Origin of the sequence: Gibbsiella dentisursi, from assembly GCF_039539505.1 — a bacterium.
Classification (GTDB): domain Bacteria; phylum Pseudomonadota; class Gammaproteobacteria; order Enterobacterales; family Enterobacteriaceae; genus Gibbsiella; species Gibbsiella quercinecans.
The window spans coordinates 56,182-171,524 of sequence record NZ_BAABDG010000011.1 but is presented as its reverse complement, the minus strand read 5'-3'; the positions used below and the strand labels follow the sequence as shown (position 1 = coordinate 171,524).

98 protein-coding genes and 1 tRNA gene (2 of these 99 only partly in view) are annotated in these 115,343 nt (G+C 55.8%); 44 read left to right on the top strand and 55 right to left on the bottom strand.

Annotated elements, in window-relative coordinates:
• Positions 1-68 (top strand) — tRNA-Trp (locus ABFX35_RS23010); it begins 8 nt to the left of the window's first position.
• 180 nt (positions 69-248) lie between these two features.
• Here ABFX35_RS23010 and hdfR read toward each other — a convergent pair.
• Positions 249-1,079: an HTH-type transcriptional regulator HdfR gene (hdfR, locus tag ABFX35_RS23005; protein ID WP_121526040.1), complete on the bottom strand. Its 831-nt coding sequence runs from the start codon at positions 1,077-1,079 to the stop codon at positions 249-251.
• 119 nt (positions 1,080-1,198) lie between these two features.
• Here hdfR and ABFX35_RS23000 point away from each other — a divergent pair, with 119 nt between their 5' ends.
• Positions 1,199-1,537: a MaoP family protein gene (locus ABFX35_RS23000; protein WP_095846653.1), complete on the top strand. Its 339-nt coding sequence runs from the start codon at positions 1,199-1,201 to the stop codon at positions 1,535-1,537.
• A gap of 25 nt (positions 1,538-1,562) precedes the next feature.
• On the opposite strand, the gene ABFX35_RS22995 is transcribed toward ABFX35_RS23000, so the two are convergent.
• On the bottom strand, positions 1,563-3,086 hold the full coding sequence (locus tag ABFX35_RS22995; protein WP_346083060.1) for a YifB family Mg chelatase-like AAA ATPase: 1,524 nt from the start codon (positions 3,084-3,086) through the stop codon (positions 1,563-1,565).
• Positions 3,087-3,434: 348 nt separating this feature from the next.
• Here ABFX35_RS22995 and ABFX35_RS22990 point away from each other — a divergent pair, with 348 nt between their 5' ends.
• From ABFX35_RS22990 to ABFX35_RS22955, 8 genes are all read left to right on the top strand, one after another.
• Complete coding sequence (locus ABFX35_RS22990) at positions 3,435-4,667, top strand: MFS transporter (RefSeq protein ID WP_346083059.1); 1,233 nt, start codon at positions 3,435-3,437, stop codon at positions 4,665-4,667.
• Between the two features lie 133 nt (positions 4,668-4,800).
• Entirely contained in the window at positions 4,801-4,899 is a 99-nt protein-coding gene (gene ilvL / locus ABFX35_RS22985) for an ilv operon leader peptide (RefSeq protein ID WP_095849018.1), read from the top strand.
• Positions 4,900-5,042: 143 nt separating this feature from the next.
• The gene (ilvG, locus tag ABFX35_RS22980) at positions 5,043-6,689 is read left to right on the top strand and encodes an acetolactate synthase 2 catalytic subunit (protein ID WP_346083057.1); all 1,647 of its coding nucleotides are present in this window, start codon (positions 5,043-5,045) and stop codon (positions 6,687-6,689) included.
• Positions 6,686-6,943: an acetolactate synthase 2 small subunit gene (ilvM, locus tag ABFX35_RS22975; protein ID WP_095846657.1), complete on the top strand. Its 258-nt coding sequence runs from the start codon at positions 6,686-6,688 to the stop codon at positions 6,941-6,943. The genes ilvG and ilvM overlap by 4 nt, the downstream gene beginning before the upstream one ends.
• 21 nt (positions 6,944-6,964) lie before the next feature.
• Positions 6,965-7,891, top strand: a complete 927-nt coding sequence (locus ABFX35_RS22970) for a branched-chain amino acid transaminase (protein WP_095846658.1) — start codon at positions 6,965-6,967, stop codon at positions 7,889-7,891.
• A gap of 80 nt (positions 7,892-7,971) precedes the next feature.
• Complete coding sequence (ilvD, locus tag ABFX35_RS22965) at positions 7,972-9,822, top strand: dihydroxy-acid dehydratase (RefSeq protein WP_346083056.1); 1,851 nt, start codon at positions 7,972-7,974, stop codon at positions 9,820-9,822.
• Between the two features lie 2 nt (positions 9,823-9,824).
• Positions 9,825-11,369 (top strand): threonine ammonia-lyase, biosynthetic, encoded by a 1,545-nt coding sequence (gene ilvA / locus ABFX35_RS22960; protein ID WP_095846660.1) that lies wholly within the window; start codon positions 9,825-9,827, stop codon positions 11,367-11,369.
• A gap of 9 nt (positions 11,370-11,378) precedes the next feature.
• Complete coding sequence (locus ABFX35_RS22955) at positions 11,379-12,080, top strand: DUF2461 domain-containing protein (protein ID WP_095846661.1); 702 nt, start codon at positions 11,379-11,381, stop codon at positions 12,078-12,080.
• Here ABFX35_RS22955 and ilvY read toward each other — a convergent pair.
• Positions 12,075-12,962: an HTH-type transcriptional activator IlvY gene (ilvY, locus tag ABFX35_RS22950; RefSeq protein ID WP_121555829.1), complete on the bottom strand. Its 888-nt coding sequence runs from the start codon at positions 12,960-12,962 to the stop codon at positions 12,075-12,077. The genes ABFX35_RS22955 and ilvY overlap by 6 nt on opposite strands.
• A 181-nt stretch (positions 12,963-13,143) precedes the next feature.
• Between ilvY and ilvC the strand changes: the two genes are divergently transcribed.
• Positions 13,144-14,619, top strand: coding sequence for a ketol-acid reductoisomerase (gene ilvC / locus ABFX35_RS22945; RefSeq protein ID WP_095846662.1), 1,476 nt, complete (start codon positions 13,144-13,146; stop codon positions 14,617-14,619).
• Between the two features lie 63 nt (positions 14,620-14,682).
• On the opposite strand, the gene kdgK is transcribed toward ilvC, so the two are convergent.
• The 5 genes from kdgK to yhjD form a co-directional block, all read right to left on the bottom strand.
• Positions 14,683-15,615, bottom strand: coding sequence for a 2-dehydro-3-deoxygluconokinase (gene kdgK / locus ABFX35_RS22940; RefSeq protein WP_346083053.1), 933 nt, complete (start codon positions 15,613-15,615; stop codon positions 14,683-14,685).
• Positions 15,616-15,764: 149 nt separating this feature from the next.
• On the bottom strand, positions 15,765-15,968 hold the full coding sequence (locus ABFX35_RS22935) for a 2-hydroxymuconate tautomerase family protein (RefSeq protein ID WP_279025439.1): 204 nt from the start codon (positions 15,966-15,968) through the stop codon (positions 15,765-15,767).
• An 85-nt stretch (positions 15,969-16,053) separates the two neighbouring features.
• Positions 16,054-16,821, bottom strand: coding sequence for a CDP-diacylglycerol diphosphatase (locus tag ABFX35_RS22930; protein WP_346083051.1), 768 nt, complete (start codon positions 16,819-16,821; stop codon positions 16,054-16,056).
• A gap of 165 nt (positions 16,822-16,986) precedes the next feature.
• The gene (locus tag ABFX35_RS22925; RefSeq protein ID WP_279025437.1) at positions 16,987-18,309 is read right to left on the bottom strand and encodes an MFS transporter; all 1,323 of its coding nucleotides are present in this window, start codon (positions 18,307-18,309) and stop codon (positions 16,987-16,989) included.
• 329 nt (positions 18,310-18,638) lie between these two features.
• Positions 18,639-19,646 (bottom strand): inner membrane protein YhjD, encoded by a 1,008-nt coding sequence (yhjD, locus tag ABFX35_RS22920; RefSeq protein ID WP_279025436.1) that lies wholly within the window; start codon positions 19,644-19,646, stop codon positions 18,639-18,641.
• 443 nt (positions 19,647-20,089) lie between these two features.
• Between yhjD and spy the strand changes: the two genes are divergently transcribed.
• Entirely contained in the window at positions 20,090-20,581 is a 492-nt protein-coding gene (gene spy, locus ABFX35_RS22915; protein WP_095846668.1) for an ATP-independent periplasmic protein-refolding chaperone Spy, read from the top strand.
• 64 nt (positions 20,582-20,645) lie between these two features.
• On the opposite strand, the gene ABFX35_RS22910 is transcribed toward spy, so the two are convergent.
• On the bottom strand, positions 20,646-21,863 hold the full coding sequence (locus ABFX35_RS22910; protein WP_279025433.1) for a Tm-1-like ATP-binding domain-containing protein: 1,218 nt from the start codon (positions 21,861-21,863) through the stop codon (positions 20,646-20,648).
• Between the two features lie 383 nt (positions 21,864-22,246).
• On the opposite strand from ABFX35_RS22910, the gene ABFX35_RS22905 reads away from it, so the two are divergent.
• The gene (locus ABFX35_RS22905; protein WP_279025446.1) at positions 22,247-22,789 is read left to right on the top strand and encodes a TetR/AcrR family transcriptional regulator; all 543 of its coding nucleotides are present in this window, start codon (positions 22,247-22,249) and stop codon (positions 22,787-22,789) included.
• A gap of 455 nt (positions 22,790-23,244) precedes the next feature.
• A complete protein-coding gene (locus ABFX35_RS22900; RefSeq protein WP_095846671.1) occupies positions 23,245-24,099 on the top strand; it encodes a helix-turn-helix domain-containing protein in 855 nt (284 codons plus the stop codon).
• On the opposite strand, the gene ABFX35_RS22895 is transcribed toward ABFX35_RS22900, so the two are convergent.
• The 5 genes from ABFX35_RS22895 to ABFX35_RS22875 form a co-directional block, all read right to left on the bottom strand.
• Entirely contained in the window at positions 24,089-25,870 is a 1,782-nt protein-coding gene (locus ABFX35_RS22895) for an ATP-binding response regulator (RefSeq protein ID WP_279025429.1), read from the bottom strand. The two genes, ABFX35_RS22900 and ABFX35_RS22895, sit on opposite strands and share 11 nt — an antisense overlap.
• Complete coding sequence (locus ABFX35_RS22890) at positions 25,867-26,361, bottom strand: putative pterin-binding protein (RefSeq protein ID WP_279025427.1); 495 nt, start codon at positions 26,359-26,361, stop codon at positions 25,867-25,869. Before ABFX35_RS22890 ends, ABFX35_RS22895 begins: the two co-directional genes overlap by 4 nt.
• On the bottom strand, positions 26,361-27,404 hold the full coding sequence (locus ABFX35_RS22885) for a glycosyltransferase family 9 protein (protein ID WP_346083048.1): 1,044 nt from the start codon (positions 27,402-27,404) through the stop codon (positions 26,361-26,363). The genes ABFX35_RS22890 and ABFX35_RS22885 overlap by 1 nt, the downstream gene beginning before the upstream one ends.
• 228 nt (positions 27,405-27,632) lie before the next feature.
• Positions 27,633-28,985 (bottom strand): glutathione-disulfide reductase, encoded by a 1,353-nt coding sequence (gorA, locus tag ABFX35_RS22880; protein WP_346083047.1) that lies wholly within the window; start codon positions 28,983-28,985, stop codon positions 27,633-27,635.
• 160 nt (positions 28,986-29,145) lie between these two features.
• Positions 29,146-29,988 (bottom strand): 23S rRNA (adenine(2030)-N(6))-methyltransferase RlmJ, encoded by an 843-nt coding sequence (locus tag ABFX35_RS22875; RefSeq protein WP_279025423.1) that lies wholly within the window; start codon positions 29,986-29,988, stop codon positions 29,146-29,148.
• A 121-nt stretch (positions 29,989-30,109) separates the two neighbouring features.
• Here ABFX35_RS22875 and ABFX35_RS22870 point away from each other — a divergent pair, with 121 nt between their 5' ends.
• From ABFX35_RS22870 to rsmJ, 3 genes are all read left to right on the top strand, one after another.
• Positions 30,110-30,574 (top strand): HIT family protein, encoded by a 465-nt coding sequence (locus tag ABFX35_RS22870; protein WP_346083045.1) that lies wholly within the window; start codon positions 30,110-30,112, stop codon positions 30,572-30,574.
• A 115-nt stretch (positions 30,575-30,689) separates the two neighbouring features.
• Positions 30,690-32,732 (top strand): oligopeptidase A, encoded by a 2,043-nt coding sequence (gene prlC, locus ABFX35_RS22865; RefSeq protein WP_279025419.1) that lies wholly within the window; start codon positions 30,690-30,692, stop codon positions 32,730-32,732.
• 8 nt (positions 32,733-32,740) lie between these two features.
• Entirely contained in the window at positions 32,741-33,487 is a 747-nt protein-coding gene (gene rsmJ, locus ABFX35_RS22860; protein WP_121554259.1) for a 16S rRNA (guanine(1516)-N(2))-methyltransferase RsmJ, read from the top strand.
• A gap of 39 nt (positions 33,488-33,526) precedes the next feature.
• Here rsmJ and ABFX35_RS22855 read toward each other — a convergent pair whose 3' ends face one another.
• Complete coding sequence (locus ABFX35_RS22855) at positions 33,527-34,285, bottom strand: DeoR/GlpR family transcriptional regulator (RefSeq protein WP_095846680.1); 759 nt, start codon at positions 34,283-34,285, stop codon at positions 33,527-33,529.
• 59 nt (positions 34,286-34,344) lie between these two features.
• Positions 34,345-35,181, bottom strand: a complete 837-nt coding sequence (gene glpG, locus ABFX35_RS22850; RefSeq protein WP_346083043.1) for a rhomboid family intramembrane serine protease GlpG — start codon at positions 35,179-35,181, stop codon at positions 34,345-34,347.
• Between the two features lie 300 nt (positions 35,182-35,481).
• Here glpG and rbsK point away from each other — a divergent pair, with 300 nt between their 5' ends.
• From rbsK to ABFX35_RS22830, 4 genes are all read left to right on the top strand, one after another.
• The gene (gene rbsK / locus ABFX35_RS22845) at positions 35,482-36,693 is read left to right on the top strand and encodes a ribokinase (RefSeq protein ID WP_346083042.1); all 1,212 of its coding nucleotides are present in this window, start codon (positions 35,482-35,484) and stop codon (positions 36,691-36,693) included.
• 51 nt (positions 36,694-36,744) lie between these two features.
• Complete coding sequence (locus ABFX35_RS22840) at positions 36,745-37,668, top strand: dihydrodipicolinate synthase family protein (protein ID WP_346083041.1); 924 nt, start codon at positions 36,745-36,747, stop codon at positions 37,666-37,668.
• 85 nt (positions 37,669-37,753) lie between these two features.
• Positions 37,754-38,233 carry a NanQ anomerase/TabA/YiaL family protein gene (locus tag ABFX35_RS22835; protein WP_279027985.1) on the top strand — a complete coding sequence of 160 codons (480 nt, stop codon included), beginning with the start codon at positions 37,754-37,756 and terminating at the stop codon, positions 38,231-38,233.
• Positions 38,233-39,540 (top strand): MFS transporter, encoded by a 1,308-nt coding sequence (locus ABFX35_RS22830; protein WP_279027993.1) that lies wholly within the window; start codon positions 38,233-38,235, stop codon positions 39,538-39,540. The genes ABFX35_RS22835 and ABFX35_RS22830 overlap by 1 nt, the downstream gene beginning before the upstream one ends.
• Positions 39,541-39,574: 34 nt before the next feature.
• Here the strand turns inward: ABFX35_RS22830 and glpE are convergent, their stop codons facing one another.
• Positions 39,575-39,901 (bottom strand): thiosulfate sulfurtransferase GlpE, encoded by a 327-nt coding sequence (gene glpE / locus ABFX35_RS22825; protein WP_279027983.1) that lies wholly within the window; start codon positions 39,899-39,901, stop codon positions 39,575-39,577.
• 234 nt (positions 39,902-40,135) lie between these two features.
• On the opposite strand from glpE, the gene ABFX35_RS22820 reads away from it, so the two are divergent.
• Positions 40,136-41,098, top strand: a complete 963-nt coding sequence (locus ABFX35_RS22820) for an Rpn family recombination-promoting nuclease/putative transposase (RefSeq protein ID WP_346083040.1) — start codon at positions 40,136-40,138, stop codon at positions 41,096-41,098.
• Between the two features lie 111 nt (positions 41,099-41,209).
• Here ABFX35_RS22820 and ulaR read toward each other — a convergent pair whose 3' ends face one another.
• Together ulaR and ulaG are read right to left on the bottom strand one after the other, a co-directional pair.
• Positions 41,210-41,965 (bottom strand): HTH-type transcriptional regulator UlaR, encoded by a 756-nt coding sequence (gene ulaR / locus ABFX35_RS22815; protein WP_095846687.1) that lies wholly within the window; start codon positions 41,963-41,965, stop codon positions 41,210-41,212.
• Positions 41,966-42,083: 118 nt separating this feature from the next.
• The gene (gene ulaG, locus ABFX35_RS22810; protein ID WP_095846688.1) at positions 42,084-43,148 is read right to left on the bottom strand and encodes an L-ascorbate 6-phosphate lactonase; all 1,065 of its coding nucleotides are present in this window, start codon (positions 43,146-43,148) and stop codon (positions 42,084-42,086) included.
• Positions 43,149-43,524: 376 nt separating this feature from the next.
• Between ulaG and ulaA the strand changes: the two genes are divergently transcribed.
• The 7 genes from ulaA (at position 43,525) to glpD (ending at position 49,869) form a co-directional block, all read left to right on the top strand.
• Positions 43,525-44,922, top strand: coding sequence for a PTS ascorbate transporter subunit IIC (gene ulaA, locus ABFX35_RS22805; RefSeq protein WP_095849022.1), 1,398 nt, complete (start codon positions 43,525-43,527; stop codon positions 44,920-44,922).
• Positions 44,923-44,936: 14 nt separating this feature from the next.
• Positions 44,937-45,242, top strand: a complete 306-nt coding sequence (gene ulaB / locus ABFX35_RS22800; protein ID WP_095846689.1) for a PTS ascorbate transporter subunit IIB — start codon at positions 44,937-44,939, stop codon at positions 45,240-45,242.
• Positions 45,243-45,252: 10 nt separating this feature from the next.
• Positions 45,253-45,723 carry a PTS ascorbate transporter subunit IIA gene (gene ulaC, locus ABFX35_RS22795; protein ID WP_095846690.1) on the top strand — a complete coding sequence of 157 codons (471 nt, stop codon included), beginning with the start codon at positions 45,253-45,255 and terminating at the stop codon, positions 45,721-45,723.
• A 14-nt stretch (positions 45,724-45,737) separates the two neighbouring features.
• On the top strand, positions 45,738-46,394 hold the full coding sequence (locus tag ABFX35_RS22790; protein WP_346083039.1) for a 3-keto-L-gulonate-6-phosphate decarboxylase UlaD: 657 nt from the start codon (positions 45,738-45,740) through the stop codon (positions 46,392-46,394).
• 9 nt (positions 46,395-46,403) lie between these two features.
• A complete protein-coding gene (locus tag ABFX35_RS22785; RefSeq protein ID WP_095846692.1) occupies positions 46,404-47,276 on the top strand; it encodes an L-ribulose-5-phosphate 3-epimerase in 873 nt (290 codons plus the stop codon).
• The gene (locus ABFX35_RS22780) at positions 47,264-47,950 is read left to right on the top strand and encodes an L-ribulose-5-phosphate 4-epimerase (RefSeq protein WP_095849021.1); all 687 of its coding nucleotides are present in this window, start codon (positions 47,264-47,266) and stop codon (positions 47,948-47,950) included. Before ABFX35_RS22785 ends, ABFX35_RS22780 begins: the two co-directional genes overlap by 13 nt.
• Positions 47,951-48,360: 410 nt before the next feature.
• Positions 48,361-49,869, top strand: coding sequence for a glycerol-3-phosphate dehydrogenase (gene glpD / locus ABFX35_RS22775; protein WP_346083038.1), 1,509 nt, complete (start codon positions 48,361-48,363; stop codon positions 49,867-49,869).
• A gap of 51 nt (positions 49,870-49,920) precedes the next feature.
• Here the strand turns inward: glpD and glgP are convergent, their stop codons facing one another.
• From glgP to asd, 6 genes are all read right to left on the bottom strand, one after another.
• On the bottom strand, positions 49,921-52,368 hold the full coding sequence (gene glgP / locus ABFX35_RS22770; RefSeq protein WP_346083037.1) for a glycogen phosphorylase: 2,448 nt from the start codon (positions 52,366-52,368) through the stop codon (positions 49,921-49,923).
• A 25-nt stretch (positions 52,369-52,393) separates the two neighbouring features.
• Positions 52,394-53,827: a glycogen synthase GlgA gene (gene glgA, locus ABFX35_RS22765; protein WP_346083035.1), complete on the bottom strand. Its 1,434-nt coding sequence runs from the start codon at positions 53,825-53,827 to the stop codon at positions 52,394-52,396.
• A 60-nt stretch (positions 53,828-53,887) separates the two neighbouring features.
• Complete coding sequence (gene glgC, locus ABFX35_RS22760; protein ID WP_095846696.1) at positions 53,888-55,165, bottom strand: glucose-1-phosphate adenylyltransferase; 1,278 nt, start codon at positions 55,163-55,165, stop codon at positions 53,888-53,890.
• Positions 55,166-55,178: 13 nt separating this feature from the next.
• Positions 55,179-57,158 (bottom strand): glycogen debranching protein GlgX, encoded by a 1,980-nt coding sequence (glgX, locus tag ABFX35_RS22755; RefSeq protein WP_346083034.1) that lies wholly within the window; start codon positions 57,156-57,158, stop codon positions 55,179-55,181.
• A complete protein-coding gene (gene glgB / locus ABFX35_RS22750; RefSeq protein WP_346083033.1) occupies positions 57,158-59,344 on the bottom strand; it encodes a 1,4-alpha-glucan branching enzyme in 2,187 nt (728 codons plus the stop codon). Before glgB ends, glgX begins: the two co-directional genes overlap by 1 nt.
• A gap of 492 nt (positions 59,345-59,836) precedes the next feature.
• Positions 59,837-60,943 (bottom strand): aspartate-semialdehyde dehydrogenase, encoded by a 1,107-nt coding sequence (gene asd, locus ABFX35_RS22745; RefSeq protein WP_346083032.1) that lies wholly within the window; start codon positions 60,941-60,943, stop codon positions 59,837-59,839.
• Positions 60,944-61,115: 172 nt separating this feature from the next.
• On the opposite strand from asd, the gene ABFX35_RS22740 reads away from it, so the two are divergent.
• Positions 61,116-61,709, top strand: a complete 594-nt coding sequence (locus ABFX35_RS22740; RefSeq protein WP_183096540.1) for a YhgN family NAAT transporter — start codon at positions 61,116-61,118, stop codon at positions 61,707-61,709.
• Positions 61,710-61,750: 41 nt separating this feature from the next.
• Here the strand turns inward: ABFX35_RS22740 and gntT are convergent, their stop codons facing one another.
• Positions 61,751-63,067, bottom strand: coding sequence for a gluconate transporter (gntT, locus tag ABFX35_RS22735; RefSeq protein WP_346083030.1), 1,317 nt, complete (start codon positions 63,065-63,067; stop codon positions 61,751-61,753).
• A 258-nt stretch (positions 63,068-63,325) separates the two neighbouring features.
• Between gntT and ABFX35_RS22730 the strand changes: the two genes are divergently transcribed.
• Positions 63,326-63,844 (top strand): gluconokinase, encoded by a 519-nt coding sequence (locus tag ABFX35_RS22730; RefSeq protein WP_279028750.1) that lies wholly within the window; start codon positions 63,326-63,328, stop codon positions 63,842-63,844.
• On the opposite strand, the gene gntR is transcribed toward ABFX35_RS22730, so the two are convergent.
• The 5 genes from gntR to ABFX35_RS22705 all read right to left on the bottom strand — a co-directional run bounded on the left by gntR (position 63,841) and on the right by ABFX35_RS22705 (position 68,622).
• Positions 63,841-64,836: a gluconate operon transcriptional repressor GntR gene (gene gntR, locus ABFX35_RS22725; RefSeq protein WP_346083029.1), complete on the bottom strand. Its 996-nt coding sequence runs from the start codon at positions 64,834-64,836 to the stop codon at positions 63,841-63,843. The genes ABFX35_RS22730 and gntR overlap by 4 nt on opposite strands.
• Positions 64,837-64,947: 111 nt before the next feature.
• Positions 64,948-65,643, bottom strand: coding sequence for a pirin family protein (locus ABFX35_RS22720; protein ID WP_346083028.1), 696 nt, complete (start codon positions 65,641-65,643; stop codon positions 64,948-64,950).
• A 443-nt stretch (positions 65,644-66,086) separates the two neighbouring features.
• Positions 66,087-66,860 (bottom strand): iron efflux ABC transporter permease subunit FetB, encoded by a 774-nt coding sequence (fetB, locus tag ABFX35_RS22715; protein ID WP_279028745.1) that lies wholly within the window; start codon positions 66,858-66,860, stop codon positions 66,087-66,089.
• The gene (gene fetA / locus ABFX35_RS22710) at positions 66,847-67,527 is read right to left on the bottom strand and encodes an iron efflux ABC transporter ATP-binding subunit FetA (RefSeq protein ID WP_346083026.1); all 681 of its coding nucleotides are present in this window, start codon (positions 67,525-67,527) and stop codon (positions 66,847-66,849) included. The genes fetB and fetA overlap by 14 nt, the downstream gene beginning before the upstream one ends.
• A 180-nt stretch (positions 67,528-67,707) precedes the next feature.
• Complete coding sequence (locus ABFX35_RS22705; protein ID WP_346083025.1) at positions 67,708-68,622, bottom strand: DMT family transporter; 915 nt, start codon at positions 68,620-68,622, stop codon at positions 67,708-67,710.
• Positions 68,623-68,748: 126 nt separating this feature from the next.
• On the opposite strand from ABFX35_RS22705, the gene gcvA reads away from it, so the two are divergent.
• Positions 68,749-69,648 carry a transcriptional regulator GcvA gene (gcvA, locus tag ABFX35_RS22700; protein ID WP_346083024.1) on the top strand — a complete coding sequence of 300 codons (900 nt, stop codon included), beginning with the start codon at positions 68,749-68,751 and terminating at the stop codon, positions 69,646-69,648.
• A gap of 160 nt (positions 69,649-69,808) precedes the next feature.
• On the opposite strand, the gene ABFX35_RS22695 is transcribed toward gcvA, so the two are convergent.
• The 7 genes from ABFX35_RS22695 to ptsP all read right to left on the bottom strand — a co-directional run bounded on the left by ABFX35_RS22695 (position 69,809) and on the right by ptsP (position 77,568).
• Positions 69,809-70,195, bottom strand: a complete 387-nt coding sequence (locus ABFX35_RS22695; RefSeq protein ID WP_346083022.1) for a PTS fructose transporter subunit IIB — start codon at positions 70,193-70,195, stop codon at positions 69,809-69,811.
• Positions 70,192-71,049, bottom strand: coding sequence for a helix-turn-helix transcriptional regulator (locus ABFX35_RS22690; RefSeq protein ID WP_346083020.1), 858 nt, complete (start codon positions 71,047-71,049; stop codon positions 70,192-70,194). Before ABFX35_RS22690 ends, ABFX35_RS22695 begins: the two co-directional genes overlap by 4 nt.
• A 91-nt stretch (positions 71,050-71,140) precedes the next feature.
• Entirely contained in the window at positions 71,141-72,091 is a 951-nt protein-coding gene (gene tal / locus ABFX35_RS22685; RefSeq protein ID WP_346083018.1) for a transaldolase, read from the bottom strand.
• A 70-nt stretch (positions 72,092-72,161) separates the two neighbouring features.
• Positions 72,162-72,479 carry a PTS fructose-like transporter subunit IIB gene (locus ABFX35_RS22680; protein ID WP_095846709.1) on the bottom strand — a complete coding sequence of 106 codons (318 nt, stop codon included), beginning with the start codon at positions 72,477-72,479 and terminating at the stop codon, positions 72,162-72,164.
• A 20-nt stretch (positions 72,480-72,499) separates the two neighbouring features.
• Entirely contained in the window at positions 72,500-73,753 is a 1,254-nt protein-coding gene (locus ABFX35_RS22675; RefSeq protein ID WP_346083017.1) for a class II D-tagatose-bisphosphate aldolase non-catalytic subunit, read from the bottom strand.
• 16 nt (positions 73,754-73,769) lie between these two features.
• Positions 73,770-74,831, bottom strand: coding sequence for a PTS fructose transporter subunit EIIC (locus ABFX35_RS22670; protein WP_279024690.1), 1,062 nt, complete (start codon positions 74,829-74,831; stop codon positions 73,770-73,772).
• Between the two features lie 40 nt (positions 74,832-74,871).
• Positions 74,872-77,568, bottom strand: a complete 2,697-nt coding sequence (ptsP, locus tag ABFX35_RS22665; protein WP_346083015.1) for a phosphoenolpyruvate--protein phosphotransferase — start codon at positions 77,566-77,568, stop codon at positions 74,872-74,874.
• A 209-nt stretch (positions 77,569-77,777) separates the two neighbouring features.
• Here ptsP and ABFX35_RS22660 point away from each other — a divergent pair, with 209 nt between their 5' ends.
• Together ABFX35_RS22660 and ABFX35_RS22655 are read left to right on the top strand one after the other, a co-directional pair.
• Positions 77,778-78,431, top strand: coding sequence for an HAD-IA family hydrolase (locus ABFX35_RS22660; RefSeq protein WP_279024692.1), 654 nt, complete (start codon positions 77,778-77,780; stop codon positions 78,429-78,431).
• Positions 78,432-78,777: 346 nt separating this feature from the next.
• The gene (locus tag ABFX35_RS22655; protein ID WP_279024694.1) at positions 78,778-79,884 is read left to right on the top strand and encodes a porin; all 1,107 of its coding nucleotides are present in this window, start codon (positions 78,778-78,780) and stop codon (positions 79,882-79,884) included.
• A 174-nt stretch (positions 79,885-80,058) separates the two neighbouring features.
• Here ABFX35_RS22655 and ABFX35_RS22650 read toward each other — a convergent pair whose 3' ends face one another.
• On the bottom strand, positions 80,059-81,255 hold the full coding sequence (locus tag ABFX35_RS22650) for a BaiN/RdsA family NAD(P)/FAD-dependent oxidoreductase (protein ID WP_346083013.1): 1,197 nt from the start codon (positions 81,253-81,255) through the stop codon (positions 80,059-80,061).
• A gap of 298 nt (positions 81,256-81,553) precedes the next feature.
• Here ABFX35_RS22650 and pitA point away from each other — a divergent pair, with 298 nt between their 5' ends.
• Complete coding sequence (gene pitA / locus ABFX35_RS22645; RefSeq protein WP_346083011.1) at positions 81,554-83,050, top strand: inorganic phosphate transporter PitA; 1,497 nt, start codon at positions 81,554-81,556, stop codon at positions 83,048-83,050.
• 104 nt (positions 83,051-83,154) lie between these two features.
• On the opposite strand, the gene uspB is transcribed toward pitA, so the two are convergent.
• Positions 83,155-83,490: a universal stress protein UspB gene (gene uspB / locus ABFX35_RS22640; protein WP_095846718.1), complete on the bottom strand. Its 336-nt coding sequence runs from the start codon at positions 83,488-83,490 to the stop codon at positions 83,155-83,157.
• A gap of 555 nt (positions 83,491-84,045) precedes the next feature.
• On the opposite strand from uspB, the gene uspA reads away from it, so the two are divergent.
• Positions 84,046-84,501: a universal stress protein UspA gene (uspA, locus tag ABFX35_RS22635; RefSeq protein ID WP_279024700.1), complete on the top strand. Its 456-nt coding sequence runs from the start codon at positions 84,046-84,048 to the stop codon at positions 84,499-84,501.
• A gap of 104 nt (positions 84,502-84,605) precedes the next feature.
• On the opposite strand, the gene malT is transcribed toward uspA, so the two are convergent.
• Positions 84,606-87,320, bottom strand: coding sequence for an HTH-type transcriptional regulator MalT (gene malT / locus ABFX35_RS22630; protein ID WP_279024702.1), 2,715 nt, complete (start codon positions 87,318-87,320; stop codon positions 84,606-84,608).
• 494 nt (positions 87,321-87,814) lie between these two features.
• Between malT and malP the strand changes: the two genes are divergently transcribed.
• Both malP and malQ read left to right on the top strand, forming a co-directional pair.
• Positions 87,815-90,223, top strand: coding sequence for a maltodextrin phosphorylase (gene malP / locus ABFX35_RS22625; protein WP_279024703.1), 2,409 nt, complete (start codon positions 87,815-87,817; stop codon positions 90,221-90,223).
• 9 nt (positions 90,224-90,232) lie between these two features.
• Entirely contained in the window at positions 90,233-92,326 is a 2,094-nt protein-coding gene (gene malQ, locus ABFX35_RS22620; RefSeq protein WP_346083008.1) for a 4-alpha-glucanotransferase, read from the top strand.
• Positions 92,327-92,411: 85 nt separating this feature from the next.
• Here malQ and nfuA read toward each other — a convergent pair whose 3' ends face one another.
• Together nfuA and gntX are read right to left on the bottom strand one after the other, a co-directional pair.
• Positions 92,412-92,987 carry a Fe-S biogenesis protein NfuA gene (gene nfuA, locus ABFX35_RS22615; protein ID WP_095846729.1) on the bottom strand — a complete coding sequence of 192 codons (576 nt, stop codon included), beginning with the start codon at positions 92,985-92,987 and terminating at the stop codon, positions 92,412-92,414.
• 58 nt (positions 92,988-93,045) lie between these two features.
• On the bottom strand, positions 93,046-93,726 hold the full coding sequence (gntX, locus tag ABFX35_RS22610) for a DNA utilization protein GntX (RefSeq protein ID WP_346083006.1): 681 nt from the start codon (positions 93,724-93,726) through the stop codon (positions 93,046-93,048).
• Positions 93,727-93,764: 38 nt separating this feature from the next.
• On the opposite strand from gntX, the gene bioH reads away from it, so the two are divergent.
• Entirely contained in the window at positions 93,765-94,535 is a 771-nt protein-coding gene (gene bioH / locus ABFX35_RS22605) for a pimeloyl-ACP methyl ester esterase BioH (RefSeq protein ID WP_346083005.1), read from the top strand.
• A gap of 72 nt (positions 94,536-94,607) precedes the next feature.
• Here bioH and ABFX35_RS22600 read toward each other — a convergent pair whose 3' ends face one another.
• A complete protein-coding gene (locus tag ABFX35_RS22600) occupies positions 94,608-96,938 on the bottom strand; it encodes a Tex family protein (protein WP_346083004.1) in 2,331 nt (776 codons plus the stop codon).
• 179 nt (positions 96,939-97,117) lie between these two features.
• On the bottom strand, positions 97,118-97,591 hold the full coding sequence (gene greB / locus ABFX35_RS22595) for a transcription elongation factor GreB (RefSeq protein ID WP_346083002.1): 474 nt from the start codon (positions 97,589-97,591) through the stop codon (positions 97,118-97,120).
• A 510-nt stretch (positions 97,592-98,101) separates the two neighbouring features.
• Here greB and ompR point away from each other — a divergent pair.
• A complete protein-coding gene (gene ompR, locus ABFX35_RS22590) occupies positions 98,102-98,821 on the top strand; it encodes an osmolarity response regulator transcription factor OmpR (RefSeq protein WP_004709363.1) in 720 nt (239 codons plus the stop codon).
• Entirely contained in the window at positions 98,818-100,188 is a 1,371-nt protein-coding gene (gene envZ / locus ABFX35_RS22585; RefSeq protein ID WP_346082992.1) for a two-component system sensor histidine kinase EnvZ, read from the top strand. The genes ompR and envZ overlap by 4 nt, the downstream gene beginning before the upstream one ends.
• Positions 100,189-100,215: 27 nt before the next feature.
• Here the strand turns inward: envZ and ABFX35_RS22580 are convergent, their stop codons facing one another.
• The 7 genes from ABFX35_RS22580 to ABFX35_RS22550 all read right to left on the bottom strand — a co-directional run bounded on the left by ABFX35_RS22580 (position 100,216) and on the right by ABFX35_RS22550 (position 107,184).
• A complete protein-coding gene (locus ABFX35_RS22580) occupies positions 100,216-100,695 on the bottom strand; it encodes a type II toxin-antitoxin system VapC family toxin (protein WP_346082991.1) in 480 nt (159 codons plus the stop codon).
• A complete protein-coding gene (locus ABFX35_RS22575) occupies positions 100,692-100,919 on the bottom strand; it encodes a FitA-like ribbon-helix-helix domain-containing protein (protein ID WP_346082990.1) in 228 nt (75 codons plus the stop codon). The genes ABFX35_RS22580 and ABFX35_RS22575 overlap by 4 nt, the downstream gene beginning before the upstream one ends.
• 124 nt (positions 100,920-101,043) lie before the next feature.
• The gene (pckA, locus tag ABFX35_RS22570) at positions 101,044-102,663 is read right to left on the bottom strand and encodes a phosphoenolpyruvate carboxykinase (ATP) (RefSeq protein WP_346082988.1); all 1,620 of its coding nucleotides are present in this window, start codon (positions 102,661-102,663) and stop codon (positions 101,044-101,046) included.
• Between the two features lie 313 nt (positions 102,664-102,976).
• Entirely contained in the window at positions 102,977-103,858 is an 882-nt protein-coding gene (hslO, locus tag ABFX35_RS22565; RefSeq protein ID WP_279024723.1) for an Hsp33 family molecular chaperone HslO, read from the bottom strand.
• Positions 103,859-103,883: 25 nt separating this feature from the next.
• Positions 103,884-104,291 carry a ribosome-associated heat shock protein Hsp15 gene (gene hslR, locus ABFX35_RS22560; RefSeq protein ID WP_346082987.1) on the bottom strand — a complete coding sequence of 136 codons (408 nt, stop codon included), beginning with the start codon at positions 104,289-104,291 and terminating at the stop codon, positions 103,884-103,886.
• Entirely contained in the window at positions 104,288-104,968 is a 681-nt protein-coding gene (yrfG, locus tag ABFX35_RS22555) for a GMP/IMP nucleotidase (protein WP_279024727.1), read from the bottom strand. Before yrfG ends, hslR begins: the two co-directional genes overlap by 4 nt.
• Before the next feature lie 89 nt (positions 104,969-105,057).
• On the bottom strand, positions 105,058-107,184 hold the full coding sequence (locus tag ABFX35_RS22550) for an intracellular growth attenuator family protein (protein WP_346082985.1): 2,127 nt from the start codon (positions 107,182-107,184) through the stop codon (positions 105,058-105,060).
• A gap of 464 nt (positions 107,185-107,648) precedes the next feature.
• Here ABFX35_RS22550 and nudE point away from each other — a divergent pair, with 464 nt between their 5' ends.
• Entirely contained in the window at positions 107,649-108,203 is a 555-nt protein-coding gene (gene nudE, locus ABFX35_RS22545) for an ADP compounds hydrolase NudE (protein ID WP_279024731.1), read from the top strand.
• Between the two features lie 424 nt (positions 108,204-108,627).
• Here the strand turns inward: nudE and ABFX35_RS22540 are convergent, their stop codons facing one another.
• From ABFX35_RS22540 to uxaC, 3 genes are all read right to left on the bottom strand, one after another.
• The gene (locus tag ABFX35_RS22540) at positions 108,628-110,118 is read right to left on the bottom strand and encodes a UxaA family hydrolase (protein WP_279028506.1); all 1,491 of its coding nucleotides are present in this window, start codon (positions 110,116-110,118) and stop codon (positions 108,628-108,630) included.
• 10 nt (positions 110,119-110,128) lie between these two features.
• On the bottom strand, positions 110,129-111,580 hold the full coding sequence (locus ABFX35_RS22535; RefSeq protein WP_279028508.1) for a tagaturonate reductase: 1,452 nt from the start codon (positions 111,578-111,580) through the stop codon (positions 110,129-110,131).
• A 139-nt stretch (positions 111,581-111,719) separates the two neighbouring features.
• Entirely contained in the window at positions 111,720-113,132 is a 1,413-nt protein-coding gene (gene uxaC / locus ABFX35_RS22530; RefSeq protein WP_346082984.1) for a glucuronate isomerase, read from the bottom strand.
• A 574-nt stretch (positions 113,133-113,706) separates the two neighbouring features.
• Here uxaC and ABFX35_RS22525 point away from each other — a divergent pair.
• Together ABFX35_RS22525 and exuR are read left to right on the top strand one after the other, a co-directional pair.
• Entirely contained in the window at positions 113,707-114,999 is a 1,293-nt protein-coding gene (locus tag ABFX35_RS22525; protein ID WP_279028512.1) for an MFS transporter, read from the top strand.
• 189 nt (positions 115,000-115,188) lie between these two features.
• Positions 115,189-115,343, top strand: partial view of a transcriptional regulator ExuR gene (exuR, locus tag ABFX35_RS22520; RefSeq protein ID WP_279028514.1) — the 5' end (the start) only. Its footprint extends 622 nt past the window's final position; 155 of the gene's 777 nt are visible here — the first part of the coding sequence; it begins with the start codon at positions 115,189-115,191; its stop codon lies beyond the right edge, outside the window.

Genomic DNA, 115,343 nt, shown 5'->3' with positions numbered 1-115,343 from the left:
AGTTCAATTGGTAGAGCACCGGTCTCCAAAACCGGGTGTTGGGAGTTCGAGTCTCTCCGCCCCTGCCAGATTAAAAACCCTTTGCGAAAGCAAAGGGTTTTTTGCTTTCTGCGTTCCGATCTTTTTCCCTGATAGCATACCGGCGATCAACGCTTCGCTACCCCCTTGGCCTTTCCCATGCCCCCAGAAGCGGATACAGACGTTTTAAGCGCAAAGCTTTGCCGTGAGCTTAAAAACCGGTTACAGCGTTATGCGTCGACAGTATTTAAAGGTATTTTCAGCAACTGACGGATCAACGACTGATGATCGCTGTTTTGTAGCCAAACGGCATACAAGGGGCGGACGATTGCCGGTATATCCGTATCCACAGCCAACTGTGGATAGTCTTTTTCCCACTGACCAGGCAGAAACGCACAGCCACCGGTGGTTTCCAGAAGCTGCCGTGTCAGATGTGCTGATGTCGTTGTGAGGATAGGGATATGATCTTCCCCCAGCATGCGGCTCTCCTGCTGATGAAAATCAGCACCCCATTCCAGCTTGATATACGGGCGCGGGGAGTGGCTACCGCTCTGAGCGCTGGAAAATAGCCGCAGGGAAAAGCTGCCAAGCAGTTGGCTGGCCAGTTCGTCCATCTTTGGCGGCTCAGTGGTGATCAATAAATCAAGCTGCCTTTCATGCAACTGTTTGACCAACGACTGCCTTAAGGCCACCCGGGCCTCCAACTGGAGGGTTCCCTGCTGCTGGTATAGCGTTTGTAGCCAGGGCGTCAGGTAGGCTTCCCACAGCGATGCGGTTGCGCCAATGGAGAGCTCTGTGTGTTGCAGTGAACGCACCACCTCTTTTTTGGCCAGTTGCCACGTGTTTATCAGGTTTTCTGCATAGGGCAATAGCCGCTCACCGGCCGAGGTTAGCCGAATATTGTTGCGATGCCGAGTGAATAAATTTGCACCTAGTTGATTTTCCAACTGACGGATACGGAAACTGACCGCAGACTGTGTCAGGTACAGGGATTCGGCGGCTCGGCCAAAGTGACGCGTTCTACTGACCTCCAAAAAGGTTTTCAGTAATTCGGTATCCACACCCATCTCCAAAAATTTTTGTCGTTAAGATTTAAATGTTTTGTTTTACACAATGTCAAGCCTATCTAATACTCCGCGCCATAAACAGCACGGCCATAAGAGAATTAGGAGCGTGTCAGATGGCGGAAAGCTTCACTACGACCAATCGTTTTTTTGATAACAAACACTATCCTCGCGGGTTTTCCCGTCACGGCGATTTCACCATTAAAGAAGCGCAATTGCTAGAGCGCTTCGGGTATGCGTTCAACGAGCTGGACTCGGGCAAACGCCAGCCTGCCACAGAAGAAGAACAGCTGTTTGTGGCGGTATGCCGTGGGGAGCGTGAACCGGCGACTGAGCAGGAAAGAGTCTGGTTTAAATATCTGGCGCGTACTCGCCGCCCGAAAAAATTCCATACCCTTTCTGGCGGTAAGCCGCAGGCGGATGTGGTGGAAGACTACACCGAAAGCGACGATTAATCCGATGGGGCCTTTGGCCCCATTTTCATTCCATGCTGTTATGCAATTGCTGCAGCAGGCGATCCATGCGGCGGTAGCTTAGCGCTTCGCTCAGGTGCGGCCTGCTAATCGCTTCTGCGTTGGCCAGATCTGCCAAGGTGCGGGCCACTTTCAGGAGCCGCTGCCACGCACGCACGGAAAGCCCCAGTTTGCTCAGCGTGTCTTCCAGATACTGGGCGTCCTCATCATTGAGCCGGCAGTGTTGCTCCACTTCGCGATTATTCAGCAACGCATTAACCTTGCCTGCCCGGCTCAGTTGCCTTTTACGCGCCATGAGAACCCGTTGCCTGATTTGCCTGCTGCTTTCGCCGGGGCTTGGCTGCTTGCTAAGCATGCCGGGAGGTAACAGCGGCATTTCAATCGATAGATCAAAACGATCGAGAAACGGCCCGGAGAGCCTGCTGAGATAGCGTAGGATCTGCTGCGGCGGCGTTCGGTTGTGTATCCCCTGATAGTGCCCGGTTGGGCTAGGGTTCATGGCGGCAATCAATTGGACGCGTGCCGGGAAGCGCACCTTAGCGTTAGCACGCGAGATGATGATTTCACCCGATTCCAGCGGTTCGCGCAGAGCGTCCAGCACCCGGCGTTCAAATTCCGGCAGTTCGTCCAGGAACAGCACACCGTTGTGCGCCATGGAGATTTCACCCGGCCTCGGCAGCGACCCCCCGCCGACCAACGCAGCCATCGAGGCGCTATGATGCGGGGCGCGAAATGGCCGCTGGCGCCACGGTAACGTACTGTCTGAATGTGCCGATAGGCTGGCGACGGCAATGCTTTCCAGGGCTTCCTGATCGGTCAGGGGCGGCAGCAGGCCGTTGAGACGGCTGGCTAGCATGGTTTTCCCGGTGCCTGGGGGGCCAAGCAGCAACAGGTTATGCCCGCCGGCTGCGGCGATCTCCAGCGCGCGTTTAGCTTGTTCCTGGCCGATGATTTCCCGCATATCCGCCTTCTCTTCCGGCACATCGCCGGCTGCCGCGGGGATAGCGACACGGAGTTCGCCCTTTCCCTGCAAAAATGCGCAGACTTCCAGCAAGTGCCTGGCGATGCGCACCCCACCCTGTGGAATGAGCCCAACCTCGTTACCGTTGTCCTCCGACAACACCAGCTCGCGCTTGGCGGCGGTGGCTGCCAGGGCGGCCGGTATTGCGCCGTTTACCCCGCGTATGGCCCCAGACAATGCCAATTCACCCAGGAACTCGTGGCGCGCCAGCGTATCGCCAGGGATCTGTGCCGAAGCGGCGAGTATGGCCAACGCGATCGGCAAATCATAGCGGCCCCCTTCTTTGGGGAGATCGGCCGGCGCCAGGTTGACGGTAATGCGCTTGGCCGGGAAGGTGAAACCGTTATTCAGTAAGGCGCTGCGCACCCGATCGCGCGCTTCCTTGACGGTGGTTTCCGGCAGCCCGACCAACACCAGGCCGGGCAATCCGTTGCTGATATGCACTTCGATGGTGACCAACGGCGCCTGAACGCCGATTGAGGCGCGGGTATAAGTGACGGCCAATGACATGGTGACCTCCTTGCTTGGGGGCCACATGATGCCGCTGGTGAGCGAGCGATACGAGCAACGGTTGGCTATCCTGTGTGGCGTATCGCAGCTAACACACATGATTTCAACCCATTGTCTTTTTTCTGCGCGCAGGCTCGGCCCACCCGGCAATACCTCCTAACAATTACGCAAATGCCGCAACAAATTAGCTGGCTAATCAAGTTGCAACCGGAAGGTTAATGGGTGTATTTAACAAAAGGTTAAAACAAAAATCAGTTCATTAACATAAGTGCGGCGGTGGCCGTGCGTTTTCCTGTGCGGCAGCCGCCCAAACCTTACTACCTCGTACTCTACGATAGGGATAACGTTATGTTTGGTTGGAGCCCACTACAACGTAATGCTGCCGTCGCCAGCTTTTTAAGCTGGACGCTGGATGCCTTTGATTTTTTCGTCCTGGTCTTTCTGCTCAGCGATATTGCGCAGGCTTTCCAGGTTGGCATGGAAGAAGTGACGTTGGCTATTTTGCTGACGTTGGCTGTGCGGCCAATCGGCGCATTGCTTTTCGGCCGTGCAGCGGAAAAATATGGCCGCAAACCGATATTGATGCTGAATATCGTTTTCTTCTCGATGTTTGAATTACTGTCCGCCACGGCCCCTTCGCTGATGGTGTTTTTAGCGTTGCGGGTGCTGTACGGCATCGCCATGGGGGGGATCTGGGGGGTAGCGTCGTCACTGGCGATGGAAACCATACCGGACCGCTCGCGCGGATTGATGTCGGGGATTTTTCAGGCTGGCTATCCGTTTGGCTATCTGCTGGCGGCAGTGGCCTATGGCCTGTTGTTCGATGTGGTCGGGTGGCGCGGCATGTTTGTGATTGGCGCGGCGCCCATTCTGCTGTTGCCGTTTATTTACTACTGCGTACAGGAGTCGCCGGTGTGGCTGGCGGCGCGTGAACGCAAGGAAAGCACGGCGTTGTTGCCCGTTCTGAAGAGCCATTGGAAGCTGTGTATTTATCTGGTGTTGCTGATGGCCGCCTTCAATTTCTTTTCCCATGGCACACAGGATCTTTATCCGGCGTTTCTGAAAATCCAACACGGTTTTGAGCCTAAAATCGTGAGCATCATTGCCGTCAGCTACAACGTCGCCTCAATCATCGGTGGGATTTTCTTCGGCACGCTGTCGGAAAAAATTGGGCGCAAGAAGGCGATTATCATCGCGGCTCTGTTAGCGTTGCCGGTGATCCCGCTGTGGGCCTTTTCCAGCGGCTCGCTGACGCTGGGGGTAGGGGCTTTCCTGATGCAGTTCATGGTGCAGGGGGCATGGGGGGTGATACCGACTTACCTCAACGAGCTGGTGCCGGCGAATACCCGGGCGGTTCTGCCGGGCTTTGTTTATCAACTGGGGAATTTGCTTGCGTCGGTGAATGCCACCTTGCAGGCGGCGATTGCCGAAAGCCATGGGCATAACTATGGGTTGGCAATGGCGCTGGTTGCGGGCACGGTGGCGATCGTGATTGCGGTGCTGGTATTTTTTGGTAAGGATACGCGCGGTAAAACCATCTCGGGTACTGTCAGTTCGCCGGGAATGCGTGCAACTTACTGAAATAGATATTCTTTGTGTGGAAATTGTTCGCTAGATGCCTAATAGTTTCGTAAAAAAAGAGTTGTCATGCCCTAGCTGACTATGATAACTCTGTATGCATCCGTTCAAAGTAAACACAACGAACAACCCAATTATGAAAGCGTTTGCCCAAGTGATTAGCCTAGTCGTGATTAGCGTGGTGGTGATTATTATCCCACCGTGCGGGGCTGCATTTGGACGAAAAATGGCTTAAAACCAAGCCGAAGTCGCAAAAGAACCCCCGCACCGAAAGGTCTGGGGGTTTTTTATTGGCAAGAGAAAATGTACTGAGGAAGACAAAAAAATGAAAAACACACCAAAATCCTTCAGCTATCGAAGTAAGACGGGGAAGTAATCATGACGGGCGCTCAGTGGGTAGTACAAGCGTTGCGTGCGCAGAATGTGGATACCGTGTTTGGATATCCGGGTGGCGCGATTATGCCGGTATACGATGCATTATATGATGGTGGTGTAGAGCACTTGCTGTGCCGCCATGAACAAGGCGCCGCCATGGCGGCCATTGGTTATGCCCGCGCGACTGGGAAAGTCGGCGTATGTATCGCCACTTCCGGCCCCGGCGCCACCAATCTGATCACTGGGCTGGCTGATGCCTTGTTGGATTCGGTGCCTGTGGTTGCCATTACCGGCCAGGTAGGATCCCAGCTTATTGGCACAGATGCTTTTCAGGAGATCGATGTTCTTGGCCTGTCTTTGGCCTGTACCAAGCACAGTTTTCTGGTGGAGTCGTTGGAGGCGCTGCCCGGCATTATCGCCGAAGCCTTTGCCATCGCCAGCAGCGGCCGCCCTGGCCCGGTACTGATTGATATCCCGAAAGACATCCAATTGGCGCAGGGGGATTTACTCCCGCAGCTGTTGCCGGTGGAAAGCGAACCGGAATGCCCGGCCGAGGCGTTGGCCGAAGCCAAAGCCCTGCTGGCGCAGGCACAGAAACCGATGTTATACGTCGGCGGCGGCGTAGGGATGGCCCGGGCGGTGCCGGCGCTGCGTGAATTTATCGCCGCGACGCAGATCCCAAGCGTTGTTACCTTGAAAGGATTAGGTGCGCCGGAAGCCGATCACCCGTATTATCTTGGCATGCTGGGTATGCACGGCACCAAGGCGGCAAATCTGGCCGTGCAGGGGTGCGATTTGCTGGTTGCCGTCGGCGCGCGCTTTGACGACCGCGTGACTGGCAAACTGAATGCTTTTGCGCCGAACGCCAAAGTGATCCACATGGATATCGATCCCGCTGAAATGAACAAATTGCGCCAGGCGCACGTTGCGCTGCAGGGCGATCTGAAGGCCATTCTGCCTGCCTTGCAGCAGCCGCTGAATATTGCGCCCTGGCAACGGCAGATCGCTGAATTGAAAGAAACCCATACTTGGCGTTATGATCATCCCGGCCAACCCATTTATGCCCCGCTGTTTCTGAAGCAGCTTTCCGAGTGTATGCCTGCCAATACCGTTGTGACGACCGATGTGGGTCAGCACCAGATGTGGACTGCCCAGCATATGACCTTTGACCGCCCGGAGAACTTCATCACCTCCAGCGGCCTTGGCACGATGGGCTTTGGCGTTCCGGCAGCGGTAGGGGCGCAAATGGCGCGGCCGGAGGATATGGTTATCTGCGTGTCGGGCGACGGGTCGTTTATGATGAATATTCAAGAGCTGGGCACCATAAAACGAAAACGGTTACCGTTGAAAATCGTTTTACTGGACAACCAGCGTTTAGGGATGGTTCGCCAGTGGCAACAACTGTTTTTTGATGGCCGTTACAGCGAAACCAACCTCTCCGATAACCCCGACTTCTTGATATTGGCCTCTGCCTTCGGCATCCCCGGCCAACGCATTACCCGCAAAGACCAGGTCGCAGAAGCACTCGATGCCTTACTCAACAGCGAAGGCCCTTATCTGTTGCAGGTCGCCATTGATGAACTTGAAAACGTTTGGCCGTTAGTACCCCCGGGCGCGGGCAACGAAACCATGTTGGAGAAAGTATCATGATGCAGCATCAACTCTCGATCCAGGCCCGCTTCCGCCCTGAAATGTTAGAACGCGTGTTACGCGTGGTGCGCCATCGCGGTTTTCAGGTCTGCGCCATGAACATGGTTTCAGCGGCGAATACCGACAACATCAATATAGAATTGACCGTTGCCAGCCAACGCCCAGTGGATCTCCTGTCATCGCAATTAAGAAAGCTGATGGACGTCTCCTGCGTTGAGATACAGCAACAAACATCACAACAAATACGCGCCTGATGCGCGAGAAGGAAAAAAACAATGACGAGTAAAGCCGATTATATATGGTTCAATGGCGAGATGGTTCCCTGGGCTGATGCGAAAGTGCACGTCATGTCGCACGCGCTGCATTACGGCACCTCGGTGTTTGAAGGGGTGCGCTGCTACGATTCCCACAAAGGCCCAGTGGTGTTCCGTCACCGTGAACATATGCAGCGCCTGCACGATTCCGCCAAAATCTACCGTATGCCGCTGGCGCAAAGCGTGGATGAGCTGATGGAAGCTTGCCGCGCTACGCTGCGTAAAAATAATCTGGTTAGCGCCTATATTCGTCCTCTGGTGTTTGTTGGTGATGTCGGCATGGGCGTTAACCCGCCGGACGGTTACAAAACTGACGTGATTATCGCGGCGTTCCCGTGGGGCGCTTATCTGGGCGAAGACGCGCTGGATCAGGGCATTGATGCGATGGTCTCCTCTTGGCACCGCGCGGCGCCAAACACCATCCCAACGGCCGCCAAGGCCGGTGGTAACTACCTTTCCTCTCTGCTGGTGGGCAGCGAAGCGCGCCGCCACGGCTATCAGGAAGGCATTGCGCTGGACGTTCACGGTTATATTTCCGAAGGCGCAGGGGAAAACCTGTTCCAGGTGAAAGACGGTGTGTTGTTTACTCCGCCGTTCACCTCTTCCGCGCTGCCGGGGATTACCCGCGACGCGATTATCAAACTGGCGAAAGATCTGGGCTTTGAAATCCGTGAGCAGGTTCTGTCACGCGAATCGCTATACCTGGCCGATGAAGTGTTTATGTCCGGCACCGCAGCGGAAATCACCCCGGTACGCAGCGTTGACGGCATCCAGGTTGGCATCGGCAAGTGCGGCCCAATCACCAAACAAATTCAACAGGCGTTCTTTGGCCTGTTCACCGGCCAGACCGAAGACAAATATGGCTGGCTGGATCCGGTTAATTCGTAACAGATTCAATAAGACAGAAACAGATAAGCGGGCGGTTCGTTCGCCGCCCGACAAGCAGAATACATTGGAGTGAAAAGAGCATGCCTAAGTACCGTTCCGCCACCACCACCCACGGCCGTAATATGGCGGGTGCACGCGCATTGTGGCGCGCCACTGGGATGACCGACGCCGATTTCGGCAAGCCGATTATCGCGGTGGTCAACTCGTTTACCCAGTTTGTGCCGGGCCATGTGCACCTGCGCGATTTGGGTAAACTGGTAGCCGAACAGATCGAAGCTTCCGGCGGTGTCGCGAAAGAGTTTAATACCATCGCGGTGGATGATGGTATCGCCATGGGGCACGGCGGCATGCTCTATTCTCTGCCGTCGCGCGAACTGATTGCCGATTCCGTGGAATACATGGTGAATGCCCACTGCGCCGATGCGATGGTGTGCATTTCCAACTGTGACAAAATCACGCCGGGGATGCTGATGGCGTCGCTGCGCCTGAATATTCCGGTCATTTTCGTTTCCGGCGGCCCAATGGAAGCCGGGAAAACCAAGCTTTCCAACCAACTGATCAAGCTCGATCTGGTCGACGCGATGATCCAGGGGGCGAACCCGAAGGTAAGCGACGCCGATAGCGAGCAGATCGAACGTTCCGCTTGCCCAACCTGCGGTTCCTGCTCTGGCATGTTTACCGCCAACTCAATGAACTGCCTGACGGAAGCTCTGGGGCTGTCACAGCCGGGCAATGGCTCGCTGCTGGCGACGCATGCCGATCGCAAGGCGCTGTTCCTGAATGCCGGCAAACGCATCGTTGAGCTGACCAAGCGCTACTACGAGCAGGATGATGAAAGCGCGCTGCCGCGTAATATCGCCACCAAAGCCGCATTTGAAAACGCCATGACGCTGGATATCGCCATGGGCGGTTCGACCAATACCGTGCTCCACCTGCTGGCTTCGGCGCAGGAAGGGGAAATCGATTTCACCATGGCCGATATCGACCGCCTGTCGCGCAAAGTTCCGCACCTGTGCAAAGTGGCGCCAAGCACCCAGAAATACCATATGGAAGACGTGCACCGCGCCGGCGGCGTGATCGGGATCCTCGGCGAGCTGGACCGCGCCGGGTTGCTGCACCGCGACGTGTGCAACGTGCTGGGGCTGTCGTTGCCGCAAACGCTGGAACGTTATGACGTGATGCTGACCAGCGATGAAGCCGTGAAAAAAATGTATTCCGCGGGCCCGGCGGGTATCCGTACCACCCAGGCGTTCTCGCAAGATTGCCGCTGGGAGTCGCTGGATACCGATCGCCAGGAAGGCTGCATCCGTACGCGTGAGCACGCTTACAGCCAGGACGGGGGGTTGGCGGTGCTGTACGGTAACCTGGCGGAAGACGGCTGCATTGTTAAAACGGCCGGTGTGGATAAAGAGATCCTCACCTTCAGCGGCCCGGCAAAAGTGTACGAAAGCCAGGAAGACGCAGTAGAGGCGATCCTCGGCGGCAAAGTCGTGGCGGGTGATGTGGTTGTGATCCGCTATGAAGGGCCGAAAGGCGGGCCGGGCATGCAGGAAATGCTCTATCCGACCACCTACCTGAAATCAATGGGGCTGGGTAAAGCCTGCGCATTGATCACGGATGGGCGCTTCTCCGGCGGTACCTCTGGCCTGTCGATTGGCCATGCCTCACCGGAAGCGGCCAACGGCGGTTTGATTGGCCTGGTGCAGGATGGCGACACCATCAACATCGATATTCCCAACCGTGGGATTTCGCTGGCCGTTGATGAGCAGGAACTGGCCGCTCGCCGTGAAGCCGAACTGGCGCGCGGCAGCGCGGCCTGGACGCCGAAAACCCGTCAGCGCCAGGTTTCTTTCGCGCTGCGCGCCTATGCATCATTGGCGACCAGTGCCGATAAAGGCGCAGTACGTGACAAAAGCAAGCTGGGAGGCTAATCATGGCGGCGTCACAACCTCTACCCGCGGCCCCGTGTGGCGCGGAGTATTTGCGAGCGGTGCTCCGCTCGCCGGTTTACGAGGTGGCCCAGGTCACCCCGTTACAAACCATGGACAAGCTTTCTTCACGCTTGGGCAACACCATCCTGGTCAAACGGGAAGATCGGCAGCCGGTGCACAGTTTCAAACTGCGCGGGGCGTACGCCATGATCGCCGGCCTGGATGAAGAGCAACGCTCGCGCGGTGTGATTACCGCGTCTGCCGGCAACCATGCCCAGGGCGTGGCGATGTCGGGCAGCCGTCTGGGCATTAAAACCCTGATCGTGATGCCCGTCGCCACAGCGGATATCAAAGTGGATGCGGTGCGCGGTTTTGGCGGTGAAGTGCTGCTGCACGGCGCTAATTTCGATGAGGCCAAAGCCAAGGCGATCGAACTTTCCCAGCAGCAGGGCATGACCTTCGTCCCGCCGTTTGATCACCCGGCGGTGATCGCCGGGCAGGGTACGCTGGCGATGGAACTGCTGCAGCAGGATTCGCACCTGGACCGGGTGTTTGTTCCGGTTGGCGGCGGCGGCCTGGCGGCCGGCGTGGCGGTGTTGATCAAACAACTGATGCCGCAAATTAAAGTGATCGGCGTGGAAGCGGAAGACTCCGCCTGTCTGCGGGCGGCGTTGGACGCCGGCGAACCGGTGGATCTGGCTCGCGTCGGGCTGTTTGCCGAAGGCGTGGCGGTAAAACGCATTGGCGATGAGACCTTCCGCCTGTGCCGTGAATATCTGGATGATGTGATCACGGTTGATAGCGACGCCATCTGCGCGGCGGTCAAAGACCTGTTTGAAGATGTGCGCGCCATTGCTGAACCGTCCGGTGCACTGGCGTTGGCCGGGATGAAAAAGTACATCCAGCAGCACGGGATTCAGGGCGAGCGTCTGGCGCACGTGCTGTCCGGGGCGAACGTCAACTTCCACGGCCTGCGTTACGTTTCCGAACGTTGTGAGCTTGGGGAACACCGTGAAGCCTTACTGGCGGTGACTATCCCTGAACGCAAGGGCAGCTTCCTTAAGTTCTGCCACCTGCTGGGTGGGCGTGCGGTGACCGAGTTCAACTACCGCTATGCCGATGCGGACAGCGCCTGCATTTTTGTTGGCGTGCGCCTGACGCGCGGCTATGCCGAACGCCAGGAAATCATCACCGAGCTGGGCGCGGGCGGCTATCAGGTTGTGGATTTGTCTGATGATGAAATGGCCAAGCTGCATGTGCGTTACATGGTGGGCGGGCGGCCGACCAAGCCGTTGCATGAGCGACTGTATAGCTTTGAGTTCCCGGAATCCCCCGGCGCACTGCTTAACTTCTTGAACACGCTGGGCACGCACTGGAATATCTCGCTGTTCCATTATCGCAGCCACGGCACGGACTTCGGCCGCGTGTTGGCCGGGTTTGAGTTGACGCAGAGTGAGCCGGAGTTTGAAAAACACCTGACGGCATTGGGTTATGAGTGCCACGATGAAACAAATAACCCGGCGTTCCGTTTCTTCCTGCAAGGATAAGGCAAGGCAATGGCGCAGCAGTTTACCGGTTTCAGCCAGCAAGGGTTGACCTTTTTGCAGCAGGTATGCCGCGAAAACGACAAGGAGTGGTTCGAGGCCAACCGTGGCGTGTATGAACGTGAATTGCTGGCGCCGTTCCGCGCGCTGGTGGATCAACTGGCGCCGGCGATGTTGGCGATTGATCCGCAGTTCGAAACGCGGCCCGCCATCGGGAAGACGCTGTCGCGTATTCATCGCGATACGCGTTTTTCACACGATAAGTCGCGCTACCGCAGCCGCCTGTGGCTGACGTTTAAGCGGCCAAGCAAGGACTGGAAGGATGCGCCGGCGTACTTTTTTGAAATCGGCCCCGACATGTTGCGCTATGGGCTGGGGTATTACAGCGCCAACAAGGCCACGATGGATCTGTTCCGCCATACGTTGCAACGCCGGCCGCAGCAGTTTCTGGCGGTGGCGCAATGCTGCCAGCCGCCGTTTGAGCTGGTTGGCGAGCGTTATAAACGCCTGCTGGTGAAGGATTTGGCCGAGGAGCTGTCAACCTGGTATCACCGCAAGTCTTTTGCCGTGATGGTGACGGATCCCCAGGTTGAGAAAGCGTTCAGCGCCACGCTGCCGGCCAGCCTAGCGCAGGGCTTCCAACAGCTTGCTCCGCTTTATGACTGGCTGATGCAGGTTGAAGCCATGAAGCAGATCGATCCGGCCGATCTATGACAGCAACACATGCCAGAAGGCGTCGATCAGTGGATCGTTAAGGCGTTTTTTCTGCACGCAAACGCCCAGATCGAACGGCTCGACCATCGGTACGTGATCCAACTGCGACACGCGGTTGCGCACCGGTTCCGGGCTGTGTTCCAGCACCACGCTTGGGATTAGCGCAATGCCGCAGCCGAGCGCCACCATGGAAACGATCGCTTCGTGGCCGCTGACCGTAGCGTAAATCAGCGGGTTACTGATGCGCAGGCGGCGGAACCACAGATCAACGCGTTTTCGCGACGGGCCATACTCCGGCAGGATAAAGGGAATGCTGGCCCAGTCGGGCTGTTCGGCCAGTGCCTGGGTGCGTGCGGCACAGGGGAGCGCCGGCACGATAAGCTCCATCGGAATATCGCCGATTTTGGTGAACTCGATGCTGCCGGGCAGGGTTTCCGGGCGGCCAGCCAGGCCGAGATCGGCTTCGCTGGACTGGACTTTATCGACCGCATCGGCGGCATCGCCGGTGGTTAGTTTAATTTCGACCAGCGGATGCTGCGCGCGGAAGCGGTCAAGAATCGGCGGCAGGTGGCTATAAGCGGCAGTCACCGAACAAAATACCCGCAGCTCGCCGCTGAGTGAGGGGCCGTGTTGGCCGATCGCGTGCTTCAACTGTTGATACTGCAACAGCGTTTGCTGGGCAAAGGTTTTCAGCTGTTCGCCCGCGTCGGTTAATTGCACGGTGCGGTTATCGCGCAGAAATAACGGTTGCCCGAGGCCTTCCTCCAACCGTTGGATCTGCCGGGAAAGCGTGGATGGGCTGACGTGCGTCGCCTTGGCGGTGCGGCCGAAGTGATGGCTTTCGGCAAGATGTAAGAACAGCTTTAAATCACGCAAATCCATATCGGTATGCTCGCAGCAGGTATGTTGCAGAAATTGCAATATAGCGTTCTTAATATATCAATTTAAGCAACGCATTTCCTGTTATACATTGAGCTCAACGTATCTCCGTACAGACAGGACGGGATAGTGAAAATAACATCGATCTCTCGTATCGACACAACATTAAAACTGGAGTACCACCATGGCTAATTATTTCAACACATTGAACCTGCGCCAGCAGTTGGCGCAATTGGGTAAGTGTCGCTTTATGGCGCGTGAAGAATTTGCGGATGAGGCAAACTACCTGAAAGGTAAAAAAGTGGTGATTGTCGGCTGTGGCGCCCAGGGCCTGAACCAAGGGCTGAACATGCGCGATTCGGGCCTGGATATCTCCTATGCCCTGCGTAAAGCAGCGATCGAAGAAAAACGCCCTTCATGGCGCAAAGCGACCGAGAATGGTTTCACCGTCGGCACCTACGAAGACCTGATCCCGCAGGCGGATCTGGTGGTTAACCTGACGCCGGACAAACAGCACTCTGCGGTCGTGCGTGCGGTACAACCGCTGATGAAAAAAGGTTCTGCGCTGGGCTATTCCCACGGTTTCAACATCGTTGAAGTTGGCGAGCAGATTCGTAAAGACATTACGGTGGTCATGGTGGCGCCAAAATGTCCTGGTACTGAAGTGCGTGAAGAATACAAACGTGGTTTCGGCGTGCCGACCCTGATCGCGGTTCACCCGGAAAACGATCCGCAGGGTGAAGGCATGGCAATCGCCAAAGCATGGGCGGCAGCCACCGGCGGCCACCGTGCCGGCGTTCTGGAATCCTCCTTCGTGGCTGAAGTGAAGTCTGACCTGATGGGTGAGCAGACGATTCTGTGCGGTATGCTGCAGGCGGGTTCTCTGCTGTGCTTTGACAAGCTGGTGGCTGAAGGCACCGATCCGGCCTATGCGGAAAAACTGATTCAGTACGGTTGGGAAACCGTGACCGAAGCGCTGAAACAGGGCGGTATCACCCTGATGATGGATCGCCTGTCCAATCCGGCCAAGCTGCGCGCTTACGCGCTGTCTGAACAGCTGAAAGGCATTATGGCGCCGTTGTTCCAAAAACACATGGACGACATTATCTCTGGCGCCTTCTCCAGCGGCATGATGGCTGACTGGGCGGAAGATGATGTGAAACTGCTGACCTGGCGTGAAGAAACCGGTAAAACCGCGTTTGAAAATGCGCAGCAGTTCGAAGGCAAAATCGGCGAGCAGGAATACTTCGATAACGGCGTGCTGATGATTGCAATGGTGAAAGCGGGCGTTGAACTGGCCTTCGAAACCATGGTGTCTTCCGGCATTATTGAAGAATCCGCTTACTATGAATCGCTGCACGAGCTGCCGCTGATTGCCAACACCATCGCGCGTAAACGCCTGTATGAGATGAACGTGGTTATCTCTGATACGGCGGAATACGGTAACTACCTGTTCGCTAACGCCGCGGTGCCGTTGCTGAAAGATTTCATGAATACCCTGCAGGCGGGCGATCTGGGCAAGGCCGTTGCGGCTACCGCCGTTGACAATGCGCAACTGCGTGATGTGAATGAAGCGGTGCGTAATCACCCAATCGAAGCCATTGGCCGCAAACTGCGTGGCTACATGACGGACATGAAACGTATCGCTGTGGCAGGTTAATACCCGCCATACCAACAGGGCCCAGCATGCTGGGCCTTTTTTTTATCTCTATTTTACTGCGGGTTATGCCGGCATGGCGGCCTGCGGGATAATGGCGCCACGGCGCTGGATGACTGCGCTGGCGGTGAGGTGGCCACGTTGCGCCGCAGCTTCCGCGCTACCGCCTGCCAAACGCACTGCCAGATAGCCCGCGCCGAAGGAATCGCCCGCCGCCGTGGTATCCACCACTTTCTCTGCCGGGAGTTTTACTGCCGGGACGTCATAGGTCGCCCCCTCGCCGGTGAAGATCAGGCAAGACTCTGCGCCGCGTTTGATGACGATTTCATTGACGCCGTAACCCTGGGTGCGCGCCACCACCTGCTGCACAGGCTGTTTGCCCCACAGAAGGTCTTCATCATCCAGCGTCAGGAAGGCGATATCGGTACAGGAAAGCACGCTCTGGTAGGCCTGTTGGGCCTCTGCCTTGCTGGCCCACAGGCGCGGGCGGTAGTTATTGTCAAAAATCACCTTGCCGCCGTTGGCACGGCATTGCCGCAGCATGTTGAACAGCTTCTGGCGGCTAGCCGGCGCGAGGATCGCAATGCTAATGCCGCTCAGGTAAAGGTAATCGAACTGCGCCAGCGTGTCGCACAACGCCTCTGCCGTTGGGCCATCCAGCCAATAACGCGCAGCGGCATCGTTACGCCAATAATAGAACGTGCGTTCACCCGTGGCGTCGGTTTCGATCACGTATAACCCCGGCAGTTTGTTTTCCAGCCGCTGAATCAGCGAGGTATCCACCTTTTCTTGCTGCCAGGCCTGCAGCATGTCATCGCTGAAACTGTCGGTGCCCAGGGCGGTGACATAATGCACCGCCAATGCCTGTTCTGGCACCTGCCGGGCCGTGTATACGGCGGTATTGAGCGTGTCGCCACCAAAGCCACGGTGCAGAACCGTACCGCTTTGTGACAGTTCAATCATGCATTCGCCAATGATGGCGAGCTTTTTGCGCGTCATGATAACCCCTGGTGTGAAGAGAAGTGATGAATGAAATATCGTCTAGTCTCAACACTGGGTCGCAGCGAGTCAATAAAAATAAAACGTTGTTTTATTCTTATGTTGAGAGCGGGAAATGCACGATTTCCCGTTAATTAAGTAAGGGGCACTTATTTGGCGGCGGCGCGCAGATCGGTGACGGCCTGCCCACCGATCCCCCAGTTATCGGTTTCTACCTCATCAATGACCACGACCGTAGTCGCGGGGTTTTTCCCCAGGGTATCAACCAAAAGCTGTGTTACGCCGGCGATCAGCTGTTTTTTCTGTTCGGGCGTGGCGCCTTCGCGGGTGATCTTGATGTTGACGTAGGGCATGGCGTTTCTCCGCATTGATTATGGGTGTTGCTATTAACTGTAGCGGTTTTTTGTGTGCCAGGCACGGTGAACGAATCATTGAAACTTATGGTGCCGGGTTCAGCACTGCGCAACGGTGGTCCTGAATCTCTTCGGCGGAAGCCAGCGTATACGGCAACAGGCTCAAATGGGTTGTCAATAGCAGAAAATCCCCGCCTGGCAGTTCCGTCATGGCCAGGCCGTAGTGGCCCATGTTGTCACGTGCGCCATCAACGCCCTGGGCCAGCAGATGAAACGCCCCTGCCTGTGCCAGCTCACTGGGGCTGACGCGGCGCATCAGGTAATCGTTCCCCATAAGCCCGCCCGGCAGCGGTTGCCATTGCTTGCCGGCACTGGCTGCCACTTGCGCCAGCCGGGTTTTTACCTCGGGTTGTAAGCAGGAAATATGGATATGAAGTTGGTTCTGCGTGCGGCCATATTCAGAATTTATTGCCAGCGAGATATTATCGTCATCAATTGGCTTGCCGTACTTATCGGCCATCAAATGGCGGGCCTGCCATGCCAGGGCAAAGAAGTTTGGCGTGTTCGGCTCCAGCAGCAGTGGGCTTTCGATGCCGGTGATTTTGCGAATGGGGATCAGCAAATATTGGAGCGGGCCGTTGCGATCCTTCAGCAGCACAACGCCTTGTTGCTCATCCGCCTGGACGCAGGGGGCCGGGCTATGGTTTTTTTGCTGATTAGGCAGGCACTGCTGGCTGACGATATGCCACAAGGCATCGGGGTGGGAGGGTTTTAGCCAGGCATAGCCTGCGTATGCGATGGCAGCTAATACTAATAGCGTAATGAGCACGGACAATATACGGCGCAACGTCATTATGGTAATCCGTTAATGATTTAAAACAATAAGATATCCCGTCATCTTCAATTTGCAGAGCCGAAATGCGATTGGCGTTTGGGTTTTGCAACGCGAGCTATTTAGGGTATACACCGGATTTATGACAGGAAGTTGGCGGCCCGATGATAAGGGCCGCCGTGGTGCTTACAGTGATTGGTGGCGGGTTTCTTTCATTGCCAGCAGGGCAAGCAGCGTGAGCGTTGACATCACTGCCAGGTAAATCCCGACATAGAACAGGCCATAATTGGCCGCCAGCCAGGTCGCGATATAGGGTGCGACGGAGGCGCCCAGGATCGATGCTACGTTATACGAGAACGATGCCCCGGTATAACGCACTTCCGTAGGGAACAGCTCCGGCAGCAGGGCGCCCATCGGGCCAAAGGTCAGGCCCATGATGCTCAGGCCGCACAGCAGGAAGCCCATTACCAATACCTGATTACCGGAGCCCAACAGGCTTGGGAAGATAAAGGCGAAGGCGATCATCACCAGGGTAACGACGATCATGGTGCGCCGGCGCCCGAAGGCGTCTGCCAGCATACCCGCAAGCGGGATCGTAATACCGAAGCCGATAACGGCCACCATCAGCATCCACAGGAAGCTGTTGCGGGAATATCCCAGCCCTAACGGCTGTGCCGTGGTGCCGTAGGTCATCGAATACACCGTCATCAGGTAGAACAGCGTATAGGTCGCCAGCATGATGAACGTGCCGAGGATGGTGGCTTTCAGGTGTTTGCTAAGCAGCGTGCCAAGCGGCACTTTTACCTGTTTACCGGCTTTGGCCACTTTGGTGAACACCGGGGTTTCATGCAGCGATACGCGAACGTACAGGCCGATCAGCACCAGCGCGGCGGACAGGATAAACGGCACGCGCCAGCCCCACTCCATGAACTGTTGGTCGGTCAGCAGCCAAGAAAGCAGCAAGAAGGTGCCGTTGGCGAAGAAGAAGCCGATAGGCGCGCCCAACTGTGGGAATGAGCCATACAGCGCACGTTTGCGCGCCGGGGCATTTTCCGTCGCCAGCAGGGCTGCGCCGCCCCATTCTCCCCCTAACCCCAGCCCCTGGCCAAAGCGAGCCAGCGCCAGCAGCATAGGCGCAAACACGCCGATGGTTTCGTACCCTGGCAGCAGGCCAATCAGCACGGTGGAGATGCCCATGGTAAGCAGCGAAGCGACCAGCGTCACTTTACGCCCTACGCGATCGCCAAAGTGGCCGAACAGCGCAGAGCCGATCGGGCGGGCGATAAAGGCGACGGCGAAAGTCGCCAGTGACTGCAACGTAGCCGTAGTGGGATCGCCCTGTGGAAAGAAAATATGCGGGAAGACGATCACGGCTGCTGTGGCATAGATATAAAAATCAAAAAACTCGATAGCGGTGCCGACCAACGAGGCGACGATGACTTTTCCGCGGGAGTTAATGGGTGTTGACGTTTCGTCAGCATCGATGGGTGTTGCGATGGAAGCTTGCATAGTTATTTCTTATGTTTTCCTTTTGTAAAGGGCCATCTTAGACACAGCAAATTGGCTTTTCAACGGCGAAACTTTGTGCAGCGCTGCGGTAAATCAGTAAATAGATTAATGTATTAATATGGTTATGATTTATGGTTATAAATGCCGTTTATTTAACATAGCGTAGAGTGAGATGCTGATAAATCGACGAATAAAAGTTATCGGGTAGTTTGTTATGCTGGTTATTGGATCCAAGGCGTTTCTGTTTTGGGGCTATATGCTGATTTTTAACCGCTTTCCTAGAATAAAATGCCGATCATAAGGGTATGACCGGCATGATTGCATCGCGCTCAACGGCGGGGTGGCAGGGGTTCGTCTTCCTTATATTGCGCCGTGGCGATCCAGGCGGCGCAAAACAGCGTTAAACGGGCGAAGAAGTAGAAAAAGGCCATCAGACCAATCACTGAACCAAACGCGGCGCCCGAAGGGGACTTTGCCAGTTGGGGCAGTGTCATGGTCATGATGAACTTGATCACTTCAAAACCTATCGCCGCCAGGAGCGTGCCGCGCAGCAGCGCCTTTTTCTTTGGTTTATGGCGCGGCAGCATCCAGAAAATCCACAGGAACAGGAGATAGTTGGCAAAGATGGAAATGGCCATCGCGATCAGTGTCATCGCCGGGCGTAGCCATTCTATGTCGTCCAGCCCCAACGCCTGCACGATGGCGGCCTGGGCAGCCCCGGCGATAGAGGTCAGCGAGAGGGTAACAATCAGTGCAACCACCAGGCCGGTGAGCGAGATAAAGTCCCGGGTATAGCGGAAGTAAATTTTCTCCTGATCCTGCGGGTTGCGCTCCCAGACATCGCGGGACTGTGCCCGGATGGCCTCGCGCAGGTTGCCCATCCAACTGACGCCGGAATAAAGCGCCAGCGCTAACCCGGTTAAGCCCACAGTGGTGCGCTGCTGGATGGCCGTGTTGACGGTGTTTTTCAGCGTACTGGCCAGCGCAGGATCGCTGATGCTGTTGACTATCCGGTTAATCAGGCTGGCGAGCAGATCGGGGTTGGAGGCCAGCACAAAACCCACCGCAGCAAATGACACCATCAGAATCGGGATGAGCGACAGGAAAGAGAAGTAGGTAATGGCCGCGCCGAACTGGCTGCCCAGGCGATCGTTAAACCGATTCGTTGCGCGTAGCATATGGGCAACGCTTGGCCAGGCTTTGATCCGCTCCACCAGGCGGACGGTGCCGCTGATGCCCTTATCAATATTGTGATTGCCGGTTTTAATGGCAAGCGGTGTTTTTTGGGCTGCCGCTCCCTGGGGCTGCTGGGGTTCTTTATCTGGTCCTGTAGGCATTACGTTGTGATTTCCTTAATGATAATCGAATGTCTTAGCGCTGATTATAGCCAAATCTGACCATGATTTGGGGAACGAGGGGGGCTGGTTCGACGATGGCGTGTTAAAGATACGCCGGAAAAGGGCAGCAGCCGGTAGGATTTCTGTATCATGGTGTGCGGTTGAAGGTCTGTTGCCTTATGACGTGTTTAAATAACAATAAAAATGTGTGAATGGCCTCCCTTTTTAAACTTACTCCTGCCATCTGAAATTAAACTTTCCACCGGCTAAACACTATCTCCATAATTCTTACATATTTAGCAATTAATACCCTTTTGATTTTTAAAAAGTTTACACTCCCACGCATTACTATAAGTTAATTAGCTTATTATTATCTCCGACGACACGATAAGCCTGTAAGTTTTCAGCGCTTATAACGAACAATAATTTTTAAGGAATTTATTATGCGTAAACTGACCGCTTTATTTGTTGCTTCCACTTTGGCGCTGGGTTCTGCCTCTATGGCATTTGCAGCGGATACCTCTGCAAGCGCGCCGGATGCACCACCCGCAAAAATGATGCATCACAAAGGCCATGATAAGAAAGGTGGCCCATTTGCCGGTTTGAACCTGACCGAACAGCAGCGCCAGCAAATTCGCGATATTATGAAAGAATCACATCCGAAAGACGGCTTTGCCGGTAGAAACGATCGTCAGGCGCTGCATAGCCTGGTTGCTGCCGACAGCTTCGATGAAGCAAAAGCCAAAGAACAAATTGACGCTTTCAGCAAAGCCCAGGCAGAGCGTATGCTGGCACGCGTTAAAGCCGAAAATAAAGTGTATAACCTGCTGACCCCAGAGCAGAAAAAACAATACAACGAGAACTATCAGAAGCACGAAAAGAAAATGGAAGAACACATGAAAAAAATGCAGGAACATCACGCTCCTGAAGAATAAGTTCTCCGTGCGTTAATCCATTACCAGGCCCGATTGTCATCGGGCTTTTTTTATTTCTGCAATATCATTCGGCAATAGGTGAAATCAGCCGAAATTGTTCGATGACGGCCAGAGCAAAGCCCGGATCGTTGATATGGTCAGGCACTTTGATGATGCGCCGTTTCGCTGTAGGTTGTAGCGTGCTTTCCAGGGCGCGGATGAACGCGGATAACGCGGCCGGATCCCAGAATGGCTGCCCGGGCGCATCCAGCGCGGAAATTCCCCCTTCCGGTATGATAAAGCGGACTTCCCCCTCACAGGCATTCAGCTTTTCGCCGATCCAACGGCCCATATGGGCATTTTCTTCCGGCGTGGTGCGCATTAGCGTCACCTGCGCGTTGTGATGGTAAAATTGGCGGTTGGCATAGCGGGCTGGCACGGTCTTGGGCGAGCCAAAGTTAATCATGTCCAGCGCGCCGCAGGACATCACGCAGGGCACGTTGGTGCGGGCAATCGCGCCGAAGCGGTCTTCATTGCAGGCCAGCACGCCATCAAACAAATAATCGCAGACCTCTGTGGTGGTCAGATCAAGCACCACGTCCAACAGGTGGCTATCGATCAATTTCTCCATCGCCCGGCCGCCGCTGCCGGTGGCGTGGAACACCAGGCAATCCCATTGCGGCTCAATGGCGCGGGTGATCGCTTTGACACAGGGCGTGGTGACGCCAAACATGGTCAGCCCGGTGGCCGGTTTGCAGCCGCTATCGTCAGCACCAGAGAATCGCACGGCGCCGGCAATTTGGCGGGCGGCATTGCCCAGCACCTTCCGTGAAATACGGTTTAGGCCGGCGATATCCGTCACGGAATACATCATGCTGATATCACTGGCGCCGATGTAGCCAGAGATATCGCCGGCGGCCATGCTGGAGACCATGAGTTTTGGCAAACCAATGGGAAGCTGCTGCATCGCCGGCGTGATCATCGCTGTGCCGCTTGAGCCGCCCAGGCCAAGCAATGCGGCAATATCTGTGCGTGTCAGGATAAAACGTTCGAAGGCCACCGCCATTGCCGCAGTGGCCTGGCCACGATGGGAGCAGAATACCGCCTCTGGGCCATTAGGATGGTAGCGGGCAACGTCCAGTGAGGAGATATCGGTTTGATCGTGCGATACGCCGAGAGTGGAAAGATCAATCGTAAGGGGGGACAAACCAAAACTGGCGATCAGGCTACGCACATAGTCCAACTCTTGTCCTTTGGTATCTGCTGTGGTAGCAATATAGACAAAAGCTGGGGTATTCATCATCGCCTGTTCCTGGAAATGTTCGGTAAATATCCGAACAAATTATTCTAGTGATAAAGCTATAGTTAGGTTGGGAACCCTAGTGTTGGTCAATATGGCACAGCCGATGATTTTGTGTATATAATGAGACTGCAATCTCATTTATGCAAGTTAAATTTAATACAAAGTGAGACTATAGTCTCACCACACAGCATAAACATGCTTTTTCTTGTGGCGGGGAAGCCAGAATTTTACCCGGCCAGAGCGTTTATCATGTTTGCTCCGGGGCCGGACGACATGACGAAATTTTTGAGGTGGCCGTGCCAATATCCGCATTTCCTGTTACGTCGGAGAAGTCTTTGACGCACACCCGTGCTAAAACCCGTAATCTATTGTTGGCCAGCGCCATGGCGCTTTATGACGATGGCAAATTCCCTTCAGTGACTGAACTGGCTGCGTATGCGCAGGTTTCCCGTGCTACCGCCTACCGTTATTTTCCTACCCAAAGCGCCCTGATTGCCGCCGTAGTGGCGGAAAGCCTCGGGCCAATCCTTGAATGGCAGCCGCAGGACAACGATGCCCTTAAGCGTATCCAACAGCTGTTGGCGTTTGCCTATCCGCAAATGGAACAGCACGAAGGCGCCCTGCGCGCGGCCTTGCAGCTTTCTTTGCAGCAGTGGGCGAATGCGACGCCGGGGGAGAAATTTGTCCGGGGCAACCGTAAACGCCTGCTGAAAATGGCCGTGGAGCCGCTGGATGGCAAGCTATCACCCGATTCGCTGCAGCGCGTGATCCACGCATTTTCATTAATTTATGGCTCGGAGGTTTTCCTGGTGCTGAAAGATATCTGGGGCCTGGATCTCGCAGAGATTCAAGATGTGACGCAATGGATGGCGAAAGCGATATTGCGCCAGGCAAATGAAGACGAAAAGGCGCGCCAGGAGGACTAACCCCTTGCAACACCGTGCCCTGTTTAGGGGCGATGAAGGCGTGACACATTCCCCACCGCTATTCCCCAATCTGCAGAAAAGCGCCTGGTCTGATGAACGGCAGGGTGGGCGACGAAAATAAAAAAACCGGGCCTTTTACAGGCACCGGCCGTATACGCGATTAGCGTTAATGATCTCACTTCGGGTAAATTGCAGCTTATTTGGCACTAACTATTTTAAAAGTCTGCAACCGAAGATGAGTATCCCTGGTGTTGTTATGGTTATTCGGTAAACTAATTTACTATTATTTTTATTGTGTGCTGCTGTGTGTAGCTTTTGGTACCATGTTTTACCATACAACATGGTATGTCAAGCAATGTTTAAGTGTAAGATTGCATAATATACCAGTTTTGGATAGCATTTTTATGCAGTGAAGCATCGAAACGACTGATAAATCAGGATAATCGAAGGGACCAATGGGTAATAATCACCAAAAATTCGATTCACAGTCGATAGCAAACCGGGTACGGGAACTCTTTTTGCACCATGGGATCGGCAAGCGTCAGCATGCCAAGGAACTCAGCCGTATTTTAGCGCTGAGTTTTTCTCATGCGCATCGTAAGCTGAAAGGGCAAAGCCCGTGGACGTTGGAACAAATCAACGGTGTGGCTGCGGCGCTGGGCGAGCCGGCGGCGGCGATTGTTGATCTGAGCGCTGAACACGAAACCACATTGCCGCAGGCTATGGCGTGTAATGCCATCTTTTCCGTGGGCGGAGTAGACATCCCCTGCGAAGCCTATATCGGCCATGAACTCTCTGGCGCGCGTTCGTCAGAGTTTGTCGCATTACAGCAGGGTGAACGCTGGTTTATTTATCGTGCGGAAGAGATGCCAACCGGGAAACGCTACAGTGTGGAACTGATTGAGATCAGGCCTTCGGCCACGGAAGATGACCGGCTGAGCATTGCGGTGCTTGATGATTCGCGCCAGGTGGCCGATGAACTGACCAAGTATTTAAACGCCCAAGGGTTCAACGCGCTGGCGTTTTACGATGTGGAAAGTTTTTGTGAAGCGCAGAGCAAAGGGTTGTTTGATGGCTACGTGGTTGATTGGCTGATCGGGCAGGAAACGGCCGAGCAATGCATTGAGGCGATTCGCGCCTCTGATAACCCAGATGCGCCGGTGCTGGTGCTGACTGGCCAACTGGGCACCGATCTGCGGGAGTCGGAAATCGCCAGAGCAATGCGCGATTATGACGTGTTGGGCCCCTATGAGAAACCGGTGCGGCTCCATGTTATTGAAGCCGCATTGCAGCGCTGTTTTAATCTGTAAACAGTGCGGTTAACGTTACAGATAACGCGTTGAGCCGAACGGGCTTCATCAGGTAGTCGTCAAACATGGCTCGCTGTTCCGCGGGCAACAGTTCCGGCGCATAGGCGCTGATGCCAATAATCGGGATATCCCGGTTCGGCCCACGCTGGCTGCGCAGGTGCTTCGCGACAGCGGCGCCGTCCAGCCCCGGCATCTGCAGATCCAACAGCAAGGCGTCATAGGGTTTGCGCAGCAGCTTTTGCAGCGCGCGCTCGGGTGAATCGCACAGCTCATGTTCATAACCCAGCTTGCCCAGCAGTGAGCTGAATGCGTCGCCAGCCGCCTTATTGTCATCCACCACCAGGATATATTGCTGTTTTTTCAGCGTGCTTTCGTTTGCCGCTGGCGCTTGTGGCGCTTCCGGCTCTTCGTTAATTTCCACCGGGATGCTGATAATAAAAGTGGTGCCCTTATTCAGTTCGCTGTAGACCGTAATGGTGCCGTTGAGCAATTCCACCAGGCCGTGAACAATGGCCAGCCCCATACCAACGCCGCTGTGCTGACGAGTATGTGACTGATCAACCTGGGTAAAAGGCTCAAATATCTGGTTCAACATTTGCTTTTCAATGCCGATGCCGGTATCAGTGACTTCGATAATCAATGCGCTGCCGCTCGGCTGCCGGCGCAAACAGCTAAATAGCGAAATGGTGCCGTTATCGGTGTATTTAAAGGCATTGGTCAGCAGGTTGGTGACGATCTGCTGGATGCGCAGCGGATCGGAATAGATTTGCGTATGGGTGAACTCCATCTCGGTGGTTAACCGCACCCCGTCTTTTTGCGCCAGCACCGCGATCTCGCCGGCGGTTTCCTCAATCAGCTTTTGGGCGTTGAAGGAAACGATGCGCAACTCCATCATGCCGCTATCCAGGCGGGCGTAGTCAGTCAGATCGCGCATTTGGCTTTCAATTTGCTGTGCGGCAGTTTCCAGGCGTTGGAAGGTGTCCGTATGCTCGGCAGAAAGGCGTGTATGAGTCAGGACATCAATGGCCGACATGATGCTTTGCAGCGATGTGCGCAATTCGTGGCCAATGGCACCCAGGAATGCATTTTTGGTCCGAATGGCCTTCTGTTCCGCCAGGATGGCTTTTGACTGCTGGCTGATGGTTTGGCGCTGCTGGCGGATGACGATCAGCGTAATCGCGATCAGGGCAATCACCGAGAACATGATAATCGCCAAGCCATAGAAAATGATCATGCGCTTGCCGATAAAGTCCTGATAGGCATTGGTGCGTTGTTTTACCTCTGCGTGATCCGCCAGGTTCGCCATATCGATCGCCAGCGGTTTTAGCTGGTGCATCGCCTGGGAGACGCGCGGCAAATCAATTTGCGCCCCGGAAACCAACTGCTCAATATTGTTGATTTCAAAACGTATCTTATCAATAACTTCCGGGTAGCCTGGCTCGTTATATAATGGCGCCGTGGATTCTGAAGGGGCCTCCAATACAAAGAAACGTGAATACAGGATGTCGAATTTCATCCGGATCTCATCCGTATTGGGCTGCTCGGTATGTTTTTGTTGCTCAATCAGCGTTTCAAACTCCGCCAGTTTGATGGCGAATTTGGCCGTTGCCCAGGAATAGTTTTCCTGCGTACCGGCGACCGCATACAGTCCTTTTTTCGACAGGGTGGCGCTGTAGTAATATAGCGTGACTGTGGAAGCGAGCAGAAACAGCATGGCGAAAATAGCCGGGATCACCAATTTGCCGCGGTTTTTAAACAATAGAAATATCATTTAATTACAACCCTGTTGATCTGCCAGATAAAACGCGAGTTATATAGCGGCGAATTGAGCTCTGTATCGCCGCTGTCACGCGGATAAATCAAAAACAGCGGGCCAAAGTTTTTCACTTGCAGTGGAATACCGTCCATTCTGTAAGCCAATATCATTTGATATTTGGCAACGTCGGAAACCGGCACATCGATGGTATAATCGTTCAACGCATAGAAAGTCATCGTACTGCCTTCGGCGCCGACGGTTTCCAAAATTTGCGACAGTAATACACCCTCAAAGTTTTTCTTCGGCGTCCATGATGTCGACGTAATAATGCTGCTTACCGGCATGGCATACAACTGTTTATCGGTGAAGATATAACGGGTATGGGTATCGTCGTTGGTATTTTTAATTTTCCCGCTGACTTCCAGAGTAAAGCTATAGGCGCTGGATTGGATCATCACCAAAGCCAATAGGGCAAACATCACGCGCTTTAACAGGGGCATTATCATCAGAATTTCTCCGCAATAGGCAAAGCAGCCAGATCGACATTGTTGTAAGCCTGCCCGATCAGCGCCAAATCCTGTGGGCGAGCGCTGGCCTGCACATTACTGATTGCCGGAATATTCAGCCATACTGGCCGGCAATATGCGTAATCCCGCACCCGCAGTTGCGGCGCAATGGATGTGAAAAAGGCAGTAGTAGGTACATCATACCCTGCGGCGATGTGTACGGCAGCGGTATCTGCGGTTAGCACGTACCGGGCTTGCTTCACCCAGGCAAGAAAACTGCCGGTGTCCGGCGACAGCGCCTGAATATTGGTGTAGTGCGGGTGGTTGACCACGCCAAAGCCCAATACCGGGCAGCGGAATGTTTCCCAAAGCCAGTCAACCAGGCGGCTATGCATGCTGGCCGGGATGCTGCGCAGCGGCGTACTCGCCATTGGGCAAAACAGCACGTATTGCGGGTATTGTTCATGCGCCGGCAGGTTGGGCAGACAAAGCTGCTGCAGCCAGCGGTTGGTTTTCGCTTCCTGGGGAACGGCGGCGGGATCAACGCCCAGCGCCTGCAGGAAAAAATCGATCATGGGCAGTGCCGTGAACGCGGGCCAGAACAGTTGGTTGCCGGCATCAATACGCAGTTCCCGCCGCGGCAGGCGGGCCAGCGGCCAGGGCAGCCAGCGCATCTCGGCCACCACGCCGGCGGCCAGGTGGTATAGCGTGTCAACATAGTGGGGCGAACGCCCCGGCCGGTAAATCAGGCTGCGTAACTGCGGGTTGATCGTGCGCAGCGCTTCCACGGCGGTCAGGCCGATGATGGAATCGCCCAATGTCACGCCCATGCCGTTAATTATGTGTACCTGTGCCACCTCGCGATAGTCAATCTGGAAAGGCGCCATGGCGGCATTCAAGATGCCTTCCTGGCCTGCCAGGCTGTAATAATCGCTGGAAAAAGTGTTTTGTTGTTCAATATCGTAGGAAGCAACAATCTGGCCTTCCGGCGTCAGCAGGCTCCCCTGGTGGTACAGCACTTCATCCTTTGTTAACACAACCATTTTTATTCCCGTTGCTAATAGAGGCGGAGGTAAGGGGGGCTATTTTTTTAATAAGAAAAGGATGGCAGATAATAACGGATTATGCAGGTGATAGGCAGGCCCATAGTCAGCAAACGTTGATGGAATTTTAATAAAAATAGTTCGGTTTCATTAGTGCGGCCAATGTGAAGCCTATCGAATGCTTCAGGAACTTGAACGCCGGGGGCCCGGCGTTCAAGCTATCGGCATTTAGCGCATGGTAACGAACTCTTCCGAAGCCGTCGGGTGGATGGCAACGGTGTTGTCGAAGTCTTTCTTAGTGGCGCCCATTTTCACCGCCACGGCAAAGCCCTGCAGGATTTCATCCATCCCGAAGCCGATACCGTGCAGGCCGACGACTTTTTCGTCTTTACCCACGCAAACCAGTTTCATCCGGCACGGCTGGCGGTGCTGGGTGACTGCGGTATACATGGCGGTGAATGAAGAGGTGTAAACCTTCACCTGATCATCGCCGTATTTTTCTTTTGCCTGTGGTTCGGTCAGGCCAATGGTGCCGATCGGCGGGTGGCTGAAGACCACGGTCGGGATGTTACTGTAGTCCAGATGCTCATCGGGCTTGTTGTTGAACAGGCGCTCGGACAAACGGCGGCCTGCCGCAACGGCCACTGGCGTCAGCTCAACCGCGCCGGTGTTGTCGCCCACGGCGTAAATGCCTGGCACGCTGGTGTTCTGGAGTTTATCGACCTCGATGTAGCCTTTGTCGTTGGTTTTTACCCCGGTGACGCCCAGGTTCAGGTTGTCGGTTGCCGGTTCACGGCCGATGGCCCAAATCAGGCTGTCGACGGTGAAGGTTTGGCCGTTTTCTAACTGCAGCGTCAAGCTGCCGTCGGCATTCTTGGTGATGGCCTTCGGCGTGGATTCGGTGTGCAGGTTCGGCCCTTCGGTGTTCATCACCTCGACCAAGGTATCGACAATCAGCGGATCAAAGGTGCGCAGCGGCGCGTGTTTGCGCACAAACAAATGGGTCTCTGCGCCCAGTGCGTTCAGCACGCCGGCAATTTCTACCGCAATATAGCCTGCGCCGATAATGGCAACGCGCTTTGGCATGTCATCCAGCGCGAAGAAACCGTCGGAATCGATACCGTATTCGGCGCCGGGAATATCGGGGTGGCTTGGGCGCCCGCCGGTGGCGATCAGAATGTGATCGGCGGTGATCTTCTCGCCGTTCACTTCTACCGTGTGCGCGTCGACAAAGCGGGCGAACCCTTTAATGACGTCAACCTTATTTTTGCCCAGCACGTTGTCATAAGAGTTATGGATGCGGTCAATATAAGCGCTACGGTTGGCGATCAGCGTTTTCCAGTTAAACGCGTTAACCGTGGCGTCAAAGCCATAGTCCGGCCCGTACTGGTGGATGGCCTCGGCGATCTGCGCCGCGTGCCACATAACTTTCTTGGGAACACAGCCCACGTTGACGCAAGTACCACCCAGTTCTTTAGCTTCGATCAGCGCGCATTTCTGGCCATACATGGCTGCCCGGTTGATCGATGCGATCCCACCGCTGCCGCCGCCAATTGCAAGATAATCGTAATGTTTTGTCATTTGGGGTTCCATGCGTTTGTGTTATTTGAAGAGGCTAAGAGTTTAACGCCTGAGCGTTGTTTGTCGCAAAGATTGCATCAATGATTGTAATAGGTTGCGGCGGAATGCGCCGCAGGCGCCCTGGTGGCCCAGGCAACCGGATTGCCGGGCCAGGCGGGGATCACTCCGGCACCACCCAGTGCACCAGATGATGGCCGATCCCGGTGGGAACCAGCGCCTGGTGCAGCCAGGGCAGCACGGTGTTCATCTGCTGTTCCAGCTTCCACGGCGGGTTAATCACGATCATGCCGGAGGCGGTCATACCGCGGTGATCGCTGTCGGGTTTGACGGCCAGCTCAATTTGCAGGATGCGGCGGATCCCGGTCGCTTCCAGTTCCTTGAGCATGCGCTTGATCTGCTGGCGCAGGACGACCGGGTACCACAGCGCATAGGTGCCGGTGGCAAAGCGCTTATAGCCTTCCTGTATGCCTTTGACCACATCCTGGTAATCGGTCTTCATTTCATACGGCGGATCCATCAGGATGAGGCCGCGGCGCGTCGGGGGCGGCAACTGCGATTTGAGCTGCTGATACCCGTCGGCGCGGAGCACTTTGGCGCGTTCATCCTTCTGGAACTCGCCGCGCAACAGCGGATAATCGCTCGGGTGTAGCTCCGTCAGGTGGATTTTGTCCTGCGGGCGCAGCAGTTGGCGGGCAATCAGCGGCGAGCCGGGGTAGTAGCGCAGTTGGCCGCTGCGGTTGAAATTGTGCACCACGCTCATGTAGGCCGCCAGTTCCTGCGGCAGATCGTCACGCTGCCAAAGTTGGCCGATGCCTTCCAGGTATTCCCCGGTGCGCTCGGCGTGTTCCCCGCTCAGTTGGTAACGCCCGGCGCCGGAATGGGTATCCAGGTACAGGAAGGGTTTTTCTTTTTCTTTCATTGATTCAATGATCAGGCTTTGCACGGTGTGCTTGAGCACATCGGCATGGTTGCCGGCGTGAAAACTGTGGCGGTAACTAAGCATGGCGTTTGGTCATTCCTTGTGCTCCTACCGGAGCGGGATCAAAAAGGTGCAATATTGTGACAGTATAAACTGTTCGGGTCAGAAAAAGTGAAATGCATCGCCGTGACGGCAAGGAGGAGAAATGAGCTGCATATTTTGTGAGATGGTGGCGGGGCGGGCGCCATGCCACACCATTTGGCAAGACGATAATCATCTGGCGTTCCTGTCGATTTATCCCAATACCGAAGGCTTCACGGTGGTGATCCCGAAAGCACACTACCCAAGCTATGCCTTCACCCTGCCGGATGAAGTGCTGGGCCAACTGATATTGGCTACCAAGCAGGTTGCCCAATTGCTCGATCGCGCGTTCGATGATGTGGGGCGCAGCGGCATGGTATTTGAAGGTTTTGGCGTCGATCACGTGCATGCCAAGCTGATCCCGATGCACGGCACCGCGGAACTGGATCAATGGCAGCCGATAGAATCGCATTTGGAAAAGTTTTTCGATCGTTACGAAGGCTATTTGTCTTCCCATGACGCCAACCGCGCCGACGATCGGAATTTGGCCGCGCTGGCGGCCAGGATCCGTCAAGTGGGCAGCGCGTAAGGCACGAACTATCAACGGCAGCCATTGATTTTCAAGCAGCTTGCCTCCATGTTAGTTGTTCAAACGCATTTTAAGGCCGGGTATTTATCCCGGGCCCCAACTTCAGGACTGCTCTATGACAAATCCGTTGCTGACCCCATTTTCCCTACCGCCGTTTTCCGCCATTCGCCCTGAACACATTGTGCCGGCAGTGCAGTCAGCTTTGGCTGATTGCCGCGCTACGGTGGAACGTGTGGTCGCGCAGCCGGGGCCGTTTACCTGGGATAACCTTTGCCAACCGCTGGCGGAGGTGGACGATCGCCTGTCGCGTATCTGGTCGCCGATTGGCCACCTCAATGCCGTCAAGAACAGCCCGGAGCTGCGCACGGCCTATGAGCAGGCGCTGCCGCTGCTGTCGGAATATGGCACCTGGGTGGGCCAGCATGCCGGGCTGTACCAGGCCTATTGCAGCCTGAAGGACGGGGAAGGTTTCCACCAACTGAGCGTCGCGCAGCGCAAAGCGGTGGAAAACGCGCTGCGTGATTTTGAACTGTCCGGTATCGGCCTTTCCCCAGAAAAACAGAAACGCTACGGCGAAATTTCCGCGCGCCTGTCTGAGCTAAGCTCGACGTTCAGCAATAACGTGCTGGATGCCACCATGGGCTGGAGCAAGCTGATTACCAACGTGGACGAGCTGAGCGGTCTGCCGGAAAGCGCGTTGGCGGCGGCGCAAGCCATGGCGCAGGCCAAAGAGCAGGAAGGCTGGCTGCTGACGCTGGATATGCCGAGCTATCTGCCGGTAATGACCTATGCCGATAATCAGGCGCTGCGTGAAGAAATGTATCGCGCGTTCAGCACCCGCGCTTCCGATCAGGGGCCGAACGCCGGCAAATGGGACAACAGCGAAGTAATGGCGGAAAAGCTGGCGCTGCGTCACGAACAGGCGCAACTGCTGGGTTTTGCCTCCTATGCGCACAAATCGCTGGCGACCAAAATGGCGGAAAGCACGGAGCAGGTGATCGGCTTCCTGACCGATCTGGCCAAACGCGCGCGCCCACAGGCCGAACAAGAACTGGCGCAGCTGCGCGCCTTCGCCGAAGAGAATTACGGCGTGGAAACGTTGGCGCCGTGGGATATCGCCTACTACAGCGAAAAACAGAAACAGCATCTGTTCTCGATCAGCGATGAGCAACTGCGCCCCTATTTCCCGGAACAGCGCGTGGTGGAAGGGTTGTTTGAGGTGGTGAAGCGCATTTATGGCATCACCGCCAAAGAGCGTAAGGATGTGGACACCTGGCACCCAGAGGTGCGCTTCTTCGATCTGTTCGACGCCAGCGGCGAACTGCGCGGCAGTTTCTATCTGGATTTGTACGCCCGCGAACACAAACGCGGCGGCGCCTGGATGGACGACTGCGTCTGCAGCCTGCGTAAAGCCAATGGCGAGCTGCAAAAGCCGGTGGCCTTCCTGGTGTGTAACTTCAACCGTCCGTTGGGCGACAAGCCTGCGCTGTTTACCCACAACGAAGTGACCACGCTGTTCCATGAGTTCGGCCATGGTTTGCACCATATGCTGACCCAGATCGACACCGCCGGTGTTGCCGGTATCAGCGGTGTGCCATGGGATGCGGTGGAGCTGCCGAGCCAGTTTATGGAAAACTGGTGCTGGGAACCGGAAGCGCTGGCATTTATCTCTGGCCACTACCAAACCGGCGAGCCGCTGCCGAAAGCGCTGCTCGACAAGCTGCTGGAAGCGAAAAACTACCAGGCGGCCATGTTCATCCTGCGTCAGTTGGAGTTCGGCCTGTTCGATTTCCGTATGCACGTGGAATACAGCCCGGAAAAAGGCGCGCAGGTGCTGCCAACGCTGGCGGAAGTGAAGAAAATGGTCGCCGTGGTGCCATCGCCAAGCTGGAACCGCTTCCCGCATGCCTTCAGCCATATCTTTGCCGGCGGTTATGCGGCGGGCTATTACAGCTATCTGTGGGCGGAAGTGCTGTCGGCAGACGCGTTCTCACGCTTTGAGGAAGAGGGCATCTTTAACCCGGAAACCGGGAAGTCGTTCCTTGATAACATCCTGTCGCGCGGGGGTTCGGAAGCGCCGATGGATCTGTTCAAACGCTTCCGTGGCCGCGAACCGCAACTGGATGCTATGCTGCGCCATTACGGTATCAAAGGGTAACCAAACACGTGAGCGTGTGTTTATTGTGTGAAGCAGGCGCCGATCCCGGCGCCTTGTCTATTTTGGCTGAGCGTTGGCGGCTCGTTTCCGATGATGATGCGCTAATGGCTCTGGTGTTAACCCCCGAGCGGCTGGAACTGCGCAAGCGCGACGAGCCAAAGCTAGGGGCGATTTACGTCGATTTCGTGTCGGGCGCCATGGCGCACCGCCGGCGTTTTGGCGGCGGCCGCGGGGAGGCGGTGGCCAAAGCCGTAGGCATCAAGGGCAGCTATCTGCCGGACGTGGTGGATGCGACCGCCGGCCTGGGGCGCGATGCGTATGTGCTGGCGGCACTGGGTTGCCGCGTGCGCATGCTGGAACGCAACCCTGTCGTGGCCGCGTTGCTGGACGATGGCTTGCAGCGTGGCTATCAGGATGCGGATATCGGCCCCTGGCTGCGCGAGCGTATGTCGCTGCTGCACGCTTCCAGCCTGACGGCGCTGGCACAGATTGAAGCGCGCCCGGAGGTGGTGTATCTCGATCCTATGTATCCGCACCGGCAGAAAAGCGCGCTGGTGAAGAAAGAAATGCGGGTGTTCCAGTCGCTGGTGGGCAGCGATGATGATGCCGACGGCCTGCTGGAGCCGGCGCGGCGCCTGGCGACCAAACGCATTGTGGTGAAGCGCCCGGACTATGCGCCACCGTTGGCTAACGTGGCGGCGCATGCCGCAACCCTGACCAAAAACCACCGTTTCGATATCTATATGCCGCTGTAGGCGCGTTCGCCCTCGCGCACATCAGAGGGCGCAGGCGTATCAGCACAGCTCCAGTTGCACATCATACTGCTCAATGATTTTCATCACGCTGGGCGGCGGCAACTGATCGGTAAACAAATAATCAATCAGGTTCATATTGCCAAGGTTCACCATCGCATTGCGGCCAAACTTGGAATGGTCGGTCACCAGCATCACGCAGCGTGAGTTTTCGATAATCGCTCGCTTGGTGCGCACTTCGTGATAATCGAATTCGAGCAGCGAACCGTCCATATCAATACCGCTGATGCCGAGAATGCCATAGTCAAGACGGAACTGGGAGATGAAATCCAGCGTGGCTTCGCCCATGATGCCGCCGTCGCGGGTGCGTACTTCGCCCCCGGCCAGGATCAGCCTGAAATCCTCTTTGGCGGTCAGTAGCGTTGCAACGTTAAGGTTATTGGTCACCACGCGCAGGTTTTTGTGATTCATCAACGCATGGGCCACCGCTTCGGGCGTGGTGCCGATATCGATAAACAGCGTGGCGCCATCGGGGATCTGGCTGGCAACGCGCTGGGCGATGCGCGCTTTCTCTTCCGACCACATCACCTTGCGGTCGTGATAGGCGGCGTTCACCGAGCTGGAGGGCAGAGCGGCGCCGCCGTGGTGGCGCTGGATTTTGTTCTGATCGGCCAGATCGTTGAGATCGCGGCGGATGGTCTGCGGGCTGACGGCAAAATGTTCGACCAGCTCCTCGGTACTGACATATCCTTGTTGCCGCACCAGCTCAATAATTGCGTCATGACGCTGTGTTTGCTTCACGATATTCCTCTACCTTATACGCCAAACCATGCCCGTTGCCGCGGCTATGGCCGTGACTGTTATTGTTCGCTGTGCGCACGATGACGCGTGTCCCAATATGCCATCATTAACCCTAACACTAAACCAGCCACGTGTGCTGCGTTGGCGATCGACATGCCTAAAATATCGAAATAGCCGGCAACCAGCCACAGGGCGGCAAACGCCATCAGGCCACGCGGCAGCATCAGGCCGCGCTCTGGGGCGCGTTCGCCGCTGAGCCACACGTAGCCCATCAGCGCATAGACCACGCCGGAAAGGCCGCCGAACAAGGCGCCGCTGAACAGAGACTGCGCCCAGCCGCTGAAAAATGCGGATACCACAGCCAGCACGAATAGCTTGCCGGCGCCAAGGCGCTTTTCCAACGGGCCGCCAAGATACCACCACCACATCAGGTTGAAGACAATGTGCAGCAGTGAAAAGTGCAGGAAGGCGTGGCTGACCCAGCGCCACAGCTGCGAATATTGGCTGCTGTTCTGCGGCCAGGAGAGCCAGTACATCACATGGTCTGCGCCCATGATCTGCATCAGGATATATACCAGGATGCACAGTGCCATCACGCTGAGCGTCAGCGGGCCGGCCTTGCTGCGGATGATCTGCCAATAAGAGGCGCGCTGGTAATGCAGCCCGGCATCGGTGGTGCCGGTTTGCCAACTGGCGGCTTGGTAGCGGCGGTTGAGCGGATCGTGCAGGAACTGTTGCAGCTCGTGCTGCACCTGTTCCAGCCGGGCTTCATCCTCCAGCCAGATTTCTGCCGCTTCATCAGTGTGGCGTGCCGTTAATTGAATACCCTGGGTCGCCATATAATCTATGAAGGCCTGTGCCAGGCGTGGATTGGAAACGGCGATCACGCGAACCATAGCTTTTCCGTCTAATTGAATGATTTTGACCGCCGGTTATCAGTGGCGGAGATGACGGCTGATTATAACGTCGAAATCCTGAACACAGGCAAAGGATTGAAAAAAAACCATAAGCCCAGGCGCCGGTAACCCGGCCATTTTGGCCGTTCAAGAAAATGTGAGCCACCCCTCAAACCCAGACGAATTGCGGTTTTTTACCGCGATTTTTGTTTACTTCCGTTTTGCCCCACAACATATGATCCCAGTCACTTTTTAGCCACAGGCGCTCCCGTACTCTCAAAAACAGGTGCTGAGGTGATTATGTTTCTTGAAGAACGACGCAATAAGATCTTGGAATATTTGGATAAATATGAGCGCGTTAGCGTGACATATTTATCCACGGCGTTTGCCGTGTCCAAAGAGACTATTCGCAGTGATTTAAATGAATTAACCCGGCAGGGATTCGCGCAGCGTTGCTACGGCGGCGCGATTGTGATTCGCCGCAGCCTCCAGGCCAAATTAATTACTGAAACTGGCGGGAATTTCGAAGTGTTATTAAAACGCCTGGAAAACCAGAGAAAGAAAACGCCGGAAAAAGGCAGGGGAAAAAAAATGCAGGGTAAGGTGTGTATATTAGGTTCGTTTAATGTCGATATCGTGGCGAAGGTGGCCCGTTTCCCTCGCGGCGGCGAGTCTTTGCTGGCGCTGGGTAGCACGCTTGGCCCTGGCGGCAAAGGGGCTAATCAGGCCACCGCCGCCAGCCGCGCCGGCGCCTGCGTGCATTTTGTGTCGAAGGTGGGCAAGGATCAGTTCAGCCAATTCGCTTTTGATCATCTTTCTTCATCAGAAATACATTCCTTTAATTTATATCAGTCGGAAACCGAACCCACCGGTAACGCGATTATTTATGTGTCGCAGCAGGATGGCGAAAATATGATTGCCATTTATTCCGGCGCCAATAAAACCATTACCGATGAAGAAGTAGCGGCAATTACCCCGGAGTTGTCGAATGCCGACGTTTTGCTGCTGCAGTTGGAAAATAATTTTGATGCCACGCTAAATGCCATGAAGCTGGCTAATGCGTTGGGAATAAAAGTCATTCTAAACCCCGCCCCTTATTCCAGCGATGCGTTGCAGAGCCTGGAATTTGTCGACGTGATTACCCCGAATGAAACCGAAGCCTCTTTGCTTTCCGGTATTGAAGTAACGGATTTGGCCAGCGCCAAAGAAGCGGCGCTGCGCATCATTGGGCTGGGGGCCAGGCGGGTGATTATCACCATGGGATCGCGCGGGGCGCTGATCCTGGACGGCGGCCAGTTCCAGCACATTCCAGCGTTCCCGGCATTGAGCGTTGATACTACCGGTGCGGGCGATGCGTTCAACGGCGCCCTGGCGGCGGCCGTGGCGAGCGGGCAGACGCTGGTTCAGGCGGCGACTTACGCCGCGGCGTTTGCCTCTCTGGCGGTTGAACGGGAGGGCGCTTCCAACATGCCGCAACACGAACAGGTGGTGGCTCGCTTGAGCCAGCGCTAATCCGATACATCAGATAATGAGTAGCCGCAAGTGCGGCGCGAGGAGTGATAAATGAAAAGCATTGATGGCATTGTTCCTGTGATGTTAACGCCGTTCACCGAACAAAACGAGATTGATTACCCCGGCCTGGCGCGGCTGATCGACTGGTATCTTGCGCGCGGCGTCGATGCGCTGTTTGCGGTGTGCCAGTCTAGCGAGATGCAGTATCTCAGCCTGGCGGAGCGCGTTGCACTGGCGCGTTTTGTGGTGCAACAGGTGGATGGCCGCGTGCCGGTGATCGCTTCCGGCCATATTAGCGATGAGCTGGGCCAGCAGGTTGAAGAACTGCAGGCGATGGCGCAAACCGGCATTGATGCGCTGGTGCTGGTGACCAACCATCTTGATCCCAAACAACAGGGGAGCGCGGCGTTTTTCAGCACGCTGGAGCAACTGCTGGCGGCGCTGCCGGCCGAGCTGCCGCTGGGGCTGTATGAATGCCCGGCGCCTTATCGTCGCCTGCTGAGCGACGAAGAGCTGACCTATTGCGCCAATAGCGGCCGCTTTGTGGTACTGAAGGACGTCAGCTGTGATCTGCCAACCGTCACCCGCCGGGTAAAACTGGTTGCCGGCACGCCGTTGAACATTATCAATGCCAACGCCGCCATCGCCTATCCGGCCATGCAGGCCGGTTCCAAAGGCTTTAGCGGCGTATTCACCAATTTCCACCCTGAACTCTACCACTGGTTGTATCACCACGGGGCGCAGCAACCGGCGCTCGCTCAGGAGTTGTCGATCTTCCTGTCGCTGGCAGCGGTGACCGAAACCCTGGGTTACCCGAAGAACGCCAAAATCTATCACCAGCGTCTTGGCACCTTCAGCAGCGAATTTTGCCGGGTGAATAAAGACAACGTGCTGGAAAAATTCTGGGGGCTCGGCGTGCTGTTGGAGCAAATCCACACCGGCACGGCGTTTTACCAGAAAAAGGTGGCTGGCTAAGCCATTGCGGGGCGTTGCGCCCCGCTGCAAACCCCACTTTTGTACCTAAACCCGCTAAAACAACCACTATACGGGGCACTACATTATGATGATTTGCGATCTCCAGGATTGGGCGCAGGAGAAGCATGCGTTCCATCCCATCATTCACCAGGCCATTGCGTTTATTCAACGCACCGACTTCAGCGCGCTGCCGCTCGGCAAGATCGACATTATCCCCGGCAAGCTGTTTTGTCTGCTGCAGGAAATGCACACCGTACCGGCAGAACAGATGCGTGCAGAGTCGCATTTTGACTTTGTCGATATTCAATACCTGCTGCAGGGTGAAGAGACCATCGGCGTTGCCCGCCGCCAGGGCGATGAAACGATCACGGAACAGCGCCTGGAACACGACATCGTGTTTTATCAGCAGACGCATAACGAGATAGCGGTCACTTTGCAGCCCGGCATGTTCGCGGTGTTTTTCCCGCACGATCTGCACCGGCCTTGCTGCCAGAGCCATGGTGAAGCGTTGATCCGCAAAGCGGTAATCAAAATTCACCTCAGTTTGTTTAGCGGGGGTGAATGATGAAAAACGTAACCACGGCTATCAACCCGACGGCAGTAGCCCAGACGCAGGCAACGCCCATCACGCGCTTGCGCTGGGGGATCATTTTGATCCTGCTGTTGGCGGCGATCGTAAACTACCTTGATCGGGCCAACCTGAGCATCGCCAATACCACCATCGCCAGGGAGTTTGGCTTCTCATCCACTGAAATGGGTATGCTGCTTTCTGCTTTTCTGTGGCCCTATGCGCTGGCTAACCTGCCTGCGGGCTGGCTGGTGGATAAGTTGGGGCCGAAGAAAATGTTCGCCTGGGCGCTAAGCCTGTGGTCGGCCTTTACCGCGATGGCGGCCTTTGTGAACAGCTATTCGCTGTTTTACGGCTTGCGCATGATGCTGGGGGTGTCTGAATCGCCGTTCTTTACCTCCGGGATCAAAATCACCCACCGGTGGTTCTCGGAAAAGGAACGCGGGCTGCCGACGTCCATCATCAATACCGGTTCGCAAATTGCCAACGCCGTGGCGCCGCCGATCCTGACGGTCTTACTGCTGACCCTGGGCTGGCGCGGCATGTTTATCGTCATTGGTCTGGCAGGCATTCCGCTGCTGCTGGCCTGGCTGAAGTTCTACCGCGATCCGGATGCGCGTGAAGAAGCGCTGATCCACGCCGGCAAACGCCCGGTTGCGCAACCGGCGGGCCAGGCGGTGGCCAAGGCCAGCTGGGGCTCACTATTCCGCCATAAAACCACCTGGTTCATGATTGTGGGCAACTTCTCAATCATGTTCACCATTTGGGTGTACCTGACCTGGCTGCCGAGCTACCTGGAAACTTCGCTGGGGTTCAGCCTCAAGCAGACCGGCTGGATCGCCTCGATCCCGTTCTTCGCCGGGATCCTTGGGGTGCTTTGCGGTGGTGCGCTGTCTGATTGGATGATCCGCCGCGGCGCCAAGGCGATCGCAGCGCGCAAGGTCCCGATCGTTTGCGGCGCGGCGTTGGCGGCTTGCTTTGTGGCGCCGATCCCCTTTGTGGATAGCACGCCGCTGTGCATCCTGCTGCTGACGCTGGGGTACTTCTGCTCGCAGCTCCCTTCCGGGGTGATCTGGACGCTGGCGACCGATATCGCGCCGAAAGAACAGGTGGCGTCGCTGGGGGCAATTCAGAACTTTGGTGGTTTCCTCGGGGCGGCCATGGCGCCTATCGTCACCGGTGTGATCCTCGATCTGACCGGCCAGTTCACCAATGTGTTCCTGCTGGGGGCGGGCTTACTGATGCTGGGCGCGCTGAGCTACGGCCTGTTTGTGAAACGGCCGATGGTACTGGCGCAATCATAAAGGGAACAGGGCGCAGCGGACGCGCCCTTACAGGCTAAACGGACGTTTCGACATCCTGCGGGAACTGGCGCAGCCAGGCTTCAAAACCGCCGTCGATGCTGTAGACGGCGTCAAAGCCTTGGGTCAACAGGTACTGTGCGGCGCCGCGGCTGCTGTTGCCGTGATAGCACATCACCATCACCGGCCGATCGAAATCATTCTGCTGCATAAAGGCGTGCAGGCTGTCGTTAGTAAGATGAAAAGCGCCCGGCGTATGCCCGGCCTGAAAGCTTTGCGGATCACGGATATCAACCAGCGCGGCGCTGCCATCTTTCCAGCGGGCATAGGCCTGTTCTACGTTGATCGCTTCAAACTGTTCCATAACGAATAACTGCCTTGTGATTGGGAGACACGGATAGTGTAGCGAATTCTGCGCCGTTTAAGACCGGGGCAACGCTGTGGTTTTTATTTCTCAAGATAGACGACATTTCTCTGGATATTCGTAAATAGCAACAGTAACGCTCCCTATCGGACGCCACAACCAGCGGGTATGCAAGCCTGCGTTTCGATACAATCCGTCCATGCAAGATGCCGCCATAAAGGCAAAGGAGAAGGCATGTCTGACAGGAAAGCGAAGGGCAGCCGGAATCGCAGCCCAACCCCACACGATCTGGCATTCAAACAGTTTCTGACCCATCCCGATACCGCCAGGGATTTCATGCAACTGCATCTGCCGGCAGAACTGCAGGCAGTCTGTGACTTCAATACCCTTAAGCTGGAATCCGGTAGCTTTGTCGAAGAGAATTTGCGCCCTTATTTCAGCGACATCCTCTACAGTCTGAAAACCACGGCGGGCGATGACGGCTATATTCACGTGCTCATTGAACACCAGTCATCTCCTGACAAGCATATGGCGTTCAGGCTTCTTCGTTACGCGGTGGCGGCTATGCAGCGCCACCTGGATGCCGGTCATCAACAACTGCCGCTGGTGATACCGGTGCTATTCTATACGGGCAGGCGTAGCCCCTATCCGTATTCAACCCGGTGGCTGGACGAATTTGCCACACCGGCTCTGGCCGAAAGCCTTTACAGCGGTAGTTTCCCTTTGGTTGATGTGACGGTGATTCCCGATGACGAGATAATGGGCCACCGCAGTATGGCGGCACTGACGCTGCTGCAGAAACATATTCACCGGCGGGATTTGGCAGACCTGCTGGACAATCTGGCCACCCTGTTGCTGACGGAACACATGACAGGACAGCAGCTGGTTTCACTGATAAACTACCTCGTACAGGCGGGCGAAACTTCAGACGCAGAGGCCTTTGTACGTGAACTGGCAAAGCGGGTACCGCAACATGAGGACGAACTGATGACCATCGCGCAACAGCTTGAACAAAAGGGCATTGAGAAGGGGATTGAGCAAGGTATCCAGCTTGGTGAGCAACGTGGCATTGTAAAAGGTGAGCGCGAAGCTACGCTGAAAATTGCCCGCACTATGCTGCAGAACGGTCTCGATCACCACACCGTCAAAAAAATGACCGGTCTTACCGACGACGATTTGGCGAAGATTCGCCACTGATCTTCATTCCGTCCCGAAACGCGCTATCTGGCCGTCAGACGCATCTATCAGCGGATTCACCTGGCGGCCGTCATCATCAAAATTTTCATTTCGGCAATAACCGCCGGAAGGCTATACCAACTGTACCTCAACCCCCTGCTGGCGCAGTTGCTCCACGATTGCCGGATCGGCTTCGCGGCCGGTGATCACGATATTGATTTGCTCGGTGCGGCTGAACAGCATACCGGCGCGTTGCCCGACTTTGCTACTGTCGACTAAAACCACCAGCTTGCCAACATAGTTGAGCATCTTCTGCTCGGCCATGGCGGTGAGCATGTCGGTTTTATACAACCCATCGGCCGTCAGGCCGATACCGCTGGTAAACATCCAGTGCCCAGCGTACAGCGTCGTATCGCCATCCTGGGGCGCCAGGGTGATCGATTGTGTTTTATTGTACTGGCCACCCATGATGACGACGCTGTCGTGCTCGCGTTCAATCAGATAATTGGCCAACGGCAGATAGTTGGTGATCACCTGCACCTCTTTGCCACACATCTCACGGCCCAGCAGGAAAGCGGTGGAGCCACAGTTAATCACCACGCTTTCACCCGGCTGGCAAAGCTGCGCGGCCGCTTTGGCAATCCGCATTTTTTCATCCAGATGTTGCGTTTGGTGAATATTAAGCGGTGTCCAGGCCGGCCGTACGGTATGGGTGGCCTCTGCGCCGTTGCGCACCTTACGCAGCTTGCCGATCTGATTGAGTTTATTAATATCGCGGCGGGCGGTAGCTGGCGAGATATCAAACGCGCTGATCACGTCCGTAACGGAAATTTGCCCCTTACGCTGTAAGAGATCGAGAATGGCATTGTGGCGTTGGGACTCTGTCATGCAGGCTCCGTTGAAGGGTAGGGACACGTTTTTCCGATTATATGCGCACTGATTGATAATTTGAATCATATCTGTTCAAAAGTGCGCATAATAGCGTTGCGCGCTGCCCCTATACCGGCTACAGGAAGGATTTGAACGGTAAATCCGGTTCAAGGGTAAAACAATCGTCAAAACCACGCGGGTAGTGGTATTCCAAATTATCTTTGTCCTGTGGCCAGGTAAATTTGCCGCCAACCTGCCAGATAAACGGCTTGAAGCCGTATTTCAACCGATCTTTTTTCATTTCCCACAGCATGCGGATCTCTTGTGGATCGGCCTGGAAATTTGACCAGATATCATGGTGGAACGGGATCACTACCTTGGCGTTCAGCGATTCCGCCATCCGCAGGATATCGGCGCTGGTCATTTTATCGGTGATACCGCGCGGGTTTTCACCGTAGGAGCCTAAGGCCACGTCAATGTGGTGCTCATTGCCGTGTTTGGCGTAGTAGTTGGAATAGTGTGAGTCACCGCTGTGATAGAGATTGCCGCCCGGCGTTTTAAACAGGTAATTGACCGCACGCTGATCCATGCCATCCGGCAACACGCCCGCAGCCTTTTGCTCCGGTGGCAACGTAATCAACGCGGTGCGATCGAAGGCGTCCATCGCGTGGATTTCCACGTCCTTGATTTTTATCACATCGCCGGGTTTGACAACGGTGCAGCGTTCGCGCGGAACCCCCCAACCGATCCAAATATCCACGCAGCTCTGTGGGCCAATGAAAGGCACCGTATCCGCACAGTTTTGCAGCACGGCGGCGGCGACGTTGACGTCAATATGGTCGTTATGGTCATGGGTGGCCAATACCGCATCGATCTGTTTAATCGCGAAAGGATCAAGAACAAACGGCGTGGTGCGCAGGTTCGGCTGCAGCTTTTTCACTCCGGCCATGCGTTGCATCTGGTGGCCGGTTTTCATCAATGGGTTCCCATGGCTCTGTTTCCCGGTGCCGCACCAAAAATCGACGCACAGGTTGGCGCCTTCCTCCGATTTTAACCAAATGCCGGTGCATCCCAGCCACCACATGCTGAAGGTGCCTGGAGCGACCTGCGTTTGTTCTATTTCCTCATTGAGCCAGGTCCCCCATTCCGGAAAGGTATTCAGTATCCAGGATTCACGTGTGATTGCGGCTACTTTACTCATGATTCAGTCCTCATCATCGGGGTTAGGTTAGTTTAATAATCACATGTAATCATTAAATGATTTACTTTGACTGAATCTAGCACCGTTTTATGAGGCTGGCAATGGGGGGAATGTGGCCGATGGGGGAGGGGTAAAGTGTGTTTAGTATGCTGCGTTTTTATTTCATCATAATAAATTCAATGAATAATCGCGGTTTTTACGCTAGTGCATTGAATTACTATGGGATTGATTTATAACTTGAGAGGTTGTTCACAAATAATCATTTGTGATCTTTTGGTGATTCTTGGTGATTGATATGGTGATGGGGTTCCTGCGTTACTGTGCCGGCGGGTTTTCCAGAGCGCAGCATGCGGGCCAACGTTACCTGGAGAACCGTATGGAAATCCTTTACACCATTTTCACCGTTTTTTTTAATCAAGTGATGACGAATGCCCCGTTACTGCTGGGGTTGGTCACCCTGCTGGGCTATATCCTGCTGCGCAAAAGCGCGGCGGTCATCATCAAAGGCACCATCAAAACCATTATCGGCTTCATGCTGTTGCAGGCCGGTTCCGGCATTCTCACCAGCACGTTTAAACCCGTCGTCGCGAAGCTATCGCAAGTGTATGGCATCAACGGCGCGATCTCTGACACCTATTCATCAATGATGGCGACCATCGAACGGATGGAAGGGGCTTATAGTTGGGTTGGCTATGCGGTGTTGCTGGCGTTGGCGCTCAATATCCTTTATGTGCTGCTGCGGCGTATTACCGGTATTCGCACCATCATGTTGACCGGCCACATCATGTTCCAGCAGGTGGGGCTGATCGCCGTGTTCTTCTACATCATGGGCTACGGCATGTGGACCACGGTGCTGTGCAGTGCGCTGATTGCTTCACTGTACTGGGGCATTACCTCCAACATGATGTTCAAACCCACCCAGGCGGTGACGGAAAACAGCGGGTTCTCGATTGGCCACCAGCAGCAGTTCGCGTCGTGGCTGGCCTATAAGGCCGCGCCTTATCTGGGCAAGAAAGAAGAGAGCGTAGAGGATCTGAAGCTGCCGGGATGGCTGAATATTTTCCACGATAACATCGTCTCCACCGCCATTGTCATGACGGTATTCTTCGGCGTCATCCTGTGCTCATTCGGCCTGAACACGTTGCAGCAGATGGCCGGGCAAACCCATTGGACCATTTACATCCTGCAAACCGGCCTGATGTTCGCGGTGGCGATCTTCATCATTGTGCAGGGCGTGCGCATGTTCGTCGCCGAGTTGACCGAAGCCTTCAACGGTATCTCGCAGCGCCTGATCCCCGGCGCCGTGCTGGCGATTGACTGCGCGGCCATTTACAGCTTTGCACCGAACGCGGTGGTCTGGGGCTTTATGTGGGGCACCATCGGCCAACTGCTCGCCGTCGGCATTCTGCTCGGTATCGGTTCTTCCATCATGATCATTCCCGGCTTTATCCCGATGTTCTTCTCCAACGCCACCATCGGCGTGTTCGCCAACCATTTTGGCGGCTGGCGCGCGGCGCTGAAGATCTGCCTGGTGATGGGCATGGTTGAAATCTTCGGCTGCGTCTGGGCCGTCAAGCTGACCGGGTTAAGCGCCTGGATGGGGATGGCGGACTGGTCGATTCTGGCGCCACCGCTGATGCAGGGCTTGTACTTTGGCCTGTGGTTTATGGGCGTGGTGATCGTTATCGCACTGCTGTACATGTTCTTCGCCGGGCGCACGTTGCGCATGGAAGAAAACGCAGAAAAACAACACATTGAATCGGCATCTCATTAACTGGAGGGCACATCATGACGGTACGAATTCTGGCGGTATGCGGTTGCGGGCAGGGCAGTTCCATGATCATGAAAATGAAGGTCGACCAGTTCCTTACCCAGCAGGGTGTGGATCACTCGGTAAACAGCTGTGCGGTGGGGGAATACAAAGCCGAACTGAATGGCGCCGATATCATCATCGCGTCAACCCATGTGGCGAATGAGATTGTCGTCAGCGGCAATAAGTATGTCGTCGGGGTGCGCAATATGCTGTCCGCCGCGGACTTTGGTCCGAAACTGATGGCGGTGATTGGCGCGCATTTCCCGCACGACATCAAATAAGGGGGCAGGCATGAAATTGAGCGATTCATTGGCGCAAAACAACGCCATTCTCCTGCAGGCCGAAGCCGCGGATTGGCGGCAGGCGGTGCGGCTGGGCGTTGATTTGCTGGTCGCGGCCGGCGTGGTGGAACCGCGTTATTTTCAGGCCATTATGGACGGCGTCGCCCAGCACGGCCCCTACTTTGTGCTGGCGCCGGGCCTGGCGATGCCGCATGGCCGCCCGGAGGAGGGCGTGCTGAAAACCGGGTTTGCATTGGTGACGCTGAAAACGCCGGTGTGTTTTGGCGATGCGGAAAACGATCCGATCGACATCCTGATCACGTTGGCCGCCGTGGATGCCCAGGTGCATCAGGAGGTGGGCATTATGCAAGTGGTCACTCTGTTTGAGGATGAAGCCAATTTTGATCGCCTGCGCGCCTGCCGCACCGCGCAGCAGGTACTGGATTTAATCAACCAAACGTCTGCGGCCGCAGTGCGTTAATCAGGAGAAATACGATGGCAAACCCATTACCAATGTTGCAGGTGGCGTTGGACAATCTCGCGCTGAGCGATGCCTTTCAAACGACCCGCCTGATTGCGGGTGAAGTGGATATTATCGAGGTCGGCACCATCCTGTGCGTGGCGGAAGGGGTACGGGCGGTGCGCGAATTGAAAGCGCTGTATCCGGATCGGATCGTGCTGGCCGATGCCAAGATTGCCGATGCCGGGAAAATTCTGGCGCGCATGTGTTTTGAAGCCAATGCCGATTGGGTGACCGTTATTTGCTGTGCGGATATCAACACGGTGAAAGGTGCGCTGGGCGTGGCGCGGGAGTTTAACGGCGACGTGCAGATCGAATTGACGGGGTTCTGGACCTGGGAGCAGGCGCAAGAATGGCGTGCGGCCGGAATACAGCAGGTCGTCTACCACCGCAGCCGTGATGCACAGGCCGCCGGCGTGGCATGGGGCGAGGCGGATATCGCCACCGTCCGTCGCCTGGCCGAAATGGGGTTCAGGGTGACGGTTACCGGCGGTCTGTCGCTGGAAGATCTGCCCTTGTTCAAGGGTATCCCCATCCACGTTTTTATTGCCGGGCGCAGCATTCGCGATGCGGCTAATCCGGTGGAAGCGGCGCGGCAGTTTAAACAGACCATTGCCCAACTGTGGGGTTAGGGAGCCAGCATGTTGCAAAAAGCCGTTTCGCTCGGCATCTATGAAAAAGCCCTGCCGCAGGGGGAAGACTGGCTGGCGCGCCTGCAGTTGGCGCGTGAACTGGGGTTCGATTTTGTTGAAATGTCGATCGACGAAAGCGATGAACGCCTGGCTAGGCTGGACTGGAGCCGCGAACAGCGCCTGGCGCTGGTGGACGCCGTATTGGTTTCCGGCGTCCGGGTGCCTTCGATGTGCCTGAGCGCGCATCGGCGCTTCCCGTTGGGCAGCGAAGACGACGGCGTGCGGGCGCAGGGGCTGTCGATCATGCAAAAGGCCATCCAACTGGCGCAGGATACCGGTATCCGGTTGATCCAACTGGCGGGCTACGATGTTTATTACCAGCAGAGCAACGGGGATACCCGTGCCCGGTTCCGTGCCGGGTTGGCGCAAGCGGTGGAAATGGCCAGCCGCGCGCAGGTGATGCTGGCTATGGAGATCATGGATTATCCGCTGATGAATTCAATCAGCAAGGCGTTGGGCTATGCCCATTATCTGAATAACCCGTGGTTCCAGCTCTACCCGGATATTGGCAACCTGTCGGCCTGGGATAACGACGTGCAGATGGAGCTGGCGGCGGGGCGTGGGCATATCGTGGCGGTACACGTTAAGGATACCCGGCCGGGCCAGTTTAAGAACGTGCCGTTTGGCGATGGGGTGGTTGAGTTTGACGCGTGCTTTGAAACGTTGTTGAACAGCGGCTACTGCGGCCCGTATTTGATTGAAATGTGGAGTGAAACCGCCGCCGATCCGGTCAGTGAAGTCAGCGCGGCGCGCGCCTGGGTGGTGGCGCAGATGCGCCGCGCCGGGCTAACGATAGGAGCAGGATCATGCTGGAGCAATTAAAACAGCAGGTATTCGCCGCCAATATGGCGTTGCCGGCGCATGGGCTGGTGACCTATACCTGGGGCAACGTCAGCGGCATCGATCGGGCGCGTCAATGGGTGGTGATTAAACCCAGCGGCGTTCCCTATGCCGAGTTACAGCCTGCGGATATGGTGGTGGTCAATATGGCCGGCGAGGTGGTGGAAGGGGCGCTGCGCCCCTCATCGGATACGCCCACGCATTTGGTGTTGTACCAGCAGTATCCGCAACTGGGCGGCATTGTGCACACCCATTCCACACACGCAACCGCCTGGGCGCAGGCCGGCAAGCCGATTCCGGCGCTTGGCACCACCCATGCGGATTATTTTGCCGGGGATATTCCCTGCACTCGCGGGCTGTCGGCCGGCGAGGTGGCGCAGGCGTATGAGCATCATACCGGATTAGTGATTGTGGAAACCTTGGCCGATCACGAGCCGTTGCATACGCCGGGGATTGTGGTGTATCAGCACGGGCCGTTCTGCTGGGGGAAAACGCCGGAGGAAGCGGTGCACAATGCGGTCGTCATGGAGGAAGTGGCAAAGATGGCATGGATTAGCTGTGGTATTAACCGGGATATTCGGCCTATCGATGAGCACCTGATGGAAAAGCATTTTAGCCGCAAGCATGGCCCCGGTGCTTATTATGGGCAGGGGTAATTTATCCGGGGAGGTTTCGCCGCTGATAATGGCGATAATACCCGGGTTTTCTGTGGCGCTGCAGCCTGCGCCATATCAGGCGGCCGCTGCGCGGCTGCCCTCACTGTGTCACTGCGCATAGGCTAATCCGCCGTTCGGCGCCTTCAATGGCTTCAACCCCCGTGCTCCATTTCCCCACAATGCCCATATAAAGAAGCGGGTTATGAATGGCCTGTGCTCAAACTGTTTTGCGAGGATGACGATACGGCAAAAATACGCAATTCGTCGTGCAATCATCACCAAACTGTTACCTCTATCACGCATAAATGTTTTTGTTTGGTTAACTCTTGGCTTGTTTGTTGGTTTTTGATTACAATCATGAGCGAAAACGAACATGTTAGAGCTATTTCGAACATTTGGAGGGAATCGACGTGGAAACCAAAGACTTGATCGTTATCGGTGGTGGCATTAACGGTGCCGGCATCGCGGCGGATGCTGCCGGCCGCGGGCTGTCCGTACTGCTACTGGAAGCGCAAGACTTGGCCTGCGCTACGTCTTCCGCCAGTTCCAAACTGATTCACGGTGGCCTGCGTTATCTGGAACACTACGAATTCCGCCTGGTCAGCGAGGCGCTGGCCGAGCGCGAGGTGCTGTTGAAACTGGCGCCGCACATTGCTTTTCCCATGCGTTTCCGTCTGCCGCACCAGCCGCATTTGCGCCCGGCGTGGATGATCCGCACCGGGCTGTTCTTGTATGACCATCTGGGCAAACGCACCAGCCTGCCGGGCAGCAAGGGCTTGCGCTTTGGCTCTGACTCGGTGTTAAAACCTTCGTTAACGCGCGGTTTCGAATATTCCGACTGCTGGGTTGATGATGCGCGCCTGGTGGTGTTGAACGCGCAGGAAGTAGTCGAACGCGGCGGCGAAGTGCGCACCCGCACCAAGGTTACCCGCGCCTGGCGGGAAGATGGCGTATGGGTGGTCGAAGCCACGGACGTCGACAGCGGCAAAACCCTTAGCTGGCGCGCCAAAGGTCTGGTCAACGCCACCGGCCCGTGGGTCAAACACTTCTTCGACGATGGCCTGCAGTTAAAATCGCCTTACGGTATCCGCCTGATCAAGGGCAGCCACATCGTGGTGCCGAAGGCGCATAACCAGCCGCAGGCGTATATCCTGCAGAATGAAGACCACCGCATTGTGTTTGTCATCCCGTGGCTGGATGAATTCTCCATCATCGGCACCACGGATGTGGAATACCACGGCGATCCCAAAGACGTGAAGATTGACGATAGCGAAATCGACTACCTGCTGAAGGTCTACAACGATCACTTCAAGAAGCAGCTGGGCCGTAACGATATCGTCTGGACTTATTCAGGCGTGCGCCCGCTGTGCGATGACGAATCTGATTCGCCGCAGGCCATCACCCGCGATTACACGCTGGATGTGCATGACGATCAGGGCAACGCGCCGTTGCTGTCGGTGTTCGGCGGCAAGCTCACCACCTACCGCAAGCTGGCGGAGCACGCGCTGGAAAAACTGGCGCGCTACTACCCGAAAGCCGGCCCGGCCTGGACTAAAAACGGCGCCCTGCCCGGCAGCGATATCGGCGGCGATCGCGACAGCTATGCCGCCAAACTGCGCCGCAAGCACGGTTGGCTGCCAGAAGCGCTGGCCCGCCGCTACGCGCGCACCTACGGTAGCCACAGCGAACAGATCCTGGCCGGCGCCAACGGCCTGGCCGATCTGGGTGAAGCGTTCGGCCACGGGCTGTATGAAGCGGAGCTGCGCTATCTGGTGGCGAAAGAGTGGGTGGTGGAACTCGACGATGCTATCTGGCGCCGCACCAAACTGGGCATGTGGCTGGACGAAGCGCAGCAGGCGCGCGTTAAAGAATGGCTGGCCCAGCACAGCAAACCGAAAACGCTGTCGCTGGCCTCGTAAGCCCGCACGCTAACACCACAGGGGCAACCGCCCCTGTGGCCTGCCCCGGCATTACAGCTTGATCGGCTCAATGTGCCAGATTTCGTCCGCGTACTCTTGAATGGTGCGATCGGAAGAGAAATACCCCATATTGGCGATGTTCAGCACCGTACGCCGCGTCCAGTCATCCTGGTTGCTGTAGACCTCATCCACCCGATCCTGCATGTCCACGTAGCTGCGGTAATCTGCCAGCAACTGGTAGTGATCGCCCAAATTCACCAGTGAATCAAACAGGTTGCTATAACGGTTTGGCTCGCCCGGGCTGAACGTGCCGGTGGCAATCTGCGTCAGCGCCTGATGCAATTCGGCATCCTGCTCGTAATAGCTGCGCGGGTTATAGCCGTTCGCCCGCAGCGCCTCCACTTGCTCGGCGGTATTGCCGAAAATAAAGATGTTGTCTTCGCCCACGTGTTCCAGCATTTCCACGTTGGCGCCGTCCAGCGTGCCGATGGTCAGCGCGCCGTTGAGCGCGAACTTCATATTACTGGTGCCGGAGGCTTCGGTGCCGGCCAACGATATCTGCTCGGAAAGATCCGCCGCCGGGATGATCAACTGCGCCAGGCTAACGCTGTAGTTGGGGATAAACACCACCTTGAGATGATCGTGCATGCGCGGATCGTTGTTGATCACCTGCGCCACGTCATTGATCAAGCGGATGATCTGTTTTGCCGCATAGTAAGCGGAAGCCGCTTTGCCGGCGAAAATCACCACGCGCGGCACGCTTTCGGCATCTGGATCCTGCAGCAGGCGATTATAGCGGGTGATCACGTGCAGCACATTGAGCAACTGCCGTTTGTACTCGTGAATGCGCTTGATCTGCACGTCGAACAGCGCGTCCGGGTTGAGCACCACGTTAAGGTTGCGGGCGATCCAAATCGCCAGCCGCCGTTTGTTTTGCTGCTTGGCATCGCGGATCAACTGCAGAAAGCTGGGGTAATCCACGTTCGCTTTGATTTCGCTTAGTTGGCTCAGGTTGGTGCGCCAGTGTTGGCCGATGGCGTCGTCCAGCACCGCGGAAAGCGGTGGGTTAGCCAGCCCCAGCCAGCGGCGCGGTGTGACCCCGTTAGTCTTATTACAAAAGCGCGTGGGGAAGATACGGGCGAAATCGGCAAACAGCGACTGCACCATCAGTTCGGAGTGCAGCACGGAAACCCCGTTCACCTTATGGCTGGCCACCACCGCCAGCCAGGCCATACGCACCTGCCGGCCGTGAGCCTCGTCAATGATGGAAACACGCGCCAGCAGCTCGTTGTCGCCGGGCGCCAGTTCCTGCACATGTTTCAGGAAGTGATCGTTGATCTCGAAGATCAGTTGCAGATGGCGCGGCAGGATCTTGCCCAGCATGTCCACCGGCCAGGTTTCCAGCGCTTCGCTCATCAGCGTGTGGTTGGTATAGGAGAAGACTTGCGCCGTTACCGCCCAGGCGTCTTGCCAGCTGTATTTGTGCTCATCAATCAATAGCCGCATCAGCTCGGGGATCGACAATACCGGGTGCGTATCATTCAGATGGATGGCGATTTTGTCGGCCAGGTTGTCGAAGCTTTTATGCATCCACCAGTGGCGGTTGAGGATATCCTGCACCGTGGCCGACACCAGAAAATACTCCTGGCGCAGGCGCAGCTCGCGGCCGGAATAGGTGGAATCGTCAGGGTAGAGCACGCGCGACACGTTCTCCGAGTGGTTTTTATCCTCAACCGCCGCAAAATAATCCCCTTGGTTAAACTTACCCAGGTTGATTTCATTACTCGCTTGCGCGCTCCACAACCGCAGTGTGTTGGTGGCGGCGGTATCAAAGCCAGGTATCACCTGATCATAAGCGATCGCCAACACTTCTTCGGTCTCCAGCCAGCGGGTTTTCAGCCCCTCCTGTTGAATACGGCCGCCAAAGCGCACTTTGTAGCGGGTGTTATGGCGCGGGAATTCCCACGGGTTGCCGTATTCCAGCCAGTAATCCGGCGATTCCATCTGCTGGCCGTTAACAATATTTTGCTTAAACATGCCGTATTCATAACGGATACCGTAGCCGCAGCCCGGCAGCGCCAGCGTCGCCAATGAATCCAGGAAGCAGGCGGCCAGGCGCCCCAGTCCACCGTTGCCAAGACCGGGATCGTTCTCTTCCTCCAGCAGTTCGCTCAGATCCAGCCCCATATCATTGAGCGCTTTATCGATGTCGTGATAAATCCCCATCGACAGCAGCGCGTTCGATAGCGTCCGGCCAATCAGGAACTCCATCGACAGGTAATAGACCTGCCGCACATCCTGCGACAGCTGGGCGCGGCTGGAGCGCAACCAGCGCTCCACCATACGATCGCGCACCGCAAACAGCGTGGCGTTCAGCCAATCGTGCTTAGTGGCAATGGCCGGGTCCTTGCCGACAATAAACATCAGTTTATAGGCGATGGAATGTTTCAGCGCTTCCACACTGACCGTGGGTGAGGTGTAACTAAACGGTGAAGTCATAGCTGTGAGATCCCATGTAGCGTGATTACAACAAGCGTTGATAAAGCGACAGATACGCCTTGGCCGCAACGTGCCAGCCAAAGTCCAGCCCCATGGCGTAGCGTTGCACATGGCGCCAGTGTTTCTGCCGGCTCCACAGTACCATGGCGCGCCGGATAGCATTCCCCAGCGCTTTGGCGTCACTATCATCAAACACAAACCCACTGGCGGTGCCGTCGGCCAGGTTTTCCAGCGCGCAGTCAACCACCGTATCCGCCAGGCCGCCGGTGCGGCGCACCAACGGCAGCGTGCCGTATTTCAGCCCGTAGAGCTGGGTCAGCCCACAGGGCTCAAAACGGCTTGGCACCATGATCACGTCCGCGCCGCCGATGATGCGATGCGAAAACGCCTCGTGATAACCAATCTGCACCCCCACCTGCTCGGGGTAATCGGCCGCCGCCGCCAGAAAGGCCTGCTGCAGCACCGCATCCCCGGCGCCGAGCAGCACCAACTGCCCCCCCTGATCCAGCAGCGCGGGCAGGGCTTCCAGCACCAGATCCAACCCTTTCTGGCTGGTGAGCCGGCTGACCACGGCGAATACCGGCAGCGATTCGTCCGCTTTCAGCCCCATGGCCCGTTGCAGGTATACCTTGTTTCTGGCCTTTTCCTTCAGATTGTCGGCGTCATAGCGGGCGCTCAGGCGCACGTCATGCGCCGGATCCCAAATTTTTTCATCCACGCCGTTGAGGATGCCGCTCAGCCGCCCCTGCCGATGCCGTTCCTGCAATAATCCTTCCATCCCGTAGCCAAACTCCGGCCGGGTGATCTCGCGGGCATAGGTCGGGCTGACGGCGGTAATATGGTCAGCATAGAACAAACCGGCCTTCAGGTAGGACATTTGGCCGTGGAACTCCAGGCCGTAGACGTTAAAAAACGCCGGCGGCAACCACAGTTCGCTCACGTGGTGGGCGGAGAACAGCCCCTGATAAGCCAGGTTGTGCACGGTGAACATCGCGCGCGCCGGGTAGCCGTTGGCCGCCAGATAGGCGCAGGCCAGGCCCGCATGCCAGTCGTGCGCATGCACCAACTCCGGCCGCCAGTAGCGATCCAGCCCCTTGGCCAGCTCGCAGGCCATCCAGCCCAACAGCGCGAAGCGCAGGTGGTTATCGGCATAGGCGTACATTGACTGATCGTGATACGGGCTGCCTGGGCGATCGTACAGCCAGGGGGCATCAATCAGGTAAACGCCGACCCCCTGATAAACGCCGTAACGCAGCCCGACGCGGCCGGCAAACGAGTCGATCTCGGCCACCATCGCCGTGTCGGGGATACCTTTGAAGACGTCGGTAAAGCCCGGCAACAGCACCCGGACATCAGCACCCTCGGCAATTTCCGCTGCCGGCAATGCCCCTACAACGTCTGCAAGCCCTCCTGTTTTCAGCAGGGGGAACATCTCAGAGCATACGTGTAATACCTGCATTATCACTCCTGAAATTCGGCTTAATTCCTTTGAGAGATATAGGGGAGCAGCGGGCTTTCCCTACAATTTCGACAACATGTCGCGCGTTACCAGCACAATCCCGCCTTCGGAGCGGTAAAAGCGTTTGCTGTCTTCGTCGGCGTTCTCGCCTATCACCATCCCTTCCGGGATCTGGCAGGCCCGATCGATAACGCAGCGCCGCAGGCGGCAAGAGCGGCCCACGTTCACGTCGGGGAGCAATATCGCCGAATCAATATGGCAAAAAGAGTTCACCCGCACGCGCGGGAACAGCACCGAGTGCACCACCACGGAACCCGAGACGATGCAGCCGCCGGAAACCAGCGAGTTCATGGTCATGCCGTGGCTGCCGGAGCGATCCTGCACAAACTTGGCCGGCGGCAGGGGCTCCATATGCGTGCGGATGGGCCAGGCGCGATCGTACATATCCAGCTCCGGGGTCACCGAAGCCAGATCCAGATTGGCCCGCCAATAGGCGTCCAGCGTGCCCACGTCCCGCCAATACGGCGGCAGGTCGGGGTTGCTGGTCACGCAGGACAGCGTGAAAGGGTGCGCCCAGGCGGCCTGCTGGGCGGTGATTTTCGGGATCAGGTCTTTGCCGAAGTCGTGGCTGGACGACAGCACGGACATATCTTCTTCCAGCAGTTGGAACAGATATTCGGCGTCAAAAATGTAAATCCCCATGCTGGCCAGCGCCATATCGGGGTTGTCCGGCATGGCCGGCGGATCGGCCGGTTTTTCCAGAAACGCCATGATGCGCCCTTGGTCATCGACGCTCATCACGCCGAACTCAGACGCTTCGCCGCGCGGCACCGGAATGCAGGCCACGGTACACAGGGCACCTTTTTCCACGTGGTCGATCAACATGCGCGAATAATCCATTTTATAGATGTGATCGCCGGCCAGGATGACCACATATTCCGCGTTATAGCGGCGGATGATATCCAGGTTCTGATAAACCGCGTCGGCGGTTCCCTTGTACCAATGCTCGGTGCTCAGGCGCTGTTGGGCGGGGAGCAGGTCGACAAACTCGTTCATTTCTTCATTCAGAAACGACCAGCCGCGCTGAATATGCTGCACCAGAGTATGGGATTGATATTGGGTGATCACGCCGATCCGGCGAATGCCGGAGTTTAGGCAGTTGGATAAGGCAAAATCGATGATGCGGAACTTGCCGCCAAAGTGAACGGCAGGCTTGGCGCGGTTTGAGGTTAAATTTTTCAAACGCGAACCGCGGCCACCGGCCAGGATAAGCGCGACGGATTTAATCGGTAGTTGGCGTGCCAACATCAGGGGGTCGTTATTTTCAAACCTAACCATAGCGGACTCCTTATTATTGCTTTGCCAGCACGCAAAGCGAGTGCGCGGCCTGGCGCCAGGCGGGTAAAGCCGCCCGCGAGTCTTCCTGATTAAAAGGGGCCACAATGCGCCAATCGCCTTCAGGTAACGTCATCTGCACCGCCAGCGCGGTGGCGTTGATCACCACCAGCCAGCGTTGCGACAGCCGGATCTGCAGTTGCCTTTCACCGTGTTCCCACTGCTGGGCGCTGAGCGGGTTCCCGCTGGCATCCAGCCAGGCCACGCTGCCGTCGCCCTGCTGCCACCAGCGATCCTCGCGCAAGGCGGGGATTTGGCGGCGCAGGCGGATCAGCGCGGCGGTGTAGGCGGTAAGGGAATCATCGGCAGCGGCCCAATCCAGCCAGGTAATGGCGTTATCCTGGCAGTAGGCATTGTTGTTGCCTTGCTGGCTATGTCCATGCTCATCACCGGCCAGCAACATCGGTGTGCCCTGAGAAAGCAGCAGCGTCGCCAGCATTACCCGCTGGCTGGCTCTGCGCCGTTGTATCACGGCATCATCGGCCACCGGGCCTTCCACGCCGTGGTTGTGGCTAAAGTTACGTTCGCTGCCGTCGCGGTTTTCCTCTCCGTTTGGCAGGTTGTGTTTTTGGTTGTAGCTCACTACGTCCTGCAGGGTAAAACCGTCGTGGGCGGTCAGCATGTTGATGCTGGCGTAAGGGGCTCGCCCACGCTGGTTGAACAGATCGCTGGAGGCGGCGAACCGCCGGGCGAACAGGGCAAGGGGCACATCCCCCCATAGCCAGAAGCGCCGCATATCATCACGAAAATGGTCGTTCCATTCGGCGAAACGCCCGGGGAACGCCCCCACCTGGTAGCCGCCGGGGCCGATATCCCACGGCTCGGCGATCAACTTGCAGCGCGAAAGCGTATCGTCGGCCAGGATGGCCTGCATCAACGGCGCATCGCGGTCAAATGCCGGTGTACGCCCCAGCACCGTGCCCAAATCGAAGCGAAAGCCGTCAACGTGGCATTCCCGCACCCAAAAATGCAGGCAGTCCAGCACCCAGGCCACGCCGCCCGGCAGATCCAGGCGCACGGTATTGCCGCAGCCGGTATGGTTGACATAGTCCCCTTGCGGCGTCAGCCAGTAGTACGCCGGGTTATCAATGCCGCTGAACGAGAGCATCGGCCCGTCGCGATCCAGCTCGGCGCTGTGGTTGAACACCACGTCCAGGATCACTTCAATACCGGCTTTATGCAGCGCTTTTACCGCATCGCGCAGCTCACGCAGCGGCGTCATGCCGGGGCGCTGGGAGCCGAAGCGGTTGTCCGGCGCGTAGGGCGCCAGCACGTTGTAGCCCCAGTAATTGCTCAGGCCAAGGCGCTGCAGCCGCGGTTCCGTGGTGTGTTGTTGAACCGGCAACAGCTCAAGCGCGGTGATGCCCAGCCGGCGGAAATGGGCGATCATGGCTGGGTGGCCAAGCGCGGCAAACGTGCCGCGCAGTGCCGTAGGGATGGCCGGGTGTTGCTGGGTCAGGCCGCGCACATGGGCTTCATAAATGACCGTTTCCCCCCACGGGGTGGCGGGCGGGCGATCGTCTTCCCAATCATAGGGTTCATCAATCACGATGCATTTGGGCACCAGCGCCGCGCTGTCGTGCGGATCCGGCTGCGCATAGCCGCCGTGCAGGCGAGGATCGTCCGCCACCGGCCCTTCCACCGCGCGCGCCGCCGGGTCCAGCAGTAGCTTCGCCGGGTTAAAACGCAGGCCCTGCGCCAGATCGTACGGCCCATAGACCCGGTAGCCGTAACGCTGGCCGGGTTTGCCGCCCGGTAGGTAGCCATGCCAAACATCGCCGCTGTGCATCGGCAGCGGCAGGCGAGTTTCCGTTCCCGTGCTGTCGAACAGGCACAGTTCTACCCGTTCAGCGTGCGTGGAATAGAGCGCAAAATTGATGCCGTTGCCGTCGTAGTGTGCGCCCAGCGGTGCGGCAAAGCCGGATTCCATCGCCATTAGCGCGCCCCCTGCAATAGGTAAACCGTCGCCAGTGGCGGGACTGTCACGCTGATTGAGTGCGCGCGGCCGTGGCTGGCGACTGGCTCTGAGATGACGGCGCCCTGGTTGCCGATATTACCGCCGTGGTAGTGGTGCGAATCGGTATTGAGGATTTCCAGGTACTCGCCCGGCTGCGCGATGCCGATGCGGTAGTGATAGCGCGGCACCGGGGTGAAATTGCTGATGACGATCAGCGTATTGCCCTGAGCATCGTAGCGGGCAAAGCTGAACACCGAGTTTTCGTGATCGTCGACCACCAGCCATTCGAATCCATCGGGGAAATAGTCCCGTTCATACAGCGGCGCATGGCGGCGATAGCAGTGGTTGAGATCGCGCACCAGGCGCTGCACGCCGTGGTGCCAGTTATCCGCGCCTTCCAGCAGGTGCCAGTCCAGGCTGGCGTCAAAATTCCACTCGCGGCCCTGGGCGAACTCGCCGCCCATAAACAGCAGTTTTTTGCCGGGGTGCGCCCACATAAAGCCGTAGTAAGCGCGCAGGTTGGCAAATTTTTGCCAGGCGTCGCCCGGCATGCGATCGAGCAGCGAGCGTTTGCCGTGCACCACTTCATCGTGCGAAAGCGGCAGCACAAAGTTTTCGGTATAGGCATACAGCATGCCGAAAGTGAGCTTACCGTGGTGATATTTGCGATACACCGGATCGAGCTGCATATAATCCAGCGTGTCGTGCATCCAGCCCAGGTTCCATTTGTAGTGGAAGCCCAGCCCGTTGGCATCCGGCGGCAGCGTCACCCCGGGGTAGTCGGTGGATTCCTCCGCCAGCGTGACTGCTCCCGGCCTGGCCTGGCCGATGGTCTGGTTGGTGTAGCGCAGAAAGGCGATCGCCTCCAGGTTCTCGTTGCCGCCATAGCAGTTTGGCACCCATTCCCCTTCGGCACGGCTGTAATCGCGATAGATCATCGAAGCAACCGCATCCACCCGCAGGGCATCGATGCCAAAGCGTTCCAGCCAGTAAAAGGCATTTCCCGCCAGATAGTTACGCACTTCATGGCGGCCATAGTTGTAAATCAGGGTGTTCCAGTCCTGGTGGAAGCCTTCCCGCGGATCGGCGTATTCATACAGCGCCGTGCCGTCAAAGTTGGCCAGGCCGTAGGCGTCGCTGGGAAAGTGCCCCGGCACCCAGTCGAGGATGACGTTAATCCCCGCTGCATGCGCCGCGTCGACGAAGGCCTTGAATTCCGCCGGCGAGCCGAAGCGCCGGGTGGGCGCATACATGCCCAACGGCTGGTAGCCCCAACTGCCGTCGAACGGGTGCTCGTTGATCGGCAGCAGTTCGATATGGGTGAAGCCCATTTCCTGCGCGTAAGGGATCAGCTGTTCCGCCAGTTCCTGGTAGCTGAGCCAGAAGTTGTTGTCGCTGTGGCGGCGCCAAGAGCCGAGATGCACCTCGTAAATGGAGATTGGGCGATCGAAGCCATTGGCAAGCTGGCGCTCCGGGGCGTTGTACACCACGTCAGGTAGCGGGGTGATCAGCGAAGCGGTATCCGGCCGCATTTGTGCTTCAAACGCATAAGGATCGGCCTTTAACTGGGTATTGCCATAGCAATCGATGATTTCGTATTTGTACAGTTGCCCGCTTTGCACCCCCGGCAAAAACAGTTCCCAGATGCCGTTCTCCTTGCGCAGCCGCATTGGGTGGCGGCGCCCATCCCAGAAGTTGAACTCGCCGACCACGGAAACGCGCTGGGCGTTGGGGGCCCAGACGGCGAAGCTGACGCCGGGAACATCGTCCAGCGTGGTCAGGTGCGCCCCCAGCCGCTCGTATGGGCGCAAATGCGTGCCTTCTGCCAGCAGCCAGCTGTCGATGTCTTGCAATAAGGGGCCGAATCGATAGGGATCTTCCACGATCTGTTGGTGATCGTGCCAGTTAACCCGTAGTTGATAACGAAAGGCGTTTTTTCGCCGTGGGATGGTGGCGCTGAAAAAACCGCGCGGATCGTCACAATTAAGTTGGATCAGGCGGCGGCCGGTACTGGCTTCTTGCACCCAAACTTCGTTCGCATCAGGCAACAGTGCGCGCACCTGCAGGCCGCTCTCGGTGGCATGCATGCCCAACAGCGCGAAAGGATCGGCATAATGACCGGAAATGAGCTGATTAATCACGTCACGATCGGGAAGTACTGACATAGTTTCTTCCTTTGCTTAATAGCATGATCTTGAAGAGGGACTAAAACGCAAAAGTCATTGCCTGTGCGTTTATCATGCAATTCATTCACTCTCTAAAGCGTGATTGCGGTCGGTTATTGATTAATCTTTACATTTCCGCCCTAAATTGCGCTTTTTTTGCTTATTAATGGGTCTTTTTCACGCCGGTTATAATTTGGCCAACGTGTTTTGTAAGCATAGTCAATGTCTGTAAAAAACAGGGGGGTAAGCACAAGGAATTTTTTTATCGCCGGGAGAAAGCAAAAACACGGTGGGCGTGGGTAAACCCAAACAGTGGGTGGGGCAGCAGGTAATCCGTTGTTTGTATGGCGCTAATAGCGATAGCCGTGAATTATCAGGTACGTTGCGCGCCCGGAATTGGCAGCAAATGCGTTTTTATGGCCAGGCATAGCGCGTTGCCACACTATGCCTGGCTGATTGAAACCCCGCCGCAGGCTGACGGCGGTGCCTGAGTTACAGCAGAATACGCAGCATACGGCGCAGCGGTTCGGCCGCACCCCACAGCAACTGATCGCCCACGGTAAACGCAGACAGGTACTGTGGCCCCATATTCAGCTTGCGCAGGCGACCAACCGGCGTGTTCAGCGTGCCGGTGACTGCCGCAGGCGTCAGTTCGCGCATCGACAGTTCGCGGTCGTTCGGGATCACCCGCACCCAGTCGTTATGGGTCGCCAGCAGTTGCTCGATTTCCGGCAGGGAAACGTCTTTTTTCAGCTTCAGGGTGAATGCCTGGCTGTGGCAGCGCAAGGCGCCGACGCGTACGCACAGGCCGTCGACCGGGATCACGCTGTTGGTGTTCAAAATCTTGTTGGTTTCCGCCTGGCCTTTCCACTCTTCGCGGCTTTGGCCATTATCCAACTGCTTGTCGATCCACGGGATCAGGCTGCCGGCCAGCGGCACGCCAAAGTTGTCGGTTGGCAGTTTGCCGGAACGGGTCGCTTCGGTGACTTTGCGTTCAATATCCAAAATGGCAGAGGCCGGATCCTGCAGCTCTTTCGCCACTTCGGCATGCAGCATCCCCATTTGCGTCAGCAGTTCGCGCATGTGGCGTGCGCCGCCGCCAGAAGCCGCCTGATAAGTGGCGACAGAGGCCCACTCCACCAGATCGTTGGCGAACAGGCCGCCTAGCGACATCAGCATCAGGCTGACGGTACAGTTACCGCCAACAAAGGTTTTGATGCCTTTATCCAGCCCCTGTTGAATCACCTCATGGTTAACCGGATCCAAGATGATAATCGCGTCTTTTTCCATGCGCAGAGACGATGCTGCGTCGATCCAATAGCCTTGCCAGCCGCTTTCACGCAGCTTTGGGTAAATTTCGTTGGTATAATCGCCGCCCTGGCAGGTAATAATGATATCCAGCGCACGCAGCGCTTCAATATCATAGGCATCCTGCAGCGTGCCCTGCTGCTGGCCGCCGATGGCTGGCGCGGCAGCGCCGTGCTGCGAGGTGGAAAAGAATACCGGGCGGATGGCGTCGAAATCACGCTCCTGGGCCATGCGTTGCATGAGCACGGAGCCAACCATACCGCGCCAACCGATGAGACCAACATTTTTCATATTACTGTCCTGCCTGCAAAGTGACGACTAAGTTATCCCTTCACCTTACAAAATGTAGGCACGGGCGCAAAGTGAATTTATTCGATTGTCGGGGAATTATCAGCAATCTTGCTTATAGGCATCAAGGTACCGGCAGGAACACCGGTGCCACAATTACAATCTGAGGTAATGCATGACAGAGATGATTTCAGCCACGGTGCTGTTGTTTTTAATTATGGATCCGCTTGGCAACCTGCCCATTTTTATGTCGGTGCTCAAACACCTGGAGCCGCGCCGCCGCCGGGTGGTACTGATCCGCGAGCTGTTGATCGCTCTGCTGCTGATGCTGGTGTTCCTGTTTGCCGGCGAGAAAATTTTGGCGTTCCTCAATCTACGCACTGAAACCGTCTCGATCTCCGGCGGTATTATCTTGTTCCTGATTGCCATCAAAATGATTTTTCCTACCAATGAGGGCAGCAGCACCGGGCTTTCTGCCGGTGAAGAGCCTTTTTTGGTGCCGTTGGCGATCCCGCTGGTGGCCGGGCCTTCTATTTTGGCGGCGTTGATGCTGCTTTCACACCAGTACCCGAACCAATTGCCACACCTGGTGGCGGCATTGCTGATTGCCTGGGGGATTTCAGCCACCATCCTGCTGCTGTCGAACCTGTTTTTGCGTTTGCTGGGCAGCAAGGGCGTGAGCGCCCTGGAAAGGCTGATGGGGTTGATTCTGGTGATGCTTTCCACCCAAATGTTCCTGGATGGGGTGCGCGCCTACCTCAAGCTATAGCGATTGTGAAAACGGGCGCGGCGTGCCGCGCCCGTTTCGGGTTAAATCAGCCTTTCCAGCAGCAGGCAGCCGATCAGGCCGCAGACTGAGATAATGGTTTCCAGCACTGACCAGGATTTGATGGTTTCCATGATGGTCAGGTTGAAATACTCCTTGAACAACCAGAAGCCCGGATCGTTCACGTGCGAGAAAATCACGCTGCCGGAACCGACCGCAATCACCATCAACTCCGGGCTTACGCCGGTGGTGGCGATCAGCGGGGCGGCAATACCGCCGGCGGTAATCGCTGCCACGGTTGCCGAGCCCAGCGCAATACGCAACACCGCGGCAATCGACCAAGCCATCAGCAGCGGCGACACATTGCTGCCGTGCATCATGCCGGCAATGTATTGCTCCACGCCGCTATCGACCAGCACCTGTTTGAAGGCGCCGCCACCGCCGATGATCAACAGCATCATGGCGATGATTTTTATCGAATCGGTAATGGTGCCCATCACTTCATCCATGGTGCGGCCACGGTTCAGACCAAAGGTAAAGATGGCTATCAGCACCGAGATCAGCGTTGCCATCACCGGATCGCCAAAAAACTCGGCGTAAGGCAGCACCGCATGGCCCTTCGGCAATACCATCTCCGCGATGGCGCGCATCGCCATCAGGATCACTGGCACCAGCGCGGTTGCCACGCTGACGCCAAAGCTCGGCATCTCTGCTTCGGTGAAGGTTTTCGGGTTATACAGACCTTCCGGTACCGGTTTATCAATCCCTTTCAGGAAACGGGCATACACCGGCCCGGCCAGAATAACGGTGGGGATCGCCAATATGGTGCCGTACAGCAGGGTTAACCCCATGTCCGCATGGAAGATGGTGGCGATTGCCGTTGGCCCTGGGTGTGGCGGCAGAAAGCCGTGGGTAACGGAGAGGGCTGCGGCCATCGGCACCCCAACATACAGCAGCGGGATACGAGCGGAAGCGGCAATGGTAAATACCAGCGGCAGCAGCAGCACAAAACCCACTTCATAGAACAGCGCAAAACCGACGGTGAAACCGGTCAGCACCACTGCCCACTGGATATTTTTTTTGCCGAACTTATCGATCAACGTGGTGGCGATGCGTTGTGCGCCGCCGCAGTCCGCCAACAGCTTGCCGAGCATGGCGCCGAAGCCCATGATCAATGCCAGGCTCCCAAGCGTGCCGCCAACGCCGGCTTTAATGGAGGCGATGACTTTGTCTACCGGCATGCCTTGCATGATACCAACCGCCAGGGCAACCAGCACCAAAGAGATAAAGCCGTTCAGCTTAAAGCGGATCATCAGCAGCAACAGTAGCGCTACGCCGACGGCAACAATCACTAATGGCATAATTTTTTCTCCAATTTTTACTGCTTAGCCTGTTTGCGATACTGCGGCAAACAGGGTGTTTGCTCTATATTGGCGCCCTCATCTGATGCCAAGAGAGCATGAGGGCGATGGGGTACAAAATTCTTATCTCGGGTGATCTATCCTTTGTGACAATAATCACATCTCCATTTGTTACCGGTATCATGATACCGGTAACATGATAATATTCGGAACCAGGTTACCCAGCAAAATTCGCATTCTGAGATAGAGATCAAAATTATGGCCGGAAAAAGCATCATCCTGATGGGCGTCTCCAGCAGCGGCAAATCCACGATTGGCGCGGCGTTGGCGCAGGAAATCCATGCAAAATTCATCGACGGCGACGATCTGCATCCACGCGCCAATATCCAGAAGATGGCGAGCGGCCACCCGCTCAACGATGACGATCGGGCGCCGTGGCTGGAACGGTTGAATGATGCGGCCTATAGCCTGGTTCATAAAAATGAAACCGGCATTATTGTCTGCTCCGCGTTGAAACGCCGCTACCGCGACCGCCTGCGCAAAGATAACGACAATATGGTGTTTATTTACCTGAAAGGCAGCTTCGATGTGATACTCAACCGCATGAAGGCGCGCGCCGGGCACTTTATGCCGCCTGAGTTGCTGAAAAGCCAGTTTGACGCGCTGGAAGCGCCCGGCCCGGATGAAAAAGACGTGATCTGCATCGATATTGATACCGACGTCGCCAGCGTAGTGCAACGCTGCGTTACGGCGTTAAAGGCGAAATCATTCGATTAGATACTGCCGCCGGGGCTGATGGTAAAGCCGACATCCACCATTTTCGGCACGACCATTTCCCCGCGCAGGCGGGCCAGTAGACGCTCTGCGCCGATCTGCCCCATACGTTCACGCGGCGTCAGCACGCTGGCCAGCTTTGGCGTCATCACCTGCCCGATGTCGTGGCCGTGAAAACCGGCAATCGCCATATCCTGCGGGATCGCCAACCCTTGCCGCTGGCATTCGAACGCCGCGCCGATCGCCAGGTCATCATTGGTACAAAAAATGCTGTCGATTTGCGGGTAATCACGCTGCGCCTGGCGCAACAGCTCCCCACCGCCTGAATAGGAAGAAGAGCGTTTGGTCATCACGCTGTAAGGTTCCAGCCCAGATTCGCGCATGGCCTGCTCATAGCCTTGCTGTTTAATGATGGTGCGCTCATCCTGCCGCGCCCCCAGATACACCACGTGCCGGTAGCCCCGGGTGATGATCTGCTGGGTCATCTGGCGTGCGGCTTCAAAGTTGTTGAAGCCCACCGCCAGATCGATACAGGGCGAGACGCAGTCCATCAGTTCCACCACCGGGATGCCGGCGATCTCAATCATTTTGCGGGTGCGCGGCGTATGGTGGCGTTCAGAGAGGATCAGGCCGTCAATGTTATAAGACAATAACGACGTCAGGCGTTCTTCTTCACGCTCCGGCAGATAGCCATAGTGCGCCAGCATGGTCTGGTAATTGTGTGCGTCGGTCACGCTCTCAATACCGCGCAACACCTCGGCGAATACCTGGTTGGTCAACGAGGGCAACAGCACGCCGATAGCGCGGCTGGTGGCATTGGAAAGAATGTCCGGCGCGCGGTTGGGAATATAGCCCAGCTCATCGAGTGCAACGGCAATTTTTTGCCGCAAAGAAGCTGAAACCTGGTCGGGATTGCGCAAATAACGGCTTACCGTCATCTTGGTGACGCCAACCCGATCTGCAACATCTTGAAGTACCGGCCGTTTTTTCTTCATTATTGAGGAACTGGCAATCCGTGAATGGGCCGCCATTTTAGCAAAAAAAATGGCGGCCCGGTATTATTGTCTCAAGGCCGGCCTCAGGGCGGGGCCGGTATAAGCGCGGCATCATACTGGCGGCAGATCGAACAGCAATATTTCGCTGTCTTGCGCGGCCTGGATGGTCAATGCCGTTTCATCCCACACGGCGAATGCATCGCTGGCGCCTGCTGGGTGACCGTTAACCGTTACGCTGCCGCGCACCACTTGGATCCAGATGCGCCGCCCGGCGGGGATCGGGTATGCCGACTGTTCACCGTCGTTCAGCGCCCAACGCCACAGCGTCATATCCTGAAAGACCTGCAGCGAACCGTCGCGCGCATCTGGCGATAGCACCAGTTGGCGCCCCTGCGGCGCGTCGAACATGCGCTGTTCATAGCGCGGCGGCAGGCCGGTCTGTGCCGGGATAATCCAGATCTGGTACAGGTGCAGCGGGCGATCGCTATTGGCATTGTACTCCGAATGGCGCACCCCGGTGCCGGCGCTCATGATCTGGAACTCACCGGCGTTAATCTGCTCCTTGTTGCCCATGCTGTCCTGGTGTTCAACCGTGCCGCTCAACACGTAGGTCAGAATTTCCATATCCTTGTGCGGATGGGTGCCAAAGCCTTGCCCGCCGTCGATCACATCTTCATTAATCACCCGCAGTGCGGAGAACCCCATGAAGTCTGGATCATAGTAGTTTGCAAACGAGAAGGTATGCCAGCTATCCAGCCAACCGTGATTGGCATGGCCGCGATCTTGTGCCTTACGTAAATAAATCATGTTCAACTCTCCTCAATGTTTTATTCAGTCTATGCCTGGCTGAAAAAGAAGAAAGCGTAAAAAACTCACCTCTCTGTTCAAGAAATTCGATGGAATAACATCACCAGAAACAGGGATTAACGAGAGGGGAAGCGCCAACGCAAGGCAAAAAAAAAGCCAGCACCCGAGCTGGCTAAGTAAACACTGGAAGCAATGTGAGCAATGTCGTGCCTTCAAGTGATGGCAGCAAAATTTGATGACCATCCCGAGAACGCATGGCAATAATAATCATTATCATTCGCAGCTGTAAAGCGTTTTTTTGCCTAATGCGAAATAATCTCGTTTAGCGGGAATACGCTGATAATTCCAGCGGTTATTCCTTGTATCGCGCAAGCCGCCGCCTGAGCCGTAGCAAATAATGTCGGCTAAGCAAACGGCCCCATTGCGGGGCCGTTGCGGACGGGTTATTTCAATAGGCTGACGATCAGCTGTTCACGGCGGTTATAAAACTTGCGATAGGCGAGGTAGCTGGCAATGATGGTCGACAGGCTGGCAGTGGCCAGCAACATAAATGTCACCATAATCTGATACTTAATCGCTTTCACCGGATCGATGCCGGCAAATATCAGGCCGGACATCATCCCAGGCAGGCTAACCAACCCAACGGTTTTCGCCGCATCCACGGTGGGGATCAGCGAGGCGCGAATGCTGTCGCGGATCAAGGCGGCGGAGGCAAACTTCGGCGAAGCCCCCAGGCTGAGCATTTCCTGAATTTTCTGCTGCTCGTCTTTAAAGCGCTGCCCCAGATTGTTGTAGCACAGGCCAACGGCGACCATCGCGTTGCCCGCGATCATGCCGGAGATCGGGATCACTTGCATGGGAGTGAACACGATTGAGCGGGTCAGCACCAGCACGGCCAGCGTCAGCACCGCTCCGGTGGTAATCGCCACCAGGGAGATGAAAAAGGCACGATCGATGTATTTGCTGCGCTTTTGCGCGTTATAAGCGGCGTTAAAGCAGATGAACAGCACCATCAGCACGGTCAGCAGGCTATTGTTCAGATCGAATATGTATTTCAGCACATAACCGACAATCACCAGTTGCACGACCGCCCGGCAAATGCTCCAGATGATGTCCTTTTCCAGCCCCAGCTTTTCTTTGTGGCTAATCAGAATGGCGATCAGCACCAGGAGCATTGATAGGCCCAGTGACTCATTGGTGATGTTATGTTGGTTCATTGTTTTTCTCCTCCGGCTTTGCCCGTGCGTTGGCGCTCAGTCTGATCACGTCGTCTGCGTGGCCGATCTCGTTGGTATCGTGTGTCACCCACAGCACCGCCATTTGCTGCTGTTTGACGTATTGCTGAATCAGCGCGTTCACCCTGGCTTTATTTTCTTCATCCAGCGCACTGGTGATTTCATCCAGCAGCAGGACCTTGGGTAAAAATTGCAGATTACGGATCAGGGAAACCCGCTGTTTCTCTCCGCCGGAAAGCTCATTAATGCTTTTTTTCAACATGTCGGGCGCTAATGAAAAGCGCTGCAGATCCTGCGCCAGCTTTTGCTCGTCCGGTTTTACCTTGCGGATTTGATAGGGCAACGCCAGATTGTCATAAACGGTGTCGCCAAACAGCGCCGGCGTTTGAAAACAATAAGAAACCTGCTTGCGATATTCCTCTGGCGGGATGTCATCAATATTTTTGCCCGCAAAGAGAATTCGCCCGCGCGTGGGGCTGATCAAAGAAGAGATTATTTTCAGCAGGGTACTTTTGCCACACCCGGAAGGGCCGGTGATCAACTTAAATTCACCGGGTTGCAGGCTAAAAGAAACGGAGTCGAGAATAACCGTGTCATCTATTTGATAATGAATATCATCTAACTCCAATATACTACTGCTTTCCTTCATTATGACTCCGGTTGCTTTTTTAAAAATACTGGCGGCTTCGCGCTATGGCGCCTGTAGCCCGGTATTATCATCAGGGATGTGGGCAAATAGGGCGCTTGTTAGCGAAAGGGGCTGCAAAATAGCCGCCAGCGGAACGCCGCCTAGTATAGGGCTTGCAGAAACGGGCAGGCAACGTTCGTATTATTTTCGCAGGCGCACACTCTGGTTTTTGGCTGGATTTTGTTCCCCCACCACCAGCCAGATCGCAATCCCGATCGCTGCCACACCGGCGATAAAACCGGCCGAGAGGCGTTCATCCAAAAAAAAGTAGCCCCATAAAATCCCAAACGGCGGAATTAAAAACGTCACCGTCAGCGCACGCAGCGCGCCAATATCCGCGATCAGGCGGAAATACAGCACATAGGCGAAAGCCGTGCAGATAACGCCGACGGCCAGCACGCAGAGCCAGACATCGGGCCGTTGCCAGTTGATTGGCGGCACGGTGAAAATGGAATAGACAAAAAAGGGCAGCAGGAACAACAGTGCCCCAAGCTGGCTACCGGTGGCGACCAGGGTGGCCTCCAGCCCGCCGCGTTCGGCGATCCAGCGGCGGGTCAAAAAACCGGCTACGGCATAACAACCGGTCGCCACCAGGCAGGCAAGGCTCCCTAGCAGGGCGGCATGTAAAGAAACCATCGCACCGGTTGCCGTGATCAGAGCGATGCCGGCCAGCCCAAGCACCACCCCGCTCATTTTTTTAACGGTTAAGGCTTCATGGAAAAATAGGCTGCCCAACACCACGCCCATTAACGGCGTGGTGGCATTCAATATTGCCGAATAACCGGCGGGCAACAGCTTTGCCGCCAGGCAATACATCAGGAAAGGCACGCCGGAGTTAATCACCCCCAATAGTAACGACACGCCGAACTTCCCTGAAAAATTAACTTTGACCTTGATGAAAAATACTATCGCCAGCAGGCCGGCAAAGCCAAATAATACGCGGAAAAAGGCGGTGTTCATTGCCCCCCATGCCGGCGCGGCAATGCGCATGAAAAGAAAACTGGCGCCCCATATGGCGGCTAACAGAATTAACCGACCGTAATCTGCACATCTCATATATGCTCCTGGTTTATCTATCGTGTTTGATTGTGTTACGGCGCCATTCCAGCATCGGGGCAGGGGGTATCTCAAACGGCTTTTTTTGAGGTAAGTTAGTTTTTCTTAACCCAACCAGAGGTTTCTATGAAGCTCCCACCTTTGCATGCGTTGATGTGCTTTGAGGCCGCCGGGCGTTTAATGAGTATGAAAAAGGCCGCCGAGGAGCTACACGTCACGCCGGCGGCCGTTAGCCAGCAGATCGCCAAACTTGAGGCGCGGGTGCAGGCACGACTGTTTATTCGCAGCCACCGCCAGTTGGCGCTCACCCGCGAAGGGCAGATCTATCTGCAGGCGATCAGACCAGCGTTTACCCTGATCGACGCGGCGACCGAACGGCTATGCAGCGAAAGCCAGCAACGGAGCATTACCGTCAGTTGCACCAGCGGGTTTGCCATGCAATGGCTGTTGCCGCGGCTGCCCCGCTTTGAAAAAATTTGCCCCGGCATCGACATCCAGCTTAATACCACCAATAGAAAGGTGGATCTGCTGGCCGAAGGCGTTGACTTTGCCGTCAGGCACGGGCTTGGCCACTATCCGGGGCTGGAAGTGGAAAAGCTGGTCAGCGATGATCTGTGCCCGGTATGCAGCCCGGCGCTTTTGGCAAAGCACGGCGCCCTGGACGCCCCGGCGGCGGTGCTCCGCTTTACGTTGCTGCATGATGAACACAAGCAGGATTGGGCCTTGTGGCTGCAATCGGCAGGGATTGAGACGGTGCCCCATTTGCCAGGCCCGGTGTTCGTCGATTCCAACGGGGCGATTGACGCCGCGCTGGCCGGCAAAGGCATTGCGCTGATCCGTACCGCGTTGGTCCGCCAGGAGTTGGCGGCGGGGCGGTTGATCAACCCGTTACGGCTGCCGCTAGCGTCAATCACGGCCTATTATCTGGTGTACGACGCATCCGCCCTTTTGCAACGCGCCAATCAGCGTTTTCGCCGTTGGCTGGCGGCTGAAGCGGCGGCAGAGGGCAATATTTGGGCAGAGTGAAGAGCAATAGCGGCAAGTAGGCCGGTTAATATTAGGCAGGATGGGAAATGGCGAGGATGGATAATAATCGGTTAAGCGATTTTAAACAGGCACCCGCATATCTAAGAAAAAAGATTCTTATCATAAAGAGTAAGCAGGGCATTGAAGAAACCATTACGGACTATAAATCAATAACCTTACCTCGCGGCTGATGAATGATCTTCTTGATACTCACGATCAGTTCGGAAGGCCTGAGCAACAATGAACTAATCCTGACATTAATAATCCGGCAGCCATCAAAGCGCGATGGTTCATCGATCGCGATGTCGGAGGCGATGATCGCCAAATCCGCCAGGTTGACGTCTGCCACGGTGACCTTGTTTTTTATTCCCAACACCCCCTGGGTTTCGATCTTGATCGCCAGATTGTTGTCTTTTGCCAATCTTTCCAGCTGTTCAGCAGCCATATAGGTGTGCGCAACGCCTGTCGCACATGCGGTAACGGCAACAATGCTTAGCTTTTTATCACCGCTGGCGTGAAGTGCCTCTTCTTTGATTATCTGCGTCATAATAAACTTATACCTTTGTTTCTTCGCCTGTATTCAAGAGGAGTACAATCATTAATCTCCCGGAAAACTTTGCAAAAATAGTTCGTATCCGTGAACCCACAGCGTTCAGAAACTTCATTAATCTTCAGCGCAGTGTTCGTCAGCAGCACCCGTGAACGTGATATCCGGGTTGATTTCAGATATTCATTGAACTTAACGTCTGAGTCTTTTGAAAATAAACGTGAAAGATATCCTGGTGATATATTAAATACACCGGCAACGCTCTCCCGGCTGATCTCATGATGATAATTATTATCAATAAACCGTTTAATTTCGTCGATAAGCGAAATCGGCTCTTTCCGTTCTTTCATGCCTTCAGCCAGTTGATAGGAAATATCACTGATTAAGGCATAAATAATGTGTGCAAAAGTTTCACTGGTTTTATCTTGCGCCCACGCCATCGATTCAGCCAGTTCGAGTAACCTGTCCCGCACGGTGCTGCTGGTGTTCTGCAGGTTAAATTTCTCGACTTCTTTAAACTGAGCGCCATCCCAATTGATAATGCTGAACCCGATATCCTGTTTCCAAAATACGACGGACAGGGAAATGACAGGCGCAGACCATTGCGGAAAATTCCAGCCGTTTGCCGGTATATAGGTAATCGAACCCACGGGACGATCGTACTTAACGATTTTGTCCTCACCTTTTGGCAACAGCATGTTCAATACGCCTTTAACCGTCAGTTCAATTCTGGGGACGTGCAGGCGATAGGCCATGGTCGGCGCCTGGGCGCTGCCGTTGGCTACCAAGACTGAATCCGCACCAGAACAAAGATTGCTAAACTCACTCAAAATCGACTGTATGAATACACTCATAAAACGCCTGCAGCCTGATCATGGAAGGACAGGGCGCAACAGCGCTGGATAGCTCGCCCGATACCGGCGGCTAGGTTTCCTGCCCGCGATTTCAGAGATACTGGCTTAGCAATGCTTCGAGATTGTTTTGATCAATCGCGAACAGACGGATCCCTTCAGACAGTTTATCCACGGCCATCGCATCCTGGTTATGAGACCAATAAAACTCAGGTTCGCTCATTACCTGTGGTTTGGTCTGTACCGTACCATCATAGCTGAGCCGAGGGGGGAGATCGCCATCGGTATTTTTCAATTTATCAAGCAGCTGTGGCGCAACGGTCAGGCGATCGCAACCGTTCAGGGCAAGCACCTGTTCGGGGCTACGGAAACTGGCTCCCATCACAATGGTTTGGTACCCATGCATCTTGTAAAAGTGGTAAATCTTCCTGACCGATTCCACGCCGGGATCATGCTCAACGGCGTAAACGGCGCCCGGGTTTTTGGCTTTATACCAATCGGAAATACGGCCGACGAAGGGGGAGATCAGAAATACGCCGGCATCCGCACATGCCCGCGCCTGCGCAAAGGAAAACAACAGCGTCAGATTGCATTTGATGCCTTCTTGTTCAAGCGTTTCTGCCGCCCGGATGCCTTGCCAGGTTGCAGCCAGCTTAATCAGGACGCGCTCTTTGCCCACCCCCTTTTCCTCATAGCGGGCAATCAGCTCCCGCGCCTTGGCGATACTGGCTGCGGTATCAAACGACAGGCGGGCATCCACCTCCGTTGAAATACGCCCCGGGATGCTTTGCAGGATCAGCGTGCCGATACTCACAGCAAGGTAATCCGCAATCTCACCGAGCAGTTTATCTTCATTCTTTTGCCGTGATTTAACGGAAAATACGGCATCACGAACTAATTTTTGGTATTGCGGAAGCTGTGCCGCCTTATAAATAAGCGACGGGTTGGTGGTAGCATCCTGCGGTTGATACGCAATAATACTGTCAATATCACCGCTGTCAGCGACAATAATTGTCCGCTGCTTTAACTGTTCAAGCTGATTCATTATAGAAACCTGTTCGTCGTCGGTCATTATTAAAAGAACAAGGAGGGGCCCACCCCTTGCCGTTAATACATCAATTTACACCGAGATTTTCTGCAATCTTCTGCATGATCTTATCGCCATGCCGAACGGCGGTATTAGCGCCTACCCGAACTATTTTCTTACCGGAAAACCTGCCTTCATTTTTAATAGTGACATCATTCGTTAATATGACTATATCAGCCCTATTAATATCGGAAGGCGTTAGCTCATTTTCAATACCCGTGGCGCCTTGCGTCTCTACTTTAATTTCCCAACCTTTTTTCTGGGCGGCAATAAGTAAAGATTCAGCGGCCATGTAGGTATGTGCGACGCCTGTCGGGCAGGCAGTCACTGCAACCAGAATAGTCATCATGTTTACCTTTTTGCTTGTTACTGTGCTGCGGCAACGCGGGCGGTCAGGCCTGGCATATTAAAGCATTCGGCCTCGTTCTGAATCATGTCCTTAATTTTATTCACCACATAGCGTTCTGGCTCAATGCCGAATGATTTCAGATTAGCAAACATTTTTTGCATTTCACGCACGACGTTGGGCTTCTCATAATTATAGTGGCCGCTCAGCTCCAGAATTTCTTTCAGCAAATCCGGCTCGCTGAAAATTTGCTCCTCGGTTTTATTTTTATGTTCATCCGTCATCCATTTCTCCCATTTATGGCTTAGCACGCATTCACGGGTTAAGACACTTTTCAATTCGGAGGCGGATGGAATAAACCCTTTCGCGGCAAGATCCTGCTCAACCGCGGCAAGTTTGAGGTAAGCGCGGGTTTCGATCGTGCCGTAAGCGGGGGCAACGTTCATCGCGGTGATCCCCAGACCCGGGTGTTTGAGCAAAATGTCATCGGGCAGATAATCGCCGTTATGTTCTTTCAGCCCGACGCCATAGCGCGTGCTGATCGCGGAGAGCGCGGCGGATTGTTTATCGTTGAAATGGCCAACGTTTTTGGTCAGGCGGGTTAATGTCCCCGTTTGCCCGACGATAAACAACGGCTGCGGCAGGCCTTCAGCGGCGAGGCGTTTATTAAGCTCAACGATAAAATCTTCATAGGCGCTGATATCGGTCAGGCCGCCGTTGGTTTCTTCCGTTCCCACTTCATAGAAGAATTCTTTAAGGTTATTTTCTTCACGATATTCTTCACAGAAGCGAATCAACTCTACCGTCCGGCTCAGCACCAGCTCGATATCAATCACTTTGCCGACAACATACGGGTCTTTGGTCGGATCGATATGCAGCAGATCGAAACCGGCATCCATATCTATTTTGTAAGAACGGCGCGCCAGTGCCATCGCTTCGGCTTCCGGGATATGGTCTTTACGTTCCTTGTCGCGCTGCCACGGGCCACCGTGGTCGCGGCACAGGAAATAATCGCCGTCAAAGCCCACTTTCTCCGCCATGGTTTTTAAATCCGCCGCAAAGCGGAATTGATCCCAGTTATTCACATAGCCGGCGCCGAATTCATCGGCGTCGACCTGATTGCGGCTGGCGATAAACATCAGCGGCAAATCTTTTTCTTTGCCGAGCTCAAAGCAGGCTTGAATCAGCGCCGGCGACATCGGGCCAATGCCCAGCATCGTAGACTTACCGCCTTTAACGATATAATCGACATATTGTTTCAACGTATTTTTCATAATAACTCCTGCTTTTTCAGTCAAAAGAAATATCCAGGCCATCATCGTCTTTCTTCTCTGATGCCTTGGGTTTCATTACGGTTTTTAGAACCTTCACGGCGACGGCCGTGGTTAATGCGCCGGCGATAATGGCAATGACGTAGCCAACCGGGTTGCCGATAACCGGCAGGACAATCAGCCCACCCCACGGAGCGGCATTGGTGGCGCCAAACCAGAGCGAAATAATCGAGGCCACCGCGCCGCCAATCATATTGGCTGGAATCACCCGCATCGGATCGGCCGCGGCGAAAGGTATCGCGCCTTCGCTGATGCCAATGCACCCCATGATCAGCGCCGGTTTGCCGGCTTCACGCTCTTCATCATTGAAAATGCCTTTGAACAAGAAGGTTGCCAGCGCCATGCCCAACGGCGGGGTACATACCGGCGCGGCGACGGCCGCCATCAGCTGTGGGTTGGTGGTGATCAGCGCGACGGCAAAGAAGAACGCCGTCTTGTTCATCGGGCCACCCATATCGAAGGTGATCATGCAACCGAGGATGGCGCCGAGAATAACGAATGAGGCGCCTTGCATGCCGGATAACCAGACGCTTAACCATTTCATCAGCCAGGCGACGGGATCGCCCACGATGTAATAGATAGCCAGCCCGGTCAGGAAAGTACCGATCAACGGAATAATAAAAATCGGCAGAATCAGGCGCAGAAAATCGGGCACTTTCAGCTTGGCGATGCATTGCAACAGCGCATAGACCACCAGGCCGGCAATAATACCGGCGAGCATCCCGCCCAGAAAACCGGCCCCCATCTGATTCGCCAGTAAACCGCCGATCGCACCGGGCGCAATCCCCGGTTTTTCAACCATGGAATAGGCGATAAAACCGGCCAAAATCGGGATGAATAACGTCAGGCCGGCGATGCCGATTTCTGACATGGCTTTTAAAAAACCATGATCGGGTACCGCTGCCTTGCCGCTGAACATGACTGCCAATGCCAGAAGAACACCACCGGCGACGACAAAAGGAATCATGTACGACACGCCCGTCATGAAATGTCTTTTAGTATTTTTTAAAAGTTTAAACATATAAACCTCGACTTTTTAAAATGAGGTAACTTTTTTATATTCAGACTTCTAATGTTCTGACTATAAGGTTGTAGAGTTCTTCGGAGGTGGTTGCGTTTTTTATTTCATGTCGAAATTCCTCATTCATAAGTTTTCTGGCCAGCGTTGAAAAATACTTCATGTGTTCGTTATCACCTGCGGTTTTACTGATGGCCAGCATAAAGACCGTATCCACTTCCTGCTCGCCCCAAATAACCGGTGCCGCCAGACGAGCGACGCTGATTGCCGAGTCATTAATATAATCAGACTTGGTATGGGGAATAGCGAAACCGAAGCCGACCGCGGTCGGGAATGAATCTTCGCGGCGCCATATATCGTCACACAGCTTTTCTCGATTATCCGTTCTGTGCCGCAGCCAGAGGTTATCGGTCATTTTTTTAATGACTTCGTTTTTATCATTGGCTTCCAGTCCGCAAAGAATAAATTCCTGGGCTAAAACCGGTTTCACCGCGGTCGCTTTTACATCAGGATGCGCAAGCAGGTTTTTTACCGCGGATGAGTTTTTTGCCTTCACCAGCGCCTGCGCTAATTGCCGGCATTTTGCGTGGTTCAACGTTCGCAATGCATGTTTGACGGCGGGGATGGCGGCATGGCTCATGCTAAGCTCATCAAATCCCATGCCGATGAATACCGGCAGAAAATCCTTACTGGCGCCCAGTTCACCGCACAGACCGATCCATTTTCCGGCGCGGTGGACTTCATCAACCGCGAATTGCAGCGCTTTTAAAAAAGCGGGCGAATAATTATCGTAAACGCTTTCCACTCGGTTATTGCCGCGGTCGGCCGCAAACAAATATTGCGTCAGGTCATTACTCCCCACGCTGAAAAAATCGGCATATTCGGCGATTTCGGGGATGGCGAAGATCACGGAGGGGACTTCAAGCATCACACCGAGTTCGATCTCTGTATCGAAGGGCTGGCCTGCCGTTACCATCTCTTGCTTAACCGATGCCAATACCGCCCGGCACCAGGCAACTTCATCAACGCTGGCAATCATCGGTATCATGATTTTGGCGTTGCCCACCGCCGAAGCGCTTAAAATCGCTTTCAGCTGCATCTTGAAAAGCGCCAGATAATGGGGATAGGTGCGCACGGCGCGGTATCCCAGAAACGGGTTTTCCTCTGTGCCTATGCTTAAATAGTCGACGGGTTTATCGCCGCCGATATCAAACGTGCGGAAGGTCACTGGCTTGCCGGCGGCCAGTTTAACCACCTGGGTATAAAGCGCGGACAGCTCTGCAAAATCCGGGGGCGTAGCGCGATCCATGAACGACATTTCCGTGCGAAACAGCCCGACGCCTTCGGCTCCGCTGGCAAAAACCACCGCGGCTTCTTCAAGGTTGGCGATATTCGCGGCGATCTCAAGACGATGGCCATCGGTGGTGCAGGCCTTGGCATGGACATCGGCCAACATTTGCTGCTGCATCAGGTGCCGCGTGCTGATTTCATTGTGGTAATAGCGCACCACGTTCTCGCTGGGGGTAGCGATCAGCAGGCCGAGATCGCCATCAATAATGATTTCATGCTGTGGATCCAGATTCAGCGATGAAAAATCGATGCTGGCCAGCGCCGGGATACCGAGCGAGCGCGCCAGAATCGCCGTATGGGATGTTTTGCCCGCCGCGGTGAGAACCAGCCCGGTTAAATACTTTTTATTGATTGCCAGAAATTGGCTGGGCGTCAAACTGTTGGCGAGAATAATGGCGGGCTCTTGTAGTTCAAGACTCTGTTGCGGCAACGCATGCGGGCCGTAGATTTTTATCAACAATTGCAAGGTGATATCAAAAACGTCCAGTGCCCGTTCTTTGATATATTTACTGGAAGACTGGTTGAGAATTTCGCAAAAATCCATTGCCGCGGAAACAATGGCAACCCAGGCGCTTTTATTCTCATTGATATAATCGCTAATCGCCGTTTGGAACGCCACGTCCGTAATAATGGACAAATGCGCCTGAATAATATCGTGCTCAACGCCACGGCTATTTTGCAGGGCGGCGTCCTTTTCCTGTTTAAGTTTTTCTAACCCGTCCAGCAGGCGCATTTTTTCGCTTTGGGGGGCCGATTCGCCGCCCGGCGCGCGTGCCAGTATTTCTGCGAAAGACAGGCTCTGGATAACCCGCGGTTTCGCCATCGCTACGCCGCCGCCGATACGTGCGCCCTCAATAAAATGCGGTTTTGTCTCACGTAATGCCCGCGGCAGGTAGCCAGATGGCGAAGCGGTTTCTTCATCATCATCCCGATCAACGTCAAAAGCGGGTAATTTCTCAAGCAGGTCTGCAAGCTGCATGGCCGCATCGAACTCATCGTCACCCTGCAATGCGATCTGGCATTCATCGCCCAATAAGGTATCCGTCGCGACGATGGAAAGCGCGCTCTTGGCGTTCCCCTGTAACCCCGTCCGTAAATTTTTCCATATCACTTCTGACTGGAATGTATTACAAAGGCGTTCAATATGGCCTGCCGGTCTCGCATGGATACCTTCTTTCAGCTCGCATTTATACGTTACCCGCTCTGACATAACCACTCCCGAAAACGTTAATCGTATTTCTGATAAATTTGGATGAACAGGAATGACGCCCCGTGTTACATGCCTATAATCCTTTATCGTTATCGGGAAAGTTCCTATAGTAAAAAAGTCACCTTTTCTGCAAAAAAAGAACCTCGTTATATTTTTGTGACTCCTGTCATACTTTGCCACCTATAGCGAATCATAGATAATGCAATGTAAATTAACGACATTTATCGTTATTGAAACTATTTTCCTGTTTGGGATCGATGTCACAAATTTCTCAACAAGATAGGGGAGATAACAAAATAAATATAAAAGCGACTTTTCTACCCTTTAATGCATGCTGCCGGGTGAGATAAAAATAACCCTACCTATTTTTTGCACGGCAGGGGGCAGAAATGCATTTCAAAGGATTGCTGTTTGATCTGGACGGTACTTTGGTTAACTCCCTTGATTTCGTAGAAGAATCCTGGCGTTCCTGGGCCAATAGCAAAGGGTTGGACAGTGAGGCCGTCCGGCGTTATCTGCATGGAAAACCGGCAATGGCAACCTTGCGCCATTTCATGCCTGGGGCCAGTGACGCCGCTTTAGTGCATGAATTTACCCTGCTTGAAGATTTTGAAGCGTGTAACACGGCGAGTATCACGCCGGTTCCGGGCGCTGTGGAATTTCTGTTAACGCTGCAGCGGCTCGCTGTACCCTGGGGAATTGTGACATCTGGTTCGCTGAAAGTGGCTTCAGCCCGGATTAAACGGGTAGGGTTTCCGGCTCCGCCAGTATTGGTTACCAGTGAGGATATTCAGCATGGTAAGCCAAACCCAGAGCCTTTTCTGTTAGGGGCCGGCCGGCTCAATCTTCAGGCCGCAGACTGTATTGCCTTTGAGGACTCGTTCGCCGGCTTGGTCTCCGCGCAACAAGCGGGATGTGCGGTGGTGGAAGTGTTAACCACCAAGACGGTACCCCATGATATTACCCCTTTTCTGACGGTCGCTGATTACCTTGGCGTCTCCGTTGCTGCGGCCCGCGGATATTATTTTACCCTGAAGTGTTAATTGCGGTTTTGGCGACACTATCCCGGTCATCCGTTTTTAATGGGTGATAATCTAATTATTATCCTGTTATCTTTTTTCCATGGTTGCGTGAGCACAAATTAACTCATTCGCTACCGCAGAAAATAGCCGCGCAATATTTTTTCTTCAATGGGTTATTTTTACACCGCATCAGGGTGATACCGCTTTGATCTGAAGAGATAACCGTCTAGAATAGCGGCCGCAAAGACGTTGATGAGAAAACGTCATAAATACATCATAAAAAACCGATATTATCCTGGCTTGAAACACCCCGCATTTTCCCTCGTAAGCTGTAATTGGCTTTTAATTAAACAAAACAGGACCCCCGATGAGACGTAAGTATTGCGCCATTATCATTCCGGCAGTGTTATTTACCCATGCAGCATCTGCTGCGGAATTATACAATAAGGACGGCAATAGGCTTGATTTATATGGCAAGGTCAAGGCACTCCATTACCTATCCAAGGATGCTGATAATAACGGTGATAAATCTTATGTTCGGTTTGGTTTTAAAGGCAGCACCCAGATTACAGAGGAATTATCAGGTTACGGGCAATGGGAATATCAACTTTCGGCTAATCACACCGAAGCCGACAGCACCAAAGACACCAAGACCCGCCTGGGGTTTGCTGGCCTGAAATATAAAAATATGGGGTCATTCGATTATGGCCGCAATTACGGGGTTATTTATGATATCGGCGCCTGGACCGACATGATGCCGGAATTTGGTTGCGGCACGTATATCAAGACCGACAACTTTATGAATGGCCGAACCAATGGCGTGGCCACTTACCGTAACAATAACTTTTTTAACCTGGTTGATGGTTTGAATGTTGCTGTGCAGTATCAGGGGAAAAACCAAAAAAACCAGAATGACAACCGTTCTGCCAGCAAGGCTAACGGTGATGGATGGGGCATATCTTCCAGCTATGAAGTCTTTGATGGATTACGCGTGGGCGCAGCTTATGCCTCATCCAACAGAGTGAGCGCGCAGAAAGAGGGTACCTACGGCAAAGGGAATAAGGCCGATATATGGGCCGTTGGGCTGAAATACGATCCTGGCAGCGTCTATTTGGCCGCGACTTACTCTGAAAGCCACAACATTGTGCCAATTTCCGGCACGGCGGTGATTAACGATACGGCGACAAGCGTTAATGGTTTTGCTAATAAAGCTAAAAAAATAGAGTTGGTGGCCCAGTATCAGTTCAAATCCGGCTTCCGCCCATCGGTGTCTTATGCCCAGTCGAAGGCAGAAGATATTGAAAATATCGGCAGTGCCGATTTGGTAAAGCATATTGAGATTGGTACTTATTACTATTTCAATAAAAACATGTCCACCTACGTGGACTATAAAATCAACCGGCTCAATGATGATAATAAACTGGGGATAAAGAACGATAATATCTTTGCCGTTGCATTAGGCTACCAGTTCTAGGTAGCAGTAGCGCTACCTGCCCGAATACGAGGCTTAGCCGATAGGCGTTAACTGGTGAGAAAGATGGCCTGCTGTCGTCAGGCTATCAGGACAATAGCGTTAACGCCGGTTTCAATGGCGTTTCTGATTTTTACTCTTAATAAGGTGATAGCGTAGCCGGCTATCTCCTTATTTTTACAACGCCGCCGCCAGCGCTTGCGCGCATGCCCAGGCAGAACTCCAGGCCCACTGGAAGTTGTATCCCCCCAGCCAGCCGGTCACGTCGACCACTTCACCGATAAAATACAGGCCGGGCACTTTGTTGGCCTGCATCGTTTTTGAGGAAAGTTCGTGGGTATCAACGCCGCCGATGGTCACTTCCGCCGTACGGTAGCCTTCGGTGCCGTTGGGCTGTACCCGCCAGTTTTGCAGGTTATCGACCAGCGTTGCGATCTGGCCTGGCGTAAGCTGCTTCAATGTGGCTTCCGGCAGTTGCCCGAGCGTTTGCAGGCACTCTACCAACCGTTTTGGCAAATGCAGTGCCAGCGTGTTTTTCAGGCTTTGGTTCGGGTGCGCCTGGCGTTGCTCATCAAGAAACCCCGCTAAATCAAATGCAGGAAGTAAGTTAATACTCACAAACTCACCCGGTTGCCAGTAGCTGGAGATCTGCAGCACCGCCGGGCCGGACAGGCCGCGGTGGGTAAACAGAATGGCTTCACGAAAACGGGTGCCGTTTTCCGCCGTGATCTCTGCCGGCACCGAAACGCCGGAAAGCGATTGCGAATGTTCCAACAGCGGTTTATGCAGGGTAAACGGCACCAATGCGGCCCGTGTCGGCAATACTTTCAGGCTGAACTGTTCCGCCAGCTTATAGCCGAACGGCGTTGCGCCCAGCCCCGGCATCGAAAGCCCGCCGCTGGCCACCACAAGTGAGCGAGCGCTCACTTTGCTGCCGTTAAGCTGCAGTTCGAACCCGGCCGCGGTTTTTTCTACGCTGAGCACTTCGCTGCGCAACCGCAGCGAGACCTGGCCCAGCTCACACTCTTGCACCAGCATATCGACAATTTTCTGGGCCGATTCATCGCAAAACAACTGGCCGAGCGTTTTTTCGTGGTAGGCGATACCGTAGCGGTTGACCAGATCGATAAAATCCCATTGGGTATAACGCGCCAGCGCCGATTTACAAAAGTGCGGGTTACTGGAAAGATAGGCCGCCGGCTCCGCGTGCATGTTGGTAAAATTACAACGCCCGCCGCCGGACATCAGGATTTTTCGGCCCGGTTTTTTGCCGTTATCCAGCAACAGCACCCGGCAGCCGAGTTGCCCTGCCTGCGCCGCGCAAAACATCCCCGCCGCGCCCGCACCGATTATGACGACATCAAACTGTTCCACCCAAGCCCCTCGAAAATCACAACTGCCGTAAAAAGGCCGCCATTTTACGCTATTTCGCCGCCACTCATCGGCAAATTTACCGAGAAAAAGTGCTTAATGGGGGATAATAACCGAAGAAAGTAAGAAATTATTACAGGTCAAAAATCCAGATAATGCATTGAAATTAATTATTTTTATTGTCTGCTTGTCATTAAATGGTCACATTGAAATCAAAAAAACGTCATATTTTGCTTTTCCCCGGCACCGATTGTCACCGATAATGCGCGGCGTTCATGTCCACCAACCTGGCTTAACGCTTATGTTGCATTTGTTCGCTGGCCTGGATTTTCATACCGGCCTGATGTTGATTCTCGCACTGTTGTTTGTCTTGTTTTATGAAGCCATTAACGGCTTTCACGACACGGCCAATGCGGTTGCTACTGTCATTTATACTCGCGCTATGCGTTCGCAACTTGCGGTCGTCATGGCAGGTGTCTTCAACTTTCTTGGCGTCATACTCGGTGGTTTGAGTGTCGCCTATGCCATTGTTCATCTGTTGCCGACCGATCTGCTGTTGAACGTCAGTTCAGCGCACGGGTTAGCGATGGTGTTCTCAATGCTGTTGGCCGCCATTATTTGGAACCTTGGCACCTGGTATTTTGGTCTGCCGGCGTCCAGTTCCCATACGCTGATCGGCGCCATTATCGGCGTGGGGTTAACCAATGCCCTGGTGACCCATACGTCAGCGGTCGATGCGCTGAACATCCCGAAAATGATCAGTATTTTCCTGTCATTGATCTTTTCCCCACTGGTGGGGATGCTGGTCGCCGGGGTGATGGTGTTTATATTGCGTCGTTACTGGAGCGGTACTAAAAAACGCCAGCGTATTCATATGACCCCAGCCGAACGCGAAAAGGTCGACGGCAAACGCAAACCGCCGTTTTGGACCCGCATCGCACTGATCCTGTCAGCTATTGGCGTTAGCTTCTCGCACGGCGCTAACGACGGGCAGAAAGGCATTGGTCTGATCATGCTGGTGCTGATTGGCGTTGCTCCTGCCGGTTTTGTGCTCAATATGAATGCAACCGGTTATGACATTACACGCACGCGTGATGCCGTTAACCACTTGCAGCAGTATTATCAGTTGCACGGTGATTCGCTGTCGCATGTGCTGACGCTGCAGCCGTTGGGTGCTATCGCGGATAGCACCGCTGGCGATCAAGCGGAATTCCACTGCGACAATTCAAGCGCGCTGCCTGCGCTGGAATACACCACCGGCCTGCTGAACGATCTGCAAAGCTACGATCAACTGACGGTTGAACAGCGCAGCCATCTGCGCCGCCTGCTGATGTGCGTTAGCGATACCGCAAGCCGCGTCGCCAAGCTGCCGGAAACTTCCTCAGAAGATAAGCGCTTCCTCAACAACCTGCGCCAGGATTTGCTGCAAACCGTTGAATATGCGCCGTTGTGGATTATCGTTGCGGTTGCATTGGCGTTGTCGCTGGGCACCATGGTGGGCTGGCGCCGCGTCGCGACCACCATCGGCGAGAAGATCGGCAAGAAGGGCATGACTTATGCTCAGGGCGTATCGGCCCAGATGACCGCCGCGCTGTCCATCGGCGTGGCCAGCTATACCGGGATGCCGGTATCCACCACGCACGTGCTGTCTTCTGCTGTTGCCGGGACGATGATCGTCGATGGCGGCGGCGTGCAGAGCAAAACCGTGAAGAATATCCTGATGGCATGGGTATTAACCCTGCCGGTATCGATCGTGCTTTCCGGCGGGCTCTACTGGTTGGCACTCAAGCTGATCTAAGCGTCATCCACGCAGAATACGATGCCAGTCAGCAAGCTGACTGGCATTTTTTTCGTCTGTATATCACCCAATGCCTGTAGATAGCGGTATGACAAAGGATGGGCTCAATACCAAATCAGCATGGCCAGCAGGCTTATCACCACCAGGCCGCACAGGGCGGAAGTCAGCACGAACTGGCCGCGCACCCGCTCGCAGCGGCGGATGAACTCGGGATCATGATGATCGGTGTAGCGCTGCGCGTAGATATACCACACCAGCCTTAGCTGCTTGCTCGGCTGGCCGTGCGTGGTAAAAAAGCCCCCACCGTCGACGTATTGATACAACAACGGGTCACAGCCGCGCAATACCACCAGCAGCGCCCGCAGAGAAGAGTAATAACGCGCCATGTTTATCACACAGACCACACACAAAGCCCAAAACAGCGCGACGGTACTGATCATGATTCCCCTCCTCAAGGCGTTGTCATCCGCGGCAATCCACCGCGGTCAACCACCCAACCACTACCACAAATTCAACGACTTTCTGGCGCATCGCCCACGTCAGAGCCCCCCAGGGGGTATTGCTATTAAAATCACACAGGGAACGGCGAGGCCGCTATTCATTATTGTAGGATAATGAGACGCAAACCAATCTGCATCATGCATAAAAATTTATCGCAATCCGTTCGATTGTCACCTACCACTTGGTTATAACGCATAACCACAGCTTTTTACTGCGCGATGAGTAACGGCGATCAGACTATACTGTTGAGCAGATACGCTTATCTTTCTGGCGCGCAGGCGAGTAATATCCACTTAAATAATAGGATTTTCAGCGCGGTCGGTGTAAAACGGAAGCGTAACGGTGACAGAATCGATTGATACAGTGCAGTGTGATCGCACCAACATATCACTGTGTTATCTGAATGATATTATGCAGGTAAACCGAAAGCGCCGGATTGCAACGCCGAATACCTGCTAACTCTTTAATCAGCCTTATATGGAAGGAGTATTCTCATGGCTTACAAACACATTCTGATCGCGGTTGACCTATCGCCAGAAAGCAAGACTCTGGTAGAGAAAGCCGTATCTATGGCGCGGCCGTATAATGCGAAGGTGTCTCTGATTCATGTGGATGTTAACTATTCCGATCTTTACACCGGCCTGATCGACGTCAACCTTGGCGATATGCAAAAGCGCATCTCTGAAGAAACCCGCCACGCACTGGCCGAACTGTCGCAGAACGCTGGTTATCCGATTACCCAAACCCTGAGCGGCAGCGGCGATTTGGCGCAGGTGCTGGTCGATGCCATCAAAAAATACGATATGGATCTGGTGCTGTGCGGCCACCACCAGGACTTCTGGAGCAAGCTGATGTCCTCAGCACGCCAACTGATCAACACCGTGCATATCGACATGCTGATCGTGCCGTTGCGCGATGACGACGAAGCTGAAGAAGAAGAAACCGAGTAAGCACGATTTTGCTTCACCCCCATCCTTTTCGGGATGGGGTTCTTTCCCGGCCGCAGGCTGGCGCCATGGTAAGCACCGTCGCCGATAGGGGGTGTACAGCTGCGCTAGGCGCCATAGCCCATCATCCGCAGCAACTGCTGGGCCTGCTGCACGGCTTCCTGGCGGTGGGCGACGCCCAGCTTTTGATACAAATTGCGGATATGGGTTTTGATGGTGGTCGCGGCCACGGCCAGTTCACCGGCGATTTGATCGTTACTGTAACCGGAGTAAATCAGCCCCAGCACCTGCCATTCCCGCTGGGTGAGCGGGCTGGTGCGAATCAGCTCCGGCACCTGCGGGTGCGTCAGCAGCTTTTCAACAAAGTTCTCATCGAAGTGGGCAAACTTGTGCCGGTGGTGCTGGTTAATGTCGCGCAGGATACGCTGGGCTCGGTGCTGTTCCAGCTCCGGCAGGGTATTGAGCTGAATCAACTGGCGCAGCTGTTGCGCCATGGCTTCCCCTTCAATCACAAAGTGGCTGATAAAGCCGGTGCGGTTAGCCAACGACAGCGACTCGATCAATACCCGCTGGGCGTCGTTCTTGCGCTCCATCTGCCAATACAGCTGGTTGCTCAACAACAGATTGCGGTTAAGATCGCTTGAGAGCCGCAGGCGGCGGGCGTTGTCGTTCAGTTCATCCAGCACCACTTCCGCTTCTTCATACTGCCCGAGCAGGATCTGCACGCGGGCGATATTGCGCCACTGGCCCTGCATAAAGTGGTTATTGGCCATACCCGGCTTTTCGGTGTGGCGTAACCAGTTGGCGGCCGCCTGGGTATCGCCGGTCATCTGCCAGTAAATCACGCGCGGCTTGTCTGCGTTGGTCAGCCAGTCGCGATGGTATTGCGAGCCGTGCAGCAGCGCCTCGCAGCGTTGCAGGTGGGCGTTGGCGTTGTCCAGATCGCCCCGGGCCAGCGAGCATTTCGCCAGCATGGCAAGGCACTGCAACTGCTGCTGTGGCTGATAGTTGCTAAGCACGTTCAGCCCTTCACGCGCCGCGTCCTCGGCTTCGTCCAGCCGTGACCACGACCACAGGATCTGCGAGCGGATGCGCAGCAGGAATTCGTGCATCGGCAACTGTTCCAGATGCTGTTCGCGCACCAGCTCAAAGGCTTTATCCTGGGTTTCGTAGGCGGCCTGCAAGAACCCCTGGGCGATCAGAATTTCACTTTGCTGCAGCAGCGCCCACAGCGCGTAGTGGTAGGCGTGATGGCGGCGCGCCATTTGCTCAGTTTGCTGCATCATCGGCAGCGCCCGCGCCAGTTCCCCTTTGCAGTGGTGCACTTCGCCGGTGACCGAGGTGGCGACAATGCGGCTGTAGTAGCTGGAAAGCGGCAGGAATTTTAACGCTTCGGCAGCCAACCGCTCGGCCTCTTCCGGCTTGCCGGCGTTAATCGCCACCTGTGCGCGCAGGGCGTTGAATTCCGCATGCAGCGTTGGGTTGATCTCAATCTTGTGCTCAAGCATTGCCTGCTCGGCGCGTTCAAGCTGGGTATTCACCTCGTTATAGCGGTGCTGGCTTTGCGCCAGCCAGGCTTGCAGCAGCGCCAGCTTGGGGTTTTGGATCAGGCGCTCATACGGCAGGGCATTCAGGCACTCTTCCAACAGGGCCAACTCCGAGTGGTGGAACAGCGACCAGGCGTGCTGCAGCAGGATATCCCGCAACATGCTGACATCGTTGGCGGCCAGCGCATGGTGAATGGCCTCCGCCGGGTAGCCGAGCGCCAGCCAGCCTTCAGCCGCCGCACGGTGTAGGCCGGGCAGCTCCATCGCCAGTTCCCACTGGCAGCGCTGGCGCAGGAAAGAGGCAAACAGCGGGTGAAAGTTGAACCATTCGCCGGTGTCGTCCATCCGGTGGATAAACAGCCCCTGGCGTTCCAACTCTTCCAGGCGCTGCTGGCCGTTGTCTTCCCCTGTCAGCCGGACGATCAGCGCATCGTTCATCGAGCGCAGCACGGAACAGCGCAACAAAAAGGCGCGGGTTGCGGGATCGACGTGGTCGAGCACTTCGTCGACCAGATAGTCGGTCAGGTGGCTGGCGTTGAGCCCGGCCAGCCGTTTGGCGGAAAGCTGGGCGGAGGAGGTGGCCTGGCGGGCGGAAAGGGCGATCAGCTGCAACGCGGTGGCCCAGCCTTCAACTTCATCGCACAGGCGGCTGCTGTCGTGCTGCTCCAGCGGCATGGACAAACGGCAATCAAAGAACTGCTTGGCTTCCTGATGGTTGAACGCCAACTGCAGGCTGCTTAGCTCCAGTAACTGATCGCGAACGCGCAGGTTGGCGATGCCAAGCGGCGGCAGCGTGCGCGACAGCAGCATCAGCGTCATGTTTTCCGGCTGGTGACGCAGGAAAAAGCGCATCGCCTCATGGATGATGTCGTTGGTGATCAGATGGTAGTCGTCAATCACCAGATACAGCGGCTGGTGCCAGGTCGAAAGCTCAATAAACAGTTGGCCGAACAGCGCGGGCAGGCTGGCATATTGGTGTTTTTGGCTCAGTGCTTCGCTTTTCACGCAGTGGCCGCCGGTGGCCTGTTGCAGGGCGGCGATCAGATAGCTGGCAAAGCGCTCGGGTTGGTTGTCGCTTTCGTCCAGTGAATACCAGCCCAAATCCGCTTTGCCCGCGGCCCATTGGGCCACTAACGTTGTTTTCCCATAGCCGGCCGGGCAGTTGACCAACGTCAGGCGATAGTTTGCCGCACTGGCCAACTTTGCCAGCAGGCGATTGCGCACCACGGTATTTTGCAGCCGTACCGGACGGCTCAGTTTTGAAGGGATCAGCATAGTTTTTCAGACGCCCGTTGCGTTTTACGCAGCCGTTAACCTGCCCAAAGGTATGTATTACATCGCCATTCCCAAGAGAATGGCCTGAAACACATTATTTTATTATTCACTTAACTTCCGACAACGTTACACGTATTGCAACAAGCTTCCTGCATCGCTTGGAGTTAAGTTGCTGCCGATCACACTTTTTTACGTTTATGTCCGCCGGCGAGCGGTGCCGTTTTCCCTACTTTTTTCAGGGTAAACCGGGCGCTGTGTGCAAAAATCCAGCAATGCGCACAACTATGCTAACGTTAATAGAGCATATTGTCCGTTTGCCGCCGCCCACGGCGGCTTTTTGCTGCACTCAGGGGGCAAAAAGTGCCTGCGATCACATTTTTAGCTACGCCCCAATTCTCCTCCCCAGCTAATCCCCAGGCGGGATGATGCTCTCATGCGCGCTCCCCGGCACGATAACCCTAAATTGGCCCACTTACAGGATAGAGAGTTTCCCTATGTCACAGCCTACGCTTAAAAAGGATGCCTTTGTTGCGGCATTAACCCGTCAATGGCAACGCTTTGGCCTGGATGCCGCAGAGCAGATGACCCAGCACCAATGGTGGCAGGCGGTCAGTGCCGCGCTGGCGGAACAACTGGCGGCCCAGCCGGCGCCGCGCACGCGCAGCAGCAAAACGTTGCGCCACGTGAACTATATCTCTATGGAGTTCCTGATTGGCCGCCTGACGGCAAACAACCTGATTAACCTGGGCTGGTACGATACCGTGGAGGGCGTGCTGGCGGAGCAAGGGATCGCGCTGGCGGATTTGCTGGAGCAGGAAACCGATCCGGCGTTGGGCAACGGGGGATTAGGGCGCCTGGCGGCCTGTTTTCTTGATTCGATGGCAACGGTGGAACAGCCTGCCACCGGCTATGGGCTGAATTATCAGTATGGTTTGTTCCGCCAGTCGTTCAGCGGCGGCCAACAGCAGGAAGCGCCGGACGATTGGCAGCGTGAAAGCTACCCGTGGTTCCGTCACAATGCCGCGCTCAGCGTGGAGGTGGGCGTTGGCGGCAAGCTTGAAAAGCAAAAGGATGGCCGCGAGCTGTGGCGCCCGGCGTTTACCCTGCGCGGCGAAGCCTGGGACTTGCCGGTATTGGGTTACCGCAACGGCGTGGCCCAGCCGCTTCGGCTATGGCAGGCCACCCATGCGCACCCGTTCAATCTGGGTGATTTCAACGACGGCAAGTTCCTGCAGGCAGAGAAACAGGGCGTTGAAGCCGCCAAACTGACCAAAGTGCTCTACCCCAATGACAATCACCAGGCCGGCAAACGCCTGCGTCTGATGCAGCAATATTTCCAGTGCGCCTGCTCCGTAGCGGACATTCTGCGCAAACACCATCAGGCAGGGCGCAAGCTGGAAGATCTGCCCAACTATGAGGTGATTCAGCTTAACGACACCCACCCCACCATTGCCATCCCGGAACTGTTGCGCATCTTGCTTGATGAGCACCAATTAAGCTGGGATGCCGCCTGGGCGATCACCAGTAAAACCTTCGCCTATACCAACCACACGCTGATGCCGGAAGCGTTGGAATGCTGGGACGAAAAACTGGTGCGCAGCCTGCTACCGCGCCATTTTTCCATCATCAAACAGATTAACGCCAACTTCAAAACGTTGGTCGATAAGCACTGGCCGAACGATAAAGCCGTATGGGCCAAGCTGGCGGTCCATCACGACAAACAGGTACGCATGGCCAACCTGTGCGTGGTAAGCGGTTTCGCCGTCAACGGCGTAGCGCAACTGCATTCGGATCTGGTGGTGAAGGATCTGTTCCCGGAATACCACCAACTGTGGCCGGAAAAGTTCCACAACGTGACCAATGGCATCACGCCGCGCCGCTGGCTGAAACAGTGCAACCCTGCGCTGTCGGGCCTGATCGATGAAACGCTGAAGGTCGAGTGGGCGAATAATCTGGATGCACTACAAGGGCTGGAGAAATACGCCGACGATGCCGGCTTCCGCCAGCGCTATCAGCAGATTAAGTACGATAACAAAGTAGCGCTGGCCAGCTATGTGCACAGCGTTATGGGCCTGACGCTGAACCCGGATGCCATTTTCGATGTGCAGATTAAACGCTTGCACGAATACAAGCGCCAACACCTCAACCTGCTGCATATCCTGTCGCTGTACCGCCAACTGCGCGATAACCCGCAGTTGGATATCGTGCCACGGGTGTTTTTGTTCGGTGCCAAGGCCGCGCCGGGCTATTACCTGGCGAAAAACATCATCTATGCCATTAATCAGGTTGCTGAGGTGATCAATAACGATCCGCTGGTGCAGGATCGGATCAAAGTGGTGTTCATTCCCGATTACCGCGTGTCGGTGGCGGAGCTGATGATCCCGGCGGCAGATATTTCTGAGCAAATCTCTACCGCCGGTAAAGAAGCCTCCGGCACCGGTAACATGAAGCTGGCGCTGAACGGGGCGTTGACCGTCGGTACGCTGGACGGCGCCAACGTTGAAATTGCCGAGCAGGTTGGCCAGGAGAACATTTTCATCTTCGGCAACACGGTGGAACAAGTGAAGGCGTTGCAGGCGAAGGGCTATGATCCGCTCACCTACCGCAAGAAGAATAAACACCTGAAAGCGATCCTGGACGAACTGGCCAGCGGCCTGTTCAGCCACGGCGACAAACACGCCTTTGACATGCTGCTGCACAGCCTGCTGGCCGGCGGCGATCCGTACCTGGTGTTGGCGGACTTTGCCGATTATTGCCAGGCTCAACAGCAAGTCGATCAGCTGTATCGCAACCGTGACGAATGGACGCGCCGTACCATCCTTAACACCGCACGCGTTGGCATGTTCAGTTCGGATCGCGCGATCCGCGATTATCAACAGCGTATCTGGCAGGCCAAACGTTAAGGAGAACGCATGGAGCGTAAAGGTATTGAGCAGGCGGCGGTGCGGGCAGGTATTGCTGCCGACTTCGTCAATGCCCATGGCAAGCTGCAGGCCATTGGGCATGAAACCAAGCGTAAACTGCTGGCGGCGATGAATCAGCAGCAGGCCGCGCCCGGTGCGGCGCAAACCGCGCCGTTGCCGACGGTGAAAGTATTTCACGCCGGCAGCCCGATCGCGCTGCCGCTGGCGGGCAGCGGCGAATACCGCTGGCAACTGGTGCTGGAAGATGGCGACCAACGGCAGGGGCGCGCCCGGGCGAGCAAGACCTTGACGCTGCCGGATAACCTGCCGTTGGGCTACCACCAACTGACATTGGCGCAGGGGGAACAGCAATGGGCGTGCCGGCTGATTATCGCGCCGCAACGCTGCTTTGAGCCGGATAGCCTGCAGGCGGGGAAAAAGCTGTGGGGGGCCTGTGTTCAGTTATACACCTTGCGCTCTGAGCACAACTGGGGCATCGGGGACTTTGGCGATCTGCAACGGATGGTGGTGGAAGTGGGCGCGCGCGGCGGGGCGTTTGTCGGTCTTAACCCGATTCACGCGCTGTATCCGGCTAACCCGGAAAGCGCCAGCCCCTATAGCCCGTCATCCCGGCGCTGGCTGAACGTGATTTATATTGATGTGAATGCGGTGGAGGATTTCCAGCGCAGCGCAGTGGCCCAAAAGTGGTGGAAGAAAACGGCCACCCAAACACAGTTGCACGCGGCACGCAGCAGTGACTGGGTGGATTACGGCGCGGTGACTCGCCTGAAGCTGGCGGCGCTGAAGCTGGCTTTTCCGCTGTTTTTAGCGCGCAACGCGGACGATCCATTAAAACAGGCTTTCGATACCTTTGTGGCCGCCGGCGGCGCTAGCCTGTATCAGCAGGCGGTGTTCGATGCTTTACACGCTCACCTGTGCGCGAAGGATGGCGCCATGTGGGGCTGGCCGGCATGGCCGGCGGCCTACCGCCAGGCGAACAGTGAAGCAGTCGCGCAGTTTTGCCAACAGCATCAGGAAGAAGTGGCGTTTTACCAGTGGCTGCAGTGGCTGGCCGCCAGCCAGTTCGATGCCTGCTTTCGTCTGAGCCAGCGGCAGCAGATGCCGATTGGGCTGTACCGCGATCTGGCGGTGGGCGTAGCCGAAGGCGGCGCGGAAACCTGGTGGGAGCGTGAATTGTATTGCCTGCAGGCTTCGGTCGGTGCGCCGCCCGACATTCTCGGCCCGTTGGGGCAGAACTGGGGCCTGCCGCCGATGGATCCGCACGTGATGAGGGCGCGCGCCTACCAGCCGTTTATCGATCTGCTGCGAGCCAATATGACCAGCTGCGGCGCATTGCGTATCGATCACGTGATGGCGTTGCTGCGCCTGTGGTGGATCCCGTATGGCGAAACGGCCGATCGCGGCGCCTATGTGCAATACCCGGTGGACGATCTGCTGGCGGTGCTGGCGTTGGAAAGCCAGCGGCACCGCTGCATGATCATCGGTGAAGACTTGGGCACTGTGCCGGTCGAAATTGTCAGCAAACTGCGCGACAGCGGGGTTTACTCTTACAAAGTGTTGTATTTCGAGCATGATGAAGAGAACCAGTTCCGGGCGCCGCAGGCTTACCCGGTGCAGGCGATGGCCACCATCACCACCCACGATCTGCCCACCTTGCGCGGCTATTGGCAAAGTGACGATTTGCATCTGGGGGAAAAGCTGGGGCTGTACCCGGATGCGCAGGTGCTGCGTGGGCTGTATGCCGAGCGCGACCGGGCCAAACAGGGCTTGCTTGATGGCCTGCATCGCTATGGCTGTGTGCCGCAGAAGGTGGGCAAACGCGCGGCAACGCTGGCCATGAGTCCGTTGCTGAACCGCGGCCTGCAGCGTTATATCGCCGATAGCGCCAGTGCGTTGCTCGGCCTGCAGCCGGAAGACTGGCTGGACATGGCGGAGCCGGTGAATATTCCCGGCACCAGCAATCAGTACCCAAACTGGCGGCGTAAACTGACGGATACGCTAGAGGCGATGTTTGCCGATCGGCAGGTGAACCGGTTACTGAAGGATTTGGATCGGCGGCGCCGGAAGGTGTCGGTGAGGTAGCGGGTGTTTAGCGCCGGAGCAGGGCAGGCCGCTCTGCTCCGGCAGTTTGCTCGCCCGCCCATGCACCAGACATGGGCGCTGGCGGTTAGAAGTAAGAGTGTTCGCCGCGCTGGTGCTCGGTAAGATCGCGCACGCCTTTTAGTTCAGGGAACGTCTGCAACAGCTCTTTCTCAATGCCTTCTTTCAGCGTCACGTCGACCATCGAACAGCCGTTGCAACCGCCGCCGAATTGCAGGATCGCCAGCCCATCATCGGTGATTTCCATCAGCGTCACGCGGCCGCCGTGGCCGGCCAGCTGTGGGTTGATCTGCGATTGCAGAACATATTCAACCCGTTCAATCAGTGGCGCATCCTCGCCGACCTTACGCATTTTGGCGTTAGGTGCTTTCAGCGTCAGCTGTGAACCCAGTTGATCGGTCACGAAGTCGATCTCGGCATCTTCCAGATACGGCGCGCTCAATTCATCGACGTAAGCAGACAGCTTATCGAATTTCAGTTCGACGTCCGTTGCTTCCACCGCGTCCGGCGGGCAATAAGAGACGCCGCATTCGGCCGTCGGCGTGCCCGGGTTAATCACGAAGACGCGGATTTGGGTGCCTTCTTCTTGATTTGCCAGCAGTTTGGCAAAATGTTCCTGTGCAGCATCTGTTATACGAATCATAGCATTAGCTCAGTAGTTGACTTCTTTAGTTGGTTATAATACGCCCATTGCCAGGGCACTACAACGTGCGGCAAATGCACCATATCTGCAATGACGCGACGCCTTGCTGCCGTAATAGTTTAGCGATTTCCGCCACGGTACTGCCAGTGGTGACTACGTCGTCCAGCAGCACCACGTGCCGCCCGGCCAGATCATCCTCACAGCGGAATGCGCCGAGCAGGTTGCGCCGCCGCTGGTGAGCCGCCAGTTGCTGCTGCGGCGTGGCCGCCTGCACCCGGCGCAGCGCCGCGGGGCGATATTCGCACCCCAGCCAGCGTGCCAGCGGGCGGGCGAGCAAATCCGTTTGGTTATAGCCCCGCCGCCAGGCGCGTTTTCTTTGTAAAGGTACCGCGACAACGATCTCGGGGTTGTTCAGATATTGCTCTCGCCGGGTTTGCAACCAGCGCAACAGTAACAGACGTGCCAGCGTGGGCGCCAATTCCGGCGCATGATGGTATTTGAACTTTTGGATTAATTGGCTGAGCGGCGGGCGATAATCCGCCACAAACACCATGCGCTGCCACGGCGGCGGCCGTTGCAGGCAACGCCCGCAGATATAGCGCGGATCCGCCGGCAGGCCGCAGCGGGGGCAACAGGGCAGCGTGGCAAGCAGCGGCGGCAGGCAATAGCTGCAAATGCCTTGTGCGGCCAGGCGTAATGGCTGCCGGCATAGCCAACAGCGGCCGCGGATTGATAGCATAGGCGCCTCCGTGACGGTTGATAACAAGGACAATAACGATGACGGCGCTGTATTGGCAAACGATAGGCGAAGGCGAACGCGATCTTGTGCTGCTGCACGGGTGGGGCTTGAATGCGGAAGTGTGGGGTTGCACGCTGGAGCGGTTGGCGCCGCATTTTCGCCTGCACCTGGTGGATTTACCCGGCTATGGCCGCAGCCAGGGTTTTGGCGCGCTATCCCTGGCGCAGATGGCGGAGGTGGTGCTGGCGGCGGCACCGCCGCAGGCCTGGTGGCTGGGCTGGTCGTTGGGCGGACTGGTCGTCAGCCAGATTGCCTTAACGCAACCGCAGCGCGTGCAGGGGCTGATTACCGTGGCGTCATCGCCGTGCTTCTCCGCCCATGATGACTGGCCGGGGATCCGCCCTGACGTATTAAGCGGCTTTCAGCACCAGCTGAGCCATGATTTCCAGCGCACCGTGGAGCGGTTTTTGGCGCTGCAGACCCTGGGAACGGCCAGCGCCCGCCAGGATGCCCGTTTGCTGAAATCGGTGGTATTGAGCCAGCCGGTGCCGGGCGTTGATGTGCTGAACGGCGGCCTGGAAATACTGCGTACCAGTGATTTACGCCGGCCGATGGCGGCGCTCACGCTGCCGTTGCTACGAATTTATGGTTATCTCGATGGTTTGGTGCCGCGCAAGGTCGCCGCTTTGCTGGATGCCCAGTGGCCGCAGTCGCGCTCGGTCATTATCCCCAAGGCCGCGCACGCGCCGTTTATCTCCCACCCGGAAGAGTTTGCTGAGGTGATAACCCGGTTTGTCGCCGAACGCTAGCATTGGCCGGGGCGATGGAGAGCGGAGAGTAATACGCAGAGCGGCTCATCACCGCTCTGCGTGGTTGCGCGGTTAGCGCTTTTTACCGAAGGCGGCGGCCAGGGCATCGCCCATCGCGCTATTGCCTGCCGGGGCGCCGGCAACGCTGCGGGGTTTGTGCTTATTGGCCGCCGGGCGGCTGCCGTTATCACGCGCCGGGGCATTGCCGCCGCGGCGCACGGTGCCTTCACCCGGCTGTTCATCCAGGCGCATGCTTAATGCAATACGCTTGCGCTGCAGATCCACATCCATCACTTTGACTTTGACGATGTCGCCGGCTTTCACCACGGTGTGCGGATCCTCAACAAACTTATCCGCCAGCGAAGAGATGTGTACCAGTCCGTCCTGATGCACGCCGATATCAACGAACGCGCCAAAGTTGGTGACGTTGGTGACGGTGCCTTCCAGGATCATCCCCGGCTGCAGATCGTTGAGGGTTTCCACGCCGTCGGCAAAGGTGGCGGTTTTGAATTCCGGGCGCGGATCGCGGCCAGGTTTTTCCAGCTCTTTCAGGATGTCGGTCACCGTTGGCACACCGAACTGCGCATCGGTGAAATCGCTGGCCTTCAGGCTGCGCACGGCGCTTGGGTTACCCATCAGATCCTGCAGGCTTTGCTGGGTAGCCGCCAGGATGCGTTCCACCACCGGGTAGGTTTCCGGGTGCACGGTGGAAGCGTCCAGCGGGTTGTCGCCGTGGTTGATGCGCAGGAAGCCGGCACATTGCTCGAAGGCTTTCGGCCCCAGACGGCTGACCTTCAGCAACTGGTCGCGGTTGCTGAAGCGGCCGTTGTCATCGCGCCAGGCGACGATGTTCTGCGCCATAATGCGCGTTAACCCGGCAACGCGCGCCAGCAGCGGCACGGATGCGGTGTTCAGATCCACACCGACGGCGTTTACGCAATCTTCCACCACCGAATCCAGCTTCTTCGCCAGTTGGCTTTGGCTGACATCGTGCTGGTATTGGCCGACGCCGATGGATTTAGGTTCGATCTTCACCAGCTCCGCCAGCGGATCCTGCAGGCGGCGGGCGATGGACACCGCACCGCGCAGGGAAACGTCGAGGTTCGGGAACTCCAGTGCCGCCAGCTCGGAGGCCGAGTACACCGATGCACCGGCTTCGCTGACGATCACTTTCTGCCCCTGCACTTCCGGGAACTGTTTTTGCACCGCGGCAAAGAAGCGTTCGGTCTCGCGTGAGGCGGTACCGTTGCCGATGGCGACCAGCTCAACCTTGTGCTTGATGCACAGCGCGGCAACCACGGCGGCGGCCTTGGCGGCCTGGCCGGTGTGGGGGTAAATGGTATCGGTGGCGACCAGCTTGCCGGTGGCGTCGACCACCGCCACTTTCACCCCGGTGCGCAGGCCCGGATCGAGCCCCATAGTGGCGCGCATGCCGGCGGGCGCCGCCATCAGCAGATCGTGCAGGTTGCGGGCGAAAACGTTAATGGCTTCGTCTTCCGCACGCTCGCGCACCGTGCCCATCAGCTCGGTTTCCAGGTGCAGCAACACTTTGATGCGCCAGGTCCAGTTGACCACCGCCCGGCGCCAGCCGTCCGCCGGGGCGTTGTTCAGGCGCAGGTTGAGGTGATTGATGATGATCTGTTCCGCATGGCTTTCGCGCGGCGCTTCTTCAAACTGCGGATCGGCGTTTAACGACAGCTGCAGGATGCCTTCGTTGCGGCCGCGGAACATCGCCAGCGCGCGGTGTGAAGGCACTTGTGAAATCGGTTCGTGATGATCGAAGTAGTCGCGGAATTTAGCGCCTTCCTCTTCTTTGCCCTCAACCACTTTGGCCACCAGGTGGGCGTTTTTCCACAAATAGTCGCGCACTTTCGCCAGCAGGGTGGCGTCTTCGGCGAAGCGTTCCATCAGGATATAGCGCGCGCCATCGAGGGCGGCTTTCACATCCGCCACGCCTTTTTCTTCGCTGACGTACTGCGCCGCCAGGGTTTCCGGCTGCTGCTGCGGATCTTGCCACAGCGTGTCCGCCAGCGGCTCCAGGCCGGCTTCAATGGCAATCTGCCCACGGGTGCGGCGCTTGGGTTTGTACGGCAGGTAGAGGTCTTCCAGCTCGGTTTTGCTGAGCGTCGCGTTAATCGCCCCTGCCAGCTGTTCGGTCAGCTTGCCTTGTTCCTCGATCGATTTGAGGATGGTCTGGCGGCGGTCTTCCAGCTCGCGCAGATAGCCCAGGCGGGTTTCCAACTGGCGCAGCTGTGTGTCGTCCAGGCCGCCGGTCACTTCCTTACGGTAGCGGGCGATAAACGGGACGGTATTTCCTTCATCCAGCAGGCGAATGGCCGAATCAACTTGTTCCGGGCGGGCCTGCAGTTCTGTCGCGATAATGCGGCTCAGTGGTTCATTCATAATTCTGATATCTGTTAGGCGCGGTGAATAAACAGGGGACAGTTATACGTATTGCCCCGGGAAAATGCCAGCCTTGCCGCTCGCCGGCGCGTAGCGCTGGCACCGGGAGCGACGGGGGAAGGCGGCAGGGTAGCGGGCACGGTGGCCGCTGCCGGCGGTGGTTCAGAAAAAACTGAAACTCAGGCCGTGTAGCTGATGGCATTAACATACCATTGCGCTTCGCCGGCTGGCGTATTGACGATCGCCACATCGCCAACCGCTTTTTTCAACAGCGCGCGCGCCATCGGCGCGTCGATGGAGATGTAGTCTTTGCGGCCGAAAATCTCGTCATAACCGACGATGCGAAAGCGTTTCACCTCGCCGTCATCGTTTTCGATCTCGACCCAGGCGCCGAAGAACACCTTCCCTTCCTGCTGCGGTGAGTAATCGACGATGCGTAACTGCTCCAGGCACTTGGTAAGATAGCGCACGCGGCGATCGATTTCGCGCAGCCGCTTCTTGTTATATTGATAGTCGGCGTTTTCGCTGCGATCGCCCAGGCTGGCGGCCCAGGTCACCTTCTTGGTGACTTCGGGGCGTTCTTCACGCCAGAGATAATCCAGTTCCTGTTTGAGTTTGTCATACCCCTCGCGGGTGATTAGCTGTGTTCTCATCGGTATCCACTTTCAGGGAAGGTCTACGGGAAAGTTATCCGGGGATGGCGTAAAGTGCCATATCATGCGGTGCGATTCTAGTGCCGAACCCGGTGAGGCACAGCCAAAGAGGCTGAAAATCAACCGATAGCGGCGGGATACTGCGCCGGTACGCAAAATTGCCAGCCTGCGGCATTTTTTATTACCGCCGCTGCGCTAAACTGCCGTAGGGTCTTTTGCCCATGCCGTGCCGCTGCATTTCGGCCGACAATCAGACGAAAATTGTTGATATTTGGGCAGAACAATAAGCTTTGTAACAATTTCGGCTAGAATGTATACCATTAAACGCTGTCCGTGATGGCAGGGTTTTTTAACAATGTGGGGCTGTGGCCTTTTGGCCATAATGCTGCGTTATTTGCCGTTTATTTGGGCCTGCCGGGCCGGCAATTCATGCCGTGCCAAATTGCCGGCGCAGTTTAGGCATGAACCCACAGCCTTGAATCGGGCAATACAGCCTTTGGGAGTCATACAATGCAAGAGAATCATAAGATTCTGGTCGTCGATGATGACATGCGCCTGCGTGCGCTTTTGGAACGCTATTTAACCGAACAGGGCTTCCAGGTTCGCAGCGTAGCTAATGCTGAGCAAATGGATCGCCTGCTCACGCGTGAGTCTTTCCACCTGATGGTGTTGGATCTGATGCTGCCTGGCGAAGACGGCCTGTCGATCTGCCGCCGTCTGCGCAGCCAGAGCAACCCGATGCCGATCATTATGGTCACGGCCAAGGGTGAAGAGGTGGATCGTATCGTCGGCCTGGAAATCGGTGCCGATGACTACATTCCAAAACCGTTCAACCCGCGTGAGCTGCTGGCGCGTATCCGCGCGGTGCTGCGCCGCCAGGCCAATGAACTGCCGGGCGCACCTTCGCAGGAAGAAGCGGTGATCGCCTTCGGCAAGTTCAAACTGAACCTGGGGACGCGCGAGATGTTCCGCGAAGATGAACCTATGCCGCTGACCAGCGGTGAGTTCGCCGTGCTGAAAGCGCTGGTCAGCCACCCGCGCGAGCCGCTTTCGCGTGATAAGTTGATGAACCTGGCGCGCGGCCGTGAATACAGCGCGATGGAGCGTTCGATTGACGTGCAGATTTCCCGCCTGCGCCGTATGGTTGAAGAAGATCCCGCACATCCACGTTACATCCAGACCGTCTGGGGCCTGGGCTACGTATTCGTACCGGACGGCAGTAAGGCATGAGGCGATTGCGCTTTTCACCGCGTAGCTCATTTGCCCGTACCCTGCTGTTGATCGTCACCTTGCTGTTCGTCAGCCTGGTGACGACCTATCTGGTAGTGCTGAACTTCGCCATTCTGCCCAGCCTGCAACAGTTCAATAAGGTCTTGGCTTACGAAGTGCGTATGCTGATGACCGACCAACTGCAGCTGGAGGATGGCACTCTGCTCGAGGTACCGCCGGCATTCCGCCGCGAAATCTACCGTGAGCTGGGGATTTCCCTCTATACCAACGCCGCCGCTGAAGAAAGCGGTCTGCGCTGGGCGCAGCACTATGAGTTCCTGAGCCAGCAGATGGCGCAGCAGTTGGGCGGGCCGACGGAAGTGCGGGTGGAGGTGAACAAGAACTCGCCGGTGGTGTGGCTGAAAACCTGGCTCTCGCCGGATATCTGGGTGCGCGTGCCGCTCACCGAAATTCATCAGGGCGACTTCTCGCCGCTGTTCCGCTATACCCTGGCGATCATGCTGTTGGCTATCGGCGGCGCCTGGCTGTTTATCCGCATTCAGAACCGGCCGCTGGTGGAACTGGAGCACGCGGCGCTGCAGGTGGGGAAAGGCATTATCCCGCCGCCGCTGCGCGAGTACGGCGCGTCTGAGGTGCGCTCCGTCACGCGCGCCTTTAACCAGATGGCGTCGGGCGTGAAGCAATTGGCTGACGATCGCACGCTGCTGATGGCCGGGGTCAGCCACGACTTGCGCACGCCGCTGACGCGTATTCGCCTGGCCACGGAAATGATGAGCGCCGAAGACGGCTACCTGGCGGAATCGATCAACAAGGATATTGAAGAGTGTAATGACATTATCGAGCAGTTCATCGACTATCTGCGCACCGGGCAGGAGATGCAGATGGAACTGGGCGATCTGAATGCCATTCTGGGCGAAGTGGTGGCGGCCGAAAGCGGCTACGAACGGGTGATTGAAACCGATCTGGCGCCGGGCGAACTGCTAATGCATTTGCACCCGCTCTCAATTAAGCGCGCGGCGGTCAATATGGTGGTGAATGCGGCGCGTTACGGCAATGGCTGGATCAAGGTCAGCAGCGGGCGTGAATTGCAACGCGGCTGGTTCCAGGTGGAAGACGACGGCCCAGGCATCAAGCCTGAAGAGCTCAAGCACCTGTTCCAGCCGTTCGTGCGCGGCGACAGCGCACGCAGCACCAGCGGCACCGGCCTGGGGCTGGCGATTGTGCAGCGGATTATCGACGGCCATGACGGCGTGCTGGATATCGGCACCAGCGAGCGCGGCGGCCTGCGTATCCGCGCCTATCTGCCGCTGCCGTTGGAAGGGAAAGAACCGGCCAACGCGCATCCGGCGGTGAAGGAAAACGGCTGAGCGGCGAGCGCCGCCGCCGTTCAGCGGTCAGGATTTGCGGCTCATCACGTAGTATTCCGCCGCGTCTTGATGCAGGCGGTGGCCGGTCGGCACCCGCCAGGGATCGATCAGGTTGATGCCGCAGTGCAGGAACGGTTGGGTGTTGCGCGTGGCCAGCGTGGCGCCGTGCTGTTGGCAGATGGCGGCGATCTGGGCATCAGGATAGCTCATCGGCCGTTCGCTTTGCCGGTTTGCGGCGTTTAGCTGCGCTTGGCGCAGGGCGCAGTCGGCGTCAAACGGCAGGATGCGCTCGCCAAACTCTTCCTGCAACATCCCCAGCAGGCTGGCGCTAACGGCGGCCTGCTTCTCCCCGGCCGGCATCGCGGCCACTTCAGTGAACAGCTCGGCGACCACCGGAGCGCACAGGTAAAATGCGTAGGTGTCTTGCTCATTGAGCCATTTCACGACGTTGTAATGCGGCGTGGGGCGCAGTAGCTCTTGCAGCACCGGGGTGTCCAGAATAATCATTTCTTGGCCTTACCGGCGGCGTCCGGCGCCAGTTCCACGCCCCCCAGCGGGGCAACATGTTGCTGAATCCGGCTTGCCAGGCCATAGCGCGGCGGCCTTTGCACCAGGGCCTGTTTCAATATCACCCGGGCTTCCTCTTCCATCGAGTGGCCGTTTCTGGCGGCGGCGATGCGCAGCAACTCTTTGATGTCGTCGTCAAGATTCCTGATGGTGATAGTCGCCATGAAAACCCCCTATGCTTTCAATGCTGGCACGGCATTATCATCCGGCGATGCGTTGCGGCACAATTGTTGAAAAGAAAAAAGGCGCAGAAACTGCGCCTGGAGGGATCGACGGTGATGGCCGGGCTTAGAGCTTCGGCCCTGCGCTGAGCAGCGCTTCGCCCGCGGGTGTATCGGTGTACTTGTCAAAGTTGGTGGTGAAGCGCTGTGCCAGGTCTTTGGCCTTTTCTTCCCATTGCGCGGCGCTGGCGTAAGTGGCGCGCGGATCCAGAATCTCCGTGTTCACGCCCGGTAGCGCGGTCGGGATGGTCAGGTTGAAGATCGGCAGCGTTTGGGTGCCGGCCTCATCGATTTCGCCGCTGAGAATGGCATCGATAATGGCGCGGGTATTCTTGATGGAGATCCGTTTGCCGGTTCCGTTCCAGCCGGTATTCACCAGGTAAGCCTGGGCGCCGGCGGCCTGCATACGCTTCACCAGCACTTCGGCATAGCGTGTGGGGTGCAACGACAGGAAGGCGGCGCCAAAACAGGCGGAGAAGGTTGGCGTGGGTTCGGTAACGCCTTGCTCCGTGCCTGCCAGCTTGGCGGTAAACCCAGAGAGGAAGTGGTACTGGGTCTGATCTGGCGTCAGGCGTGAAACCGGCGGCAGCACGCCGAAGGCATCGGCCGTCAGGAAAATCACTTTGGTGGCATGGCCCGCCTTGGATACCGGCTTGACGATGTTGTGGATATGGTAAATCGGGTAGGACACGCGGGTGTTTTCGGTTTTTGAACCGTCGTTGAAATCGACGGAGCCATCGGCCAGCACGGTGACGTTTTCCAGCAGCGCATCGCGTTTAATGGCATGGAAAATATCCGGCTCGGCTTCTTCCGACAGGTTGATGGTTTTCGCGTAGCAGCCGCCTTCAAAGTTGAACACGCCGTCGTCGTCCCAGCCGTGTTCGTCATCGCCAATCAGCTTGCGCTTGGGATCGGTCGACAGCGTGGTTTTGCCGGTGCCGGACAGGCCGAAGAACACCGCCACGTCGCCCTTTTCGCCAACGTTGGCCGAGCAGTGCATAGAGGCGATGCCTTTCAGCGGCAACAGGTAGTTCATGATCGAGAACATGCCTTTTTTCATTTCGCCGCCGTACCAGGTGCCGCCGATCAACTGCATGCGCTCGGTCAGGTTAAAGGCGATAAAGTTCTCGGAGTTCAACCCCTGCTGCTGCCAGTTCGGGTTGGTGCATTTGGCGCCGTTCATCACCACGAAATCCGGCTCAAAATCCTGCAGTTCTTCTTCGGCAGGGCGGATAAACATGTTTTTCACGAAGTGCGCCTGCCAGGCCACTTCTGTAATGAAACGCACTTTCAGGCGCGAATCAGGGTTGGCGCCGCAGAATGCATCAACCACGAACAGGCGTTTGCCGGAAAGCTGTTCGCCCACCAGTTGTTTCAGAGCCGTCCAGGTTTCTTGGCTAAGCGGTTTGTTGTCGTTTTTACCTTTGCCCTGATCGGCCCACCAGACGGTATCGCGGGTGGTATCGTCACGCACGATGTATTTGTCTTTAGGCGTTCGGCCAGTGAAACGCCCGGTATCAACGGCGATTGCGCCCAGCTTGGTTTCTATGCCACGTTCCAGCCCTTCCAGCGAAGGATCGGTTTCTTCCGTAAACAGCAATTCATAACCCGGGTTGTAGATAATCTCGCCGGCGTTATGGATCCCGTAAACAGCAAGATCCTGGTGGGTTATACCTTTAGCACGCATATTACTACTCCTTGGTTACATAATTTCTGCCAGCAATTGTAGGGATTCAGCGACATATCGCCGCGATAGGTATCAAACAATTAACGTTAGATACCATTTTTAATTACGTTCTGAGAAGTAGTACACGGAAAAAAGTAAACATGTAAATCAGATCACGCTGCAGATTGCCTGTTTTTGGCGGTTAACCTGCCAAGCAATGTTGCGAGCGAACGGCGCTTGTCAAGTATAGACACCAGGAACGGCCGTATCGTGTTGTTCCATCTGGGGGCGTGAAAATCCGGCGGGCGAGGCGCCCGCCGGTGAAGGGCGTTGATCAGTGCAAATGGCTATCGGCGCTGCTGCCGTTGTTATGCAGTGCAGCGACATCAACGGCATCGAACACATAGTGGTTGCCGCAGTAATCGCAATGCATATCAATGTTTCCGTCCTGCTCGAGCATCGTGGCCACCTCTTCGGGTGGCAGCGTCAGCAACGCATCTTCGCAGCGTTGGCGCGAACAGGAACAGTGGAAGGTGACCGCCTGTGGTTCATACAGGGTAACCTCTTCCTGGTGGTACAGGCGATACAGCACTTCGTTGGCCGGCAGGCCGAACAACTCTTCGTTTTTGATGGTGGTGGTCAACTGTGCCAGATGATCAAAATCATCGGCGTTGTTGCCATCCTGCGCCGGTAACACCTGCAACAGCATGCCCGCCGCCGCTGGGGTGCCTGCTGCTTCGCCGGTGCGGATAAACAAGCGGGTCGGCAATTGTTCCGACTGGCGGAAATAGCTTTCCAGACATTCAGCCAGGGTTTCGCCTTCCAGGCCGACGATGCCCTGATAGCGCTCGCCTTCGGATGGGGTAATGGTAATCACCATCACACCGTTGCCAACCATTTGATGCAGCGTGCTGTCCGGCGCGATCTCTGCCTGCATGCGCGCGACGCCGCGCATCTGCTGCTGGTTATTGCCGTTGATCACCGCCAGCTTCAGCGGGCCGTCACCCTGCAACTGTACGGTGATGTCACCGTCGAACTTCAGAGTGGCAGTCAGCAGGCTGGTGGCAACCAGCATCTCGCCCAGCAGCTTTTGCACCGGGGCCGGGTAGTCATGGCCGGCCAGAATATGTTGATAGGTTTCGCTGATAGTCACCAGCTCGCCACGCACCGCATAGTTTTCAAACAGGTAGCGGTGCAATTGGTCATGGTTAGACATAGTTTTCTCTCAGTAGGGCAAGCCGTTAATCCGACTCGCCGAATTTAAACTTAATCAGATCGCGGCGCTCTTTTTTATCCGGCCGCCGGTCAGGGTGCGGCATGGTCAGCGCATTCATTTTGCGCGCGAGCGCCATTTTTTCACGGTTCGCGATGCTGGCTGCCGTTTCCTGGTACATCTGCTGTGCTTCGCTGGCGCCGCGCCGCTGGCCACTGACGGCCAGCACGATCACCGTGCGTTCTTCATTGCCCTGGCGCAGTTTGATCTCGGCATTGGGCTCAACGGTTTTGCTCGGCTTGCCGCGCTGCCCGTTGTAATGCACTTTGCCGCCATCGATCATGTCGCGTGCCAGCGCGCGGGTTTTATAAAAACGGGCTGCCCACAGCCATTTGTCCAACCGGACTGCGTCATCCGCGGTAGTTTTTGTTTTCATCGGCCCTCCGTTTCCAGCGCCGGTATCAGCGTGCGGTAATCACGCATTGCCGGGTAGCGCTGAAAGGTTTTCTCCCCGGTACTGGAGTCTGGGTTTTGCACGCCCAGGCAGTAGCGGATGCCAAAAGCCCGTGCGGCGTCGAGAATAGGCTCCCCATCGTCAACAAACAGCGTGCGCTGAGGGTCAAAACCGGTGTGTTGCTGCACTGCCCGCCACAGACGCTGATCTTCTTTCGGATAACCAAATGTGTGGGTAGAAAGCAATAAATCAAGGTGCTGATCCAACCCGGTATGCGTAATTTTCACCTGTAGGCTATGCGGGTGGGCATTGGTCAGCAGGATAGTACGCCGACCGCTGCGGCGCAGCGCCTGTAGGAACGGGCGGGTGTCATCGCGCAACCGCGCACGGCTGCCGGCTTCACTGGTCATGCGGTAGATATCCAACCCCAGCCGCTCGCTCCAGTAATCGAAACAGTACCAGTTCATGGTGTGCTGCACCGCCAGATACTCGTCATGGATGATTTTGCAGGCCTTCTCGAACGGGATCGCCCGTTGTTGGCTCAGCGCCTGCGGTACCTGCTGCAGCCAGAAGTGGCTGTCGAAGGCCAGATCGAGCAGGGTGCCGTCCATATCCAGCAGGACTGTGTCAATGGTGCTCCAGTCAAATTCAGGGGGCATGGCAACTCCGCAGGGCCAATAGGCGAGGTAGATTCTTAGGGATGAGATATAGCCTAGCATAAGCGCCCGCCGCAGGGGAGGCGGGCCGCTTACCGGGCTGGCGTTGTGGGCACCAGCGGCTGGTTGAAACAGTTATCGTAATAACGCTGGATATCGGCGATGCGGTGGCGGTTCATACGCCGGCGTTGCAGCAAGCGCCAGGCATTGTAAGCGGCGATCACCACGACCGACAGCAGCAGGCTGGTGCCGAGATAGCGCCACAGCGTAATCATGTCTGGCTCGCTGTGCAGTGCAATATGGCGCGTGCCATTGGCATCGACGCTGATATTGGTGATCACCCCCTGCGCCTGGAAAGGGGTATGCAGCAACATGCTCGCCAGGCGCTGCAATTCGTTCCACTGGTCGAGCGCGTTATATTCGTTCAACGGCACGGGCGGCGTGGGGTGGTTCACCAACTGCTTGCCTTCGTCGCTGGTGATCAGGAAGCCACCCGGCGGCGGGCTGTTGAGCGCGGCGGCGGCCTGGCGGGTTTCATGATAAATAAACGAGGCTGCCGCCGCCTTGGCCAGGCTTTCCAGCGATTCCGCACTGACCGGGCGCAGCAGCACGTTAACCCCTTGCAGGTTACCGGAGTTGGCGCGTTTTACCAGGCTGTCCCAGTTTTTGACATTGCCCAAATTGATCAGCGCGTTTTTAAGCCGGATGCAGTCGTTCTCTCCGCTGCACAGATCCTGCGTTTTCAACACGATATCGGAAAAATCATCCAGCAGGAACATGCCGGATTTTTCAATGGCGCTGGCCAACTGCGGGTTGAGCTTCTGTTCTGCCCCTGAAGGGTGCAACTGGGTATTGACCGTTGCCAACAGTGCGGCGGCTTTGTCGATCACCTCAGATTCCGGCTGCGGCAGTGGATCGGCGTTATTCCAGTAAATGCCCGAACAGTCGAAGGGCATAAAGTTGGCGTTGCCTTCTCTGCCCGCCTGCGGCGGCACATAGCACATGCCACTGCCCTGAATCTTCAGCGTATCGCCGATGTGCAGCGGCGTGGCTTCCAGCATCTGTACGGTGGAAGCCTCCACCTTTTGCGCGCCTTGCAGCCAGGCCATGCTGAGCTTCAGTGGCAGGCTGAGCGGGATATAAGTCAGCAGCAGCAGTAGGATCAGCGCCGAGCTGGCCGTCAGCACCGCGTTGCGCCCCCATTGCTGCAGAGGGAAGTTTTTCACCTCGTCGTGCAGGGAAAGATAACGCCCCTGGCGCACAACCTGGCGGTTAAGGTAAATATCCACGTCGGTGGTATGGCCCAGATCGCGGTTCACATACTGTTGCCAGTGCGGCGGATAGATCAGATCGATAATGCCGAGCGAGATATTGCTGAGCTGCCCCTGATTCGGTTCGCCAAACAGCCCCCAGCGTTTTGGCGTGCCGCGCAGGCTGTGGATCTCTTTCAGCTCATTTTCCGTTGGCCGCCGGAACAGGTTCCAGCCTCCCCAGATGATCATCAACACCGCGACGAAAATCATCCACGGGATCACCAGCACTGGGCTTATCAGGCTGAAAAACAGCAGCAGCAAAGCGGCAGAGATAATACCCGCTTCCTTGATGCCGTTCGGGCGGTTGAGCTGGTGCTCTTCCGGTGTTTCCTTGCGGATGTTCACCAGCTCGACGTGTTCGCTTTCTTCTTTACGGATCGACGCGTTACGGGCAGGCTTGGCGGCCAACACCGGCGCCGGCGGGCGATCGTGAATATGGTCAAGCAGCGAGTGGCCGTTGAGCGAGATCACCAGCGGCAGCGTCTGGGTTTTAATCACTTCGACATGGTTGTCTGCGCTGATGTAGGGTTCCCAGAACGGCGGCAGGTGCACCTCTTCCGTATCAAGGTAATAACGCCACTTATTGGGCTCGTCGCTGGCCAGTCCATAGCGGGTGATGGCATGCGTAACGGGATAGACGTTTTCACTCTGCGGCGTTAGCGCCAGCTTGGCGGCGGGCAGCCCTAGGGCGCCGGGCAACAGATTATTGCCGCCCAAGCGGTTCTGCAGATTAAGGTAATGCTCAACGGCGGCCCGCTCGTCGGCGGTCATTTTGCGGTGAGTGGGTTTGATAAACGGCAAGGCGTGCGCAAGAAGCGGCTGGCTGCGGGCCTTGTACCAGTAGTACAGCCCGGTGGCAATTAGGCAGACAAGCACTACGGCCAATATCAACACTATTGTGCTCATGCTATCCCCATCTTGCGCCGTGAACCCCACTAACCTTATATGAAAGGTCACATATTATACGGACTAAACTGCCAGCAGGCATCCAGAAGAATAACAGAAGGAGGAAAACATTAACCGAGTCTCAGTTTTAGTCGGAAACATCCTCTGTTCTTAGGCGCCGTACTCAGTGATGATAATAATCGGCCATCTTGGCTGATATCGGTATAATCCTATTCTCACCGATGATATTTGCTGATTGTGGCCGGAAAAGCCGCAGGCACTGGCTCCGCCTGTTAAAAAAAAGTAAATTACTGGCTGTGCTCGTTGCAGTTAAGGTTCTCATTAACGCACAATGTGATCAAGATCGAATTTGGCTGGCGTTTTAGTATGTTGGCAACCCTGCATTACGCCAATCATAACTCTGGTTATCCATGTTATTGCGGCGGTTTGTGCCGTAGTAGGTGGGTGATCTCTTTGAGGCAATCATGGACAAATACCTGCAAAAACCAAAAATCCTAAAGGTAGAAACGGTTGCGCGTTCGCGTTTATTCAACGTTGAGTCGGTCGATCTGGAGTTCAGCAATGGTGTTCGCCGGGTGTATGAGCGCATGCGGCCTTCAGAACGCGAGGCCGTGATGATTGTGCCGGTTATCGGCGACGATTTGCTGCTGATCTGGGAATATGCGGTCGGCACCGAGTCTTATGAGCTGGGGTTCCCCAAGGGGCTGATCGATCCCGGTGAAGGGGTGCTGGAAGCTGCCAACCGTGAGTTGATGGAGGAGGTGGGTTTTGGCGCGAAGCGCTTTGACTTCCTGAGTAAACTGACCATGGCGCCGTCATATTTCTCGAGCAAGATGAATATCGTGCTGGCGCACGATCTCTATCCGCAAAGCCTGGAAGGCGATGAGCCGGAACCGTTGCCGCAAGTGCGCTGGCCGATCGCTAACATGATGGCGCTGCTGGCTGAGCCGGATTTCCGCGAGGCGCGTAACGTCAGCGCGCTGTTCCTGACGGAAGCCTTCCTGCGCGGCGCGCGCTGATCGTCCGCATGGCGTACCGCCAATAAAAAAGGGCCAGCTTGCTGGCCCTTCATGCTTGGACATTGAGTTAATAAGGTCCGTTCGTGCCAAAAACGGATTGGCCGCCATGCTCTGAGATCCTTCCCCAACGGTACCCGTTTGAAAGGGTTACCCTAGACCATCTGGTGCGCAAATACTGATGCCACCATCGACTTTATCCGCGATACGCTGGCCCTCCACGGCTGCCGCAATATTGGCCGGCTGAGGCGGCAGAAGGCGCGCTTCGGGGTGGAGCCGGATATGGACGTCGCGGCTCCTTCGGCGTGCGTGCACCATGCAGGCCACCTCCGTGATGCGTCCGTCAGTTGGGAAGCGAAAATAGTGGCAATCCGTAGGCATCAATTGAAAATGCGCATGGATAGCGGCCCGTAGCGGGTATTCTTACCTATAATGTGATGCCGCTTTTAAAGATCGCCAGTTCGCGGAAATCGTTAATTTCGTTTTTGGTTTTACGGCCATCAGCGATCGCAACGATCAGATCTACAAACTCACCCAGCAGTTGATCCATGCTGACATCGTGGATCAGCCGCCCTGCATCGAAATCGATCCAGTGTGGTTTTTTTGCCGCCAGTTCACTGTTAGTGGCGAGTTTTACCGTCGGAACAAAACCGCCGTAAGGCGTGCCGCGGCCGGTACTGAACAGCACCATATGACAACCGGCACCAGCCAGCGCGCTGGTCGCCACGGCATCGTTACCCGGCGCGCTCAGCAGATTCAGGCCCGGCGTCGTCAGACGTTCACCGTATTTCAGCACGTCCATCACCGGGCTTTGGCCTGCTTTTTGCGTGCAACCCAGCGATTTTTCTTCCAGCGTAGTGATACCACCCGCTTTGTTACCTGGCGACGGGTTCTCGTAAATCGGCTGCTTGTGCTCGATGAAATACTGTTTGAAATCGTTGACCATATGAACCGTCTTTTCAAACGTCGATTCATTGTGGCAGCGGCTCATCAGAATACGTTCCGCACCAAACATTTCCGGCACTTCGGTCAGTACAGACGTGCCGCCGTTGGCGATCACATAGTCGGAGAAACGTCCGAGCAGCGGGTTTGCGGTAATACCGGATAAGCCGTCAGAACCGCCGCATTCCAGACCAAATTTCAGCTCGCTGAGTTTACCTGTGACGCGTTTGTCGTCACGTATGGCGGCATACAGTTCGCGCAGACGTTCCAGACCGGCTTCCACTTCATCGTCGAATTTTTGCAGCGTCATGAAACGCACGCGTTCTTCGTCAACTTTACCCAGCGTTTCGCGGAACACGTCCACCTGGTTGTTTTCACAACCCAAACCAATCACCAGCACAGCGGCGGCATTTGGATGATGTACCATGTTTTGCAGCATGGTACGGGTATTGACGTGGTCATCACCCAACTGCGAACAGCCAAATGGATGCGTGAACAGGAAGACGCCGTCGGTGCCTTCCGCGTCATGAGTTTCTTTAAGGAAACGTGACTGGATTTGGCGGGCAATACCATTCACACAACCGACGGTTGGGATCAGCCAAATCTCATTACGGATCCCGACCTGACCGTTTTTACGGCGGTAGAGCTGTATTTCCCGATCCGCCATTTGATCCGGTAGGGTCACAAAATCCGGCTGATACTGATACTGATCCAGAGCGCTGAGATTGGTTTTGCCGTTTTGTGAATGAATATGCACCCCTGGCTCAATCGTGGTTAGCGCATGGCCAATCGGTAGACCGTATTTAACAATGTTTTCCCCTGCCGCAATCGAGCGCAGAGCAAACTTATGACCCCGGGCAACAGACTGGGCCAGAACCACGGTATAACCGCCCGCTTCGATCCGCTCACCGGCATCAATATCACGAAGGGCAACAGCGACGTTATCGGCAGTATGAATTTGAATGATACTTTGCATAGTTGTTCTCTTAGCTGTAAGCCGCCAGTGCATTGCGCATGCCACCGTCTTCAATCGCCTGCAGTTGTTCAGTGACTTTTGCCGTAAGGCCAGGCACGTTGTTCAGATCGCATCCCCAGTGTTCTTCATCGGACAGCACGGCTTCCACCAGCCCGACCAACGGCATGTTACCGCTACGTACGTTGCCCCACAGTTCGGAGAAACGGCTCAGCCAGTGTGCGTCGTCCTGCAACGGATAGATTTCGCCGTTACGTTCGCCACGGTAAAACGCCAGCAATGCAGCTAGCGCGAAAGTCAGGCGCGGAGGCAGAATGTGGTTTTTTTCCTGGCTCGCCAGCAGTTGCGGCAGAATACGAGTGCGATATTTAGTCATGCCATTCAGCGCGATAGATAACAACTGATGCTGAATGAACGGGTTGCGGAAACGGCTGAGAACCGCCTGAGCAAATGACGTCAGCTCGTCTTGTGGCAGATCCAGAACCGGAGAAATTTCTTCGGCAATCGCCCGTTCTATGAAGCGGCTGATTTGTGCGTCGTTCATAGATTCGCCGACGGTGTTCAGACCGGACAGAAACGCCACCGGCACCAGTGCCGTGTGCGCACCGTTAAGGATCGCCACTTTGCGATCTTTATAAGGTTTGATGTCGTCGACCAGACGGATATTCAGCGGCAGGTTGTTCAGACGCAGTTCCTGCGCCAGGCTTTTTGGCCCCTGGATCACGAACAGATAAAAGTATTCGGCGCTGTCGAAGAAGCAGTCCTGATAACCGAGCTCTTCCTGCAAGCTGTCGATTTCGCTGCGCGGATAACCGGTCACAATGCGGTCAACCAGCGTTGAACAGAAGGTGTTGCTGTTTTCTAGCCACTGAGTGAATGCCGCTGGTAATGCCCATTGCTGTGCATAGCGCAGCACCAGTTCCTGCAAGGCTTTACCGTTATAATCAATCAGTTCGCAAGGCAGTAAAACCCAGCCTTTGTCAGCCGAGCCGGCGAAGTAAGTGAAACGCTCGAACAACAGACGGGTCAGTTTGGCCGGGAAACTGGCCGGAGGCGCATCATCCAGACTGTCGCTTTCGCTATAGCTGATACCTGCCTCGGTGGTGTTAGAAAACACAAAGCGGATATTCGGGTCTCGGGCCAGCGCCAGATATTCTTCAAACTGATGATAAATATTGATTTCACGGTTTACGGAACGAATGATGCGGGTGTCGCGCACGGTTTCACCCTGCTCATTCAGGCCACTGATGATCGTGGTATACAGACCGTCTTGCGTACTCAGCGAAGGAAGGAAATCGGAGTCAATCGGGCGAACGACCACGATACCGGCGTTCAGGTCGGTGTATTCATTCAGCAAATCGATTTGCCAGTCGACAAACGCTCGCAAAAAGTTGCCTTCACCGAACTGGATAATTTTATCTGGATGTTGACGGCCTGGGAAGTCACGGCGATTTAACCTTTGCATCTCACATTCACCTTAATTTGGGCAGACGCCGGTCTTTGAGGCTATCAGTATGTCCCGTGGCCGTCGTTCTTTGTTGGGTTAATATTTTGTTTTTTATGTATTTTATCAGGATCGCAGGCACCTGCGCTCCATCTTGCTCTTAGTTCAGTTCAATCTGGAAATACTGTTTGGCGTTATCGAAGCAGATATTTCTCACCATGCTGCCCAGCAGTTTGATGTCTGCCGGTGCTTCGCCTGCTTCCACCCAGTGGCCGATCATCTGGCACAGGATGCGACGGAAATATTCGTGGCGTGTATAAGACAGGAAGCTGCGGCTGTCAGTCAGCATCCCGACGAAACGGCTCAGCAAGCCCAGATTGGCGAGCTGCGTCATCTGACGTTGCATGCCATCTTTCTGATCGTTGAACCACCAGCCGGAACCGAACTGCATTTTGCCCGGCATCCCTTCACCCTGGAAGTTACCAACCATGGTGCCAATCACTTCGTTATCACGCGGGTTCAGGCAGTACAGAATGGTTTTTGGCAGGCCACCGGCCAGGCCTTGCGCGCCCAGCAGTTTGGACAGCGGTTCTGCCAGCGGCTGGTCATTGATGGAGTCGAAACCGACGTCCGCGCCGATCAGCTGGAACATCCGCGTGTTGTTATTGCGCAGTGCGCCAATGTGGTACTGCTGCACCCATTCGCGACGCTGATATTCAGAAGCCAGATACAGCAATACGCCGGTCTTGAACTGGGCGATTTCTTCTGTGGTTGGCGTTTCGCCGTTCAGGCGACGGGCCAGAATGCCGTCCAGCGTAGCGTCATCCGCTTCGCCGTACACCACAACGTCCAGCGCATGGTCGGAAACTTTGCAACCGTGCGCCGCGAAGTGATCCATCCGTTTTTTCAGCGCATCACGCAGATCGCTGAAACGGGTGATGGAAACGTCAGCCGCGGCTTCCAGTTTCTTCACGTAATCCGAAAAAGCGGCCGCTTCGATGTTGAAGGCTTTGTCCGGGCGCCAGCTTGGCAGCACTTTGATAGCAAAACTCTTGTCTTGCGCGACGGCCTTGTGATGTTCCAGAGAATCGATCGGGTCGTCGGTTGTGCCGACCATTTTCACGTTCATCTGTTTCATGATGCCGCGGGCAGAAAAGTTGTCCTGCGCCAGCAATGCATTACTGCGTTCCCAGATTTCGTCTGCAGTGGCCGGGGAAAGCAATTTACCGGTAATGCCAAACGGACGACGTAACTCAAGATGAGTCCAGTGGTAAAGCGGGTTGCCGATGGTGTGAGGCACCGTTGCAGCCCACGCGTCAAATTTTTCGCGGTCAGTGGCATCGCCGGTACACATGCATTCTGGAACACCATTGGTGCGCATCGCACGCCATTTGTAGTGATCGCCTTTTAGCCAAATGTCATACAGGTTTTTGAATTTGTAGTTCTGAGCAATCAGCTCAGGCGACAAATGGCAGTGGTAGTCGAAAATTGGCTCATCTTTCGCGTAGTCGTGATACAGGCTGCGTGCGAATTCAGTGTCGAGAAGGAAGTCTTCTGTTAAAAACTGCGCCATCTTAAGTTCCTCATCATGAAATCTGTAGAGTTGTCTCTCTACTTTGCCGAAAGTTATTACACCAATTTTGTTTATCGTCTAGATCTTTTTAGAGGGATGTGCCGATAAATACAGGCAATTTAGGGCCCAAAAAACACTAACCCTCTGAAAAACAATAACGATGAAGCCGTTACTGAACTGGCGCTCATTATCCCCACAATCAGAGTGTTATTTTGTGATGTCATTCAAGCTTTAAATCTATATGACAAGTTATCTTTGCTTCGCCTGGACAAGAGCAGCAGAGATTACCTGTCGCGTTCTTCCGTTGTTGCCCGGTCAAAACACTTCCCAGGCGCAATCAGCCCCATGGCGAAGCATCAATTCTGGTGTTCAGGACGCTCACCGGATTTTACGCACTGATAACAATAAACCCGTGTGTAAAAACATCGGGCCGCTCCCAGTGAAATCATCTGGCGGCGATATCCCCGGAAAACACGTTAAGGAAACCAGAAGCCCATGCTCAAGCAGCGTGGTGCGAAATACGCCATGACAGCGTGCGTTGTCATAGCCGGATTATTTACTGGGAGAGAGTTAAATGATTAAGATCAAAGGATTACGCTGGTACATGATCGCACTGGTGACATGCGGCACCGTATTAGGCTATTTAACACGTAACACCATTGCCGCCGCCGCACCGACGTTGATGAGCCAGCTCAACATTAGCACTCAGCAATATTCTTATATTATCGCCGCTTATTCTGCCTGCTATACCGTGATGCAGCCGGTTGCCGGTTATATCCTTGATGTAATGGGCACGAAAGTCGGTTACGCCATGTTCGCTATTATATGGGCCATCTTCTGTATGGCGACCGCGCTGGCAAGCAACTGGGGTGGCCTGGCTATCGCCCGTGGTGCTGTCGGTATGGCTGAAGCTGCGATGATCCCTGCCGGTCTGAAAGCCAGCAGTGAATGGTTCCCAGCTAAAGAACGTTCTATCGCCGTCGGTTATTTTAACGTCGGTTCTTCTATCGGTGGAATGATTGCACCGCCGCTGGTTGTCTGGTGCATCCTGATGCATAGCTGGCAACTCGCCTTCGTGATTACCGGTGTGCTGAGCTTGATCTGGGCACTGAGCTGGCTGGTATTTTACAAACACCCGAAAGACCAGAAAAAACTGAGCACCGAAGAACGCGACTATATTCTGGGTGGCCAGGAAGCACAGCATCAGATCACTAACGGCAAGAAAATGTCTGCTTGGCAGATCCTGCATAACCGACAGTTTTGGGGCATCGCGCTGCCACGTTTCCTGGCAGAGCCTGCCTGGGGCACATTCAACGCTTGGATCCCGCTGTTCATGTTCAAGGTTTACGGTTTTAACCTGAAAGAAATCGCGATGTTTGCGTGGATGCCGATGCTATTCGCTGACCTTGGTTGTATCCTGGGCGGCTACCTGCCTCCGCTGTTCCAGAAGTACTTCAACGTTAACCTGATCGTTTCTCGCAAATTGGTTGTAACCATGGGTGCGGTACTGATGATCGGCCCTGGCATGATTGGCCTGTTCACCAGCCCGTACGCTGCTATCGCATTGCTATGCATCGGTGGTTTTGCTCACCAGTCACTGTCTGGCGCGCTGATTACTCTGTCTTCTGACGTGTTTGGCCGTAACGAAGTGGCTACCGCAAACGGTCTGACCGGGATGGCTGCGTGGATGGCAAGTACCTTGTTTGCTCTAGTGGTTGGTGCTCTGGCCGATACCCTCGGCTTCAGCCCGCTGTTTGCGGCTCTGGCGGTCTTCGACCTGCTCGGCGCCCTGATCATCTGGACTGTGCTGCATAATCGTTCCGCAGTAGAACCTGTCCCGGCCCCGCTGAAAATCGCGAAAGTCTGATTTGCAAAACATGACCCGGTAAAATCCTTTACCGGGTTTGTCTCTTGCTGACATTTCCCCAGTGCTTTTGTGTCCGATGCACGGTGCATCAACCTTTCGTAAATCGTATAATGGTAGTTGTATAATGGGTTCGCAGATCTGTCCAACACTTACATCCTGCAGGTTTCACTACTTTTAAAGAGCACTTATATGGAATCCACAGACACCAGACGCCTTTACCAACAACTGGCTGCCACGCTCAAGGAACGAATCGAAACGGGTTTGTATCCAGTTGGCGAAAAGTTACCTGCTGAACGCCTCATTTCTGATGAGATGGATGTCAGCCGTACCGTGGTGCGTGAAGC

What these genes read in the sequence shown, in the direction of transcription:
- kdgK (WP_346083053.1), bottom strand. Translation starts at nt 15,615, where the DNA reads ATGACGCGCAAAAAGCTCGCCATCATTGGCGAATGCATGATTGAACTG.
- hslO (WP_279024723.1), bottom strand. Translation starts at nt 103,858, where the DNA reads ATGTCTAACCATGACCAATTGCACCGCTACCTGTTTGAAAACTATGCG.
- asd (WP_346083032.1), bottom strand. Translation starts at nt 60,943, where the DNA reads ATGAAAAATGTTGGTCTCATCGGTTGGCGCGGTATGGTTGGCTCCGTG.
- uspA (WP_279024700.1), top strand. Translation starts at nt 84,046, where the DNA reads ATGGCTTACAAACACATTCTGATCGCGGTTGACCTATCGCCAGAAAGC.
- envZ (WP_346082992.1), top strand. Translation starts at nt 98,818, where the DNA reads ATGAGGCGATTGCGCTTTTCACCGCGTAGCTCATTTGCCCGTACCCTG.
- ABFX35_RS22840 (WP_346083041.1), top strand. Translation starts at nt 36,745, where the DNA reads ATGAAAAGCATTGATGGCATTGTTCCTGTGATGTTAACGCCGTTCACC.
- ABFX35_RS22885 (WP_346083048.1), bottom strand. Translation starts at nt 27,404, where the DNA reads ATGGTTGTGTTAACAAAGGATGAAGTGCTGTACCACCAGGGGAGCCTG.
- ABFX35_RS22890 (WP_279025427.1), bottom strand. Translation starts at nt 26,361, where the DNA reads ATGATAATGCCCCTGTTAAAGCGCGTGATGTTTGCCCTATTGGCTTTG.
- ABFX35_RS22660 (WP_279024692.1), top strand. Translation starts at nt 77,778, where the DNA reads ATGCATTTCAAAGGATTGCTGTTTGATCTGGACGGTACTTTGGTTAAC.
- fetB (WP_279028745.1), bottom strand. Translation starts at nt 66,860, where the DNA reads ATGAACCAACATAACATCACCAATGAGTCACTGGGCCTATCAATGCTC.
- nfuA (WP_095846729.1), bottom strand. Translation starts at nt 92,987, where the DNA reads ATGATTCGTATAACAGATGCTGCACAGGAACATTTTGCCAAACTGCTG.
- ABFX35_RS22655 (WP_279024694.1), top strand. Translation starts at nt 78,778, where the DNA reads ATGAGACGTAAGTATTGCGCCATTATCATTCCGGCAGTGTTATTTACC.
- ABFX35_RS22790 (WP_346083039.1), top strand. Translation starts at nt 45,738, where the DNA reads ATGGCAAACCCATTACCAATGTTGCAGGTGGCGTTGGACAATCTCGCG.
- ABFX35_RS22870 (WP_346083045.1), top strand. Translation starts at nt 30,110, where the DNA reads ATGAGCTGCATATTTTGTGAGATGGTGGCGGGGCGGGCGCCATGCCAC.
- gntR (WP_346083029.1), bottom strand. Translation starts at nt 64,836, where the DNA reads ATGAAGAAAAAACGGCCGGTACTTCAAGATGTTGCAGATCGGGTTGGC.
- ABFX35_RS22875 (WP_279025423.1), bottom strand. Translation starts at nt 29,988, where the DNA reads ATGCTTAGTTACCGCCACAGTTTTCACGCCGGCAACCATGCCGATGTG.
- gcvA (WP_346083024.1), top strand. Translation starts at nt 68,749, where the DNA reads ATGAAGCTCCCACCTTTGCATGCGTTGATGTGCTTTGAGGCCGCCGGG.
- gntX (WP_346083006.1), bottom strand. Translation starts at nt 93,726, where the DNA reads ATGCTATCAATCCGCGGCCGCTGTTGGCTATGCCGGCAGCCATTACGC.
- prlC (WP_279025419.1), top strand. Translation starts at nt 30,690, where the DNA reads ATGACAAATCCGTTGCTGACCCCATTTTCCCTACCGCCGTTTTCCGCC.
- ulaA (WP_095849022.1), top strand. Translation starts at nt 43,525, where the DNA reads ATGGAAATCCTTTACACCATTTTCACCGTTTTTTTTAATCAAGTGATG.
- ABFX35_RS22740 (WP_183096540.1), top strand. Translation starts at nt 61,116, where the DNA reads ATGACAGAGATGATTTCAGCCACGGTGCTGTTGTTTTTAATTATGGAT.
- glpE (WP_279027983.1), bottom strand. Translation starts at nt 39,901, where the DNA reads ATGGAACAGTTTGAAGCGATCAACGTAGAACAGGCCTATGCCCGCTGG.
- ABFX35_RS22900 (WP_095846671.1), top strand. Translation starts at nt 23,245, where the DNA reads ATGGGTAATAATCACCAAAAATTCGATTCACAGTCGATAGCAAACCGG.
- nudE (WP_279024731.1), top strand. Translation starts at nt 107,649, where the DNA reads ATGGACAAATACCTGCAAAAACCAAAAATCCTAAAGGTAGAAACGGTT.
- bioH (WP_346083005.1), top strand. Translation starts at nt 93,765, where the DNA reads ATGACGGCGCTGTATTGGCAAACGATAGGCGAAGGCGAACGCGATCTT.
- uxaC (WP_346082984.1), bottom strand. Translation starts at nt 113,132, where the DNA reads ATGGCGCAGTTTTTAACAGAAGACTTCCTTCTCGACACTGAATTCGCA.
- uspB (WP_095846718.1), bottom strand. Translation starts at nt 83,490, where the DNA reads ATGATCAGTACCGTCGCGCTGTTTTGGGCTTTGTGTGTGGTCTGTGTG.
- ABFX35_RS22535 (WP_279028508.1), bottom strand. Translation starts at nt 111,580, where the DNA reads ATGCAAAGGTTAAATCGCCGTGACTTCCCAGGCCGTCAACATCCAGAT.
- gntT (WP_346083030.1), bottom strand. Translation starts at nt 63,067, where the DNA reads ATGCCATTAGTGATTGTTGCCGTCGGCGTAGCGCTACTGTTGCTGCTG.
- ilvG (WP_346083057.1), top strand. Translation starts at nt 5,043, where the DNA reads ATGACGGGCGCTCAGTGGGTAGTACAAGCGTTGCGTGCGCAGAATGTG.
- ilvY (WP_121555829.1), bottom strand. Translation starts at nt 12,962, where the DNA reads ATGGATTTGCGTGATTTAAAGCTGTTCTTACATCTTGCCGAAAGCCAT.
- ilvM (WP_095846657.1), top strand. Translation starts at nt 6,686, where the DNA reads ATGATGCAGCATCAACTCTCGATCCAGGCCCGCTTCCGCCCTGAAATG.
- ABFX35_RS22935 (WP_279025439.1), bottom strand. Translation starts at nt 15,968, where the DNA reads ATGCCCTACGTCAACATCAAGATCACCCGCGAAGGCGCCACGCCCGAA.
- malP (WP_279024703.1), top strand. Translation starts at nt 87,815, where the DNA reads ATGTCACAGCCTACGCTTAAAAAGGATGCCTTTGTTGCGGCATTAACC.
- glgC (WP_095846696.1), bottom strand. Translation starts at nt 55,165, where the DNA reads ATGGTTAGGTTTGAAAATAACGACCCCCTGATGTTGGCACGCCAACTA.
- glgA (WP_346083035.1), bottom strand. Translation starts at nt 53,827, where the DNA reads ATGCAGGTATTACACGTATGCTCTGAGATGTTCCCCCTGCTGAAAACA.
- ABFX35_RS22550 (WP_346082985.1), bottom strand. Translation starts at nt 107,184, where the DNA reads ATGAGCACAATAGTGTTGATATTGGCCGTAGTGCTTGTCTGCCTAATT.
- ilvD (WP_346083056.1), top strand. Translation starts at nt 7,972, where the DNA reads ATGCCTAAGTACCGTTCCGCCACCACCACCCACGGCCGTAATATGGCG.
- gorA (WP_346083047.1), bottom strand. Translation starts at nt 28,985, where the DNA reads ATGACAAAACATTACGATTATCTTGCAATTGGCGGCGGCAGCGGTGGG.
- ABFX35_RS22675 (WP_346083017.1), bottom strand. Translation starts at nt 73,753, where the DNA reads ATGAAAAATACGTTGAAACAATATGTCGATTATATCGTTAAAGGCGGT.
- pckA (WP_346082988.1), bottom strand. Translation starts at nt 102,663, where the DNA reads ATGCGTGCTAAAGGTATAACCCACCAGGATCTTGCTGTTTACGGGATC.
- ABFX35_RS22580 (WP_346082991.1), bottom strand. Translation starts at nt 100,695, where the DNA reads ATGATTATTCTGGACACCCCGGTGCTGCAAGAGCTACTGCGCCCCACG.
- ABFX35_RS22830 (WP_279027993.1), top strand. Translation starts at nt 38,233, where the DNA reads ATGAAAAACGTAACCACGGCTATCAACCCGACGGCAGTAGCCCAGACG.
- ABFX35_RS22690 (WP_346083020.1), bottom strand. Translation starts at nt 71,049, where the DNA reads ATGAGTGTATTCATACAGTCGATTTTGAGTGAGTTTAGCAATCTTTGT.
- ABFX35_RS22720 (WP_346083028.1), bottom strand. Translation starts at nt 65,643, where the DNA reads ATGATTTATTTACGTAAGGCACAAGATCGCGGCCATGCCAATCACGGT.
- ilvA (WP_095846660.1), top strand. Translation starts at nt 9,825, where the DNA reads ATGGCGGCGTCACAACCTCTACCCGCGGCCCCGTGTGGCGCGGAGTAT.
- ABFX35_RS22670 (WP_279024690.1), bottom strand. Translation starts at nt 74,831, where the DNA reads ATGTTTAAACTTTTAAAAAATACTAAAAGACATTTCATGACGGGCGTG.
- ABFX35_RS22970 (WP_095846658.1), top strand. Translation starts at nt 6,965, where the DNA reads ATGACGAGTAAAGCCGATTATATATGGTTCAATGGCGAGATGGTTCCC.
- ABFX35_RS22785 (WP_095846692.1), top strand. Translation starts at nt 46,404, where the DNA reads ATGTTGCAAAAAGCCGTTTCGCTCGGCATCTATGAAAAAGCCCTGCCG.
- greB (WP_346083002.1), bottom strand. Translation starts at nt 97,591, where the DNA reads ATGAGAACACAGCTAATCACCCGCGAGGGGTATGACAAACTCAAACAG.
- ulaG (WP_095846688.1), bottom strand. Translation starts at nt 43,148, where the DNA reads ATGAGTAAAGTAGCCGCAATCACACGTGAATCCTGGATACTGAATACC.
- ABFX35_RS22995 (WP_346083060.1), bottom strand. Translation starts at nt 3,086, where the DNA reads ATGTCATTGGCCGTCACTTATACCCGCGCCTCAATCGGCGTTCAGGCG.
- malQ (WP_346083008.1), top strand. Translation starts at nt 90,233, where the DNA reads ATGGAGCGTAAAGGTATTGAGCAGGCGGCGGTGCGGGCAGGTATTGCT.
- malT (WP_279024702.1), bottom strand. Translation starts at nt 87,320, where the DNA reads ATGCTGATCCCTTCAAAACTGAGCCGTCCGGTACGGCTGCAAAATACC.
- ABFX35_RS22905 (WP_279025446.1), top strand. Translation starts at nt 22,247, where the DNA reads ATGGCGCTTTATGACGATGGCAAATTCCCTTCAGTGACTGAACTGGCT.
- ABFX35_RS22600 (WP_346083004.1), bottom strand. Translation starts at nt 96,938, where the DNA reads ATGAATGAACCACTGAGCCGCATTATCGCGACAGAACTGCAGGCCCGC.
- ABFX35_RS22680 (WP_095846709.1), bottom strand. Translation starts at nt 72,479, where the DNA reads ATGACTATTCTGGTTGCAGTGACTGCCTGCCCGACAGGCGTCGCACAT.
- tal (WP_346083018.1), bottom strand. Translation starts at nt 72,091, where the DNA reads ATGAATCAGCTTGAACAGTTAAAGCAGCGGACAATTATTGTCGCTGAC.
- ABFX35_RS22990 (WP_346083059.1), top strand. Translation starts at nt 3,435, where the DNA reads ATGTTTGGTTGGAGCCCACTACAACGTAATGCTGCCGTCGCCAGCTTT.
- ABFX35_RS22730 (WP_279028750.1), top strand. Translation starts at nt 63,326, where the DNA reads ATGGCCGGAAAAAGCATCATCCTGATGGGCGTCTCCAGCAGCGGCAAA.
- spy (WP_095846668.1), top strand. Translation starts at nt 20,090, where the DNA reads ATGCGTAAACTGACCGCTTTATTTGTTGCTTCCACTTTGGCGCTGGGT.
- pitA (WP_346083011.1), top strand. Translation starts at nt 81,554, where the DNA reads ATGTTGCATTTGTTCGCTGGCCTGGATTTTCATACCGGCCTGATGTTG.
- ilvC (WP_095846662.1), top strand. Translation starts at nt 13,144, where the DNA reads ATGGCTAATTATTTCAACACATTGAACCTGCGCCAGCAGTTGGCGCAA.
- hslR (WP_346082987.1), bottom strand. Translation starts at nt 104,291, where the DNA reads ATGAAAACAAAAACTACCGCGGATGACGCAGTCCGGTTGGACAAATGG.
- ABFX35_RS23000 (WP_095846653.1), top strand. Translation starts at nt 1,199, where the DNA reads ATGGCGGAAAGCTTCACTACGACCAATCGTTTTTTTGATAACAAACAC.
- glpG (WP_346083043.1), bottom strand. Translation starts at nt 35,181, where the DNA reads ATGGTTCGCGTGATCGCCGTTTCCAATCCACGCCTGGCACAGGCCTTC.
- ABFX35_RS22895 (WP_279025429.1), bottom strand. Translation starts at nt 25,870, where the DNA reads ATGATATTTCTATTGTTTAAAAACCGCGGCAAATTGGTGATCCCGGCT.
- ABFX35_RS22930 (WP_346083051.1), bottom strand. Translation starts at nt 16,821, where the DNA reads ATGACGTTGCGCCGTATATTGTCCGTGCTCATTACGCTATTAGTATTA.
- ABFX35_RS22835 (WP_279027985.1), top strand. Translation starts at nt 37,754, where the DNA reads ATGATGATTTGCGATCTCCAGGATTGGGCGCAGGAGAAGCATGCGTTC.
- glgX (WP_346083034.1), bottom strand. Translation starts at nt 57,158, where the DNA reads ATGGCGATGGAATCCGGCTTTGCCGCACCGCTGGGCGCACACTACGAC.
- fetA (WP_346083026.1), bottom strand. Translation starts at nt 67,527, where the DNA reads ATGAAGGAAAGCAGTAGTATATTGGAGTTAGATGATATTCATTATCAA.
- glgP (WP_346083037.1), bottom strand. Translation starts at nt 52,368, where the DNA reads ATGACTTCACCGTTTAGTTACACCTCACCCACGGTCAGTGTGGAAGCG.
- yhjD (WP_279025436.1), bottom strand. Translation starts at nt 19,646, where the DNA reads ATGCCTACAGGACCAGATAAAGAACCCCAGCAGCCCCAGGGAGCGGCA.
- yrfG (WP_279024727.1), bottom strand. Translation starts at nt 104,968, where the DNA reads ATGCCCCCTGAATTTGACTGGAGCACCATTGACACAGTCCTGCTGGAT.
- ulaB (WP_095846689.1), top strand. Translation starts at nt 44,937, where the DNA reads ATGACGGTACGAATTCTGGCGGTATGCGGTTGCGGGCAGGGCAGTTCC.
- glgB (WP_346083033.1), bottom strand. Translation starts at nt 59,344, where the DNA reads ATGTCAGTACTTCCCGATCGTGACGTGATTAATCAGCTCATTTCCGGT.
- ilvL (WP_095849018.1), top strand. Translation starts at nt 4,801, where the DNA reads ATGAAAGCGTTTGCCCAAGTGATTAGCCTAGTCGTGATTAGCGTGGTG.
- ABFX35_RS22925 (WP_279025437.1), bottom strand. Translation starts at nt 18,309, where the DNA reads ATGCAAGCTTCCATCGCAACACCCATCGATGCTGACGAAACGTCAACA.
- ABFX35_RS22695 (WP_346083022.1), bottom strand. Translation starts at nt 70,195, where the DNA reads ATGACGCAGATAATCAAAGAAGAGGCACTTCACGCCAGCGGTGATAAA.
- ABFX35_RS22820 (WP_346083040.1), top strand. Translation starts at nt 40,136, where the DNA reads ATGTCTGACAGGAAAGCGAAGGGCAGCCGGAATCGCAGCCCAACCCCA.
- ulaC (WP_095846690.1), top strand. Translation starts at nt 45,253, where the DNA reads ATGAAATTGAGCGATTCATTGGCGCAAAACAACGCCATTCTCCTGCAG.
- ABFX35_RS22910 (WP_279025433.1), bottom strand. Translation starts at nt 21,863, where the DNA reads ATGATGAATACCCCAGCTTTTGTCTATATTGCTACCACAGCAGATACC.
- ABFX35_RS22540 (WP_279028506.1), bottom strand. Translation starts at nt 110,118, where the DNA reads ATGCAAAGTATCATTCAAATTCATACTGCCGATAACGTCGCTGTTGCC.
- ABFX35_RS22955 (WP_095846661.1), top strand. Translation starts at nt 11,379, where the DNA reads ATGGCGCAGCAGTTTACCGGTTTCAGCCAGCAAGGGTTGACCTTTTTG.
- ABFX35_RS22525 (WP_279028512.1), top strand. Translation starts at nt 113,707, where the DNA reads ATGATTAAGATCAAAGGATTACGCTGGTACATGATCGCACTGGTGACA.
- rbsK (WP_346083042.1), top strand. Translation starts at nt 35,482, where the DNA reads ATGTTTCTTGAAGAACGACGCAATAAGATCTTGGAATATTTGGATAAA.
- ulaR (WP_095846687.1), bottom strand. Translation starts at nt 41,965, where the DNA reads ATGACAGAGTCCCAACGCCACAATGCCATTCTCGATCTCTTACAGCGT.
- ABFX35_RS22575 (WP_346082990.1), bottom strand. Translation starts at nt 100,919, where the DNA reads ATGGCGACTATCACCATCAGGAATCTTGACGACGACATCAAAGAGTTG.
- ompR (WP_004709363.1), top strand. Translation starts at nt 98,102, where the DNA reads ATGCAAGAGAATCATAAGATTCTGGTCGTCGATGATGACATGCGCCTG.
- ABFX35_RS22705 (WP_346083025.1), bottom strand. Translation starts at nt 68,622, where the DNA reads ATGAGATGTGCAGATTACGGTCGGTTAATTCTGTTAGCCGCCATATGG.